General features: G+C 67.3%; 74 protein-coding genes and 2 pseudogenes. 34 read left to right on the top strand and 42 right to left on the bottom strand.

Annotated features, from left to right (window positions below; translation table 11 throughout):
• Positions 1 to 64: 64 nt before the first annotated feature.
• Together IT779_RS35220 and IT779_RS35215 are read right to left on the bottom strand one after the other, a co-directional pair.
• On the bottom strand, positions 65 to 307 hold the full coding sequence (locus IT779_RS35220; protein WP_011207082.1) for an MbtH family protein: 243 nt from the start codon (positions 305 to 307) through the stop codon (positions 65 to 67).
• Between the two features lie 204 nt (positions 308 to 511).
• A complete protein-coding gene (locus IT779_RS35215; protein ID WP_196153817.1) occupies positions 512 to 1330 on the bottom strand; it encodes an alpha/beta fold hydrolase in 819 nt (272 codons plus the stop codon).
• 196 nt (positions 1331 to 1526) lie between these two features.
• On the opposite strand from IT779_RS35215, the gene IT779_RS35210 reads away from it, so the two are divergent.
• The 4 genes from IT779_RS35210 (at position 1527) to IT779_RS35195 (ending at position 5794) form a co-directional block, all read left to right on the top strand.
• On the top strand, positions 1527 to 1697 hold the full coding sequence (locus IT779_RS35210; RefSeq protein ID WP_169334866.1) for a hypothetical protein: 171 nt from the start codon (positions 1527 to 1529) through the stop codon (positions 1695 to 1697).
• A gap of 211 nt (positions 1698 to 1908) precedes the next feature.
• The gene (locus IT779_RS35205) at positions 1909 to 3447 is read left to right on the top strand and encodes an alpha,alpha-trehalose-phosphate synthase (UDP-forming) (protein WP_196153825.1); all 1539 of its coding nucleotides are present in this window, start codon (positions 1909 to 1911) and stop codon (positions 3445 to 3447) included.
• 107 nt (positions 3448 to 3554) lie between these two features.
• Positions 3555 to 4289, top strand: a complete 735-nt coding sequence (locus IT779_RS35200) for a response regulator transcription factor (RefSeq protein WP_196153816.1) — start codon at positions 3555 to 3557, stop codon at positions 4287 to 4289.
• A gap of 38 nt (positions 4290 to 4327) precedes the next feature.
• Positions 4328 to 5794 carry a sensor histidine kinase gene (locus IT779_RS35195; protein ID WP_332839104.1) on the top strand — a complete coding sequence of 489 codons (1467 nt, stop codon included), beginning with the start codon at positions 4328 to 4330 and terminating at the stop codon, positions 5792 to 5794.
• A 4-nt stretch (positions 5795 to 5798) separates the two neighbouring features.
• Here IT779_RS35195 and IT779_RS35190 read toward each other — a convergent pair whose 3' ends face one another.
• The 12 genes from IT779_RS35190 to IT779_RS35135 form a co-directional block, all read right to left on the bottom strand.
• Positions 5799 to 6311, bottom strand: a complete 513-nt coding sequence (locus IT779_RS35190) for a h domain protein (protein ID WP_232542388.1) — start codon at positions 6309 to 6311, stop codon at positions 5799 to 5801.
• Positions 6308 to 7159, bottom strand: a complete 852-nt coding sequence (locus IT779_RS35185) for a hypothetical protein (RefSeq protein ID WP_196153815.1) — start codon at positions 7157 to 7159, stop codon at positions 6308 to 6310. Before IT779_RS35185 ends, IT779_RS35190 begins: the two co-directional genes overlap by 4 nt.
• On the bottom strand, positions 7156 to 8574 hold the full coding sequence (locus IT779_RS35180; protein WP_196153814.1) for an MCE family protein: 1419 nt from the start codon (positions 8572 to 8574) through the stop codon (positions 7156 to 7158). Before IT779_RS35180 ends, IT779_RS35185 begins: the two co-directional genes overlap by 4 nt.
• The gene (locus IT779_RS35175) at positions 8571 to 9818 is read right to left on the bottom strand and encodes an MCE family protein (protein ID WP_196153813.1); all 1248 of its coding nucleotides are present in this window, start codon (positions 9816 to 9818) and stop codon (positions 8571 to 8573) included. Before IT779_RS35175 ends, IT779_RS35180 begins: the two co-directional genes overlap by 4 nt.
• A gap of 5 nt (positions 9819 to 9823) precedes the next feature.
• On the bottom strand, positions 9824 to 11068 hold the full coding sequence (locus tag IT779_RS35170; protein ID WP_196153812.1) for an MCE family protein: 1245 nt from the start codon (positions 11066 to 11068) through the stop codon (positions 9824 to 9826).
• Positions 11065 to 12132 carry an MCE family protein gene (locus tag IT779_RS35165; RefSeq protein ID WP_196153811.1) on the bottom strand — a complete coding sequence of 356 codons (1068 nt, stop codon included), beginning with the start codon at positions 12130 to 12132 and terminating at the stop codon, positions 11065 to 11067. The genes IT779_RS35170 and IT779_RS35165 overlap by 4 nt, the downstream gene beginning before the upstream one ends.
• Complete coding sequence (locus IT779_RS35160; RefSeq protein ID WP_196153810.1) at positions 12125 to 13153, bottom strand: MCE family protein; 1029 nt, start codon at positions 13151 to 13153, stop codon at positions 12125 to 12127. The genes IT779_RS35165 and IT779_RS35160 overlap by 8 nt, the downstream gene beginning before the upstream one ends.
• Positions 13150 to 14370 (bottom strand): MCE family protein, encoded by a 1221-nt coding sequence (locus IT779_RS35155; protein ID WP_196153809.1) that lies wholly within the window; start codon positions 14368 to 14370, stop codon positions 13150 to 13152. The genes IT779_RS35160 and IT779_RS35155 overlap by 4 nt, the downstream gene beginning before the upstream one ends.
• 6 nt (positions 14371 to 14376) lie before the next feature.
• A complete protein-coding gene (locus tag IT779_RS35150; RefSeq protein ID WP_196153808.1) occupies positions 14377 to 15228 on the bottom strand; it encodes an MlaE family ABC transporter permease in 852 nt (283 codons plus the stop codon).
• A 3-nt stretch (positions 15229 to 15231) separates the two neighbouring features.
• Positions 15232 to 15996, bottom strand: a complete 765-nt coding sequence (locus tag IT779_RS35145; protein WP_196153807.1) for an MlaE family ABC transporter permease — start codon at positions 15994 to 15996, stop codon at positions 15232 to 15234.
• A 299-nt stretch (positions 15997 to 16295) separates the two neighbouring features.
• Positions 16296 to 17201, bottom strand: coding sequence for a 3-oxoacyl-ACP reductase (locus tag IT779_RS35140; protein ID WP_196153806.1), 906 nt, complete (start codon positions 17199 to 17201; stop codon positions 16296 to 16298).
• Positions 17202 to 17320: 119 nt separating this feature from the next.
• Positions 17321 to 17509 (bottom strand): ferredoxin, encoded by a 189-nt coding sequence (locus IT779_RS35135; RefSeq protein WP_196153805.1) that lies wholly within the window; start codon positions 17507 to 17509, stop codon positions 17321 to 17323.
• 153 nt (positions 17510 to 17662) lie between these two features.
• Here IT779_RS35135 and IT779_RS35130 point away from each other — a divergent pair, with 153 nt between their 5' ends.
• Positions 17663 to 18856: an acyl-CoA dehydrogenase family protein gene (locus IT779_RS35130; RefSeq protein WP_196153804.1), complete on the top strand. Its 1194-nt coding sequence runs from the start codon at positions 17663 to 17665 to the stop codon at positions 18854 to 18856.
• 22 nt (positions 18857 to 18878) lie between these two features.
• Positions 18879 to 19985 carry an acyl-CoA dehydrogenase family protein gene (locus tag IT779_RS35125; protein ID WP_196153803.1) on the top strand — a complete coding sequence of 369 codons (1107 nt, stop codon included), beginning with the start codon at positions 18879 to 18881 and terminating at the stop codon, positions 19983 to 19985.
• 24 nt (positions 19986 to 20009) lie between these two features.
• Here the strand turns inward: IT779_RS35125 and IT779_RS35120 are convergent, their stop codons facing one another.
• Positions 20010 to 20363, bottom strand: coding sequence for a hypothetical protein (locus IT779_RS35120; RefSeq protein ID WP_196153802.1), 354 nt, complete (start codon positions 20361 to 20363; stop codon positions 20010 to 20012).
• On the bottom strand, positions 20350 to 20826 hold the full coding sequence (locus tag IT779_RS35115) for a hypothetical protein (RefSeq protein WP_196153801.1): 477 nt from the start codon (positions 20824 to 20826) through the stop codon (positions 20350 to 20352). The genes IT779_RS35120 and IT779_RS35115 overlap by 14 nt, the downstream gene beginning before the upstream one ends.
• A 129-nt stretch (positions 20827 to 20955) precedes the next feature.
• Here IT779_RS35115 and IT779_RS35110 point away from each other — a divergent pair, with 129 nt between their 5' ends.
• Complete coding sequence (locus tag IT779_RS35110; protein ID WP_196153800.1) at positions 20956 to 22140, top strand: FAD-dependent monooxygenase; 1185 nt, start codon at positions 20956 to 20958, stop codon at positions 22138 to 22140.
• A 297-nt stretch (positions 22141 to 22437) separates the two neighbouring features.
• Here the strand turns inward: IT779_RS35110 and IT779_RS35105 are convergent, their stop codons facing one another.
• Entirely contained in the window at positions 22438 to 23523 is a 1086-nt protein-coding gene (locus IT779_RS35105; protein WP_196153799.1) for a substrate-binding domain-containing protein, read from the bottom strand.
• 63 nt (positions 23524 to 23586) lie between these two features.
• Here IT779_RS35105 and IT779_RS38360 point away from each other — a divergent pair, with 63 nt between their 5' ends.
• Complete coding sequence (locus tag IT779_RS38360; RefSeq protein WP_196153798.1) at positions 23587 to 24030, top strand: MarR family winged helix-turn-helix transcriptional regulator; 444 nt, start codon at positions 23587 to 23589, stop codon at positions 24028 to 24030.
• Here IT779_RS38360 and IT779_RS35095 read toward each other — a convergent pair.
• Positions 24027 to 24851, bottom strand: a complete 825-nt coding sequence (locus IT779_RS35095; protein ID WP_196153797.1) for an acyl-CoA thioesterase domain-containing protein — start codon at positions 24849 to 24851, stop codon at positions 24027 to 24029. The genes IT779_RS38360 and IT779_RS35095 overlap by 4 nt on opposite strands.
• 117 nt (positions 24852 to 24968) lie before the next feature.
• Positions 24969 to 26618: an acyl-CoA synthetase gene (locus IT779_RS35090; protein WP_196153822.1), complete on the bottom strand. Its 1650-nt coding sequence runs from the start codon at positions 26616 to 26618 to the stop codon at positions 24969 to 24971.
• 59 nt (positions 26619 to 26677) lie between these two features.
• Between IT779_RS35090 and IT779_RS35085 the strand changes: the two genes are divergently transcribed.
• Entirely contained in the window at positions 26678 to 27460 is a 783-nt protein-coding gene (locus tag IT779_RS35085) for a crotonase/enoyl-CoA hydratase family protein (RefSeq protein ID WP_196153796.1), read from the top strand.
• 111 nt (positions 27461 to 27571) lie between these two features.
• Positions 27572 to 28714 (top strand): sigma-70 family RNA polymerase sigma factor, encoded by a 1143-nt coding sequence (locus tag IT779_RS35080; RefSeq protein ID WP_196153795.1) that lies wholly within the window; start codon positions 27572 to 27574, stop codon positions 28712 to 28714.
• 27 nt (positions 28715 to 28741) lie between these two features.
• Here the strand turns inward: IT779_RS35080 and IT779_RS35075 are convergent, their stop codons facing one another.
• Both IT779_RS35075 and IT779_RS35070 read right to left on the bottom strand, forming a co-directional pair.
• Positions 28742 to 30298, bottom strand: a complete 1557-nt coding sequence (locus IT779_RS35075; RefSeq protein ID WP_196153794.1) for an acyl-CoA synthetase — start codon at positions 30296 to 30298, stop codon at positions 28742 to 28744.
• A gap of 25 nt (positions 30299 to 30323) precedes the next feature.
• The gene (locus IT779_RS35070; protein ID WP_196153793.1) at positions 30324 to 31358 is read right to left on the bottom strand and encodes an LLM class F420-dependent oxidoreductase; all 1035 of its coding nucleotides are present in this window, start codon (positions 31356 to 31358) and stop codon (positions 30324 to 30326) included.
• Between the two features lie 114 nt (positions 31359 to 31472).
• Between IT779_RS35070 and IT779_RS35065 the strand changes: the two genes are divergently transcribed.
• From IT779_RS35065 to IT779_RS35050, 4 genes are read left to right on the top strand one after another with little or no spacing between them, the layout of a single operon-like run.
• On the top strand, positions 31473 to 32468 hold the full coding sequence (locus tag IT779_RS35065) for a Zn-ribbon domain-containing OB-fold protein (protein ID WP_198429280.1): 996 nt from the start codon (positions 31473 to 31475) through the stop codon (positions 32466 to 32468).
• A 17-nt stretch (positions 32469 to 32485) separates the two neighbouring features.
• On the top strand, positions 32486 to 33529 hold the full coding sequence (locus tag IT779_RS35060) for a thiolase domain-containing protein (RefSeq protein ID WP_196153791.1): 1044 nt from the start codon (positions 32486 to 32488) through the stop codon (positions 33527 to 33529).
• Positions 33526 to 34692 carry a thiolase domain-containing protein gene (locus tag IT779_RS35055; protein WP_196153790.1) on the top strand — a complete coding sequence of 389 codons (1167 nt, stop codon included), beginning with the start codon at positions 33526 to 33528 and terminating at the stop codon, positions 34690 to 34692. The genes IT779_RS35060 and IT779_RS35055 overlap by 4 nt, the downstream gene beginning before the upstream one ends.
• Positions 34689 to 35102, top strand: a complete 414-nt coding sequence (locus IT779_RS35050; protein WP_196153789.1) for a nuclear transport factor 2 family protein — start codon at positions 34689 to 34691, stop codon at positions 35100 to 35102. The genes IT779_RS35055 and IT779_RS35050 overlap by 4 nt, the downstream gene beginning before the upstream one ends.
• Before the next feature lie 102 nt (positions 35103 to 35204).
• On the opposite strand, the gene IT779_RS35045 is transcribed toward IT779_RS35050, so the two are convergent.
• Positions 35205 to 36494: a cytochrome P450 gene (locus IT779_RS35045; protein WP_332839103.1), complete on the bottom strand. Its 1290-nt coding sequence runs from the start codon at positions 36492 to 36494 to the stop codon at positions 35205 to 35207.
• A gap of 134 nt (positions 36495 to 36628) precedes the next feature.
• Here IT779_RS35045 and IT779_RS35040 point away from each other — a divergent pair, with 134 nt between their 5' ends.
• Together IT779_RS35040 and IT779_RS35035 are read left to right on the top strand one after the other, a co-directional pair.
• Positions 36629 to 37792 carry a steroid 3-ketoacyl-CoA thiolase gene (locus IT779_RS35040; RefSeq protein ID WP_196153788.1) on the top strand — a complete coding sequence of 388 codons (1164 nt, stop codon included), beginning with the start codon at positions 36629 to 36631 and terminating at the stop codon, positions 37790 to 37792.
• A gap of 360 nt (positions 37793 to 38152) precedes the next feature.
• A pseudogene (locus IT779_RS35035) lies at positions 38153 to 38568 on the top strand (helix-turn-helix domain-containing protein).
• Between the two features lie 1375 nt (positions 38569 to 39943).
• Here the strand turns inward: IT779_RS35035 and IT779_RS35030 are convergent.
• Positions 39944 to 40855: an SDR family oxidoreductase gene (locus IT779_RS35030; RefSeq protein ID WP_196153787.1), complete on the bottom strand. Its 912-nt coding sequence runs from the start codon at positions 40853 to 40855 to the stop codon at positions 39944 to 39946.
• 32 nt (positions 40856 to 40887) lie between these two features.
• Entirely contained in the window at positions 40888 to 41772 is an 885-nt protein-coding gene (locus tag IT779_RS35025; protein WP_196153786.1) for an SDR family oxidoreductase, read from the bottom strand.
• An 81-nt stretch (positions 41773 to 41853) separates the two neighbouring features.
• Here IT779_RS35025 and IT779_RS35020 point away from each other — a divergent pair, with 81 nt between their 5' ends.
• Genes IT779_RS35020 through IT779_RS35005 form a run of 4 tightly spaced genes read left to right on the top strand, consistent with a single transcriptional unit; the run spans position 41854 to position 45361 of the window.
• Positions 41854 to 42618 (top strand): enoyl-CoA hydratase family protein, encoded by a 765-nt coding sequence (locus IT779_RS35020; protein WP_196153785.1) that lies wholly within the window; start codon positions 41854 to 41856, stop codon positions 42616 to 42618.
• 9 nt (positions 42619 to 42627) lie between these two features.
• Positions 42628 to 43518, top strand: a complete 891-nt coding sequence (locus IT779_RS35015; RefSeq protein WP_196153784.1) for a CoA transferase subunit A — start codon at positions 42628 to 42630, stop codon at positions 43516 to 43518.
• Positions 43515 to 44276, top strand: a complete 762-nt coding sequence (locus IT779_RS35010; RefSeq protein ID WP_196153783.1) for a CoA-transferase subunit beta — start codon at positions 43515 to 43517, stop codon at positions 44274 to 44276. The genes IT779_RS35015 and IT779_RS35010 overlap by 4 nt, the downstream gene beginning before the upstream one ends.
• Positions 44273 to 45361: an NAD(P)H-dependent flavin oxidoreductase gene (locus IT779_RS35005; RefSeq protein ID WP_196153782.1), complete on the top strand. Its 1089-nt coding sequence runs from the start codon at positions 44273 to 44275 to the stop codon at positions 45359 to 45361. Before IT779_RS35010 ends, IT779_RS35005 begins: the two co-directional genes overlap by 4 nt.
• 75 nt (positions 45362 to 45436) lie before the next feature.
• Here IT779_RS35005 and IT779_RS35000 read toward each other — a convergent pair whose 3' ends face one another.
• The 6 genes from IT779_RS35000 to IT779_RS34975 form a co-directional block, all read right to left on the bottom strand.
• Positions 45437 to 46198 carry a CAAX protease gene (locus tag IT779_RS35000; RefSeq protein WP_196153781.1) on the bottom strand — a complete coding sequence of 254 codons (762 nt, stop codon included), beginning with the start codon at positions 46196 to 46198 and terminating at the stop codon, positions 45437 to 45439.
• 295 nt (positions 46199 to 46493) lie between these two features.
• Positions 46494 to 47648: an acetyl-CoA C-acetyltransferase gene (locus IT779_RS34995; protein WP_196153820.1), complete on the bottom strand. Its 1155-nt coding sequence runs from the start codon at positions 47646 to 47648 to the stop codon at positions 46494 to 46496.
• Positions 47649 to 47732: 84 nt separating this feature from the next.
• Positions 47733 to 48284 carry a TetR/AcrR family transcriptional regulator gene (locus IT779_RS34990; RefSeq protein WP_232542390.1) on the bottom strand — a complete coding sequence of 184 codons (552 nt, stop codon included), beginning with the start codon at positions 48282 to 48284 and terminating at the stop codon, positions 47733 to 47735.
• 215 nt (positions 48285 to 48499) lie between these two features.
• The gene (locus IT779_RS34985; protein WP_196153779.1) at positions 48500 to 49225 is read right to left on the bottom strand and encodes a hypothetical protein; all 726 of its coding nucleotides are present in this window, start codon (positions 49223 to 49225) and stop codon (positions 48500 to 48502) included.
• 776 nt (positions 49226 to 50001) lie between these two features.
• Positions 50002 to 50799, bottom strand: a complete 798-nt coding sequence (locus tag IT779_RS34980; RefSeq protein WP_332839102.1) for an SDR family oxidoreductase — start codon at positions 50797 to 50799, stop codon at positions 50002 to 50004.
• The gene (locus IT779_RS34975) at positions 50796 to 51989 is read right to left on the bottom strand and encodes an acyl-CoA dehydrogenase family protein (protein ID WP_196153777.1); all 1194 of its coding nucleotides are present in this window, start codon (positions 51987 to 51989) and stop codon (positions 50796 to 50798) included. The genes IT779_RS34980 and IT779_RS34975 overlap by 4 nt, the downstream gene beginning before the upstream one ends.
• A 100-nt stretch (positions 51990 to 52089) precedes the next feature.
• Here IT779_RS34975 and IT779_RS34970 point away from each other — a divergent pair, with 100 nt between their 5' ends.
• The 6 genes from IT779_RS34970 (at position 52090) to IT779_RS34945 (ending at position 58772) form a co-directional block, all read left to right on the top strand.
• A complete protein-coding gene (locus IT779_RS34970; protein ID WP_196153776.1) occupies positions 52090 to 53643 on the top strand; it encodes a FadD3 family acyl-CoA ligase in 1554 nt (517 codons plus the stop codon).
• Positions 53644 to 54546 (top strand): enoyl-CoA hydratase, encoded by a 903-nt coding sequence (locus tag IT779_RS34965; RefSeq protein ID WP_196153775.1) that lies wholly within the window; start codon positions 53644 to 53646, stop codon positions 54544 to 54546.
• Positions 54546 to 55682: an acyl-CoA dehydrogenase family protein gene (locus IT779_RS34960; RefSeq protein WP_196153774.1), complete on the top strand. Its 1137-nt coding sequence runs from the start codon at positions 54546 to 54548 to the stop codon at positions 55680 to 55682. The genes IT779_RS34965 and IT779_RS34960 overlap by 1 nt, the downstream gene beginning before the upstream one ends.
• Positions 55679 to 56689, top strand: a complete 1011-nt coding sequence (locus IT779_RS34955) for an acyl-CoA dehydrogenase (RefSeq protein WP_196153773.1) — start codon at positions 55679 to 55681, stop codon at positions 56687 to 56689. The genes IT779_RS34960 and IT779_RS34955 overlap by 4 nt, the downstream gene beginning before the upstream one ends.
• Positions 56686 to 57747 carry an acyl-CoA dehydrogenase family protein gene (locus IT779_RS34950; RefSeq protein ID WP_196153772.1) on the top strand — a complete coding sequence of 354 codons (1062 nt, stop codon included), beginning with the start codon at positions 56686 to 56688 and terminating at the stop codon, positions 57745 to 57747. The genes IT779_RS34955 and IT779_RS34950 overlap by 4 nt, the downstream gene beginning before the upstream one ends.
• A gap of 272 nt (positions 57748 to 58019) precedes the next feature.
• On the top strand, positions 58020 to 58772 hold the full coding sequence (locus IT779_RS34945; protein WP_196153771.1) for a DUF427 domain-containing protein: 753 nt from the start codon (positions 58020 to 58022) through the stop codon (positions 58770 to 58772).
• Positions 58773 to 58862: 90 nt separating this feature from the next.
• Here the strand turns inward: IT779_RS34945 and IT779_RS34940 are convergent, their stop codons facing one another.
• A complete protein-coding gene (locus tag IT779_RS34940; RefSeq protein ID WP_196153770.1) occupies positions 58863 to 59822 on the bottom strand; it encodes an AraC family transcriptional regulator in 960 nt (319 codons plus the stop codon).
• 111 nt (positions 59823 to 59933) lie between these two features.
• Between IT779_RS34940 and IT779_RS34935 the strand changes: the two genes are divergently transcribed.
• Both IT779_RS34935 and IT779_RS34930 read left to right on the top strand, forming a co-directional pair.
• A complete protein-coding gene (locus IT779_RS34935) occupies positions 59934 to 60344 on the top strand; it encodes a cupin domain-containing protein (protein WP_196153769.1) in 411 nt (136 codons plus the stop codon).
• A gap of 56 nt (positions 60345 to 60400) precedes the next feature.
• Complete coding sequence (locus IT779_RS34930) at positions 60401 to 60754, top strand: trypco2 family protein (RefSeq protein ID WP_196153768.1); 354 nt, start codon at positions 60401 to 60403, stop codon at positions 60752 to 60754.
• A 19-nt stretch (positions 60755 to 60773) separates the two neighbouring features.
• Here IT779_RS34930 and IT779_RS34925 read toward each other — a convergent pair whose 3' ends face one another.
• From IT779_RS34925 to IT779_RS34910, 4 genes are all read right to left on the bottom strand, one after another.
• Positions 60774 to 64895 (bottom strand): ATP-binding protein, encoded by a 4122-nt coding sequence (locus IT779_RS34925; RefSeq protein WP_196153767.1) that lies wholly within the window; start codon positions 64893 to 64895, stop codon positions 60774 to 60776.
• Positions 64896 to 66214: 1319 nt separating this feature from the next.
• On the bottom strand, positions 66215 to 71341 hold the full coding sequence (locus IT779_RS34920; RefSeq protein ID WP_196153766.1) for an ATP-binding protein: 5127 nt from the start codon (positions 71339 to 71341) through the stop codon (positions 66215 to 66217).
• A gap of 269 nt (positions 71342 to 71610) precedes the next feature.
• Entirely contained in the window at positions 71611 to 71943 is a 333-nt protein-coding gene (locus IT779_RS34915) for a hypothetical protein (RefSeq protein ID WP_196153765.1), read from the bottom strand.
• Positions 71943 to 73154, bottom strand: coding sequence for a Rieske 2Fe-2S domain-containing protein (locus IT779_RS34910; protein ID WP_196153764.1), 1212 nt, complete (start codon positions 73152 to 73154; stop codon positions 71943 to 71945). Before IT779_RS34910 ends, IT779_RS34915 begins: the two co-directional genes overlap by 1 nt.
• A 212-nt stretch (positions 73155 to 73366) precedes the next feature.
• Between IT779_RS34910 and hsaA the strand changes: the two genes are divergently transcribed.
• The 4 genes from hsaA to hsaB are packed head-to-tail and all read left to right on the top strand — an operon-like array spanning position 73367 to position 76912.
• Positions 73367 to 74530, top strand: coding sequence for a 3-hydroxy-9,10-secoandrosta-1,3,5(10)-triene-9,17-dione monooxygenase oxygenase subunit (hsaA, locus tag IT779_RS34905; protein WP_196153763.1), 1164 nt, complete (start codon positions 73367 to 73369; stop codon positions 74528 to 74530).
• A gap of 11 nt (positions 74531 to 74541) precedes the next feature.
• Entirely contained in the window at positions 74542 to 75423 is an 882-nt protein-coding gene (gene hsaD / locus IT779_RS34900) for a 4,5:9,10-diseco-3-hydroxy-5,9,17-trioxoandrosta-1(10),2-diene-4-oate hydrolase (protein WP_196153762.1), read from the top strand.
• Positions 75423 to 76325 carry an iron-dependent extradiol dioxygenase HsaC gene (gene hsaC / locus IT779_RS34895; RefSeq protein WP_196153761.1) on the top strand — a complete coding sequence of 301 codons (903 nt, stop codon included), beginning with the start codon at positions 75423 to 75425 and terminating at the stop codon, positions 76323 to 76325. The genes hsaD and hsaC overlap by 1 nt, the downstream gene beginning before the upstream one ends.
• A complete protein-coding gene (hsaB, locus tag IT779_RS34890; protein ID WP_196153760.1) occupies positions 76322 to 76912 on the top strand; it encodes a 3-hydroxy-9,10-secoandrosta-1,3,5(10)-triene-9,17-dione monooxygenase reductase subunit in 591 nt (196 codons plus the stop codon). Before hsaC ends, hsaB begins: the two co-directional genes overlap by 4 nt.
• A gap of 139 nt (positions 76913 to 77051) precedes the next feature.
• Here the strand turns inward: hsaB and IT779_RS34885 are convergent, their stop codons facing one another.
• From IT779_RS34885 to IT779_RS34860, 6 genes are all read right to left on the bottom strand, one after another.
• Positions 77052 to 77579 carry a hypothetical protein gene (locus IT779_RS34885; protein WP_196153759.1) on the bottom strand — a complete coding sequence of 176 codons (528 nt, stop codon included), beginning with the start codon at positions 77577 to 77579 and terminating at the stop codon, positions 77052 to 77054.
• A gap of 138 nt (positions 77580 to 77717) precedes the next feature.
• Positions 77718 to 78515: a hypothetical protein gene (locus tag IT779_RS34880; RefSeq protein WP_332839101.1), complete on the bottom strand. Its 798-nt coding sequence runs from the start codon at positions 78513 to 78515 to the stop codon at positions 77718 to 77720.
• Positions 78516 to 78531: 16 nt separating this feature from the next.
• A complete protein-coding gene (locus IT779_RS34875; RefSeq protein ID WP_196153758.1) occupies positions 78532 to 80217 on the bottom strand; it encodes an asparagine synthetase B family protein in 1686 nt (561 codons plus the stop codon).
• An 8-nt stretch (positions 80218 to 80225) separates the two neighbouring features.
• Positions 80226 to 80711 (bottom strand): hypothetical protein, encoded by a 486-nt coding sequence (locus IT779_RS34870; RefSeq protein ID WP_196153757.1) that lies wholly within the window; start codon positions 80709 to 80711, stop codon positions 80226 to 80228.
• Positions 80712 to 80740: 29 nt separating this feature from the next.
• Positions 80741 to 81562, bottom strand: a complete 822-nt coding sequence (locus IT779_RS34865) for a hypothetical protein (protein ID WP_332839100.1) — start codon at positions 81560 to 81562, stop codon at positions 80741 to 80743.
• Complete coding sequence (locus IT779_RS34860) at positions 81547 to 82473, bottom strand: hypothetical protein (RefSeq protein ID WP_196153756.1); 927 nt, start codon at positions 82471 to 82473, stop codon at positions 81547 to 81549. The genes IT779_RS34865 and IT779_RS34860 overlap by 16 nt, the downstream gene beginning before the upstream one ends.
• Before the next feature lie 283 nt (positions 82474 to 82756).
• On the opposite strand from IT779_RS34860, the gene IT779_RS34855 reads away from it, so the two are divergent.
• Both IT779_RS34855 and IT779_RS34850 read left to right on the top strand, forming a co-directional pair.
• Positions 82757 to 82990 carry a DUF433 domain-containing protein gene (locus IT779_RS34855; RefSeq protein ID WP_196153755.1) on the top strand — a complete coding sequence of 78 codons (234 nt, stop codon included), beginning with the start codon at positions 82757 to 82759 and terminating at the stop codon, positions 82988 to 82990.
• Positions 82987 to 83364 (top strand): DUF5615 family PIN-like protein, encoded by a 378-nt coding sequence (locus IT779_RS34850; RefSeq protein ID WP_196153754.1) that lies wholly within the window; start codon positions 82987 to 82989, stop codon positions 83362 to 83364. The genes IT779_RS34855 and IT779_RS34850 overlap by 4 nt, the downstream gene beginning before the upstream one ends.
• 49 nt (positions 83365 to 83413) lie before the next feature.
• Here the strand turns inward: IT779_RS34850 and IT779_RS34845 are convergent.
• Positions 83414 to 83555, bottom strand: a pseudogene (locus IT779_RS34845) (4-hydroxy-2-oxovalerate aldolase); the annotation flags it as partial.

Here is an 83555-nt window from a genome sequence, read left to right as displayed (position 1 = left end):
TGTGGTGTCACGACGACGGCGGTTGTCGCTCTAGCGGTCCCGGCGCGGTATCAAGTGCCGGGAGTCAGGACTGGGCGCCCTGCCGGGCCGCGTCGTCGGCGGCCATCGCGTCGCGCAGGCTCTTGGGACGCATGTCGGTCCAGTTCTTTTCGACGTATTCGACGCAGGCAGCGCGGCTGTCTTCACCGAACACGACTCGCCATCCGGCGGGGACCTCGGCGAACGCGGGCCACAGGGAGTGCTGTTCCTCGTCGTTGACCAGGACGAAGAAGCGGCCGTCTTCGTCATCGAAGGGATTGGTGCTCAATTTCACCTCACTGGATACTGGCGCGTTTACGGGATCGCTCGTGGGTCTGTCCGACGGGGGCCGTGTCGGGCACGGTCCGTCGCCGGATGTTCCCCGTGCGTTGTGTCGACCCTAGCAAGGTAGACGTTACCCGTAGGCGGTTACCTCGGACAGGCTCGGTCTTCCCTGGTCAGGGGTATTGCCAGGGCCCGGTCGGGGCCGTTGTCAGGCGGCGAAGAATTCGAGGAGGGTCTTGTTGACCTCGTCGGGCTTCTCCAGATATCCGAAGTGTCCGGTTTCGGGGATTTCCTGGTAGCGCGCTCCCGGAATGGCTTCGGCGACCTCGCGGGTCAGGTAGGGCGGGATCATTCTGTCATCGGCGAATCCGATGGCCAGACACGGGACGGTGATCGCGCGGTAGGCCTGCACGCGGTCGAAGTCGTGGTCCATTCTGCGCTGGGCGCGGATGCCGGGGGTGACGGGGCCGCCGGTGAATTCGAACAGGTCGAGCCAGTCCCTTGCGGCGGCGGGCTGGGCCATGGTCGCGGGCGACAGGTTCATCACGGCGGTGAGGGCCGCCTCGTATTTGGGGGGCAGTTTCGCGCCGCTGCCGTCGAGTTCGTGCTCCCCGAGCGACAGGGTTCTCTGGAATTGGTCCAGACGGCCGTGGCCCGCCATGAAGACCGCCTTGCGCACCAGGCCCGGTTTCGCCAAGGCCAGCTCCTGCGCGACGCGCGCGCCCATCGAGGTGCCGACCACGTGCACCGGGCCCTCGTCGAGCAGTTCGATCAGCCCGGCGGTGTCGGCGACGAGATCCTCGATGGCGATTCCGGACGGCGATTCGAACGACGGCGCGATACCCCGGTTGTCGAAGGTGCACACCCGGTATCCGGCGGCGACCAGCGCGGGCACCTGGTGCAGTTCCCACACCCGGCCCGGACTTCCGGTTCCCATGATCATCACGACCAGCGGCGCCGCGCCCTTGGCCCGGTCGCCCTTGACCTGGTAGTTGAGGGAGATTCCGTTCACCGTGGCGAGCGGCATTGTCGCCCCTTTCGTGGAGTCGATACCGGCCGAGCGACCCGGTCCATGGCCGCGGCGGACATACTCACGGTATAGGCAGGCGCCCGGTGATGCGGTGAGCCGGGTGCTTCGGGGGATCCGGGTGCGGCGAGGCTTCACCTCGGCCATATACCATTGACTATTCGCACGCACGAGCGTAATGAGCTGGGAGGACACTATGGCCGCGAAGGGCAGCGCGAACGACATCGCGGACGACGACCTGGAACCACTCGCCGACGAAACCGCACGTCAGGCCCAGCGCGTGGTCGCGGCCTACGCCGAGGACGCCGACGAGTGCCGGATGCTGCTGTCGATGCTCGGCATCGGCCCCAACGGCCGGGGCGAATAACACCCGGGCCGAGAGCAGCACACCGAAGGACAGCACGCCGAACAACCCACCGAATCCGTGCGACGACAACGGCGCCGTCGACGACACCTGACACCCGACAACTCCAGACCGGATACAGCGATGACCGACGCGAACGCGTCGGGCCCCGGAGGCGGTCGCTCGAGCAGCACGCGAACGCCGCCGATCGAATAAGGATGCGTGAGTGGACCAGATGACCGACCAGCCGTCCAACGAAGCCGCACTACCCGACGACGAGGGTGGCTCGATCGAAACAGGCGGGGCCGGTTCCGGTTTCGTCGTCGTAGCGAATCGACTCCCCGTCGACCTCGACCGCCGCCCCGACGGGACGACCCGCTGGAAGCGCAGCCCGGGCGGTCTGGTGACCGCACTGGAACCGGTGCTGCGCAGCAACAAGGGCGCGTGGGTCGGGTGGGCGGGCGTCCCCGACGTCGACATGGACCCGATCATCGAGGACGGCCTCGAACTGCATCCGGTGCAGTTGTCGGCGCAGGAGGTGGCCGACTACTACGAGGGATTCTCCAACGGCACGTTGTGGCCGCTGTATCACGACGTGATCGTGCGTCCCACCTACGACCGCGAGTGGTGGGCCGCCTACGTCACCGTGAACCGGCGCTTCGCCGAGGCCACGGCCAAGGTCGCCGCCGAGAACGCCACCGTCTGGGTGCAGGACTACCAGCTGCAGCTGGTGCCGAAGATGCTGCGCATGCTGCGCCCCGACCTGACCATCGGCTTCTTCCTGCACATTCCGTTCCCCCCGGTCGAGCTGTTCATGCAGATGCCGTGGCGCACCGAGATCGTCGAGGGACTGCTCGGCGCCGACCTGATCGGCTTCCACCTGCCCGGCGGCGCCCAGAACTTCCTGTATCTGGCGAGAAGGCTGGCGGGGCAGCCGACTTCGCGCGGCACGATCGGCGTGCGCGCCAAACTCGGTGTGGTGCAGGTCGGTTTCCGCACGGTGCGGGTCGGCGCGTTCCCCATCTCGATCGCCTCCGCCGAGATGGACGAGAACTCCCGGCGCCGTTCGGTGCGCGAGCGGGCCGCGAAAATTCGTGCGGAACTGGGCAATCCGAAGAACATCCTGCTCGGTGTCGACCGGCTCGACTACACAAAGGGCATCGATATCCGCTTGAACGCGCTCGAGGAGTTGCTCGTCGAGGACCGGATCGACCCCACCGAGACGGTGATGGTGCAGTTGGCCACCCCGAGTCGGGAGCGAGTCGAGAGCTATATCCAGATGCGCGGCGATATCGAACGACAGGTCGGCCGGATCAATGGCGAATTCGCCAGGGTCGGTTTCCCGGTCGTGCACTATCTGCACCGGCCGATTCCGCGCGAGGAACTGCTCGCCTTCTTCGTCGCGGCCGACGCCATGCTCGTCACCCCGTTGCGCGACGGCATGAATCTGGTCGCCAAGGAGTACGTGGCCTGCCACAGCGGACTCAACGGCGCGCTGGTATTGAGTGAATTCACCGGTGCGGCGGCGGAATTGCGGCAGGCGTACCTGTGCAATCCGCACGACCTGGACAGCGTGAAGGACGCCATCGTCTCCTCGCTGGAGGACGACCGCGACACCAAGCGCCGCAGGATGCGTTCGCTGCGCCGCCAGGTGCTCGCCCACGACGTCGACCGCTGGGCGCGCGCCTTCCTCGAGGCGCTGGCCCAGGGGCAGGTGGCGGGCAGCGCGCTGCTCACCGACGACGAGGTGTATCCGGAGTCCCCGCGACGCTGAGTTCGTGCGTGCCGATCCGGTCGTCCACCGGGTCGGCTCGCGCTCCCAGCGGGTTCACAGGAATCACCCAGGCAAGGTGAAGTGCGCTCACAGCAGCCTGGCACAGTATGGAACCCATGACTGGTGCGCCCGCGGAGCAGACCCCAGAAGCCAGGGTTCTGGTGGTGGACGACGAGCCGATGATCGTGGAGCTGCTCTCGGTGAGCTTGCGCTATCAAGGTTTCGACGTGCAGACCGCCGCCGACGGCGCACAGGCACTCGACCGCGCCCGCGTCTTTCGCCCGCAGGCGCTCATCGTGGACGTGATGATGCCGGGCATGGACGGCTTCGGCCTGCTGCGCCGCCTGCGCGCCGACGGCATCGACGCGCCCGTGCTGTTCCTGACCGCGCGCGACGAGGTGCAGGACAAGGTCGCCGGACTCACCCTCGGCGCCGACGACTACATCACCAAACCGTTCAGCCTCGAAGAGGTCGTGGCGCGGCTGCGGGTGGTGTTGCGGCGCGCAGGCCACGCGGCGCCCGCGCCGACGAATACCCGGCTGCGGTTCGAGGACATCGAACTCGACGACGACACCCACGAGGTGTGGAAGGCGGGCGAACCGGTCGCGCTCTCACCCACCGAGTTCACGCTCCTGCGCTATTTCATGGTCAACGCGGGCACCGTGTTGAGCAAGCCGCGCATCCTCGACCACGTGTGGCGCTACGACTTCGGCGGTGAGGTCGGCGTGGTGGAGACCTACGTCTCGTATCTGCGCAAGAAGGTCGATACCGAACAGCGGCTCATCCACACGCTGCGCGGGGTCGGATATGTGATGCGGGTCGCCCGCCCGGCCGGACAGTGATCGCCGCCCGGGCGCGCGCGGCCGATCCAGGGCGGCTCGTGCGTGCGGGACGATGGCTGCGGCGGCTGCCCTCGACCGTGCCGCTGCGGGTCACGCTGGTGTTGGCGCTGGTGGTACTGGCGGGTTGCGGACTGTTGATCTCCGGCACGTTGGTGACCTCGGGACTCGAACAGTCGCTGACCACGCGCACCGATCAGCAGCTACGCGAAGCCGCGCTGGAATGGTCGCGGCGGATCCGGGTGCCCGCGCCGCCCGCGCCCGACGTCAGGCACCCGCCCAGCCAGTTCTACGTGCTGGCGGAGAGCAGTGAATACGCCACGCGGATCCAGTTCGGCGCGTTCGGGGTCGACGCCGCGCCCGCGCTGCCCGCGCCGCCGACACCCGAGGAACTGGGGACGACGCGGATCGCGGTCGCCGGGCCGTCCACCGTGGGTTCGACGGGCGAGGCGACGGTCGAGTGGCGCACGCTGACGCTGCGCACTCAGGAGGGCGTGGTCGCGGTCGCGCTGCCGTTGACCCAGAACAACGACACCGTGCACCGCTTGGTCATCCTGCAACTCGTGGTGGGGCTCGCGGTGCTCGGCATTCTGGCGGTGGCCGCCTATTTCACGATCCGCAGCAGTCTGCGGCCGCTGCGGCGGGTGGAGAACATCGCCGCCGCCATCGCGCGCGGCGACCTGCACCGCCGGGTGCCGGTGCGCGGCGCCAACACCGAAGTGGATCGGCTCTCGCGTTCATTGAACGGGATGCTCGCGCAGATCCAGTCGGCGTTCAAGGCCACCGAGGAGTCCGAGGCGGCCGCGCGGCGGTCCGAGGCGAAGATGCGGCGCTTCGTCGCCGACGCCAGTCACGAACTGCGCACTCCGCTCACCACCATCCGCGGTTTCGCCGAACTGTATCGGCAGGGTGCGACCACCGATCCCGCCATGTTCATGAACCGCATCGAACAGCAGGCGCAACGCATGGGCCTGCTGGTGGAGGATCTGCTGATGCTGGCCAGGCTCGACGCGCAGCGACCGCTCGAACAAGGACCGGTCGACCTGCTCGCCCTCGCCAGCGACGCCGTGCACAACGCCCGCGCGGTCGCCGCCGCGTCCGCACCGGAAGGGCACGCGCGCCCGATCGAATTGGAGATCGGTTCCGGCGATGGCACTTTGGAGGTGTCCGGCGACGCCGAACGGTTGCGTCAGGTGCTGGCCAATCTGGTGAACAACGCGCTCACCCACACACCCGCCGACGCCGCGGTCACCGTGCGGCTGACGCCCGCGGTGCGCGAGGTCCGGCTCGAGGTCGCCGATACCGGCCCCGGCCTGCCCGAGGAGGAAGCCGCGAAGGTGTTCGAGCGCTTCTACCGCACCGACGCCTCGCGCACCAGGGCCAGCGGCGGCACCGGACTCGGCCTGTCGATCGTGCAGGCGCTGGTCACCGCGCACGGCGGCACCGTCGACGTGCGCAGCGCGCCGGGCGCGGGCACGACGTTCACCGTGCGGCTGCCACGCGACTGATCGGTTAGACCGGGTTGACCGAGTCGACCAGCCAGCGGTCGTCGGTCTTGTCGAGGGCGACGCGCACGCGGCTGCCCGTGGTCGTGCCCTGCGGGGTGTCCTTGCTCGTGGTCACCTGGTTGAGGAACAGCAGCACAACCACGTGGTCGCGGTCGGCTTCGACTACACCGCTCGCCTGGGTCGTGGCCTTGACGGTGAGTTGTTTCTCCTTCGCGCCCGGTGCGATGGCCTGGGTGATCAGCTTCAGGTAGTCCTCGCGGAAATCGGGCGACAGGTTGTCGGCGGCCTTCGGCAACTCCTTGTCGACGGACGCGAAATCGTAGGTGAACATGGCCGATACGGTGCGGTCGGCGGCCGCCACGGCCTCGGCGCGGGCGTTCTCGACCTGCTTGTCGTTCCAATACCGGAATCCGTTGACGGCCATCACGATCACCGCGGCGATCACGACGGCGCCCGCCACGCCCGCGACCAGCAGGCCGCGCGTGCTGCGCAACTGGGTCAGGTCGGGGAACTTCATGCGACGAACTCCACTTTCGAGGCGGTCAGACCGGAATCCGAACTGGTCACGGTGACGCGGAACCGGTAGTACCGGGTCTGCGGCTCGGCCTGCCCCGCATTGGTGAGGGTCTGTTTGGCCGCGACGAGAACCTGTGCGGAGTCCTCGTCGTCGGATTGCACGGCGGCCTCGACGACCTCGCCGTTGGAGACGACCTTGGCCTGCTGCACGATGCTCATGAACGGGTCGACGCGACCGTCGAATTCGCTCCTGAACTGCCCCGAGGCCAGCGACAGGATGCGGTCGATGTCTTCCTTGGCCGAATCCGCCCTGATGGTCGTGAGATTCAGGACCGCCTGCCGAGCCGTCTGCACGTACGCGCTGCGGCGCTCCTCGCGTTGGTCCGCCGCCCGGGTCAACAGCAGGGAACCGACCGCACCGCCGAGCATGACCAGGACCAGCACGGCTGCCGCCGCGACCGTGAGCATCCGACCGACCGAACGCTTCGACGCGGGCTCGGCATCGACCGACACCGCACCGGGCGACCCCGCCTCGGTATCCACGTTCGGCGTGTCGCCCGCCGAGCCCTCCTCGGACTCATCGGCGACCGATCCGGTGCCGACCGCGTCATCACTCGAACCGGCGGCTCGCTCACCCGCCGCCGCCGGACCGGCCGTCCCGTCCACGACATCCCGTGACCGGGCGGACGCGGGTTCGGCGATCGCGGATCCGCCCGTGCTCGCGGATCCGGCGACCCCGGCACAGCCCGCCCCCGGCTTCGCGTCCGCGCCCCCCTCGACGGGGGGACCAACGGACCTGACCGCGCGACGTCGTGCGCGACCGTGACCATCTTCTTTGATATCACTCATCGTTGCTGCTCCTCGAGCATCGATTGCCAGCTCGACGGTACCGTTCCCGAACCGCCCGGTCCGATATCTCCTTGCCGGTAGGTGCGTCCGTCGGGTCCGATGTAGACGCCGGTGGACGGGTCGTAGGACCTGGCCACCGCCGGGGTCGTGTAGGCCGCGGGCGCGGTCGGCGCCTGTTCCGGTGCACCGCTCGCGGCCGGCGCCACCGGCTGCGGCGGGCCGAACGGCGGATTGTTGCCCTCGGGCACGTATCCGGTTCGGCAGAGTTCCGGCGTCGGCGCGCGCACGCCAGGGAATTCCGCGCACGGCGTGTTGCGGATGCCGCGCACCGCGATCGGGGAATCCTGCGGCACCTTGCAGTACAGGCCGGGCGGGGTGTCGACGGCGTCCAGTTCGCTCGGCGACCGGCGTTGGTCCGGGGGCAGGAATCCGGTGGTGCACGCGGGCGGGTCGTTGAGTACGGCCACGAAGTCGACCATGGCGCCGTACTGCACGGGACCGCGGATCACGGTGCGCAGCGCGGCGATCAGCGGCGGGAACACCACGAGCAGCTGTTCGACGCCCGCGTGGTAGGTCACGCCGACCTGACCGATGCTGACCAGGTTCGTCAGCAGCAGCGGCAGCGTCGGTTGCAGCGACTGGAACTGTTCGGTGACGCGCCGCATCGCCGACGGCCCGTCGCGCAGGATCGAGCGCAGCGCCGGGTCGTGGGCGCGCAGCTGATCGGTGACCGTGGCGAGGTCGCTGGTCCAGGAGCGGATCGCCGCGTCCGAGCGGACCTGGGTGTCGAGCAGCGGACCGACCTGGTCGATCAGTTTCTTGGTCGGCTCGACATTGTCCTGCGCCTCCTGCACCAGCAGCGACGCGGAGTCGATGAACCGCTGCAGATCCGGTCCGGCGCCGTTGAAGGCGAGGAACGCCTCGTCGATGACCTGCCGCAGTTGGGTGTCGGCGATGCTCGCGAGCAGCCGGTCGGCCTGATCGAGCAGCGCACCGACATCCTCCGGCATCCTGGCCCGCTCCACCGGGATCACCGATCCGTCGCGCAGATTCCCGCCCTGCGGATTCTCCACGGGCACGAGGTCGACGTACTGCTCACCGATCGCGGAGACGCTGCGCACCCAGGCGTCCACATCCGAGGGGATCTTGTAGTCGCTGTCGATGGACAGTTTCGCGTCGACGCCTTGCCTGGTCAGCACCACGGCCTCGACCACGCCGACGTTCGTGCCGCGATAGGCGACATTGGCGTGTTCGTAGAGTCCGCCGGTGGCGGGCAGTTTCACGGTGACCTCGTAGCGCCCGATCCCGAACATGGCGGGCAGTTTCACGTACACCCCGCCCATCACGACGAGGCCGACGACAGTGAGGATCGAGAAGATCGTCAGCTGGACGCGAACGAACCGGGTCAGTTTCATCGGCCCGCGCCTTCCTGCGGTGTGCCGGGCAACGGCACGGTGAGTCCGGGTATGGCGGGCAAGCCCGGAATCGGGGGCAGGCCGGGGATGGTCGGTGTCGGTTGCGGGCCGCCCGCAGCCGGCGCGGGCAGCAGCGGCCCGGTCGCCGGATTGCCGCCCTGGGCGGCGGTGTCGGGCGCGAAGCTGCCGACGATCCCTTCGACGCCGCCGAAGCGACCGCCGAGCGGGGTGCCGGTGAGCCAGTTGGTGTCGAGGCGGCGGGCGGTCATGTCGACGGTGATGAACAGGTTCATGTAGTCGCCCTTGATCGCGTTGCCGATGTTCTTCATCGGGAACGGGAAGGTCGGCAGGATCTTCAGCGACTCGACGAGATTCGTCCCGGTGTCGGCCAGCGTTCGCAGCACCGGCCCCAGACTGCGCAGATTCGCCTTCAGGTTCTCGCCGCCCTCGTCGACGATCCGGCTCGCGACATCGCTGAGCGCGCCGACGGCGGTGATGGTTTCGGTGATGCTCGCGGTGCGGTCGGCGAGCACCGTCAGCGCCGGATGGATCTGCTCGATGGCGCGTTCGACCACGGCGCTCTGGGCGACGAACTGTCCGGTGAGCCGGTCAAGACCTGCCATGGCGGCGATGATGTCGCCGCGCTGCTTGTCGAGTCCTGTGGTGAGTTCGGCCAATTGCGGGAGCAGGTCGCGGATGTCGTCCTCGCGCCCGACCAGCGCGTCGTTCAGTTCGCGGGTGATGGTCTCCAACTGGGCGAGCCCGCCGCCGTTGAGCACCACCGACAGCGACGAGAGCACCTGCTCGGTGGTCGGGTACGCGCCCGCCCGATCCAGCGGGATAACGTCGCCGTCGCGCAGTTCGCCCACCGGCGCGGTGTCGGTCGGCGGCATCAGTTCGATGTGATTGCTGCCGAGCAGACTGGTCTGCCCGATCTTCGCGACGGCGTTCGCGGGCAACTTCACCTGCGGCGCCAGCGCCACGGTGACCAGCGCGTGCCAGCCCTCGACCTCGATCCCGGTCACCGTCCCGACCGGGACGTCGTCGACCCGCACCGGCGAATTTCTGGTCAGGGTGGTCACATTCGGCATCTGGATGCGCACGCTGTAACCGCCGTCGGTGTTCACGGTGCCCGGCATCGGCAGCGAATTGAGCCCGTCCCACTGGCAGCCCGAAACGCTCAGCGCGACCGCGACCCCCACCGCGAACGCGCCGACCCGCCTGCGCGCGGGTCCCCGTCCCATCGAGATCATCGCCGCCCTCCCGGAATGGCCAGTTCGGTGAACCCGTTCGGCACCGTGACCTCGGTTTCGACCCGGCCCTCCAGACTCGGATCGCTGTAGACGATCTGATTCGGGAACGCTTGGACACCGGTCGCCGGATTCAACATGATCGGCGCGTAGTTCATCGCCACCGAACTGATGATCGGCGCGAGGTATTGCGCGCACAGGTCGGCGCTGCGATCGGAGTTGTCGTATTCCAGGGCGCGGATCGAGCCGCACAGGAAGCTCAGCGGGTCGGCGGTGTTGTTCAACGCGACCGCGCCCGCCAGCGTGCCCTGCGCGGGTTTGTAGATCTGGTAGAAGTTCACCAGCGCGGTCGGCCCCGAATGCAGGACCCGCTCGAGTTCGGGCCGTTTGTCGTTCAACTGCTTGGTCACCGCGGCGAGCCGTCCAACGCCTTCGGTGAGTTCGTCGCCGCCGCCGTCGAGGAAGCGTTTCAGGTCGGCGAGCGCGATATCGAGGTTGTCGAGTCCGGCGCCGAGGTCGGTGGCGGTGTCGCCGAGCACTTCCGACACCGAGGCGAGTCTGCTGCCGAACTGCACGATCTGCTCGTTGCTCGAGGAGAGCACCTCCACGAACTTCTGGAGGTTGCGGACCGTGGCGAACAGGTCGGTGCGCCCGTCGGACAGAGTGGTCAGGGTCGCGGACAGGTCCCGCAGGGTGTCGCGGAACCGCTGCCCGTTGCCGTCGAGATTGGCGGCGGCGGTGTCGACGACACGGCCGAACGAGCCCTGCTGGTCGTCGCCGACCGGCCCGAGCGCGGTCGCCAGTTTCGACAGTTCGGCTTTGATGTCGTCCCATTCCACCGGGACGGCGGTGTGTCCGATGGGAATGGTCGCTCCGTCGGCCAGTTTCGGCCCGCCGGTGTAGGCGGGGGCAAGCTGGATGAAGCGGGCCGAGACCAGCGATGGCGAGATGATGACCGCGCGCGCGTCCTCCGGGATGTCGACGCCGCGGTCCAGCGTCACCTCGACCCTGACCTGCTCCCGGCCCGGCTCGACGGAATCGATCCGGCCCACCTTCACCCCGAGCACCCGCACGTCGTCGCCGGTGTACAGGCCGTTGGTGGAGGGGAAGAAGATGGTGACGTTCGTCTTGCCCAACCGGCTGAGCCCGGAGTACACGCCGAAAGCGACCAGTGCGGCGACGAGCACGCCGACGAGGATCACCACCCGGCGCGGGGTGCGGCCGACTCTGCTCGAAATACTCATCGCGGCGGTTCCTGTTCGGCGGGCCCGATCGACGGCGGCTCAGGGTGGGTGAAGATATTGCGCAGGTCGTTGGGCAGCTGTTCGGGCCAGACCAACGCGTCGACCAGCGGGCGCAGTTCGGTGCTCGTCGCGTTGACGACGTAGGCGTTGAACCAGGGACCGTTGCCGACCTGCTCGCCAAGCGCCGCCGCGTACGGCCCGACCCGCACCAGCGCCTCGTCCAGGTTCTGCTTGTTCGCCTGCAACAGCGCGAGCACCGAATTCAACCGGTCGAGGGTGGGTTTCAACTGCGCCTCGTTGTCGGCGACCAGCCCGGACAGTTGCAGGGAGACCTGGTTGACATAGACGATCAGCTGCCCGATCGCACCGCGGCGGCGGTCGAGTTCGCCGAGCAGGTTGTTGCCGTCGATCAGCAGCGTGTTGATGCGGTCACCGCGGTCGGAGAGGATCTTGGTGACGTCGCGCGCGCGGGTCAGCAGTTGGGTCAGCGCCTCGTCGCGCGCGTTGATGCTGCGCGAGAGCGCGCTCACGCCGTCGAGGGCCGAACGCAGCGGCGCGGGGGTGTCGGCGAAACTCGCGGACAGCGCGTCCAGGGTCTGATCGAGGCGCTGCGTGTCCAGGTCCCGCACGGTGTTCGTGAGATCGCCGAGCGCTTCCTGCAGCGAGTACGGGGAGGTGGTGCGATCCAGCGGGATCGTGTCGTCTACCCGAAGCGCGCCGGACCCCGAGGGGGTCACCTCGAGCGATTTGCGGCCGAGTACGGTGTTGGTCTTGATGGCCGCGGTGGTCTTGGCGCCCAACACGATCGACTCGTCCAGGGTGAAGCTGACCAGCACCTTCGCCCCGTCCAGCGCCACGTCGTCGACCCGCCCGCTGCGGACCCCGGCGACCTGCACCGGGTCGCCTGGCACGAGTCCGCCCGCGTCGGCGAAGTAGGCGGTGAAACTCGCGCCGCCGCGGATGAACGGTAGTCGGTCGAATTGCAGGGCCGACAGCGCGACGGCGACCGCGAGCACCAGCCCGACCACGCCGATCGTCACCACCCGTGACTGCTGCTCAGCCATTCCTGGCGCACCTCCCGGTCGCCTGCTTACCGGGCATCTTGATCTCCAGCGTCTGGCCGTCGGGTCCGTCGACGAGGAAGTTCGTCCCGCAGACGTAGAGCTGGAGGAACGATCCGTACGCGCCGATGCGGATGAGCTGCTTGTAGGTGTCGGGCAGTCGCTCGAGCACCCACTGCACGGTGTCGGAGCCGTTGTCGAGGTTGGTGGCGAGCCTGCCGGTCTGCTCGATGGTGTCGCGCAGATCGGGGCGGGCGGTAGCGAGCAGGTTCGTCAGGTCCCCGGTGGCGCCCGCGATCCTCGGCAGCGCGTCCCCGATCGGGTCGCGGTTCGCCGACAGGTCGCTGACCAGTCGCTGCAATTCGTCGAGTGTGGTGGCGAACTGGTCGCCGCGATCATCGATGATCTTCAGCACCGCGTTGAGGTTGTCGATGACGCTACCGATCAGCCGATCGCGGTCGGCGAGGGTCTGGGCGAAGGATCCGCCGCTGTTGAGCAACTCGACCAGGGTGCCGCCCTGTCCCTGGAAGATCTTCAGCAGCGCCGAGGTCAGATTGTTGACCTGAGCCGGATTCAGCCCGCGCAGCAGCGGTTTGAACCCGCCGAGCAGCATGTCGAGGTCGAGTGCGGGCGAGGTCCGGTCGGTGCCGATGGTGGCGCCAGGCCGCAGGATATTGATCGAGCCGGGTCCCTCGAGCAGTTCGAGATACCGGTCGCCGACCAGGTTCTCGTAGCGGATCGTCGCCCTGGTACTGGCCAGCAGCGTGTATTTGCGGTCGACGGCGAATTCGACGTGCGCGAGGTGATCCTTGCCGACCTTCACCGATTTCACCGAACCCACCGGAACGCCTGCGATGCGCACCTTGGCGCCGGGCAGCATGCCGGAGGAACTGGTGAACACCGCGTGATAGCCGTGCTCCCTGGCGAATCGGACCTGGCTGAACACAATGGCCAGGCCCGCGAAGACCAGCGACATCACCAGTGTGAAGACGGCGAGTTTCACCGTGGTCGCGGTGTTCTTCACGGCGCCCCCGTTCCCGGCAGCCCGGCGAACAGCACCTGGAACACCCGCGGCGGATCGTTGAGCGTGGTCGGTCTCGTACTCGGCACGTACGGCGCCCCCTGACTGGTGTCGGTGACGAGATAGTCCGCGTGGCTGCCGGGCGCCCGGTCCACCACGCCGTCACAGTGCGGGCCGCCGGTGGCGTTCACCTTCGGCAGGTCGTCGGGGTAGGTGTAGGGCGGCGAACCGGCCATGAAGTTGGTGTTCATGCCGATGCCGGGCAGCACGCCGCCGAAGATCCGCTCGGCCAACGGCATAAGACCGCCGACGCCGTCGATCACGCAGCCCAGCGCCGGACCGTAGGCGGCGAGCAGCGCCGTGGTCGGGCGCAGCAGTGCGAGCGAGGCGGTCAGGTCGGTCTCGTTCTGCCGCAGCACCGCGCCCGCCGTGTCGCCGAGCCCGATCACGTTGGCCAGCACGGTGTCCAGTCCCGCTCGCTCGTCCACGAGAGTCCGACCCACGAACGTGGCATTGTCGGCGGTGCGCAGCAGGTCGTCGGCGGACTCGGAATAGATATCGGTGACCGCCGTGGTCGATGCCAGATCCGCGCGCAGCGTCGGCAGATACGGATTGATCTCGCGCAGGTACCGGTCGCTGTCGGAAAGCAGTTCGCCCGTTCGCTGTCCGCGTCCGTCGAGCGCCTCGCCGAGCGCGGCCATGGTCGCGTTCAATTTCTGCGGCTCGACCTGGGCCAGCACATCCGAAAGCCGCTGGAACAGCGTATTGAATTCGACGGTGACCCGCGTGGCCGAAACGATCGACCCCGGTTTCAGCGGGGTCGGCGACGGATTATCGGGAATGACGAAGTTCACGTATTTGGCCCCGAACACAGTGGTCGACCGGATATCCACGCCGACATTCGACGGCACCAGACGCAACTTGTCAGGAGCTATCTCGAGACGGAGCAACGCGCCGTCGCCGCCGGTGTCCACCGCGACCACCCGACCGATCTCGGCCCCGCGCACCTTCACCTTCGCGTCGGTGTCCAGCACGAGCCCACTGCGCGGGGCCTGCACCAACACGGTCGCGGTCGGGGTGAATCCGCCGACGAACATCACCAATGCGATCGCGACGAGCGCGACCACGACGAGGACCAGCGCCAGACCCGCCGCTTTCACACCGAGCCCGTCGCGCAACGCGTTCACAACGCTTTCTTCAGAATGCTTCGAATCCGCCATATCGCTTTACCCGGAGAGATGGAAGTTGCCCGAGGTTCCGTAGATGGCCAGCGAGATCAACAGCGTCACCGTCACGACCGCGACCAGTGAGGCCCGCACCGCGTTACCGACCGCGATACCCACGCCAACCGGACCGCCGGCGGCGTTGTAGCCGTAATACGTGTGGATCATCATCACCGCGAGAGCCATGAAGATCGCCTGCGCGAATGACCAGAGAATATCGCTCGGAATCAGGAACGTGGAGAAGTAATGGTCGTAAACGCCCGATGACTGGCCGTAAATGACCACCGTCGCGAAGCGGGCGGCCAGGAACGAGGCGATCACCGCGAGCGCGTAGAGCGGGATGATCGCGATCATGCCCGCGAGCACCCTGGTGCCAACCAGATACGGCACCGGTCGGATGGCCATGGATTCGAGGGCGTCGATCTCCTCGGCCACCCGCATGGCGCCCAACTGGGCGGTGGATCCGGCGCCGATGGTCGCGGCGAGTCCGATGCCGGAGATCACCGGCGCGGCGATACGCACGTTGATGAAGGCCGAGAAGAAGCCGGTGAGCGCCTCGATGCCGATATTGCCGAGTGAGCTGTAGCCCTGGACCGCGATGGTGCCGCCGGTGAACAGGGTCAGGAAGCCGACGATGACGACGGTGCCGCCGATCACGGCGAGCGCGCCGGTGCCCATGCTGATCTCGGCGACGAGCCGGATGGTCTCGGTCCGGTAGTGCACGACTGCGCGCGGTATCGACGCGATGGTCCGCCCGTAGAAGACCGCGTGTCTGCCGAGGGAGTCGAGGGAGTTCGAGGCCCGGCGCACACGGCGCGCGGTCCGAGGGAACCGGGACTGGATCACGAAGGCCATGGGTCACCGCACCGTGAACTTGATGCCGACCGCGGTCACGACCACATTGACCACGAACAGCGCCATGAAGGAGAAGACGACGGTCTGGTTGACCGCGTCGCCGACGCTCTTCGGCCCGCCCCTGACGTTCAGTCCGAGATAGCAGGCGACGAGTCCGGCTATCAGACCGAACAATCCGGCCTTGACCTCGGAGATGACCAGCTCCGGCAGGTGTGTCAGCAGCGTGATGCCGTTGACGAAGGCGCCGGGGTTGACGTCCTGGAGCAGCACCGAGAACAGGAAGCCGCCGAGGATGCCGATGGTGCAGACCAGGCCGTTGAGCATGAGCGCGACGAACATCGAGGCCAGCACGCGTGGCACGACCAGGCGCTGCACCGGGTCGATGCCCAGTACCCGCATGGCGTCGATCTCCTCGCGGATGGTGCGCGCGCCGAGGTCGGCGCAGATGGCGGTGGCGCCCGCACCGGCCACGATGAGCACGGTGACGATGGGGCCGACCTGGGTGACCGCGCCGAATGCCGCGCCCGCTCCGCTGAGGTCGGCGGCGCCGATCTCGCGCAGCAGGATATTCAGCGTGAAGCTCACCAGCACGGTGAACGGGATGGCGACCAGCAGGGTCGGCACGAGCGATACCCGCGCGATGAACCAGGACTGGTCGATGAATTCGCGGGCTTGGAAGGGGCGGCGGATGCTCGCGCGGGCGACGGCGGCGGTGAGTTCGAAGAATCCGCCCACTGCCCGCAGTGGCACGGCAAGGACCTCGTTCATTCGCGATCCTCCTAGCTCAAACGTGCTCGTGTTATCCACGACACGCCCCCCTTGCGAGCGGCGTAGCCGGAACGATTAGAACATGTTCATTTCACTTGCGAGGCGCTTTTCCCCACTTCGGGGCATGAATTTCGAGTAACTTGCTCATTTATTTGGAACACGTACCAGAAGTGTGGCCGCCCCTCGAGATGTGAGGCGGCGCACATCAGACTCCCATGTTCTACCAAGCGGGAGAGCATGGATCAAGAACTGGGCAACTGATCAGTAGCGAACCGATGGCACCCGCCATCGGTTCGCCGTCAGCCGAGATCGCGCAGCGAGAACGCCGAGAAGGTCCGATCGGCGGGCCGATCGGCGAAATAACCGCCGAGCGTGTCGGCGAGACCGTCCAGACTCCACTGGTCACCGGTGGCGTCGAAGCGCTGTTCCACCACCGGCGCCGCCATCAGCGCCACCATCGGGCCGTAGACGACGAAGAACTGGCCGGAGACCTTGTCCGCCGCGGGCGAGGCCAGATAGGTGACAAGCCGCGCGACGTGATCCGGCGACATCGGATCGACGGCGTCCTCGGGCGCCGCGGTGAAGACCGCCTCGGTCATGGCGGTCCGCGCGCGGGGCGCGATCGCGTTGGCGCGCACGCCGATCCGGGACAACCCGCGCGAGGCGGACAGGGTCAGCGCGGTGATACCGGCCTTGGCGGCGCCGTAGTTGGCCTGTCCGGGCGGGCCGAGCAGTGCGGCCTCGGAGGCGGTGTTGATCAGACTGCCGTAGACGGGCGCGTCGGCTTCCTTCGACTTGGCGCGCCAGTAGGCGGCGGCATTGCGGGTCAGCAGGAAATGCCCGCGCAGATGTACCGCGAGCACCGCGTCGAAATCCTCGTCGGTCATGTTGAACAGCATCTTGTCGCGGGTGATGCCCGCGTTGTTGACGACGATGTCGACACTGCCGAACGCCGAACTCGCCGTGGCGATCAAGGCATCGGCGGTGGCCCGCTCCGCGATGCTGCCGCCGACGAATTCGGCCTTCGCGCCCAGGCCCCTGATCTCGGCCATGGTTTCGGCGACGGCGTCGTTCTCGGTCAGATCGTTCACGACCACCGACGCGCCCGCGGCCGCGAGCGCGAGCGCCTCGGCCTTGCCGAGCCCCGAACCCGCGCCGGTGACGATCGCCACAAGACCGCTGAGATCCACTCCGGGGGCGCTCACGACACGGCCTCGCTGTTCACGGCGGCGCCGTACGCGCCGCCCATCCTGTTGCCGAATGGCGGTGATAGCTCGTTCACGGCCCGACTTTAGAACGTGTTCCTATATTGAGCAAGCACAGCTCACTCCAGTTTGAGCGCCGCCTTCGGGCACTGGGCGACCGCGTCCTCGACTTCGGCGCGCAGATTCTCCGGCACCTCGGACGTCAGAATGTGCAGCTGGTCGTCGTCATCGAGTTCGAACACGTCGGGCGCGAATCCGACGCAGATTCCATTCGCTTCGCACTGATCGAGATCGACCGTGACCTTCATGAGAACTCCTTACCGACACGTCTGTTCCGAGTCTACGAGCCGGTCGGATCGCGTGCGCGGCCACCCGCCGAATCGGTGGTCAATACTGGAACATGTTTCAGTCAATATGCAATCATCGGATCAACAGATCCGACGACAGCTGGAGACCTCCCCATGCGCATCGCGTACACGCCGCAGCAGGAAGCGCTCCGCGCGGAGCTGCGCGAATACTTCACGCGGCTGATCACGCCGGAGCGCAGGGCGGCGTTGAGCGCCACCACCGGAGAGTACGGACACGGCAACGTCTACCGCGAGGTCGTGCGGGACATGGGCCGCGACGGCTGGCTCACCCTGGCCTGGCCGAAAGAGTTCGGCGGCCAGGACCGGTCGACCATGGACCAGCTCATCTTCACCGACGAAGCCGCCATCGCGGGCGCGCCGGTGCCGTTCCTGACCATCAACTCGGTCGCGCCGACACTCATGCACTACGGCAGCGCCGAGCAGAAACGGTTCTTCCTGCCCAAGATCGCGGCGGGCGAACTGCACTTCTCCATCGGCTACTCCGAACCCGGCGCGGGCACCGACCTCGCGGCGCTGCGCACCAGCGCGGTACGCGACGGCGACGACTACGTGATCAACGGCCAGAAGATGTGGACCAGCCTCATCCCCTACGCCGACTACGTGTGGCTCGCCGTGCGCACCGACCCCACCGTGAAGAAGCACAAGGGCATCTCCATGCTCATCGTGCCGACCACCGCCGAAGGGTTCTCCTGGACGCCGGTACACACCATGGCCGGACCGGACACCAGTGCCACCTACTACCAGGACGTGCGCGTACCGGTGAGCGCACTGGTCGGTCAGGAGAACGGGGGGTGGGCGTTGGTGACCAACCAGCTCAACCACGAACGGGTCGCGCTCACCTCCGCCGGGCCGCTCGGCGTCGCGCTCGCCCAGACCCTCGACTGGGCGCGCACCACCCGGTCCGCCGACGGCTCGCGTGTCGTCGACAAGGAATGGGTGCGGCTCAACCTCGCCAGGGTGCACGCCAAGGTGGAATACCTGAAACTGCTCAACTGGGAGATCGCCAGCCGGGCCGACGCGGGCGGTGACGCCGCCCCGCGCCCGTGGGACGCCTCGACCTGCAAGGTCTACGGCACCGAACTCGCCACCGAGGCGTACCGGCTGCTCATGGAGGTGCTCGGCCCGCAGGCCTACCTGCGCCAGCACTCCCCCGGCGCGCAACTGCGCGGGCGACTCGAGCGCATGCACCGCGCCGCCCTCATCCTCACCTTCGGCGGCGGAACCAACGAGGTGCAGCGCGACATCATCGCCATGACCGCGCTGCGCCAGCCCGCCGCGGCCCGCTGACTTCGAAAGCTGGTTCATCACCATGGATTTCACACCGACCGAGGCGCAGAACGATCTGGGCCGCCTGACCGCCGAGGTCACAGGGAAACTCGTCACCGCCGACCGGCTGCGCGAACTCGACGTCGCGGGTCGATTCGACGACGCGCTCTGGAAAGCGTTGGCCGACACCGGAGTACTGGCCGCCGCGCTGCCCGAGACCGTGGGCGGCGGCGGGTTCGGGATCCTCGAGCAGAGCGCCGTCCTGCGTGAACTCGGCAAGTCGGTGGCCGCCGTGCCGTATCTGTGGTCGATCGTCGTCGGCGCGGGCGCGTTGGCGACCTTCGGCGACGCCGCGCAGCGTGAGCCGGCCGAACAGGCGGGCAGCGGTGCGGTGATCCTGACCGCCGCGCTGTCGGAGGAACGCAACTGGGAACTCGGCGCGCCCGCCACCGTCGCGCGGGAGACCGATGCGGGCTGGCGGCTGACCGGGACGAAGATCACCGTCCCGTACGCCGACCGCGCCGCCCGAATCCTGGTGTCCGCAAACGTATCCGGCGCGCCCGCCCTCTTCCTGGTCGACGCCTCCGACCCGTCCGTGCGTCGGACCGCCGAGCAGGTCGTCGACCTCGGCCCCGAGTTCGAACTCGAATTCACCGACACCCCGGCCGATTTGATCGCTTCCGTGGACCGAGGCGCCGAAATCCTCGACTGGATCCTGACCCGCGCCTGGACCGGTCTCGCCGCCCAACAGCTCGGCACTCTGGAGAAGGCACTCGACCTCGTCGCCGAATACGCCCGCGAACGCGAACAATTCGGCAAACCCATCGGCTCGTTCCAAGCCGTGGCCCAACGCCTCGCCGACGCCTACATCGACGTCCAAGGCCTGCGCCTGGCCGTAACCCAAGCCGCCTGGCGCCTGGCCGAACGCCTCCCCGCCGCCGAAGCCGTCCACACCGCCAAATTCTGGGCCGCCGACGCGGGCCACCGAGTCGCCCACACCCTCGTCCACATCCACGGCGGCGTAGGCATAGACCGCGACCACATAGCCCACAACTACTTCACCGCCGCCAAACACAACGAATTCGCCCTCGGCCCCGCCCCCGACCACCTCCAAGCCCTCGGCGCCCTCCTCGCCGACCCAACCCCCTGACCCCCGCCGGGCACCCCGATCGCGTCACCGCCGCCGATCGGTCCGGCGCGGATGCCCGGTGCCCGCGAGAGTGATGTAGAGGGTGCGATTCTCGTCATCGATCGCGTACCAGATCCGACCGCCGCCGGTGATCTCGTACTGCCACTGCTCCAGCTCGACGCCACCCAGTTTGATCGACTTCAAGTCGAACTTGAGCCGGTGCTGCCGAGAGGGATTCCCCATGTCCCTCGGATCGCCGGTGATGTCCACCCAGGCCCGATCCAGATTGTTCGGCACCTGGGCAAGCAGATCCGACCACCCGCGCGCGGCGTCCAGGTTGTGCACGAGCACCCGCCATGGTCGAGGTCGCGGGATGTCGTCGCCTCTACGCAGTCTCATCGTCACCGTCGAGGGGACGGGAGACCTCGGTGAAATCGTGCTCTTCGAACGGGCCTGCCAGGCGGTGGGCGAGTTCGGGGCGAGCGTGGATTTCGGCGGTGTGCTGCCAGGCGATCAGGTCGCGGGCGAAGGGGGTGAACAGGCCGGTGGCGGCGCCCGCGATGAGCTGATCGAGCAGTTCGGCGACCGCCTCGACGCGACCTTCCTCAGGGAGCCAGGTCAGCCACGGTAGTTCCTGCGCGAAAACATCTTCGGCCAGGCCGCGATTCGATTTCGCGATGATCGCGACGGTGCGCGCGAGCAACCGGACCGCCGCGTCCTTGGCCTCGAAGCGCTCCGCCCTCGACAGCACCAAGTTCTCGGCATCCCGGCGTTCCAGGACGACGTCTGCGTCGGCGAGCGCGGGAAATACCGCAGTCTGTTTGCGGATCAGATCACTGAACGGGAAGGCGCGCGCGGTCATAACACGAGTCTAGCCCAACTTCTGAAGTAGTTCAGTTAACTCTGGTCGGGGGTAGCGCGGGAGGGTGGGGGCGGGGTTACGGTGGTGGTGGCGAGCGTTTGCAAACAGCCGTTGATCGAGGGAGGCGTCATGCCAACCATCCAGCCGCTGCCGGAATCCACGAACGTCCTCATCGTCGGCGCGGGACCCGCCGGGCTCACCGCGGCGATCACCCTCGCGGCGGCGGGCGTCGACTTCGTACTGCTCGATCGACTCGCCGAAGGGGCGAACACCTCGCGGGCCGCCGTCGTGCACGCGCGCACCCTGGAAGTGCTGGACGAGCTCGGCGCGACGGCCGACCTAGTGGCGCGCGGGCTCACTGTGCCACGGGTCACCGTGCACGACCGCGCGAGCACCATCGCCACCGTCGATTTCGACGGCCTTCCGACGCGCTATCCCTTCACCCTCATAACGCCACAGGACGTGACCGAAACCGTACTGCTCGAGCACCTGCGCGCGGCGGGCGGCGACGTGCACCGCCCGTATCGGGTCACCGAACTCGCGGGCACCGCCGATCGCGTGACGGTCGCCTATCTGGACGCCTCGGATACGCCCGGCACCCTCCGCGCCGACTACGTCATCGGCGCCGACGGCATGCACAGCCTGGTGCGCGAGCAAGCGGGCATCGCGTACATCGGCGGCGACTACCCCGAATCGTTCATCCTGGCCGATGTGCGCATGACCTGGCCCGTCGCCAGGAGAGAGGTCGCGCTGTACCTGTCACCGCAGGGCGTGAGCGTCGTGATCCCGCTCCCCGACGGGAACCGTTCGAACCGATACCGCGTCATCGCCACCGTGGACGAGGCCGCCCCCGAACCGACCGCCCGCGACATCCAGACCGTCCTGGACGCCCGAGGGCCCGGCGGCCCGGTGCAGATCACCGAAGTGCTGTGGAGTTCCCGTTTCCGCGTGCACCACCGGCTCGCCGAGCACTACCGCGCGGGCCGCGTCCTGCTGGTCGGCGACGCCGCCCACGTGCACAGTCCGGCGGGCGGCCAGGGCATGAACACCGGCATCCAGGACGCCGCCGCGCTCGGCCCGCTGCTTGCTCGGGTCCTCGCGGGCGAACCCGAGGAACTGCTCGACACCTACGAAGCGGCACGGCGTCCGATCGCCAGGGATGTCGTCGCCCTCACCGATCGCATCACCCGCGTGGCCACGCTGCGTTCCCGACCCGCGCGCACCGCGCGCAATACCGCGCTCTCGGCCCTGACCCGCATCCCCAGAATCCGGCACCTGATGGCGTACCGCCTGGCCGAATTGGACGCCCGCTGAGTTTCCGTTCGGAATCGACCCGCCCGGACGGGGACGGGTCGACTCCTCACGGGCGGAACGGGTCGCTCTGTCCCGTTCTCCACCCCACCCGAGGGCGCACTCGATCTCCGGCACGGTCGGTGCGCCGCGGGTTGTTCGGCGGCCCAGCGCCACCGCGGTCGGATATTTTCAACTGAACCTATTTCGTACGGTGACGATACAAATGCAGGGATGTATCGCGGGCGAAACCACAACGTGAACTTCGTATTACGCCGCCACGGCGACCCATGTCGCCTGCGGAAAAGCCCAGGACACCGACTACTGGGTGAGTTCGGCGAGCACGCTGAACTCGAGGAAGTCGGTGTCGGCGAGATAGACCGGCTGCGTGGTGTGCGCCCCTCGCACCCGCACATCGCCGCGCGGCCCACGATATCCGACGCGACCGGCGTGGCGTTCGATCGCGCGCGGGTCGAGACTGCGCGCCGCCTCGGCCAGTGCGGCGAACAACAGCATGCCCTCGTAACAGGATTCGCCGATATTGTTCAGCGCGGGCGCGAAGGTGCCGTACCTGCGCACGTACCTGCTGCCGAAATCCATCCCCTCCGGGGTGACAACGCTCTCGAAATAGCCACTGGCCGTGTACAAACCGCGCGTGCTGTCGGGCCCACCCGCGTAGAGCACATCCTCGCCGATCATCATGCTCAACCGGATACGGTGCTCATCGAGCCCGGCGTCGGCGAAGGCGGCGTTGAAGGCCGCGCCGTCGGCGCCGACCAGCAATTGCAGCACCCCCTGCGCCGTCGAGTTCCTGATCAGGTCGAGCAGCGGCCCGAACTGCCTGCCGCCCAACGGAACATAGGCTTCGCCGACGATGTCGATATCGGTATTCGCGACGTATTCCCGCGTGGCCTTGGCGGTTTCGCGCGGCCAGACATAGTCGTTACCGACCACGCACCACCGCCGCAACCCGAATTCCGAACGCAGCCAACGCAATGCCGGGAACAACTGCTGACTCGGCGTCTCCCCCACCATGTAGACGCCTTCGCTGTCCTCACCGCCCTCGTAGAAGGTGGTGTACACATACGGCACCCGACCCGCGGTGTGCGGAGTGATCACCTTGCGCGCGTTGGACAGATGCCAACCGACCACCCCGTCCACGCGTCCGTGCCGCACCATCCGCTCGATTCGCGCCGACAGCACCGGCAGCGGTGCGCCCGCGTCGACCGTGTGCAGGCGCACCGGGCGATCCAGAATGCCGCCCATGGCATTGATTTCCTCGGCGGCCAGCGTGGCGCAAGCCTCCGAGGACGGCCCGAACATGCCCGCCGGACCGCTGAGCGGTATCACCAGCGCGATGTCGACCGTTGCCGTTGCCCCCGCACCACGGAAATCCCTGTCAACCATGGAATTCACCCCTGCGCGTTTCCGCGTGGATATGACGTGTTCGGCGTTGGATATAGTGCCGAGGTGGACGATAGCACCGCCCCGGCCGCCTCGGCGGATTTGGCCGAGTTGGCTCGACTCATACGCCTGGCCTCGCAGGAACTGGATCGGGTGATCGCGGCCAGGCTCGGCGGCAGTTCCATCGCGCGCTGGCATGTACTCGGCGCGGTCGCCGCGGCCGACGGCCGCTCCATGTCGCAGCTGAGCGAGGCGACCTTGCTGGCGGGCGCGAGCCTGACCAGGCTCATCGACGCGATGATCGCCGACAACCTGGTACACCGTCGGGTCGATGACACCGATCGCCGCCGCGTCCTGGTGTTCCCCACCGCGCGCGGGCTGGACGCGCATCGCGAGATGACCGCGGCCATCGCGGACAGCGGCCTCGACGATCTCGCGGGCGAACCTGTCATCCGCTCATTGGAACGGATGATCGGCGGTATTCGCGAGACCGGGCGCGCCAACGCCTAGCCTCGTCGCAATTCGGCGAAGTCCTCCTCCACGAAATCGACCGTGCGCTCGGCGTTCGCGAGCGCGGTCACCATCGCGGTGCCGAAGGCCCCTTCGCGGTCGAAGAGGGTGGCGCTGCCCACCGAGATGCCGTGTTCGCTGAAATGGCTGTCGCCTTCGACGCCGATGGCGGTGCCGCGCACCGGGCGGGTCAGCGCGATGGTGAGGTCGGCGTTGATGAAGCCGACGCCCGCGGTGCTCCAGTTGGTCATCAGACTCGCCGCTTCGGCGATGGTCGCCACGGCCGCGAACGGTGTGAGCGGTTCGCCGAGCACCGTCGGCAGCGGTGTCTGCCAGCAGCGTTTGCGGCTGGCGTTCTGGTGTTCGCTAAGGTCGCCGGTCCAGCCGTCGGGATGGTCGTCGCTGCCCCACAGCGGCCGTCCCGGCGGGTCGGACAGTTCCTCCGGCGGTGGCGCGGGCAGTTCGGCGCGCGTCCACAGTTCCCCCGGCGGCTGTTGGGAGCGTCGCAGGAAGACCGCGGTGGCGCGGGCCTTCACCTCGCCGTCCTGGACGAGTTCGGCGTCGGCGACCCGGATCCGGTTGCCCGAGCGCACTTCGACGGTGCGCACCTCGGAGGTGCGGCGCTGGACCGGGCGGAACAGGTCGACGGTCAGCCGCACCGGGGTGAACTCCGGCGCCCCGAATTCGAGTTCGAGCGTGCGGGCGAGCAGACCGCAGACCGCGGGCCCGTTGACCATGTCCGGCGACCACGCGCTCGCCGAGTAGGCGAGCGGTTCGAATCCCACCGGGGTCCGCTCGAAGAATGCCATCGGTGCTGTCATGTCCACTCCCCTCCGGCGCGTCGCCGGGGCTGCGGAAGGGCCGACGCGGCGAAGCGCGACGGCCCTGTCGGTCGAGAAGATTATTACTTGCCCACAGTATCTATGTCCCCCGTGGATCTATGTCCCCGTGGCTTCGACGTGCTCGTCCGGAGCCCTGAGCTCGGTCTGCTCCTTCGCCCACCGGTAATCGGGTTTACCCGCGGGCGAACGCTTGATCTCCGGCACGAACCACAGGCTGCGCGGCAGCTTGTACGCCGAGATCTCCGCGGTCAGCACCGGCCGCAATTCGGCCAGCGTCGGCCGCTCGGCGCCCGCGCACTGCACCACCGCGACCACCCGCTGCCCCCACCGTTCGTCGGGCACTCCGACCACGAGGGCGTCGAAGATCCGAGGATGCGCCTTGAGCGCGCCCTCTACCTCCTCCGGGTAGATCTTCTCGCCGCCGCTGTTGATGCTGACCGACCCGCGCCCGAGCATGGTGACCGCGCCGTCCGCCTCGACCCGCGCGTAGTCGCCGGGAATCGAGTACCGCACGCCGTTGACGACCTTGAACGTGGCCGCGGTCTTCACCTCGTCGTTGTAGTACCCGAGCGGTATATGCCCCTTGCGCGCCAACATCCCCACCCGCCCGGATCCCGGCTCGACCGGCTTGCCGTCCTCGTCGAGCACCTCGGTGGCGGCGTCGATCTTGACCCGCGGACCGCCGGTATGGGTGGCCCCCTTGGTGATTACCGCCAGCCCGCCGAACCCGGTTTCCGACGACCCGATCGAATCGGTGATCAAGGTATTGGGCAGCAGGTCGATGAACTGGTCCTTGAGCACCGGGGAGAACAACGCGGCGGTGCTCGCCATCGCCCACAGGTTCGGATGCTGGTACGGCACACCGGTTTCCGGATCTCCGGTCCGCAGCGCGTCGAGCAGCGGGCGCGCCATGGCGTCGCCGGTGATGAAGATCAGGTTGACCGCGTGCCGGTCGATCGCGCGCCATACCGTGTGACCGTCGAATTCGGGCAGCATGACGGTCTTTCCGCCGTCGAAAAGACCGTGGAAGATCGCCGACTGCGAACCGCCGTGGATGAGCGGCGGAATCGGATAGCGCACCATCTGCGGATTGCCCGCGCCCGTCTCGGCCTGCTGCCATTCGTCCTCGACGGCCTCGCCGGTGACGAAGTTGATGCCGCCGCCGAGCACCCGCCACCAGTCCTCCTGCCGCCACATCACGCCTTTGGGCATGCCGGTGGTGCCGCCGGTGTAGAGCATGAAGATGTCGTCGACCGAGCGCGGGCCGAAATCGCGCTCCCCCGAGGAGATCTCGAGCGCCGTGTCGTAATCGATGGAATCGGCTGCGGTGGGGATCCGCCCGGCCGTATCGTCATCGATGACGACGACCGTATTCAGTTTCGGGGTACGCCCCCGCACGGCGCCGACCCGGTCGGTGTAGCGGCGTTCGTGGACGAGCGCGACCATGTCCGAGTTGTCGAATATGTACTGCAACTCGTTCTCGACATAGCGGAAGTTCACGTTGACCAATACGGCTCGCGCCTTGAACACCGCGACCATGGTTTCGACGGCCTCGATGGTGTTCCTGGAGTACAGGCCGACCTTGTCCCCCGGCTTGATTCCCTGTTCTTGCAGGTAATGCGCCAGTTTGTTGGCTCGCTCCTCCAACTGGGCGAAGGTCACCTCGCGGGCGTCGTCCACCAGAGCGACGCGGTCGGGCATGAGGTCGATCGTGTGTTCGACGAAGTCCGCTATGTTGTAGGTCACAAAGTTAAAAATAGAACGTGTTACTGTTTCTGACAAGGATCAAACGGAGGAGAATCCCCATGCCGCACTGCCTCGTCGAGAAGCGCGACCACGTTCTCATCGTCACCATGAACCGGCCCGAGGCCCGCAACGCGCTCTCCAACGAGATGCTGGCGATCATGCGCGACGCCTGGGACCAGGTCGACGGCGATCCGGACATCCGGGTCGCCATCCTCACCGGCGCGGGCGGCGCGTTCTGCGCGGGCGCCGACCTCAAGGCCATGACCACCGCCCACCCCGGCGACTCGTTCGCGGGCGGCGGCTGGGATCTGTCGCGCATCGACTCCCTGCTCAAGGGCAGGCGACTCACCAAGCCGCTGATCGCGGCGGTCGAGGGCGCGGCCATCGCGGGCGGCACCGAGATCCTGCAGGCCACCGACATCAGGATCGCGGGCCAGAGCGCGAAATTCGGTGTCTCCGAAGCACGGTGGGGGCTGTATCCGCTCGGCGGCTCGGCGGTGCGGCTGGTCCGCCAGATCCCGTACACCATCGCCGCCGACATCCTGCTGACCGGACGCCACATCACCGCCGCGGAAGCCAAGGAGATCGGCCTGGTCGGCCATGTCGTCCCCGACGGCACCGCGCTCGACAAGGCGTTGGAGACCGCGGCCACGATCGCCGCCAACGGTCCGGTCGCGGTGCGCGCCATCCTGCGCGCCATCCGCGAGACCGAGGGTATGCACGAGAACGACGCCTTCAAACTCGACGGCGAGATCGGCGGCGAGGTGTTCAAATCCGCCGACGCCAAAGAGGGTCCGAGGGCCTTCGCCGAGAAGCGCCCGGCGAAGTTCACCGGCGCCTGAGCCCGCGCGGCGGCGCTGAACTCGCCGCCGATCTTGATTACGCAGGTCGAGCGGGTGTTCGCGGACGATTCCCGCTGCGATCTGTCGGTGCCCTGTGGCAGGGTGAGCACCATGACCGACACGTCCGGCCCGGCCGCCGCCGCCCCTGGCGCGACCAACACCGCCCCCGGCGCGACCAACACTGCCCTCGGCACGGCCGACACCCCCGGCGTCGGCGCGCTCGGCACCGGGAGCGCGCGGGCCGCCGCCACCTCAGCGGCGGGCCTCGGCTCCGCGAACGCGCTCGGCGAGGATGTCCTCGCCTCCTTCGAGGCGCACCGCAGGGAACTGTGCGCCTACGCCTACCGCATGCTCGGCTCCTCCTTCGAGGCCGAGGACGCGGTACAGGAGACCTTCACCCGCGCCTGGAAGTCCTACGACTCCTTCGAGGGCAGGGCAAGCCTGCGGTCCTGGCTCTACAAGATCACCACCAACGTCTGCCTCGACATGCTCGACGGCCCGCAGCGCCGCGCCCGCCCGATGGATCTCAACGGCCCGTCGCGGCCCGATTCCACACTGCCCGCGCCGCAGCCGGACTACGTCTGGATCGAGCCGATCCCGAACGCGCTCGCCTTCGGCGCCGACCCGGCCGATCACGCCTCGACCAAGGACACGCTGCGGCTCGCCTTCGTCGCGGCGTGTCAGCATCTGCCCGCCACCCAACGCGCCATCCTCATCATGCGCGAGGTGCTGAGATTCTCGGCCAACGAGACCGCCGAGGCCCTCACCATGACGACGGCCTCGGTGAACAGCGCACTGCAACGCGCGCGGGCGACGATGTCCAAGGTGCAGCCCGCCGCCGGAGACGACTACGACGAATCCGATGTGAACCAACGCAAACTCGTCGACGATTTCGTCACCGCCTTCGAGGCATACGACATGGACGCGCTCACCGCGCTGCTGAAAGCCGATGTGGCACTGTCCATGCCGCCCTTCGAACTCTGGATCTCGGGTCCGGAGAACGTCGCGGCCTTCATGCTCGGCACCGGAAGCGCATGCGCCGGTTCCAAACTCGTCCGTCTCGCGGGCGCGAACGGCCACATCGCCTTCGGCCAGTACAAGCCCACCGAGCAGCCAGGCCTCTACACCCCGTGGGCGGTCACGGTGCTGGAACTCGAGGGCGAGACGATCGCGGGGCTGAACTTCTTCCTCGACACCGCCCGCCTGTTCCCGCTCTTCGACCTGCCGCCCGAGCTGCGCGAACCGGTCGACTGAGCGCGCGTGCCCGCCCGGGCGCCGGGTTCACGTGGCGGGCACGTACCGGTCGCGCAGCTTGCGTTTGTAGAGCTTGCCGTTCGGGTCGCGCGGCAGTTCGGGCAGGTAGTCCACCGACTTCGGGATCTTGTACTTGGCCAGTCGCGAACTCGCGAAGTCCAACAGTTCCGCGGTGAGTTCGGCGCAGGCATCGACGCCGTCGGCGAGCTGTATGACGGCCTGCACCTGCTGTCCCCAATCCGCGTGCGGGATACCGAAAACGGCCACGTCCGCGACCTTAGGATGGGTGATCAGCACGTTCTCCACCTCGGCCGGGTAGATGTTCACGCCGCCGGACAGGATCAGATCCGAACGCCGGTCGTGCAGGTAGAGATAGCCGTCGGCGTCGAGGTGGCCGATATCGCCGACGGTGAACAGATCACCGACCCTCGATTCCTCGGTCTTCTCCTTGGCCCGGTGGTATTCGAAACTGGAGACGCCCATCTTCATGTAGACCAGCCCCGCCTCCCCGGCAGGCAGTTCGGCGCCGTCCTGCTCGCCGAGGATCTTGATGACCGACCACGGCCACGGCTTGCCGACCGAACCGGGTTTGCGCAGCCAATCCGCGCCGTCGATGACGGTGCCGCCGCCTTCGGTGGCCGCGTAGTACTCGGTGACGGTCGGCCCCCACCATTCGAGCATCCGCCGCTTGGTCTCCGGCGGGCACGGCGCCGCGCCGTGCACCATGCTGCGCAGCGAGGACACGTCGTATCGCACGCGCACCTCGGCGGGCAGGGCGAGCAGCCGGTGGAACTGGGTCGGCACCATGTGACTGTGGGTGACGCGGTGGGTGTCGATGAGCCGCAGCATGTCCTCGGCGTCCCAGCGGTCCATGAGAACGAGCTTGTGTCCCAACTGGATCGAGATGGTCGCGAAGTTCAGCACGGCCGTGTGGTAGAGCGGCGACCCGCAGATGTGCACGTTGTCGTCGTAGGGCGCGAGGCCGAAGAGCCCGAAGAAGACGGTGGCGTACAGCGGCACGTCGTCCGGGTCGGCGCCGGTCAGCGGGCGGCGCACCCCCTTGGGCTTGCCGGTGGTGCCCGAGGTGTAGAGCATGGGCGCGCCGGTGCTGCGGTGTTCGGGGCGTCCGTCCCGATCCGAGCCGAGGCTGTCGAGGGGGGTGAACCCGTCGATCGCGCCGACCGAGAATCGCGCGGCGGCGGGCAGCCCGGCCGCGTCGGCGGCGGCGACGGCGGCCGCGGCGAACCGCTCACCGGCGATGAACGCCCTGGCCTCGCTGTCGCGGAGGATGTAGGCGACTTCGGGGCCGGTGAGGTGCCAGTTCACGGCCACGATGTAGTAGCCGGCCTGGTAGGCCGCGAAATAGGCGGCGATCGCCTCGACGCCGTTGTGCACCATCGTGACCAGCACGTCGCCCGTTTCCAGGCCGAGCGCGGCGAGTCCGTTGGCATAGCGGTCGGCGAGGCGGGCCAGTTCTCGATAGGTCACCTCCCGGCCGGACGGATCGACCACGGCGACCCGTTCCGGTTCGGCGTCGGCGATGTTCCACAGTCCGAGAATTGCCACTGGCTCCGGTGCCGTCACCCTTTCAAATTTAGAACGCGTTCCACTACTGGACAAGGGGTGCGAGCCGAGCCAATTGCTCGGTATCGGAAACGCCGACCAGCAGCATGGTCACCCCGGCCGCCTCCCACACCTTCAACTGCTCCCGCACGTGCGCCTCGTCGCCGATGATCGCGGTGTCGAGGATCATCTGATCGGGCACGATCGCCGCCGCCTCGGCCTTCTTCCCGGCCTGGAACAGCCTGCCGATCTCGTCCACCTCGCGCTCGTAGCCCATGCGGCGATACACCTGGGCGTGGAAATTCAGTTCCGGTGCGCCCATTCCCCCGATGTAGAGGGCCACCACCCAGCGCATCCGCTCCACCTCGGCGGCCGGGTCGTCGGTGATCACCACCTGAGTGGACGCGGCGATCTCGAAATCGGCACGCGAACGCCGCGCACCCGCGCGCGCGAAGCCCTCGTCGAGCCACTCGTTGTACATGTCCGCCAGTCGCGGCGTGTAGTAGATGGCCAGCCAGCCGTCGGCGATCTCAGCGGCCAGCGCGACGTTCTTCGGTCCTTCCGCACCCAGCCAGATCGGCAGATCCGCACGTAGCGGGTGCACGATCGGCTTGAGCGGCTTGCCGAGGCCGAGCGCGCCCGCGCCGGTGTACGGCAGCGGGTAGTGCGGACCGGCGCTGGTCACCGGCGCCCGCCTGGCGAGCACCTGCCGGATGATGTCGACGTATTCGCGGGTGCGCGCCAGCGGTTTGGCGAAGGGCTGCCCGTACCAGCCCTCGACCACCTGCGGGCCGGAGACGCCGAGGCCGAGGATGACGCGCCCGCCGCTGAGGTGGTCGAGGGTCAGCGCGTGCATGGCGGCGGCGGTCGGGGTGCGCGCGGACAGCTGCACCACCGAGGTACCGAGCCGGATCCGTTCGGTGCGCGACCCCCACCAGGCCAGCGGCCCGAAGGCGTCCGATCCCCACGACTCGGCGGCGAACACCGCGTCGAATCCCGCCGCCTCGGCCGCGACGATGATCTCGCCCGCGTGCTCCGGCGGCTGCGCCATCCAATATCCGAGCTGCAATCCGAACTTCACGATTTCACCCTTCCGATCGAGTGCTTGCCACCAGAATAAGAACCTGTTCTACTCGATATCGTGACTCAGGGGAATACCGCATCCGGCGTAATCACGGATGAGAAAGGGTCGGAATTGAATACCAGCGGGCCGAATACGAGCGTCGCGGACACCGACACCGCACCCGATGTGCTGAGCGCGCCCCTGCGGGTGCGATTCGACTACACCCGATCGGTCGGACCGACCATCGGCAGATTCCTGACCGAGTTGCGCGCCCGCAAGGTGGTCGGGGTGCGCGGATCCGACGGCCGCGTGCTCGTGCCGCCGCCGGAATACGACCCGGTCACCGCCGAACCACTCACCGATTTCGTCGACGTCTCCGATGTCGGCACCGTCGAGTCCTGGACCTGGGTGCGCGAACCGCTGCCGGGCCAGCCCTTCGACCGCCCCTTCGCCTACGCCCTCATCCGCCTCGACGGCGCGGACTCCGCCTTGTTGCACGCGGTCGACGTGGCCGAACCCGCCGAGATCAGCACCGGCCTGCGGGTGCGGGCGCGCTGGGCCGACGCCACGTCGGGCAGCATCACCGACATCGTCTGCTTCGAACCCGGCGACACCTCCACCGCGGTCCCGGTCGAGACCGCGGGCGAGCCGGTCACCGTGATCGTCACCCCGGTCGACCTCGCCTACGCGCACACCGCCTCCCCGCAGGAAACCGTCTACCTGCGCGGACTCGCCGAGGGCAAACTCATCGGCGCGCGCACCGACGCGAACGGCAAGGTGTACTTTCCGCCGCGCGGCGCCAACCCGACCAACGGCCTGCCGACCGACGACTACATCGAACTGTCCGATCGCGGCACCGTCACCACCTTCTGCATCGTGAACGTGCCCTTCCTCGGTCAGCGCATCAAGCCGCCGTACGTCGCGGCCTACGTACTGCTCGACGGCGCCGACATCCCGGTGCTGCACCTCGTGCTCGGCTGCGACGCGAGCGAGGTGCGCATGGGCATGCGGGTGCGGGCGGTGTGGAAACCGCGCGAGGAGTGGGGCTTCGGTCTGGAGAACGTGGACCATTTCGAGCCTTCCGGTGAGCCCGACGCCGAGTACGACACCTACAAGCACCACCTCTGAGAGGCGCTGTCCCCATCATGACCGATCGCTCGGCTGACGCCATCGACATCGCGGTCGTGGGTTTCGCCCACGCGCCGCACGTGCCGGAAACCTTCGGCACCACCAACGGCGTCGAGATGCTGGTGCCCTGTTTCCAGCGGCTCTACGAACGCCTCGGCATCACCAAATCCGATATCGACTTCTGGTGTTCGGGCTCCTCCGATTTCCTCGCGGGCCGTGCCTTCTCGTTCATCTCCGCGATCGACTCGATCGGCGCGGTACCGCCGATCAACGAGTCGCACGTGGAGATGGACGCCGCGTGGGCGCTCTACGAGGCATATGTGAAACTCAAGTCGGGACAAGCGAATACCGCGCTGGTTTACGGCTTCGGCAAGTCATCGGCGGGTACGCTGCGCCAGATCCTGACCATGCAGCTCGACCCGTATCTGGTCGCGCCGCTGTGGCCGGATTCGGTGGCGATCGCAGGTCTGCAGGCTCGCGCCGGACTGGACGCGGGCCGCTGGAGCGAGCGGGATATGGCCGCCGTCGCGGCGGGCGCGCACGGCGACGTCGACGCGCTGCTGGCCGCGCCCTATGTCGCCGATCCGCTGCGCGCCCACGATGTCGCGCCGGTGACCGACGGTGCCGCGGCGATCGTCCTCGCCACCGGCGACCGAGCCAGGCAACTGTGCGAGCGCCCCGCCTGGATCGGCGGCATCGCGCACCGCGTCGACACCCCGGTGCTCGGGGCACGCGATCTCACCGTCTCCCCTTCGACTTCGGCTGCCGCGCAGGCGATCACCGGCGGCGACACCGGCGGATTCGATATCGCCGAACTGCACGCGCCGTTCAGCCATCAGCAGCTCATCCTCGCCGAGGCGATCGGGTTGCGGCCGGGGACCGCCGTGAATCCGTCCGGCGGCGCGCTGGCGGGGAATCCGATGTTCGCGGCCGGACTCGAGCGCATCGGTTTCGCGGCCGAGGCCATCATCGCGGGTTCTGCCGAGCGCGCGCTCGCGCACGCGACCAGCGGCCCGGCGTTGCAACAGAATCTCGTGACCGTACTGGAGGCGACCCGATGAGTTTCCCGGCCGCGGTGCTCGGCACCGGACAGACGCATCACGTGACGAAACGCACCGATGTATCGATGCCCGGCCTCTGTCGCGAGGCCATCGACCGCGCACTTCTCGATTCCGGCCTCACCATGGCCGATATCGACGCGGTCGTGGTCGGCAAAGCTCCCGACTTCTTCGAGGGCGTCATGATGCCGGAACTCTTCATGGCCGACGCGCTCGGCGCCACCGGCAAGCCGCTGCTGCGCGTGCACACGGCGGGCTCGGTCGGCGGCTCCACCGGCATCGTCGCCGCCAACCTCGTGCAGGCGGGCGTGCACAAGAAGGTGCTCGCGGTGTCCTGGGAGAAGCAGTCCGAATCCAACGCCATGTGGGCGTTGTCCATCCCGGTGCCCTTCACCATGCCGGTCGGCGCGGGCGCTGGCGGATACTTCGCGCCGCACGTCCGCTCCTACATCCGCCGATCGAACGCGCCGAGCCATATCGGCGCGATGGTCGCGGTGAAGGACCGGCGCAACGGCGCCAAGAATCCGCTCGCCCACCTCCGTCAGCCCGACATCACCCTGGAATCGGTGCTGGCCTCGCAGATGCTGTGGGACCCCATCCGCTTCGACGAGACCTGCCCGTCCTCCGACGGCGCCTGCGCGGTCGTGATCGGCGACGAGGACGCCGCGAGCGCCATCGAAGCCACCGGCAGGAAGGTCGCGTGGATCCACGCGACCGCCATGCGCACCGAACCCACCACCTTCGCGGGCCGCGACCAGGTCAGCCCGCAGGCAGGCCGCGACGCCGCCGCCGCGCTGTGGGCCGCGGCGGGCATCACCGACCCGCTCGAGGAAATCGACGCCGCGGAGATCTACGTTCCGTTCTCCTGGTTCGAGCCCATGTGGCTGGAGAACCTCGGCTTCGCCGCCCCCGGCGACGGTTGGAAACTCACCGATAAAGGCGAAACCGAGATCGGCGGGCGCATTCCGGTGAACCCATCCGGTGGCGTGCTCTCCTCCAACCCGATCGGAGCCTCCGGCATGATCCGGTTCGCCGAAGCCGCGAAACAAGTCATGGACCGCGCGGGCGACTACCAGGTCGCGGGCGCCCGCAAAGCGCTCGGTCACGCGTACGGCGGTGGCTCGCAATACTTTTCCATGTGGGTCGTCGCATCGGAACGCCGATGAGCGCCGAGCACCCGGCCCGCGCCGCCGGACTCGCCTCCCAAGCCGCGGTCCGGGCCAGGGACAAGGACGCCTGGGTCGCGCTGTTCGCGGCCGACGGCATCGTCGAGGATCCCATCGGCCCGTCCGGATTCGACCCGGAAGGCAAGGGCCATCGCGGCCCCGAGGCCATCGCCGCGTTCTGGGAGAAGGCGATCGCGAAGACCGACTCGATCGAATTCCTGTTCGGGGATTCCTTCGCGTGCGGTCATGAGGTCGCCTTCACCGGTGTCATCCGCAGCGTCATCGGCGGATATCGCATCGACGCGGAGGGCGTGTTCACCTACCGGGTGGACGACGCGGGCAAGATCGCCGCATTGCGCGCGTTCTGGGAGGTAGACCGGGCCACGGCCACCGCGACGCCCGTGGGCTGAGCCGTTCGTCACAGGCCCACAGCCCGACCGGCCCGCTCCCGACGCACTTCAGCGATACGACGAAGCCCGGAACCGACCTACGGCTCCGGGCTTCGTCGTCTGTCAGTGCGCCGCGGTCTTGTAGTCGACGGCGAACTCCTTGATGCCGTTGAGCCAGCCGGAACGCAACCGCTTCGGGTCACCGACCTTGGTGATATCGGGGAGGTGGTCGGCGATGGCGTTGAAGATCAGATCGACCTCGAGCCGGGCGAGGTTGGCGCCGATGCAGAAGTGCGCGCCGGTGCCGCCGAAGGACAGGTGCGGGTTGTCCTTGCGCAGGATGTCGAACTTCTCGGGATTCTCGAAGACGTCCTCGTCGAAGTTGGCCGAGCGGTACAGCATCACCACCCGGTCGCCCTTCTTGATCCGCACGCCGCCGAGTTCGGTGTCCTCGAGCGCGGTGCGCTGGAAAGAAGTGACCGGTGTCGCCCAGCGGATGATCTCGTCGGCGGCGGTGGCGGGGCGTTCGGCCTTGAACAGCTCCCACTGGTCCGGATTCTCCATGAAGGCGTTCATGCCGTGGGTGATGGCGTTGCGGGTGGTCTCGTTGCCCGCGACCGCCAGCATCATCACGAAGAAGCCGAACTCCTCCTCGCTCAGCTTGTCGCCGTCGATATCGGCCTCGACCAGTGTGGTGACCAGGTCGTCGGCCGGGTTGACCTTGCGGTCGGCGGCCATCTGGTACGAGTACCCGAGGATCTCCATCGAGGCCGTGAGCGCGTCGGTCTCGCTGTCCGGGTCGTCGTAGCCGGTCATGTCGTTGGACCAGGTGAACAGCTTCATCCGGTCCTCCTGCGGGACGCCGATCAGTTCGGCGATGGCCTGCAGCGGCAGCTCGCAGGCGACCTGGGCGACGAAATCACCCGAACCGGATTCGGCGGCGGCCCGCACGATCGCCTCGGCCCGTGCCGAGAGTTCCGCGCGCAGGCTGTTGATGGCGCGAGGGGTGAAGCCGCGGGAGATGATCTTGCGCAGTTTGGTGTGCTCGGGGGCATCCTTGTTGAGCAGGATGGTGCGCTGCATCTCGATCTGTTCGCGGGTGATCTCGTCGTTGAAGCGGGGGATGGCGGTGTTCTCGTAGGAGGAGAACACGTCACTGCGGCGCGAGACCTCCTTGACCTCGGCGTGCCTGCTCACCACCCAGAAGCCCGCGTCGTGGAAGCCGCCGGTCTCGGGCGATTTGGGGTTCCACCAGACCGGCGCGGCCCGGCGTAGTTCGGCGTACTCCCGCACCGGAACGCGCTCCGCGTAGATCGCGGGGTCGGTGACGTCGAATCCTTCGGGCAAGTTCGGTTCCGAGGACGGCGACCCATCGGCGGCCGTCGCGGGCGTTGCGTTGGGAGTGTCAACCACCAGATGTCTCCTTCGACAAACTGAAACACGTTCTATAATCAATTCCAGCACAGGTAGAGGGACTAGTAAAGAAGACCGGCCCGGACACACTGGCACACGTTTCAGTTTCGCTGTTCACCTACGGAAGGTTTGACATGGGAACACCCGTGATCGTCGAAGCCGCTCGCACCCCGATCGGTAAGCGCGGCGGCTGGCTGGCAGGTCTGCACGCCTCCGAACTGCTCGGACTGGCCCAGCGCGGCCTGCTGGAGAAGGCGCACCTCGATCCGGCCCTGGTTGAGCAGGTCATCGGCGGCTGCGTGACGCAGGCGGGCGAACAGTCCAACAATGTCACCAGGGTCGCGTGGCTGCACGCCGGACTGCCGTGGCAGACGGCCGCCACCACGATCGACACCCAGTGCGGTTCGGCGCAGCAGGCCAACCACCTCATCGCGGGCCTCATCGCCGCCGACGCGATCGAGATCGGCATGGCCTGCGGCGTCGAGGCCATGAGCCGGGTTCCGCTGGGCGCCAACCTCGGCGAGAACGCGGGCCCGCGCAGGCCCGCGTCCTGGAATATCGACCTACCCAACCAGTTCGAGGCCGCCGAGCGCATCGCCAAGCGGCGCGGCATCACCCGCACCGACGTCGACGAATTCGGCGCGCGCTCGCAACGCCTGGCCGCGCGGGCGTGGGCCGAGGGCCGCTTCGACCGCGAGGTGCTCACGGTCACCGCGCCCGCCGTCGACAAGGAAGGAGCGCTCACCGGCGAGAAGTTGGACGTCAGCAGGGATCAGGGCCTGCGCGAGACCACCGCCGAAGGACTCGCGAAGTTGAAGCCGGTGATCGAGGGCGGTGTGCACACCGCGGGCACGTCGTCGCAGATCTCCGACGGGGCCGCCGCGGTCCTACTCATGGACGAAAAGGTCGCGGCGCGAGAGGGTTTGCGCCCGCGCGCGCGGATAATCACACAGGCCGTGGTCGGCGCCGAGCCCGAATTCCACCTCGACGGGCCGGTGCAGGCCTGCACCCGACTGCTCGAGCGGTCCGGCATGAAGATCGACGATCTCGACCTTTTCGAGATCAACGAGGCTTTCGCGTCCGTCGCGCTTTCCTGGGCGAGCGTGCACAAGCCGGACCTCGACAAGGTGAATGTCAACGGCGGCGCCATCGCGATCGGGCACCCCGTCGGCTCGACCGGATCCCGTCTGATCACAACGGCTTTGCACGAACTGGAGCGAACCGGAGGCAGTACGGCGATGGTTCTCATGTGCGCCGGCGGCGCATTGGCGACGGGTACTATCATCGAACGGTTGTAGGATCGCACCAATTCCACCGGGATAGTTGAAGATTCACTCTAAAGGCGCCAAAACGTGTCGTACGCCACATAGTGCACAAGAGGGGTCGTTAGATGACTTGTCAGCTATCTTTTCGCTACTAACATCTCGGCGGCGAAGACGTCCGCGACGGGCCAGAACCGGGCCGCATCAGCACTCGACCAGAGACGTTGAGGCGACCCGCAAACGCAACCGCCACAGCGTCTTCGCCGGGCGGGCGCCTAGAAGCTTCAAGGAAATCCTGAATCAGGCGTAGGTTTTCAGTTACTGAGCCGCTAATATCAATGATACGTATCCGAGATAACGACTGTTAGTACAGCGAAGGGAATTGGGCGGCTCACAATGGCTGATTTCGCGGCGCGGCTGAACAAGCTGTTCGAAACCGTGCATCCCCCGGGGCGTAAGCCGCACACCAACGCGGAGGTCGCGGCGGCGCTGACGGCTTCCGGGCATCCGATCTCGAAACCGTATCTCTCGCAGTTGCGGTCGGGGCAACGGACGAACCCGTCGGATGAAACGGTGGCGGCACTGGCCAAGTTCTTCAAGGTCAAGCCGGACTACTTCTTCAACGACATCTATGCCGCCAAGATCGATCACGATCTGGAACTGCTGTCCCACTCCAGGGCTACGGACTGCGGCGGTTGTCGAGTAGGGCGTTCGACCTCTCCGAAGAATCACAGAACCTCCTCACCTCGATGGCGGAGAAGCTTCGGGCAAGCGAAGGCCTGCCCGAAATCCCGCCGGACGGCACCGAATAGGGCGAACAGCCACGATCCCCGGCGTCCGGGCAGCCCCCTGACGTCGCGGTTCATGGTTGCGCGCCACGGAGGTTCACGGGCGTATAAGGCGCGATGACCCGAGGTCGACCAGACCGAGGGCGTCGCGCCGAGTACTACACGTAATGCGGGTTCGGCAGCACGCCGAACCCGCATTACGCGCTGCTGGGGCGGGGTTTCACGAACCCGCGTGCGACAGGCGGTCATCCTGTCGTGCAGTCGAATTCGACCAGGCCCACTCTACGTGTCGACATACACGACCGTAGGGGTATTTCGCAAGCCCCGAAGTGCCTTGGCATGCATCGAGTGATACCAGAACGACCGGTATCTTCGATGTTCGAATTGTCCGACAATGTGATCGGAATGTCGCGACGGGTGAATCCGATCTCCGCGCGAGAATGCACTCGGGCGATCATACGAACGCATTCGTTCTTCGAATCCAATGGCGTAACTGTCCCGCACACCTGTCGCATACACGCCATCTGTAAGCGCGAATGTGTTTGCATTCGTGACCTGACGCGGTGTTCCGCGCTAACCGATCGTGGATTTCTCCGCGCTCACCCCACCGGACCGAAATGCGCCCGCGATCGCACCGACCTGGTCACGCGGACGCCCACCCTCGGGCGCGCGATCCATCGCACGTCGACCGCGATATCGCTCCAGCAGGTTCGCGGCAGGCCCGCACGGACACACTCCGCTCCGCACACCCGCGCAATGTCCCGCGCCATCCCGCACCGCCGCGCACCGTTCCGCTCAGCCATACGCCATCCCGAGGCCGCGCGCCGCCGCGAGCTCCGCATGCCGACCCACGGGCCACACCCGGCCTCGGCGCACCCGACCTCGGCACACCCGTCGTCGGCACACCCGAGCTCACCGTGTCCGCCGTCGGCACACCCGACCTCGGCACACCCGTCGTCGGCACACCCGTCGTCGGCGTGTCCGTGACAGCGCGGCGGATCTGCCCCACCGCGAGCATCCCGACGATCACGTTGCCCCGATATGAACCGCGATGCCGTGCCCGCTGTCCGGTTGAAATCGCACACGCGGGCGCGGACCGCCGAGCGCGGTCGCCGACCGCGCGAGCACAATGACGGCAACCGCGCGGGCGAGCGCCGCGGCCGGGACGGTGCGACCAATAGCCATGCGCCGGTCTTCCCCTCACTCATGAAGCGCAAATCTGTCCCCCGGCCGCGACGCCCTCCGGGATCTCGAAGAATCGGCCTCATCGTAGACCCCCCGTTCCGAACGCTTTCGGGTGACCGCCCAGCTCGCGGCCCTACCCGCCGCGGAAACGGCGACGGCCCCCGCGCCCGGGACGTCGTTGTCCGAAGCGCGGGGGCCGTCGCCGCCGTGGCCGTCAGGCGCCGTATACCGACTCCGGCGGCACGCCCTTGGCGATCAGGTCGGCGACGACGGGGCCGAGTTCGGCCGGATTCCAGCGCGCGCCGTGGTCGACAGCAACTCCGTGGCGCCAGCCGTCGGCCAACGCGACCTTGCCGCCCTCGATTTCGAAAACGCGTCCGGTGACCGACGCGGACTGCGCGCTGCCGAGCCACACCACGAGCGGGGAGATGTTCTCCGGCGCCATCGCGTCGAAGCCGCCCTCCTCCGGCGCGGCCATCATCTCGGCGAAGACGGTCTCGGTCATCCTGGTGCGCGCCGAGGGCGCGATGGCGTTCACAGTGACCCCGTAGCGGCCGAATTCCGCTGCCGCGGTGAGGGTCAGACCGGCGATGCCCGCCTTGGCGGCGCCGTAGTTGCCCTGTCCGACGCTGCCCTGCAGACCCGCGCCCGAGCTGGTGTTGATGACGCGCGCGTCCACCTGCCGCCCGGCCTTGGATTCGCCGCGCCAGTATTCGGCGGCGTGCCGCATGGTGACGAAGTGGCCCTTGAGGTGCACGCGGACGACGGCGTCCCACTCGTCCTCGCCGAGGTTGACCAGCATCCGGTCGCGCACGAAGCCCGCGTTGTTGACCAGCACGTCGAGCCCGCCGAAGGTGTCGACGGCCTGCCTGACCAGGTTGCGGCCGCCGTCCCAGTCGGCGACGTCGTCACCGTTGGCGACGGCCTGGCCGCCGAGCGCCTCGATTTCGGCGACCACCTGCTGGGCGGGCGTCTCATCGGTCGCGGCGCCGTCGAGGGTGGTCCCGATGTCGTTGACCACGACCTTCGCGCCCGCCGCGGCGAAGGCCAGTGCGTGCGCACGGCCGATGCCGCGACCCGCGCCGGTGACGATGACGGTGCGCCCGGCGCAGATCTGCTCGTCCATAACCTGTTGTCCTCTTTCGTATCCGGATGTGCTCAGCGCTGTGCGCCGTCGGCCGCGGCGCCGCCGTTGGACGCGAGACTGCCGTTGGACGCGGGGCTCAGGTCAGCGGCTGGGCCGCCCATGTCAGCGGCGGCTGGAGCGCCCATCTCAGCGGTGGAGGCGGCGAGGAACGCGGGGCGCTCGCCGCCGCCGTGCACGAGCAGGGTCGCGCCGCTGACGTAGTCGGCCAGCGGCGAGGTGAGGAACAGCGCGCAGCGGCCGATGTCCTCGGGGGTCGCCATGCGCCGCAACGGAATCGTCTCGCTGACCGCGTCGATGCCGTCGCCGTCGCCGTAGTGCAGTTCGGCCAGTTCGGTGCGGACCATGCCGACGATGAGCGAGTTCACCCGCACCCGCGGCGCCCATTCCACGGCGAGCGACTGGGTGAGACTGTCGAGTCCGGCCTTGGCCGCGCCGTAGGCGGCGGTGCCGGGCGAGGCCCGGTGCCCGCTGACGCTGGAGATCATGACGATGGAACCGCCGTCGGGCTGTTCGGCCATCACGCCGTAGGCGCGTTGGGACACCAGCAGCGGGCCGAGCAGGTTCAACTCGATGATCTTGCTGTTGAAGTTGCGGCTCGCGGTGGCCGACGGCGCGAAGGGAGCGCCGCCCGCGTTGTTGACCACGTGGTCGAGCCTGCCGTGCCGCGCGACGATCGCGTCGACGAGTTCGCGCACCGAGTCGGCGTCGCGGACATCGCACGGCAGGTAGTCGATCTCACGGCCTGCCGCGGTGACGGGTTCGTCGGCGGGGCGGCGGGCGCAGGCGACCACGGTGGCGCCCGCTTCGAGGAATATCCGGCTGATACCGGCGCCGACGCCGCGCACGCCGCCGGTCACCAGAACGACGCGTCCGGCCAGATCGATTTCGAGTGCCACCGTGCTAACCTACCAAGCAACTGCTTGCTTTGCCAATGCTCAACCGCCACCGATGGCCACTCGCCACCTAAGGACAATGTGATGGGGATCGACAGCCACTCCGAATCAACCGGCATCACCGTCGTCACGGTGGACTACCCACCGGTCAACGCCATACCGACCGACGGATGGTTCGCGATCGCGGACGCGGTGCGCGCGGCGGGACGCGATCCGGAGACCAAGGTGGTGGTGCTGCGCGCCGAGAACCGCGGCTTCAACGCGGGCGTCGACATCAAGGAGATCCAGAGCAAGCCGGGTCATCAGGCGCTCATCGACGCCAACCACGGCTGCTTCGAAGCCTTCGGCGCCGTCTACGACTGCCAGGTCCCGGTGATCGCCGTGGTGCAGGGCTTCTGCCTCGGCGGCGGCATCGGCCTGGTCGGCAACGCCGATGTGGTCATCGCCTCCGACGACGCCACCTTCGGACTGCCCGAAGTCGACCGCGGCGCGCTCGGCGCGGCCACCCACCTCGCGCGGCTCGTTCCCCAGCACCTGATGCGCGCGCTGTTCTACACCGCGAGCACCATCACCGCGCAGCAGCTGCACCACCACGGCTCGGTCTACCAGGTGGTGCCGCGCGCCGAACTCGACGCCGCCGCGATGGAAGTCGCGAAGAACATCGCGAACAAGGACGGCCGGGTCATCCGGGCCGCCAAACGGGCGCTCAACGGCATCGACGTGCAGGACGTGCACCGCAGCTACCGATACGAACAAGGCTTCACCTTCGAATTGAATCTGGCGGGCGTCGCGGACGAGATCCGCGCCAGATTCGATGACGACCTGGCGGCACGCAAGAGCGGGAAGTAGGGAAAAACCATGCGTGACAAGCGAATGTCGCTCGACGATGTGGTCGGCGAACTGCGCAGCGGAATGACCATCGGCATCGGCGGCTGGGGCTCGCGGCGCAAGCCGATGGCGCTGGTGCGGGCGATCCTGCGTTCCGACATCACCGATCTCACCGTGGTCGGCTACGGCGGCCCCGACCTCGGCCTGCTGTGCTCGGCGGGCAAGGTGCGCAAGGCGTACTACGGATTCGTGTCGTTGGACTCCCCGCCCTTCTACGACCCGTGGTTCTCCAAGGCGCGCACCGAAGGCACGCTCGTCGCCCGCGAAATGGACGAGGGCATGCTGAAATGCGGACTCGAAGCCGCCGCGGCCCGCCTGCCGTTCCTGCCGATCCGAGCCGGACTCGGTTCCGCGGTCTTCGACTTCTGGGACGGCGAACTGCGGACCGTCACCTCCCCCTACCCCGGCCCCGACGGCGCCGCCGAAACTCTCACCGCCATGCCCGCGTTGAACCTCGACGCGGCGCTGGTGCACCTGAACCTCGGCGACAAACACGGCAACGCCGCCTACCAGGGCGTCGATCCGTACATGGACGACCTGTTCTGCCTCGCCGCGCAGCGCCGCTACCTGTCGGTCGAACGCGTCGTCGACACCGAGGAACTCGTGAAATCCGTTCCGCCGCAATCGCTGATCATCAATCGCATGATGGTCGACGGTGTCGTGGAAGCCCCGAACGGCGCGCACTTCACCCTCGCGGGCGACGACTACGCACGGGACGAGAAGTTCCAGCGCCACTACGTCGAGTCTGCCAAGACTCCGGAAGCCTGGCAGCAGTTCGTCGAGAAATACCTCGCGGTCTCCGAGGACGAATACCAGGCCGCCGTCCGTGAATTCGCCGCACAGCAGGAGAGCGCCCGATGACCGCCACCGCAACCGACATCACCCGCGCCGAGATCTGCGCGGTGGCCTGCGCCGAAATCTTCAGCGGCGCGGGCGAGATCATGGCCTCGCCGATGTCGCCCATGACCACTCTCGGCGCCCGCCTCGCCAAACTGACCACCGAACCCGACCTGCTGCTCTCCGACGGCGAGGCGCTGTTCTTCGCCGACACGCCCCCGATCGGCGGCAAGGCGCCGACCGAAGGCTGGATCCCGTTCCGCAAGGTCTTCGACGTGGTCGCCTCGGGGCGCCGCCACGTGGTGATGGGCGCCAACCAGATCGACCGGTACGGCAATCAGAACCTGTCCGCGTTCGGCCCGCCGCAACAGCCGACCAGGCAGATGTTCGGCGTGCGCGGCGCACCCGGCAACACCATCAATCACCCCACCAGCTACTGGATTTCGCGACACACCAAGCGGGTGTTCGTGAACGAGGTCGACATCGTCAGCGGAATCGGTTACGACAAGGTCGATCCCGCCAACCCGGCCTTCCGCTTCCACCACCTGCACCGTGTGGTCACCAATCTCGGCGTCTTCGACTTCGAAGGCCCCGACCACACCCTGCGCGCGCGCAGCCTGCACCCCGGCGTGAGCGCCGACGAGGTCGCCGAGAACACCTCCTTCGACATCGCCGGACTCGCCGAAGCGGGCCAGACCAGGACGCCCACCGCCGAGGAACTGCGACTGATCCGGGAAGTGCTCGACCCCAAGAAGATTCGCGAATCCGAGGTGCCCGCATGACGCCGACCCTGCGCACCCCGCTCACCGAACTCGTCGGCATCGAGCACCCGGTCGTGCAGACCGGCATGGGCTGGGTCGCGGGCCCGAGCCTGGTCTCGGCGACCTCCAACGCGGGCGGTCTCGGCATCCTGGCCTCGGCAACCATGACCTACGCCGAACTCGAGGCGGCGATCGCGAAAACCAAGGCGCACACCGACAAACCGTTCGGGGTGAACATCCGCGCCGACGCCGTCGACGCAGGCGAACGCATCGACCTGCTGATCCGCGAGAAAGTCGCGGTGGCCTCCTTCGCGCTGGCCCCGAAGAAGGACCTGATCGCCAAGCTGAAGGACGCGGGCGTCGTGGTCGTACCGTCCATCGGCGCGGCCAAACACGCCGTGAAAGTCGCCTCGTGGGGCGCGGACGCGGTGATCGTGCAAGGCGGCGAAGGCGGCGGCCACACCGGCCCCGTCGCGACGACCCTGCTGCTCCCCTCGGTCCTCGACGCCGTCGACATCCCCGTGGTCGCCGCGGGCGGCTTCTTCGACGGCCGCGGACTCGCCGCCGCCCTCGCCTACGGCGCCGCGGGCGTCGCCATGGGCACCCGCTTCCTGCTCACGAAGGAAAGCAGCGTCCCCGACGCGGTCAAACAGGAATACCTGAGCAGGCACCTGCAGGACACCGTGGTCTCGGTCAAGGTCGACGGCATGCCGCACCGCGTATTGAACACCGAACTCGTTCAGCGCCTGGAACATTCGGGCCGATGGCGCGGCCTCGGCGCCGCCGTCGCCAACGCCGCCCGCTTCAAGAGCATGACCGGCATGAAATGGTCGAACATCGTCCGCGACGGCCTCACCATGCGCAAACAAAAAGACCTCACCTGGTCCCAGGTGGTCATGGCCGCCAACACTCCCATGCTGCTGCGCGCCGGCCTCGTAGAAGGCGACACCCGCGCGGGCGTCCTGGCCGCGGGCCAGGTCACCGGCATCATCGACGACGTCCCGACCTGCCACGAACTGATCGACCGCATCGTCACCGACGCCGTCGCTCGGATCGATGCCATGACAGCCCTACGCGGCAACATCTCCACCGGTAAATCCGCCTGACCCACCCGGCTCCGGCGCCCGAACCCCTGTGCGCCGGACCGGTCCCGCTTCGACATCAGCAGCGAGCGCTACCGTTCACAATAAGTCCGGGTGCCCTGTGACATAGGGCGCGTACTTCTTTACGACAGTTGCCACTCGGTCGGTGTGCTCGATATACCGGCGCAAATCTGTGTCGATCATCTCGGCGAGATCGGCGATATTCGAGCAGTGATAGACACTGCTGATCATGTAGATGGGCTCGTGGTGAGCGATGCGGTTACGAATCAGCTCGAAGTCTCGCAGAGCACCGCGGAGTGGCCCAGGATTGTCGATGGGACTGATCTTCTTCTGTTCGGTCCTGGCCAGCCAGTCCCCGTAGTTGGGAAACGCTTGCCAGAGCTTTTTTCCTCGCCAGATGAATCGGTGGTAGTCGTGCATTCCACCGCGCGGACGCCCTTCACCACAGAGTGCGACCCATAGCCCGAGGGAAGTGCCGCCGACCACGTCGTCCCCTGTCGGCTCACCAGACGTCTCGCGACGGCGGCGAAATGCCTCGACAGACGACCGCAATTTGTCCAAATCCCTATCGAGGAGATGGATCCTGGGCCTGTCGCTCAGCGCGTCGGTATGCCAGCCAGTCTTCGCGTCGAGGCCAACGACCTTGCACAAATGGGTGTTGATCGCATTGCGGATGGCCATCTCGATCAGAGCGATTGCCGGCCAGAACGCGGCCGACAACTCGCAGTTCCACACGAACAACCTAGTTGCCCTACCGGCGTCTCCGCGCGTAGCGGCCAGGTACTTGGCGTGCCGCGCATCAGAGAGGAAGTCACATAGACGCAGTTCCTCCGGTTGCACGCACTCCCCTGGGAAAAAGTTTGCCCCAGGGGGCGGCCTACTTTTTACAGTAGCGGAAGGCCCTGGGGCTGACTTGATCAAGCATATCGCACCACGCATCCCGATGCGCTTTGCATGATGTCGATCACATAACGGACCGCCTATGACGACAGCACTTGCGGCGACGGATCAGCGCATCATCTTGTACTGCGCGAAACCGAATTCGCCTACCGCGCAGATCTTTCGGTCACTCGGGTGCAAGCAGGACGCAGCGGGCCGGGGTGCGGCCGCGGCGGGGATGCCGCGGCCTCGGGACCTACTTGGCCAGGCGTTCGATGATCGTCGCGTTGGCGGTGCCGCCGCCCTCGCAGATGGTGAGCAGACCGTAGCGGCCCTGGCGGCGCTCGAGTTCGTTGAGCAGGGTCGCGAAAAGTTTCGCGCCGGTGGCGCCGAGGGGGTGGCCGAGGGCGATGGCGCCGCCGTTGACGTTCACCTTTTCCGGGTCGGCGCCGGTTTCCTTCAACCAGGCCAGCACCACGGGGGCGAACGCCTCGTTGATCTCGACCACGTCGATGTCGTCGATGGTGAGACCGGTCTTCTCCAGCGCCCACTTGGTGGCCGGGATCGGCGCGGTGAGCATGAAGATGGGGTCGGCGCCGCGGGCGCTCACGTGGTGGATGCGGGCGCGGGGGGTGAGACCGTATTCCTGGACGGCCCATTCCGAGGCGAGCAGGGTGGCGCTGGCGCCGTCGGAGATCTGGCTGGCGACGGCGGCGGTGAGCGGGCTGCCTTCGGCGAGCGCGGGCAGCGACGCCATCTTCTCCAGGCTGGTCTCGCGCGGGCCCTGGTCGATCCGGAAGTCGCCCACCGGAACGATTTCGGAGTCGAAACGTCCGTTCTTGATGGCGTCGCGGGCGCGGTCGTGGCTGCGTAGCGCCCAGCGTTCCATGTCCTCGCGGGTGATGTCCCACTTCTCGGCGATCAGCTGCGCGCCGCGGAACTGCGAGACCTCGTCGGTGCCGTAGCGGTGATCCCAGCCTTCGGCGCCGACGAACGGCGACTCGAATCCGTATTCCTTACCGGCGAGCATGGCGGCCGAGATCGGGATCCGGCTCATGTTCTGCACGCCGCCCGCCACGATGACCTCGGCGGTGCCGCTCATGATGGCTTGCGCGCCGAAGTTGATGGCCTGCTGGGAGGAACCACACTGCCGGTCCACCGTGACGCCGGGCACTTCCTCGGGGAAGCCCGCGGTCAGCCACATGGTGCGGCCGATGTTGCCCGCTTGCGGACCGACGTTGTCGACGCAGCCGACGATCACGTCGTCGACGTTCGCCGGGTCGATCGGGTTCCGGTCGAGCAGGCCGCGCAGCGCGGCGGCGCCGAGGTCGGCCGGGTGCACCGCGGCGAGCGCGCCGTTGCGCTTACCAACGGCCGTGCGCACGGCATCGACGACGTAGGCGTCCCGCAGCGGCGCGTACGGCCGACGGGCGGAAGGTGCGGACATGGAATCTCCTACTCGGACTCGGCTTTCCGGATTCCCGGAGGTCGGTGCTCAGGTGGCGGGGGCGGTGAGCCCGTCCAACACGATGGTCAGGTACTGCTTGGCGAGATTGTCGACGGTGATCGGGCCGCCCGGCTGATACCAGCGCACGGCGACCCACACGGTGTCGCGCAGGAATCGGTAGGCGAGTTCGACATCGAGTTCGGGGCGGAAACTTCCGTCGGTGACGCCGTTGCTCAGCACCCGGTGCCACAGTTCACGGAACTCGTTGTTGTAGTCCGCGATATAGGCGAATCGCTGCGAATCGCGCAGCCGTTTGGCCTCGGCCTGGTAGATCGCGACCGCGGCGTGGAAACGGTCGAAGGATTCGTAGGACGCGATCACCAAGGCTTCCAAGGTATCTCGCGCGCTGAGCTCTTCGCCGACGATCTCGCGGTAACGCCCGAACAGGTCGTCGAGGAATCCGCGCAGGATCTCGTCCACCATCGATTCCTTGGAATCGAAGTGGTGGTAGAGACTCCCCGATAGGATTCCGGCCGCATCCGCTATATCCCGTACCGTGGTCGCCCGCAGCCCGCGCTCGGCGAACAGCACCGCCGCCATGGAGAGCAACTCGTTACGGCGCGCGGATTTCGGTGAGTCGGGTGCGGTCACCCCGCCATAATACAACCAAGCATTTGCTTGGTGCCAGTGGGCGTGATCACCGCGAAAATGACTCGCGTAGGTCGCCACCCAAGGCATTCGCTCGCACTACGCGGCTGGTTGCCCACTCCCGCACCGAGGAGGGACGGCCGGTTCTCTCGTATGTACGACAGCGATCAGCGGGCCGAATAGCGCAAGGGCGAGGAGACGGAGAGGTCGGCGAGTAGGCGGTCGCAGATGACCACCGGGGAGACGCCCGCTCTCGACATGCGGGCGATCAGGGCGAGGCGGCGTTCGCAGCTGTCCCATTCGACGGTGAGATGGCCGCGCTCGGGGCCCGCGTCGACGGTAGCGAGGACCTTGGGGCCGTGCGGGGTCGATTCCTCGATCAACCCGAGGACCATGCCGCGCTGCCAGGCGTCGTAGGTGTCCATATCGGAGCCGACGACGAGTTTGTCGGTGGCCGCGCCGAGGCCCGCGGCTATCTCCTCGGCGAAGGCATTGCGGTCGAAGCGGTATCTGCGGCTGCGGCGCACCACTTCGAGCAGGTCCGCGCGCACTTCCCGCAGCAGGGCCATCTGCCTGCGCCTGCGCCGCTCCCCCTCCGACGGCACGCCGCTGTACCCGAGACCGATCCGGCGCGCTCGCCGTTCGTCGCGCGCCATATCCGCCTGTAGCGCCGCTTCGGGATCACGCGTGATCTCGTCTTCGTCGACCGCGAACCGTTCGAGGATCTCCCCCGCCCTCGACTCGGTGCGCAGCGGCGACTCCAGATCGGTGAGTTCCGCGCCGAGCGTCAGCGCCGCCAGTACCAGGCTGTCGAGCCTGCGTCTGGCCAGGACGACCTCGCGGACCACATCGAGTTCCAGCTGTTCGCGGGCGCGTGGGTGCTCCGAACCCATGGCCATCGCCCCTTACCGAGTGCGGGTAACGAAAGTCTCCCCAGCATGGCACACCGCACCGCGACACGCGCCCGCTTTTTCCCTGATCAGCACCTTCTCCGGCCCGTACGGGCCACCGTCGCCCGCCGACGCACCGGTGCGCGCGACGCCCGGCCGTTGGCGGGGTCGCCCGCCGTTCACAGCGGACGATCCCTTGCCATTCCAACCGGTCGACCGCGAGTCACACGAGGAACGCGCCGAAGGCGACGTGGATGCGTCACGGTGCGTTCCGCGGCGGGGTGACCGGAAGCGGCTGCGCGCACAGTCGGGCGGACGCCCGGTGCACGGCGTGCGCCAAATCGTCGCAGTGCTGCGAATCAGCGGGAACCGGCGGGCTCACCGCTAATAAGTCGATCGCCAGCGCTATGCCCCCGAAAAGCAGGCCGACGGCGACGATCAGAAGACATAATCGACGAGCGGTCACTTTCTATTTCCCCCTTGTCCGAACATCGCAGACCGTTCGGACGAAGGCCGGTCTCGACGAACCGAGACAACCCCCGTGACGCCGACACGCACCGCGCGTCCAGCCGCCCGCCCCGAACCCCACGCTGATGATGTTGCGGTACTTAGATTTTCACGACCTCCGGCGGCGGCACAAATGATTTTCGCGGCGGCCGCGCGCATCCGGGCAGTCGGTTCACGCTATCGAGACGAAAACCTCAGCGAGTTCCGATTACGCGGCCCCGCTATGACCGAGGCCGCCACCGAATGGTGACGGCCTCGAATCCTGATGCGCCTCAAGCTCTCTGACTGCTGACCGACACCACTTCGCCGGTCAGATAACTGGTGTAGTCGCTGGCGAGCATGGCGATGGTCGCCGCCACTTCCCATGGCTCGGCGGCCCGGCCGAACGCCTCCTGCTGGGAAAGATTGTCCAGAAGCTCACTGGAACTGACCTTGTCGAGGAACGGGTGGCGGGCGATGCTCGGCGCCACCGCGTTGATCCGGACACCGAGCGCCGCGGCCTCGACCGCGCTGCACCTGGTGAGAGCCATCACACCGGCCTTGGCGGCGGCGTAGTGCGCCTGCCCGTGCTGCGCGCGCCAGCCGAGCACGCTGGCGTTGTTCACGATGACACCGCCGTGACCCGCGTCGCGGAAGTAGCCGAGGGCGGCGCGGGTGCAGCGGAAGGTGCCGTTGAGGGTGATGTCGAGCACGCGGTCCCACTGCTCGTCGGTCATGTCGACGACCGGGGTCTCCCCGCCGAGGCCCGCGTTGTTGACCAGGATGTCGATGCGGCCGAGAGCCTGCGCCGCACCCTGGACCAGGGCGTTCACCTGTTCGGTGTTCTGCACGTCACACGCGATGGCGGCGACGCGGCGGTCCGGGAACTCACCCTCGAGCTCGATTTCGGTCTCACCGAGGCGGCGTTCGTGCCAGTCCGAGACCACCACGTCGGCGCCCTCGGCGAGCAGCCGACGCGCGGTGGCCGAACCGATTCCGGTGCCCGCGGCCGCGGTGACGACGGCAACGCGACCGGTGAGCAGTCCGTGCCCGGAGACCGGTTCGGGCGCGACGGACAGCGGGCCGGTCACGGCCTGGCCTCGCGCGGGAGGCCGAGCACACGCTCGGAGATGATGTTGCGCTGCACTTCGTTCGAACCTCCGTAGATCGTGTCGGCGCGGGTGAACAGGTACAGCCGCTGCCATTCGTTGAGATCGTCGTTGTCGTCGGCGATGAGTCCGGCGGGACCGAGCACGGCCATCGCCAGTTCGCCGAGTCCGCGATGCCAGTTGGCCCACAGCAGTTTCGCGACCGACGCCTGCCCGCCGTCGTCGACTTCGACGCTTTCCATGGTGCGCAGGGCATGCGCGCGCAGTACCCGCAGACCGACCCAGGCGCGGTCGATGCGGTCGGCGATCAGCGGGTCATCGGCGGCGCCGTTGCGCCGGGCCAGCGCCTCGATGTCGGCGAGCTCGCGGGCGAAGCGGATCTGCTGGCCGAGGGTGGACACGCCGCGTTCGAAGGTGAGGGTGCCCATGGCGATGCGCCAGCCTTCGCCGGGCGCGCCGACGACCAGGTCGGCGTCGGTGCGAGCGTTGTCGAAGAACACCTCGTTGAATTCGGAGGTGCCGGTCGACTGGATGATGGGCCGCACTTCGATGCCGGGCTGCTTCATGGGCACGAGCAGGTAGGACAGGCCCTTGTGCCTGCTCGACCCCTTCTCGGTGCGGGCGACGACGAAGCACCAGTCGGCGACGTGCGCCAGCGAGGTCCAGATCTTCTGCCCGTTGATCGACCATTCGTCGCCGTCGAGGTGCGCGGCGGTGCTGACCGCGGCCAGGTCCGAGCCCGCGCCGGGTTCGGAGTAGCCCTGGCACCACAGTTCGCTGACGCTGCGGATGCCGGGCAGGAACCGATCCTTCTGTGCCTGGGTTCCGAAGGCGAGCACGGTCGGGCCGAGCAGTTCCTCACCCATGTGGGATACCCGCGCGGGCGCGTTCGCCTTGGCGTATTCCTCGTGGAAGATCACCTGCTGGCGGATGGTCGCCGCGCGGCCGCCGTATTCCTCGGGCCAGCCGAGGCAGGTCCATCCGGCGGCGGCCAGGTGCCGGTCCCAGGCGAGGCGTTCGTCGAATGCTTCGTGCTCGCGGCCTGGACCGCCGAGGCCGCGCAGTTCGCGGAACTCGCCGTCGAGGTTGTCCGCCAGCCATGCGCGCACTTCTGCGGAAAACCGCGCGTCGGCGGCGGCGGTGTCGGATTCTGAGGTCTGGATCGCAACCACGACGGTAGGATAACCTACCAAGCACTTGCTTTGTTAGAGTGTGGACCCGATCGGTACGCCACCGCGCACCGAGGGCCAGGCACGAGCGGTGAGGACATCCGTGACAACCCCAGCGCAGACGACACCGACAGCACTGCACGAGGCAGCGCGAACCTTCGGCGACCTCCCCGCGATCATCGACGGCGAGGTCACACTCGACTGGGCGCAGGTGTCGGCCGCGGTGCGCGAGGTGGCGCGCGCCCTCATCGCGCGCGGCGTGGAACGCGGCGACCGCATCGCCATGTGGGCGCCGAACACCCACCACTGGGTCGTCGCCGCGCTGGCCGCGCAGTACGCGGGCGCGGCGCTGGTCCCGCTGAACACGCGCTACGTCGCCGAGGAGGCCGCCGACGTGCTTGCCCGGGTCGAGGCGAAGGCGCTGTTCATCACCGGCCCCTTCCTCGGACGTGACCGCCTGGCCGAATTGCGATCCACCGCACCAGAACTGAAGATTCCGACGATCGTGGTGATCCCCGTCGAAGCGGGGACGGCGGCGGAATCCGATGACACCGTGCTGAACTGGTCGGAGCTGGCGGCGGCCGCGCAAGCGGTGCCGGAGGCCGATGCCGTTGCGCGCGCCGAAAGCGTTCGGCCCGAAGACATCTCCGACATCCTGTTCACCTCCGGCACCACCGGCCGCAGCAAGGGCACGCTGGTCGCGCACCGGCAGGCGCTGTCGGTGGTCCGCGCCTGGGCCGACTGCGCCACCCTGCGCAGCGACGACAACTACCTCGTGGTGAGCCCGTTCTTCCACAACTTCGGATACAAGGCGGGCATCCTCGCCTGCGTGCTCACCGGCGCGACCATCGTCCCGCAGGCCACCTTCGACGTGCCGCAGACCATGCGACTGATCGGTGAGCGGAAGATCACGGTGCTGCCGGGACCGCCCACCATCTACCAGACCATCCTCGACTTCCCGGAACGCGCGAACTACGACCTGAGCTCGCTGCGGGTGTCAACAACGGGCGCGGCGACGGTGCCGGTGGTCCTGGTCGAACGGATGCGCTCGGAACTGGAGTTCGAGGTGGTCGTCACCGCTTACGGCCTGTCCGAGGCCGCAGGCTTCGGAACCATGTGCCGCGCCGACGACGACGCCGAAACCGTCGCCAACACCTGCGGCAGGCCGATCGCCGACTTCGAACTCAGGATCGCCGACAACGGCGAGGTGCTGCTGCGCGGCCCCAACGTCATGCTCGGCTACCTCGACGACCCCGAGAGCACCGCCGAGACCATCGACGCGGAGGGCTGGCTGCACACCGGCGATATCGGCGCCGTCGACGAACGCGGCTACCTGAAGATCACCGACCGACTCAAGGACATGTACATCTCCGGCGGGTTCAACGTCTATCCGGCCGAGATCGAACAGGCGCTGGCCAGACTCGACGGCGTCGCCGAATCCGCGGTGATCGGGGTGCCCGACGAGCGGATGGGCGAGGTCGGCAAGGCGTATGTGGTGCGCAGATCCGGTGCGAACGTGACCGAGGAGCAGGTGATCGCCCACGCGAAAGGCGTACTCGCCAATTTCAAGGTGCCGCGCTTCGTCGAGTTCCGCGATCAACTGCCCTACAGCGCGGCCGGGAAAGTGCTCAAGCGCGAACTACGTGAGGAGAAGTAGATGACAGACGGTCAGGGCGGGGTCCCGGACGAGGGCGAGGTCGTCACCTACGAGACGCGCGGGCCGATCGCGATCGTGACCATGAACCGGCCCGACTACCGCAACGCGCAGAACTCGGTGATGACCTACGCGCTCGACGCCGCGTTCACGCGCGCCGTGGAGGACGCCGAAGTCAAGGTGATCGTGTTGGCGGGCAACGGCAAACATTTCAGCGCCGGCCACGACATCGGCACACCGGGCCGCGATCATCACGTGCGCTACCCGAACAAGGCCGCGCTGTGGTGGGATCACGTCGACCGCGCGGGCGGCGATCAGCGTTTCGCCCGCGAGACCGAGGTCTACCTCGGCATGTGCCGCCGGTGGCGCGAGATTCCGAAGCCGACCATCGCGATGGTGCAGGGCGCGTGCATCGCGGGCGGTCTGATGCTGGCATGGGTGTGCGACATGATCATCGCCTCCGATGACTCGTTCTTCTCCGATCCCGTTGTCCGCATGGGCATTCCGGGAGTCGAGTACTTCGCGCACCCGTGGGTGATCGGTCCGCGCGCGGCCAAGGAGTTCCTGTTCACCGGCGACCGGTTCGACGCGGCGCAGGCCAAGGAATGGGGCATGGTCAACCGGGTGGTGCCGCGCGCCGAACTCGCGGAGCAGACCTTCGCGATGGCCGAAAGGATCGCGACCATGCCGCAATTCGGGCTCGCGCTCACCAAGAAGGCGGTCAACCAGGCCGAGGATCTGATGGGGATGCGCTCCGGCATGGACGCGGTCTTCGGACTGCACCACTTCGCGCACGCCCACAACGCCGAGGTCGGCACGGATTCACTGGGCGGCATGAACGCCGCCTCGATGAAAGCCACGGCGATGACAGCCGGTGCGACCACACAGCAGAACGGGACAAGGTAGTGGATCTGGAACTGGATCAGCCGACGCGGGAATTCCAGGACGAGGTCAGGGAGTTCCTGGCCGCCAACACCCCGAAGACCCCACTGCCCTCGATGGACACCGAAGCCGGATTCGAGGCGCACCGCGACTGGGAACGCACCCTCGCCGACGCCAGGCTCTCGGTGGTGTCCTGGCAGCGCGAATACGGCGGACGCGACGCGTCGCTGCTGGAATGGGTGCTGTTCGAACAGGAATACTACGCCGCGGGCGCGCCGGGACGGGTCAGCCAGAACGGCATCTTCCTGCTCGCGCCGACCCTGTTCGAACACGGCAGCCCCGAACAGCTCGCCCGCATCATGCCGAGAATGGCGCGCGGAGACGACATCTGGGCGCAGGCGTGGTCGGAGCCGGAGGCGGGCAGCGACCTTGCCGGTATCCGGTCGACCGCCAAGCGCACCGACGGCGGCTGGCTGCTCAGCGGCCAGAAGACCTGGAGTTCGCGAGCGGCCTTCGCCGACTGGGCCTTCGGCCTGTTCCGCAGCGATCCGGAAGCCGAACGCCACCGCGGACTGACCTACCTGATGTTCCCGCTCACCGCCGAAGGCGTTTCGGTGCGGCCGATTCCGCAGCTCGACGGCGAACCGGGATTCGCCGAGATCTTCCTCGACGACGTTTTCGTGCCCGACCACGATGTGATCGGCGAGCCCAACGAGGGCTGGCGGGTGGCGATGAGCACCTCGAGCAACGAACGCGGTCTGTCGCTGCGCAGTCCGGGACGGTTCAGCGCCACCGCACGCCGTCTGGTCGACCTGTGGCTCGACACCGGCGCCGACAACGGCCGGCGCGACGCGGTGGTCGACGCGTGGATCGGCAGCGAGGCATACCGGCTGCACACCTTCGGCACCGTGACCCGCCTGAACGAAGGCGGCAAACTCGGTGCGGAATCGTCGATCACCAAGGTCTTCTGGTCCGAACTCGATATCGCCATGCACGAAACCGCGCTGGAGGTGCTCGGCGACGCCGGCGAGCGGAGCAGCCGGTGGACCGACGGCTACCTGTTCTCGCTGTCGGGCCCGATCTACGCGGGCACCAACGAGATTCAGCGCAATATCATCGCCGAGCGGCTGCTCGGACTACCGAGAGGAAGCAGCCGATGAGGTTCGCGCTCAGCTCCGAACACGTCGACTTCGGCGCCAGCCTGCGCAAACTCCTCGACGCCGGACGCACCCCCGCCGCCGTTCGGGCCTGGGCCGACGGCGATGCCGCGCCCGGACTCGGGCTGATCCGCCAACTCGCGGGCGCGGGCGCGCTCGGTCTCGCGGTGCGGGAGGCGCACGGCGGCGTCGAGGCCGAACCGATCGACCTGGTGGTCGCGTTCCAGGAGATCGGCCGCGCGGCCGCGCCGGGTCCGCTGGTGGAGACCGCCGCCGCGATCCCCGCGCTGCTCCAGGCGCTGCCCGACACCGACCTCGCCGACCGCTGGCTGCCCGGACTCGCCGATGGCGCGTCGCTCGGCACCCTCGGTTTCGCCGCCACGGGCCGCGATACCGTCGCGCTCGACGCCGATGTCGCCGAGGTGGTGCTCGTCCTCGACGGTGACCGGCTGTGCACGGGACGGCGTGGCGACGCGGTTCGGTCCATCGACCCGGCCCGGCGGTTGTTCCAGGTGCACGTCGACGAGGTCATGGTCGAAGGTGTGGCCGAGGCGTCGGCGGCGGCATTCGACGCAGGCGCCCTCGCGGCCGCCGCGCAACTGCTCGGCGCCGGACGCGCGCTGCTGCACGCCGCCACCGAATACGCCAAGCAGCGCAAGCAGTTCGGCAAGCAGATCGGCGAATTCCAGGCCGTGAAACAGAGATTGGCGGATGTGCTGATCGGATTGGATCTGGCCGAACCGCTGCTGTTGCGCGCCGCGCTCACCACGGGCGAGTCGACCAGGGCGCGAGACGTTTCCGCCGCGTACGTGACCTGCGGCGAAGCCGCCTACGCCGCCGCGCGCGCCGCACTCCAGGTACACGGTGCGATCGGTTACACCGCCGAATACGACCTGTCACTGTGGCTGACCAAGGTCACCGCCCTGCGCGCGGCCTGGGGCACCGCGGATCTCCATCGCGGACGCATCGCACAGGCCCTGCGTCAGCAAGCACAGCGAGGCACGGCATGACGGCGACACGCGACGACCACAAGGACCTGATCGCCTCGGTGCGGGCCCTGCTCACCAAACACGCCGACAGCACGGCGGTGCGGGCGGGAGCCGCGCAGGAACTCGGCTACGACCCGACGCTGTGGCGGCTGCTGTGCGAACAGATCGGGGTCGCCGCGCTCGCGGTGCCAGAGGAATACGAGGGCGTCGGCGCCGGACTGGTCGAATCCCTGCTCGTGGTAGGCGAATTGGGCCGAACCCTGGCCGCGGTGCCGATGCTCGGTTCGGCCGTGCTCGGCGTGCAGGCCGTCCTGCTCAGCGGTGCCGCCGACGCCGCCGCGCGCCTGCTCCCCGGTGTCGCCGAAGGGCAGACGACGCTGGCGCTCTGCTGGGCCGGACCGGACGGCTGGGACACCCCCGGCATCACCGCCGAGGGCGAAAAACTCACCGGCACGGCACATTACGTCATCGACGGCACCGGCGCGGACACCCTGATCGCGGTCACCGCCGCCGGATTGTACGAAGTCGCCGCCGACGCCGCGGGCATCACGCGACGCCCGTCGGCCACCCTGGACCCCACCCGCAAACTCTCCGAGGTCACCTTCGACGCCGTGACCGCTCGCCGACTCGGCGACCGCGATCCCGCCGAACTCACCGCCCGGCTTCGCGAAATCGCTTGGGCCGCAATTGCTGCCGAGCAGGTCGGCGCGGCTCGGCGCTGCCTCGAACTCACCGTCGAATACACCAAATCGCGCGTGCAGTTCGGCCGCGCCATCGGAAGCTTCCAAGCGCTCAAACACCGTATGGCCGATATGTACGTCCTCGTGGAATCGGCCGAATCGGCCTCGGTCGCGGCCACCGCGGCCATCGCCGAAGCCGCCCCCACCGCATCCGAAGACATCTGGGCGGCGCGCGTGCACTGCTCGGAAGCATTCACGACGGTGGTCGCGGAGATGACGCAACTCCACGGCGGCATAGCCATCACCTGGGAACACGACGCCCACTTGTTCTTCAAACGCGCGCACGCGGACGCCCAACTGTTCGGCACACCCCGCAGACCCCTCGTCCCCACGTCCTGATCCCCGTACCCCGAGTCGCACAGGCTCGGGGACGATCGCGCCACACGGCAGCACCACGTCACAGTCGGTCGGCTACCGGAGCTGCCCCGTGGCGGCCGATTCGGAAGGCGATCGATGTGCGCCGAGTGAACGAGTCATGTGGGGTCACCGATGCCCGATTCGGTCGACGGTCACTGCTTCCGAACGGACGGGGGCGCAGGCGGACACTGCCGCGATCGAGCTGAGTGAACGAGCGTCGCCGCGCGGGGCGGTACGGAGTACCGTCGGGCCTTATGGACGAGGCGCATCGCGGGCGAGTCATGGTCGAGACCGGTCACAAGCGGGTCAGGGTTCATCTGGGCGGGCAGGTCGTGGCGGATTCGGCGCAGCCGGTGCTGGTGTGGGAGAACCCCCACTATCCGGCCTACTATCTGCCGGTCGCCGATGTGCGCGCCGAACTCGAACCCAACGGGAGTACGCGGCACTCGCCCAGTCGCGGAGCGGCCACCGGTTATGACGTGGTGGTGCCCGGCACGACCGCGCGCGACGCCGCACTGCGTTACCTCGACTCCCCTATTTCACGGTTGAACGATCTGGTCCGCTTCGAATGGGATGCCATGGACGAGTGGTTCGAGGAGGATGAACCGGTTTACGTTCACCCGCGCAGTCCGTATTCGCGCGTCGACATCCTCGCGAGTTCACGTCATATCCGCGTGGAGATCGACGGCGTCACGCTGGCCGATTCTCGTTCTCCTCGCATCCTGTTCGAAACCGGACTTCCGCCGAGGTATTATCTGCCGCTCGTGGACGTGCGGACCGAACTGCTGCGGCCCTCCGAGACCCACACCGGTTGCCCCTACAAAGGCACCGCCGACTATTGGACGGTTCGGCTCGGCGATACCGAATATCCGGACTACGTCTGGATATACCGCACTCCGCTGCCGGAGAGTCAGAAGGTCGCGGGGCTGGCCTGCTTCTACAACGAGAAGGTCGACATCTACGTCGACGGTGAACTCCAAGCGCGGCCGCATTCCCCGTTCAGTTGACTTGCTCGCTCCATTCGGCCCTCCCGATCAGCGCACCGGGCTCGACCGCGTCCAATTGCAGGCCATCGTTTTTCGTGGAGAGATTACGAATCACACTGCTATCAAGACGGATTCATCACCCGCGTGACGGTAGCGCCCCGGAGGCAGTCCGTACTCGCGTTTGAAGGCTTTGGCGAACGCGAATTCCGAGGTGTAGCCGACTCTTCGGGCCACGGCGGCCAGCGCGATATCGGTGTCGCGGAGCAGGCGGGCGGCGGTGAGCATGCGCCAGCGGGTGAGGTAGGACAGGGGTGGTTCGCCGACGGTCGCGGTGAAGCGGCGGGCGAGGGTGGCTCGGGAGACGCCCGCGACAGCGCCCAGCTCGGGCACGGTCCAGGGGCGGGCGGGATGCTCGTGGATCGCACGCAGGGCGGCGGCGACGGCCGGGTCGGTACACGCGGCGGCCCATCCGGTGGGATGGTCGCGGCTCGCCTCCTCGAACCAGGCGCGCAGCAGGAACAGCAGCAGGGTTTCCAGCAGGGCGGGCACGGCCGCGTCACTGCCCTGACGCGGGTCGGCGACCTCGGCGGCGAGCAGGTCGACCGTCGCGCGCAGCGCGGTGTGGTGACCGGGCCGCGCGGGGATGTGCACGAGTTCCGGCAGCTCGTCCAGCAGCGGATGGCTGCGGGCGCGACCGAGTTCATAAGCACCGCAAAGCAATACGCTGCGCGCCCCGGGACCGGGCAGTTCCCTCGGCTCGCCGGGCAGCGCGATCTCGGTGATCGCGCTGCCCGCACTGTCGAGCAGGACATGGTCGACACCGCGCGGCAGGAACACCACATCACCCACTCCGAGCGGCACCGCCACACCGGGCGCGGCCCCCGCATCTCCGAGAGTGCGCACCGCCATACCGTCGGGCGGAGTCAGCAGACACGCTCCCTGCAGCACCACATGGAATCCGGCACCGGGCACCACCGGATAGCTCCGCCCCCACGGCGCATGCCGAACGAACATCCCCGAAACCGGATTACCGGTCCGAATGGCCGCGACGGTCTCGCTCAGAATGTCCACAATTCACTCTATCTACAATCAGGTGAGTGGATCAGACAGAGATAGCGGAATCATGGGTATTCGTACACTCACTCGGCACGGATCGAAACGACCACCGGATACCGTAGAACGATGACCGACACCCGCCCGCCCCTGGCCGCCGCACTCGACCTCCAACCCCACCCCGAAGGCGGTTGGTTCCGCGAGACTTGGCGCACGACAACAGAATTCACCCCAGACGGCTATCCGGGCGTCCGTGCCAGCGCAACCGGCATCTATTTCCTGCTGATGCCGGGCGAACACTCCGCCCCGCACACCGTCACCTCCGACGAAGTGTGGCTCTGGCACCGAGGCGGCCCCCTCGCCCTCGACATCGCGGGCACGGAAATCATCCTCGGCCCCGACATCGAGGCGGGCCAGCGCCCACAAGCGCTCGTCCCCGGCGGCGCGACCCAATCCGCCCGCCCCCTCACCCACACCTACGCCCTGGTCAGCTGCGTGGTCTCCCCCGGCTTCGACTTCGCCGACTTCCGCATGGACTGACACCGAAACACGCGCAGAGCGTTTCGATTCGGCGTCCACCGAGTACGCTTGGCCGCATGAGCGAGGCGGCAAGAACCGATCCCCTTCTCCCATCCCTGCGAGAGCCCGAAAAGTTCGAGCTCACCGACGTGATAGCGGCGGTCCGCGCCCAGTTGTCCAGGGCCGTGGCGGCATCGGCCGAATCCGATATCCGGTTGCAGCTCGGTGACATCGAACTCGAGTTCACCGTCGCGCTCACCAGCGACGCCAAGGCGAGCGCGGGTATCAAACTGTGGGTACTGAACGCGGGAGCGTCCGTCGCCAGCGCCACCACGACGACGCAACGGTTGAAGATCGCGCTGAAGCCGGTCACCTCGGACGGAACCAGCGTGAATGTATCCGACGAGGTCACCGGCATTCCGTCGCGCTGACATGCGCGCAGGCCGGTAGCTACCGATATCGGCCCAGCAGTTCGGCGACCACGGCCGGATCCGAAGGCGGAAGGGCGAGCCCGCGACCTTCCGCCCGCTTCCACAGGGCGGCGGCCTCGGTCGCCGTCGGACCGAAGTCTTGGCCTCGCTTGTCCTGTACGAGAGCCAGGGTCGTCAGGATTCGTGCGAGTCCGACTTCACGAATGCGCGGGTTGATGCCGATCCACGGACGGCTCATGGCGAGCGCGATCCGGACGTCCGCACTCGCGTCCTCGAAATCACCACGGTGGTAATGGCATCGAGCGCGTATCGCGAACAGTTGCGCGCGGTTGACCTCGACGGGGTCGTCGGGCTTCCAGTGTGGCCAGAGCAACGACAGCGCCTCCGACACGTCCGACAGACTCTCCTCGACCATGGCACGGTCGCCCCGGTAGGTCGCTCTCATCACGAGCGCGGAGCACAGCCGGTGGTGACGCATTCCGGTCTCCTCCGGCAGCTTTCGCGCCGCCGCGATCGCGATCTCGGTCTGCTCGACCGCCTCGGCGTCGCGCCCCAGCCAGTGCAGAATCCACGCGTGGGTGTTCTCGGCTCGAGCGCGTGCGACCGGATCGCCGAGAGCCTCGGCGGTCGCCAGTGCGCGCCGTACGTGCGGCAGCGGGTCCGGTAGGACTCCGATCGCGAAACCGTAAGTCGCGATACTGGATCGTACGTCGACAGTCGTAGCGGTCAGCTCGGTATCGGCGAGTAGATCATCGGCTGCGACCAAATGATCGACGACGGTGTCGTCACGCGCGAAAGTGCAGAGCGAGTCCACATAGCTGAGGATCGCGATCGCGATGGCCTGCGGCGTCGCCTCCGGGCAAGCAGTCCGCATCCGCACCAGAAGTTCTCCGGGAGGCAGATGCTCTCGCGCGACAGCCGCTTCGATGCCGAGCGCTTGACCATGCGCCCATGTGGACACCGTGATCGGCGAAAACGGGTAACCGAGTGCTCTGCGCGCGATATCCGCCGCCGTCGTCGTCTCGCCCAGACGCATATGCTGCCACGCCGACCACGAATCCAGCAGGTGCAGCATGGAGAATTCTCCGACGTAGCGTGATCTCAGTTCATCGATGACCGCGATGACCTCGGCCGCGTCGCCGAGGGCTTGGCGCGCGATGTAGAGCGAATACAGTGGGCCACGATCGGGAAGTCCGTTTCTGCGGGCGACCTCGACGGCTTCGACCGCGAGCGCTTCCGAGCGGGGCCACTCACCGATTCGGTTCGCTACTTCGGCGGCCCATATCAGGTTCTGCACCAGATCTCCCTGTCCGTCGGGACGCTCACGGCGGCATCGGTGCACCCTCTCCATATAGTGCAGAGCTTCTCGCAACTCGCCTTTTCGGCGGAACGCCAGTGCGAGTGTGTTCGCGGCGCCCTCGACGCGCCATCCGCAGTCTTCGGTAGCCGCCAACTCGGCGCGCGCGGCCTCGATCGACCGATCGACCTCCTCGAATCTGCCGAGCCGATGCAATGCGTCCATGCGTAGGTTGGAAACGAAGCCGATGGTCACCTCGGCGGTGGGCAGCACAGGGGCGACGTGGAGCTCGATCAGCGCCGCATCGGCCGCATCGGCGGCGGCCTCATACTCCTCGAGCGCAAACAGCGCCTGCACTTGGTAACACAGCGCCTTGTGGTACAGCACCCCGGTTCCGCCGAGTTCGATCCGGCCGCGGGCGGCGATCAGCATCTCCGGCCAGTTCGAGGTTGTCCACATGAGTTGCGCGTAGTCATCGTATGCCTCGCCCAGAATCGCAGGACGCAGCGAGACACGATCGAACAATGCGAGTCCGCGTCGAATCTCCGCTATTCGGTCCTCGATCGGCCGCGCGAGCGCGGTCCACGTCCTGGCCCTTTCGACATGCATCGCGGCGAACCACCCGTCACGGTTCTCCGACTCCGCGACCTCATCGAGTTCTTCGATCGCCATGGTGACAGCGGTTTCGGCCTCTTCCATGCGTCCACTGGCGTGCAGAGCGGTCCAGAGCATTCGCAACGCCTCGACTCGCGGCATTCCGCTGTCCGCCTCATCGAGCATGGCTCGGGTGAGGTCGACGCTCTCGGTGTAGGCGCGCCGTTCGTGGGCGGTGTTACGCACGCGAACGAGCTCCGGCGGTTTCCAGGTGATTTCGCCGTCACGCCACTGCCGAACATATGTGCCGATCGCCTGCACGATCGACTCGTCGCCTTTCAGTCGCAACAATGTTATATGGACATCGGAGGTGGTTCCCAGTACCTCGGCTCGATCTGGCGGGAATTCGGCGGCGAGCGCTATACCGGTCGCCACAGCACATTCACCGAGCGCCACGGTGACATCGGCCGCAATAGTACCGAGTCCGTGCAATACGTAGAACTGCTCGACTGCGAATTGAAACACCAATCCTCGAAAATGCGCATCGACTTCGCCGATCATATCGACGATCTCCGACATATCTTCCGCCAGGCGATCAGGCTCATCGAGGCGCGCATACAACTCGACGCGCTCCAACAGCGAGAAGAGCGTCGCGAACCGACCGACCTCCGGCACAGACGACATCAGTACTCGGTTCAACGCGACCGATATGTCGATCTGTTGAAGCGCCTCGATATTCCGACCCGCCTGACACAGCAACATGCTGTAATTCATCGCCACAGCAGCATATTCGCGCGCATACAGATCAGGCTGATCCTCGACCAGTGGTCGCATCATATCGATGGTCTGCTCCAAGCGCGTAATCCCCTCATCGAGATTTCCGGCCTGGCCTGCGATCTGCCCGAGAATGCTTTGCATGGCGGCGACTTGCGGCACGTACGCGTGATACCACCACCAGAACTCGGCACTATCCTTGAGAACCTCGTGCATTATATTCATCATTTCGAGGACTTCGTTGCCGATCTCCGTAGCACGCCGGTATTCTTCACAGCCGATGAGAGCAATCGCATAAGCGGTAGCGATGTCTATCCTGGAAAACAGATCGGAATAATCATCCGGCAATATATCGGCATTATCCCAAACCGCTTGTTCGAGTATTTCTCGCGCCTGCCGATACCGCCCCTGCATGGACAGCAGCTTGGAACGATGAGCAGCTACCATTATTTCGTTCATCGCACGCTCTTCGGGCGCTGAGATATTGACCGAAGCGGCTTGCAGCCTAGCGATTGTCTGTGTCGCCTCTTCGTAATCTCCCAACGCAGCCTGGAATATTACATGGTCGTTCAGTACAGCAGGAAGCTGCTCGCTGTGCTCATCGGTGCTGTCCAGTACACGTGCCGAGTAGGCCAGCGAGAGTCGACCGAGAACCTGACTCTTCACTGTCAGGTTCTCCCCGAGCCCGACCAGATCGGCCGGCGTCCAGGCGGGCTCGTCGAGTATGCGACCGATCGCGGCCACCAGCGGAACGGGGTTCGCGGTCGCCGTGGCCAACCGGGCGGCGGGTCCGGCGAGTGCACGGGGACGTTCCGAGATGAGGTCGACGAGATCCGCCGCCTGCTGCTCGTGATCGGCCGCCACCGCGACCAGCACCCGCAGCGCGTGCGTGATCTGCTCCGCACCATCGTCTTCGATGACCGCGTCGATCAGTTCGGGCACGAGATCCCGATCGGCGGCGGCCTCCCGAGCGATCAGGTATTCGCCGAGTTTGTCGGGCTGGATTGTGCCCCAATAGGTTTCCGACGACGGGTAGAAGTGGCGCAGGAATTCGCGGACTTCGCGGCGGCGTTTCTTCGTGTGCGCGAGATCGGGTATCGCTGCGATGACTCTGCCGGCGGCCGTCTTGTCGGCGGCGCCGAACAGTGTCGCGGCGGCAACGACTCGATCCATCGTGCCTCGGTCGAGTTTCAGTCCGCGATCGGCGGCGGCCTGCTTCCAGTACCGTCGCTCGTGTCCGAGAACCACCTCCTCGGGCCGGATATTCGCCGTACGGCTGCCCGGCGCCTCGCTGCCGCGCAGCACCTCGGACAGCGCGGCCAGGTGCACGGCGAGCACCGTGCTGTCGGCGGGCAGCACCCGCAGCGGCGTCGCGGGGTCGGGCAGTGACAGGGCGGCGGCGAACTCGGCGCGGGCCAGTGCGAATTCCGTGTCGCGAGCTTCCGGTGATGTCGCCAGCGGGCCGAGTTCGGTCACTCGCGCGGCCAGCAGGAGGTGTTCGGTCTCCGCGTGTTCGACGCGGAATCGGCTCCACCATTCCGCTTCCGAGCGGGCCAGCAGCAGCAGGCGGACGGGTGGCCCGTCGTGACGTCGCGCGACCTCGACCAGCAACCTGCCCAGTTCCTCGGACCTGGTCTCGGCGTAGTCGACCACTACCAACAACGGAACGATCGTCCGGGTGATCGCGGTGCCGAGCGCTTCGGGAACGGCGTGCACGAAGTCCGCTACCCAACCGAGATCGCGTGCTCGACGACATGATTCGCGCGCGAGGCGCGTCTTGCCTTGGCCGCCCGGCCCGACGACGAGGTGCACCGAAAGCAGCTCGTCGGTGGCGAGCCATCGCTCGGACAGTTCCTCCAGAAGCAGTTCTCGACCTCGGAATCGGGTGACACCGGCATCAGGACGCAGCAGGGTCGCGGGGGTGCGTGGACCGCGCTCGTGACGCGCGAAGAACGGGGAAAGCTCGACCGACTCGAGCCTTACCGCGACGCCCAATGCGGTGCGGAAACCGGGATCGGCGAGAAAGGCGGCCACGGGGACCATCCACAGTTGCGTGCCCGTCCGCATGTCGGCGTCCTGCACGACGATCGCGATCAGGAGGTCCGCGCAGAACACCGCCGCGCCGGAAGTACCTTTCCAGCGCGATCCACCTGTCTCGTTCTCCCGAACCACTTCCGTGAGAGACAGTAGCTGCCAGCCACGTTTGAGGCCGGTGCCCGGCCGCACCGTGCCGACGAAACGATAGCTCTCCCTTATGGTCTCAACCTCCGCGTTCGGCCTGTTCGGCTTCTCCTCGAAGGTCAACGCGGCCGGGAACCCGACGCCCGAACAGGTCAGTTCGGCACTGCCGGTCACGCGGCCGAACACCGGCATGGTCAACTCGGGTCCGTCGAGCAGTTCGACGAGCGCCCCGTCCAGATCCCCGGTACCGCGCCAAATGACCCTCGCGGGACGACGCGGACCGCCTACCGTCCGCAATTCCACGGCCACGGCGTCATCCGGCAGCGAATGCCTTGCTATCAGAGCTTTTCGGCTACCGAGTAGGAATCCGGTGCCGAACTTCTGTCCCCTACTCCCCGTTGGCCACACTTCGACTACGCGTTCGAAACTCGATGCCACGAACAATATCGTCGCACCGTCCGACGGTTTCGGTTCCGCGATCGTGTTGCCGAAAAGGGTGAACTTTCGGCCCTGTCAGAGATCACGCCGCACCGGTGACCTCGCGCGGACACGGTGCGAACGTATTCGGCGAGGTCGACAACATTCCCAGCGCTGAGCTGTATGCCAGGGGGCAGCTACCGATGTCGGTCGAGTAGTTCGGCGACCATCGCCGCATCCGAGGGCGGAACGGCGAGCCCGCGACCTTCCGCTCGTTTCCACAGTGCGGCAGCCTCGGTCGCGGCCGCGCGATAGTCGTCCCCCACTTCCGACTGCACGACAGCGATCGTGGTCAGCGTTCGTGCCATTCGGACCTCACGTATCCGAGGGGAGACGCCCACGTACGGGCGGGTCATCGCGAGTACGGTTTCGGCGTCTTCGCGGGCGGCGGCGAAATCCCCTCGGTGGTAATGGCAACGAGCGCGCACCGACAGCAGGTCGGCACGATTGCCTTGGGTCGGGTCATCGGTTCGCCACAGTGGTGGAAACATCGACCACGCCGCTTCCACATCGGCCATACCCTCATCGATCATCGCGCGATCGACTCGATACGCCGCCCGGTACACGAGTGCCGCACGGAGCCGTTCGCGGCGCATCTTCGTCTCTTCGGGCACCGCCGACGCCACCGCGATGTTCACCTCGATTTGTCGCTCGGTGTCGGCGTGGCCCAGCCAATACAGAATCCACACGTAGATATCCTGCGCCAGTGCGAGCGCGCAGGGATCGGACAGCGTTTCCGCCATCGCCACCGCACGCCGCGCCTGGGCCAACGGCTCGGTGAGGCATCCGATGCTGAACCCCCTCGCCACGATGCCAACGGCGACATCGACACCGGTGACCGACGGTTCGGCCTCCGCCAGCAGGCGCTCGGCCAGGCGTAGATGGTCGACGACCGTGTCGTCACGGGCGAAGGTGCACAACGAGTCGACGTAGTAGACGATCGCGTTCGCGATCATCGGCGGCCGCGCATCGGGCCACACGGACCGGATCTTCCCGAGTAGTTTCTCAGGGGTCAAACGCTTTCCGGTCACCGCCGCCTTCAAGCCCCGCGCACTGCCGTAGCGACCGAGGGCGAACTCCGACGGCGGCGATGCGAGGTCGAGGGACCGACGGACCACCTTCGCGGCCTGCTTCGGCTCGCCGATACGCAGGTGGTGACAGGCTAGCCACACATCGATCGCCCGAAGCCATTCGGGATCCTCGGTATATCGTGTCCTGAGCTCATCGGCGACCATGATCGCGGTACGCGCGTCACCGAGTGAGTTGCGCGCGAAATAGAGCGCGCGCAGTGCGTCCCTGTCCGACAGCCCGCTTCGCCGGGCCGTGGTGAGCGCCTCGGCCGCCAGCGCCTCCGACCGGTCGAACTCCCCCACGAGTTCGGCAACCTCGGCGGCCCACAACAGCCCCGCGACCAGATTCACCTCCCAACCGGCGCGCGTGCGACGACAGCGATGCACGATCTCCATGCACTGCAATACTTCCCGCAGTTCGCCTTTGCGGCGCAACGCCTTGGCGAGCGCGTCGGCGGTCGCCTCGATACCGAACTCGTCGCCCTCGGCCACGGCCAGATCCGCACGCGCGGAATCGATCCAGCGATCGATTTCCTCGAATCGCCCGAGCTCGTACAGTGCTTCCATACGGTGTTCGGTGAGGTATACGAACGCGGCGGTCGCCGAAGGCAGCGAATGATCGGCCCGGAGCGCGGTCAGCGCGGGCTCGGCCTCCGCGAGGACTTCCTCGTACCTGCCGAGCCTGCTCAACGCCCGCACCTCGCAGACCAGCGCTCGCTGATACCGCACACCCGGTCCGGTGAGTTCCTTCAATGTGCGCGCGGCCACCGCGATCTCGGCCCAGTCCGACTTCTTCCACAGCAGGTCGACATATTCGTCGAGTGCCTGGACGAATTGCGGACTCCGGATGCCCGCCTGCTCGAACACTGCCAAACCGCTTCGCATCTCGCGTATCCGATCATCGACCGGCCGGTCGAGGGCGGTCCACGTCCTGGCTCGTGCCGCATGCGCCACGGCCATCGCCAGATCGTGGTTCGGCGCTGTGTCGTCGCTGTCGGCGAGTTCCTCGATCGCCGCGCTGATGGCGGATTCGGCCTCCGCCATCAGCTCGGCGGCGTAGAGCGCCCCCCAGAGCATGTGCAATGCCTCGGCACGCTGCGCGCCGTGTTCGGACTTCTCGACGGCTGCCCGGGCGAGGTCGACACAGTCGGCGTACGCGCGTTGTTCGTGGGCGATCTGCCGCATTCGGCCGAGTTCTATCCTTTCCCAGGTCAATTCACCGTCACGCCAGCGTCGCACGTACTCTGCGAGCAGTTGCCCCAACGACTCGTCGTGTACGAGCTTGCTCAACAGCACATGCACGTGCGCCGTAGTTCCCCGAATCGCGGCCACATCAGGTGGAAGTTCGGCCGCGAGTTCCGCACCCAGCACAACCACGCGCTCGCCCAGAGCGACGAGGGCATCGTTCGTACCGTCGACGAACCAACTGATGACGATGAACGCTTCGGCCGCAATCTCCACCATCCCTCTCTGTAGGTTGCCTGGGAGTTGGCCGATTATGTCGAGACTCTCGCGAATATCGGCCGTGGCGCGGTCCGTCTCACCGCGCCGCGCGAACAATTCGGCGCGCTTCAAAAGCACCATCAACAGGGGGAATCGGGCCAAGTCGGAGGTCGACGGAATCAGCGACCGTTGCAGATCGACGGCGGTGTCGAGCTGCGGAACAGCCTCGTCGTACTTACCGTCCTCGGCGAGAAGCATGGCGTGGTTCATGAAGGCGTACGCGTATTCGCGAGTGAAAAGATCGGGTTGATCCTGGACCAGCGGGGTCAACATATCGATGGCTTGTTTGACGTGGGTCAAGGCTTCCGTCTTGTTCCCGATGGAATCCATGGCCAGGCCGAGCATTACGTGAGTCACCGCGACCTGCGGCACCTGCATCTGGTGCCACCACCAGCGATCACTCTCGTCCATGGCGACATCGCGTAACCGCTCCATCGCTTGCAGGACTTCATTGCTCACCAGTACCGCGCGTTCGTATTCATCGCATCCGATCAGGGCTGCGGCGTACAGGCAGCCGATGAATGCCTTGACCAGCGGGCCCCAATCGTTGTCCGCGATCACCTCGGAATTCGCCGCGAGCGCCTGTTCGATCGCTTCACGAGCCTGCTGTGGCAGACCTTTAGCCAGCAGCATGACGGCTTGACCAGACGCTACGAGCAGGTCGTTTCGCGCACGCTCCCAGGCTATCCCGATATTCGCCGAGGTGGCCCGCAGCGCGGTCATCGTCCGCATCGCTTCATCCAAACGCCCCAACACGAATTGGGAAAGGAAATGAACGCCGAGCAACGAGGGAAGTTGGTCGCTGTGTTCGCCGGCCTCCCGCAGGGCGCGCGCCGAATAGGCGAGTGTAAGTGGGCCGAGCACCTGACTTTTGGGCGTGAGATCTTCCAGCCCACTCAGGTCGGCCAAACTCGTGGACGGGTCGTTGATCATACGGGTGATCGCATCGACCAGCGGGGCCGGGTTTGCGACCGTCGGCGCCAGTCTCGCCGCGGGACCCGCCAGTGCACGCGGGCGCGCGGCGATCAGGTCGACCAGGTCGGCGGCCTGCTGTTCGTGGTCGGCCGCCACCGCGACCAGCACCCGCATGGCATGCGTGATCTGCTCCGCGCCATCGTCTTCGATGACCGCGTCCATCAGTTCGGGTACGAAGTCACGGTCGGCGGCGGCCTCCCGCGCGATCAGATATTCGCCCAGCTTGTCAGGTTGTAGTGTGCCCCAATAGTTTTCCGATGACGGATAGAAGTGGCGAAGGAATTCGCGGACCTCGCGGCGGCGCTTCTTCGCGCGCGCGAGATCGGGTACGGCGTCGAGCACCCGGTGCGCGGCGGACTTGTCGGCGGCTCCGAACAGCGTCACGGCGGCGACCACTCGATCCATCGCGCCGTGGCGGAGTTTCAGGCCGCGATCGGCCGCGGCCTGCTTCCAGTACCGCCGCTCGTGTCCGAGGACTATTTCCTCGGGGCGGACATCCGCCGACCGATCGCCCGATGTCTCACTCGCGCGCAACACCTCCGACAGCGCCGCGAGGTGCACGGCGAGCGCCGTACTTCCGGCGGGCAGTGCCCGCGGCGGTGTCACGGGGTCGGGCAGGTTCAACGCGGCAGCGAATTCGGCTCGGGCCGAAGCGAATTCCTTGTCTTGATCATCCGCCGACGGCGCCAACAGGCCGAGTTCGGTGACCTGCGCGGCCAGCAGAACGTCTTCGGTCTCGGCGTGTTCGACCCGGAATCGACTCCACCATTCCGCCTCCGAGCGCGCCAGCAGCAGGAAGCGAACCGGCGGTCCGTCGCCGCGCCGCGCCGCCTCGACGAGCAACCCGCCCAATTCTTCCGACCTGGTTTCCGCGTAGTCGACTACCAGCAACAACGGCACGACGGTCTCGGTTATCGCGGCCCCGAGCGCCTCGGGCACACCGTGCACGAAATCCGCTTCCCAGCCGAGTTCGCGAGCGTGACGACATAATTCGCGCGCGAGTCGAGTCTTGCCCTGGCCGCCGGGACCGACAACGAGGCGCACCGACAGCGGATCTGCGCGGGCCAGCCATTTCTCGGACAGCTCACCGAGCAACGCTTCGCGCCCGCGGAAACCGGTGACGCCCGCGTCAGGGCGCAACAGTGTCGCCGGGGTGCGCGGACCGCGCTCGTTGCGCGCGAAGAAGCGAGACATCTCGACCGACTCGAGCCGTACCTCGGCGCCGAGCGCGGTGCGGAAGGTCGGGTCGGCGAAGAAGGCCGACACGGGCACTATCCACAATTGCATGCCTGTTCGCATATCGGCGTCCTGTACGACGATCGCGATCAAGCGGCCCGCGCAGAACACCGCGGCCCCGGAGGTCCCGCTCCAGCGCGACCTGCCCGCTTCGACGGCACGCACCGGTTCGGTGAGCGAGAGCAGATACCAACCACGTTTGAGCCCGGTGCCCGGGCGCACCGTTCCGACGAAACGGTAGCTCTCCCTTATGGTCTCGATTTTCGCGCCCGGCTTGTCGGCCTTCTCCTCGAAGGTCAGCGCGGCCGGGAACCCGACACCCGAGCAGGTCAGTTCGGCGCTGCCGGTGACACGGCCGAACAGGGGCATGGTCAGCTCGGGTCCATCCGACAATTCGACGAGCGCGCCGTCCAGATCACCGGTGCCGCGCCACACGACGTTCGCGAGCCGCAGTGGACCGCCGATCGTCCGCAATTTCACCGCTACGGCGTCATCCGGTAGCGAATGCCGCGCTATCAAGGCTTTTCGGCCACCGAGTAGGAATCCGGTACCGAACTTCCGCCCCTCGCTCCCCGTCGACCATACTTCGACTACGCGTTCGAAACTCGATGCCACGAACAATATCGTCGCACCGAACGACGGTTTCGGTTCCGCGAGCGCGTTGCCGGAATGGGCCGACTTTCGCGCTATTCAATAGGACCAGTCGGTATCTTCAGCGATCGCGGGCAACCCGCGAGTTTCGCGACCTCCTAGTCGATGATTTCCACGACGCCCTCGTCCACGGCCCATTTGATGGTGCGTTCCAGGTCGGGGCAGGTATCGGGACGGGCGGGGGCGCTGCCGCCCGCGGCCAGTTCGGCGAAGACCGGGCAGTGGGCGGCGGGGTTTGTCGTCCACTGCACCGAGGTCTGGTGGGCGCTGGCCTTGCGGACCAGGACCTGACCGTGGCAGGAGTGGCAGCGCAGCGGGGTCAGGCCATCTTCGAGGTAGCGCCGTTTGTCGGCGGCGGTCTGGGCCCGCACCTCGGATCGCCGGTCGGGCTGGTCGGCGAAGTCGGGTGCCTTGGCCCAGGTCGCGGCCATCAGACACTCGCCTCCGCTTGATCGGACGCCGCGTCGGCTTCGGCTTTGCGCCGCAGGTTCTCGGCGACCTCGGCCTCCCACGCCTCGTTGGCCTTGGTGGTGTCGACCTCGAATTCGAAACGCTGGGTCATCTTGTCGGTGACGTCGGCGAGGTCGACGTAGAACTGGTCGTACCAGCGGCGCAGCTGGTAGACCGGGCCGTCTTCCTCGCAGAGCAGCGGATTGTCGACCTTGGATTTGTGCTTCCAGATCTCGACGTCCTGGAGGAAGCCGACGCTGATTCCGTCGGTCATCTTCGCGGCCAGTCTGGCGGCCGCCTCGCCCTCGACGCCCTGCGGCTTCTCCAGGGTGATGCCCCATTGCAGGACGAAGGAGTCCTGCGAAACCGGGTAGTGGCAGTTGATGAGAACGCTTCTGACCTCGTAACCGCTGTAGATGTTGAGCAGCGGGTTGATCATGTAGGAGGGACCGAAATAGGACGCCTCGGATTTGAGCAGCGTGTCGCCGCCGTACTTGGAGGCCATGCCGATATCCGGCCTGCCCTTGGTCTCCAGGAACTGGGTGGCGATATGTCCTTCGAAGACGTTCTTGAAGTAGGTCGGGAAGGCGAAATGGATGTAGAAGAAGTGCGCCATGTCGACGACGTTGTCGATGATCTCGCGGCAGTTGGCGCCTTCGATCAGCATCGAGTGCCACGTCCAGTCGGTCCAGCCGCTGTCGAGTTGCTCGACGGGAGCGCCCGCGGCGTCGGTGTAGGGGCCGACGATATGCGGGATGGTGACCTCCGGCGGCGGTTCGCTGCCTTCGTGGTCGTGCCAGATGAAAAGCTGGCCGTTGCGTTCGAGGGTGGTCCATTTCCGGGTGCGGGCCAGCGGTGGCACGCGCCGCCCGTACGGGATCGCCGAGCATTTGCCGTTGGTGCCGGACCAGCGCCAATCATGGAACGGGCAGGCGATGTCGTCGCCTTTGACCTCGCCCATGCTCAGGTCGCCGCCCATGTGGCGGCAGTAGGCGTCGAGAACGCGCAGTTGACCGCCGCTGTCGGCCCAGACCACGAGTTTGGTGCCGAAGATCTCGACCGCGTGCGGCTTGCCGTCACGGAACGTCGCGGCGAGGCCGAGGCAGTGCCAGCCGCGCGCATAGCGGGTCGGCGCGGAACCGACGTCGAGTTCCCTGATCTTCGCACCGCTGCCCGGTGGGGTGACCGCCATCGTGAACCCTCCTCCATCTGTACTAGAACACGTTACAAAAATCTCGTGCCCAGCGCTAGCGATTCCTGCCACATGCTGCACAAGCCCATGTTCGTGTTGCGATGAACACCCGTTGTCGACACAGGTAAGAACCTGTTCTAGTCTCAGAGGCAAATGACTCAGACGCAAACGAGTACCGGTTACCAACCGACCAGGCAGGAGCAGGTCCCGAGATGACGCAAGAAGTGACCGAACGGGTCGAAGCGCTGTTGCCGACGCTGCGTGAGCGGGCACAGGAAGCCGAAGACCTCAGGCGCATCCCCGACGAGACGATCAAGGCGCTCCAGGAGACCGGCTTCTTCCGGCTGCTCCAGCCCAAGCAGTGGGGCGGGCTCGCCGCCGACCCCGTGGTGTTCTACGACACCGTCCGCAAGATCGCGAGTGCCTGCGGATCCACCGGTTGGTGCGCGGGCATCCTCGGCGTGCACAACTGGCACCTCGCGCTGTTCTCCCAGCAGGCCCAGGAAGAGGTCTGGGGCAACGACACCGAGGTGCGCATCTCCTCCTCCTACGCGCCCATGGGCGCGGGCACCGTGGTCGAGGGCGGCTACACCGTCAACGGCTCGTGGGCCTGGTCCTCGGGCTCCGACCACGCGGACTGGGTGTTCGTCGGCGGACCGGTGATCAAGGACGGCAAGCCGGTCGACTTCGGCAGCTTCCTCATCCCGCGCAGCGAATACCGCGTCGACGACGTCTGGAACGTGGTCGGCCTGCGCGGCACCGGCTCCAACACCGTCGTGATCGACAACGTATTCGTGCCGAGGCACCGGTTCCTCAGCTTCCGCGCCATGAACGAGCTGAAATCGCCCGGCCTGGAACAGAACACCGACCCCGTCTACAAGATGCCTTGGGGAACAGTGCATCCCACCACCATCGCCGCTCCCATCGTCGGCATGGCCTACGGCGCGTACGCGGCGCACGTCGAACACCAGGGCAAGCGGGTGCGTGCCGCCTACGCGGGCGAGAAGGCCAAGGAAGACCCGTTCACCAAGGTGCGCGTCGCCGAGGCGGCCAGCGATATCGACGCCGCGTGGCGTCAGCTGTCCGGCAATGTCGCCGACGAGTACGCGCTGCTGCTCGCGGGCCAGGACATCCCGTTCGACCTGCGCGTGCGCGCCCGCCGCGACCAGGTGCGCGCCACCGGACGCGCCATCGCGTCGATCGACAAGCTGTTCGAATCCTCCGGCGCCACGGCGCTGGCGAACGGCACACCGCTGCAACGCTTCTGGCGTGACGCGCACGCGGGCCGCGTGCACGCGTCCAACGATCCCGAACGCGCCTACGTGATGTTCGGCACCCACGAGTTCGGGCTGCCCGTCACCGACGGCATGGTGTAGGAGGAGAATCCGTGACCTCGACGGTGGAAATCACCTACGAATCCACGTCCCGCTACGCGCAGGTGCGGCCCGACCTGAAGCTGCACTACCACGAGGCCGGAGTCGGCAACGGTCCGACGATCGTGCTGCTGCACGGCGGCGGACCCGGCGCGTCCTCCTGGTCGAACTTCTCCCGCAACATTCCGGTGCTGGCGCGCGATTTCCACGTGATCGCCGTCGACCAGCCCGGATTCGGCCGCTCCGACAAGCCGACCGACCACCCGCAGTACTTCGTGCACAGCTCGTCCGCGCTGAACGACCTGCTCACCCACCTCGAGATCACCGAACGGGTGCACCTGCTCGGCAATTCGCTCGGCGGCGGGACCGCGGTGCGTTTCGCGCTCGACTATCCCGCGCTCGCGGGCAAACTCGTGCTCATGGGACCGGGCGGGTTGAGCCTCAACGTCTTCGCGGCCGACCCCACCGAGGGCGTCAAGAACCTCAGCAGGTTCAATCTCGATCCGACGAGGGCGAATATCGAAGCGTTCCTGCGGATCATGGTGTTCGATCAGTCCCTCGTCACCGAGGAACTGATCGAGGAACGGTACGAGTCGGCGAACCAGCCCGAATCGCTCGCCGCCACCCGCGCCATGGGTAAGTCCTTCTCCGGAGCCGATTTCGAGAAGGGCATGCTCTGGCGCGAGGCCCACAAGCTGCGCCAGCCCGTGCTGCTGATCTGGGGTCGCGAAGACCGGGTCAACCCGATCGACGGCGCCATCGTGGCGACCAAGATGATCCCGCGCGTCCAACTGCACATCTTCGGCGGCTGCGGGCACTGGGCGCAGCTCGAGAAATTCAACGAATTCAACCGGTTGGCGACGGACTTCCTGACCGGTGTGCCCAAGGAGGGGTGATGGGGATTCGGTCACTGGGGTACCTGCGCATCCAGGCCACCGACATGGCGGCCTGGCGCGACTACGGGCTCAAAGTACTCGGCATGGTGGAAGGCAGCGGCAGCGATCCCGACGCGCTGTACCTGCGCATGGACGAGTTCCCGGCGCGGCTCGTGATCGTGCCCGGCGACGCCGACAAACTGCTGATCTCCGGCTGGGAGACCGCGAACGCCGGTGAGCTGCAAGACGTTCGCGACCGGCTCGACGCGGCGGGCGTGCCCTTCAAGGAGGGCACCAAGGCCGAGATGCAGGACCGGCGCGTCGACGGGCTGATCCGGTTCGACGACCCGTCCGGCAACACCCTCGAGGCGTTCCACGGGGTGGCGTTGGAGGCGCGGCGGCTGGTCACGCCGTACGGGCACCGTTTCGTCACCGAGGAACAGGGACTCGGGCACGTGGTGCTCAGCACCACCGACGACGAGGCATCCCTCGTCTTCTACCGCGACGTACTCGGCTTCCGGTTGCGCGACTCCATGCGGATGCCGCCGCAGATGGTCGGACGGCCCGCCGACGGTGAATCCGCGTGGCTGCGGTTCTTCGGCTGCAATCCGCGCCACCACTCGCTGGCCTTCCTGCCGCTGCCGACACCGAGCGGCATCGTGCACCTCATGCTCGAGGTCGACAAGGCCGACGACGTCGGGCTCGCGCTGGATCGCGCGCTGCGCAAGAAGGTGCCGATGTCGGCGTCCCTCGGCAGGCATGTCAACGACAAGATGCTGTCGTTCTACATGAAGACGCCCGGCGGATTCGACGTCGAATACGGTTGCGAGGGACTCGAAGTCGAGGACCAGTCCTGGATCGCCAGGGAATCCACCGCCGTGAGCCTGTGGGGTCACGACTTCACGGTGGGTCAGCGGCCGTGACCGACGGGGTCGGCGCGGCCGCCACCGAACCGGAGATCGATCCGCGCCGGTTCCGCACGGTACTCGGACAGTTCTGCACCGGTATCACCATCATCACCGCCTTCGACCAGGACGCGGCGCCCATCGGATTCGCCTGCCAGTCCTTCGCGGCACTGTCCCTGGAACCGCCGCTCGTCCTGTTCTGCCCGACCAAGGTCTCCCGATCCTGGGCGGCCATCGAGGCGTCCGGCCGTTTCGCCGTCAACGTCCTCGCCGAGGAACAGCAGGCGACCTGCGCCCGCTTCGGATCCCGCGAACCCGACAAGTTCGCCGGAATCGACTGGCACACTTCCGAACTGGAACTCCCGCTGCTGGACGGCGCGCTCGCCACCATCCAGTGCACGGTGGACCGCGTCGTCGACGGCGGCGATCACCACATCGTGATCGGCCGCGTCCGATCCCTGTCGGAGTCCACCGAGTCCGGCAGACCCCTGCTCTTCTACCGAGGCCAGTACACCGCCATCGAACCGGAGAAAACCACCCCGGCCCCCTGGCGAGCCGACCTCGACCACTTCCTCACCACCACAACCCTCGACACCTGGTTGTAAACACCACCCGACCGTCGAACGGCCGCCCGTCCCCCGGACGCGCGGCCGTTCCCATGTCACGCGACGCGCGGACGGACCTCTACGACGAAGTCGGCGTCGAGTGCATCGCACATTGCTGACCGGTGTGGGGAGGTTCGGGTCAGGCGGTGGCGGTGGGGAGGGCCAGCCAGCCCGTGGTGGGGTTGGCGTAGCCGTGGTAGAGGAGGGGGATTTGTTGGTCTATGGCGAAGTGGGTGTAGATGGCGAGCATCGCGGCTCGGACGGCTTCGTCCTGGAAGTCGTCTACGCGGCGGGGGCCCATGCGGTGTTCGGGGAGTAGGGACAGGCGGGTGAGGTCGTCGGGGTCGGCGGGGTCGAGGCCGACGGGGGCCGGGTCGGTGATGGCGTGGTCGGCGAGGATGGCGCGTAGGGGGTGGGGGTCGGCGGCGCGGGTGGTGAATACACGGAATTCGGCGCGGACGACGCTGGTGGGGTCGCTGTGGGCTTGGATGAGGGTGATCAGGTCGGGGTGCGGCATGGTCAGGCCCGCGCGCAGGGGGGCCTGTTCGAGCAGGTGGAGTATGCATCTGCCGCTGGCAAGCGGTTCGGGGGCGAGGAAGGCCGACAGCACGGGGTCGGCGTAATCGCGGCAGGTCAGGCAGGCTTTGACGTGGGTCGGATCGGTCATGCTGCGCTCCCTCCGGGAAGGTTGCGGCCACTGGCTCCGATTCGTCGGCGACCGCCGGTTGGGCTATCGGTCGAGCGCCGGGCGCGTACGCCCGACCTGGCATGTGTTGCCAGTATAGGAGCCTCGACGACCCGCGGATCAGCCTGGAATATCGGCGCAGGTGGCGGCGTCGGGGAGGTCATCGGCGAGGAAGACCGTCTGCGCCGTCATCCGGTAGCCGGACATGCGCTCGCGGAACACCTCGATGGATTCCTCGGGGTGCACCGAATCGATCACCGCGTGCTCGCCCATCGCGTTGAACTGGTGACTCACGCCACGCGGGATCTGCATATCCACGAACGAGCACGGCGGGACGATCAGGTTGTGGCGGAGCCGGTGCACACCGGGCGCGGTGCCGGGCAGGTCGTCGGTGAACTGGTGCGGACGGAACGGGGTGACCCCCGCCACGTGCGTGACCTCGAACGGCGACAGGCTGCTCACGCGGATGCGGGTATCGGGCCCGGTCATCATGCGGACGAAACGCAGGCCGGTGTGCAGGTGCATGCGCGAGCAGATGCCGCGTTCGGTGACGTCGTAGAAATCCATCAGGTAGCGGTCGGCGAAGAATCCGTCGAAGGGTTTCTCGATCAGGTAGACCTCGCCTTCCTCGAAGGTCTGCGACCGTACGATGCCGTCGGCGTCGGGCACGGTGGTCGCCGCCACCGACCTCGCGGCGCGCACGATACCGGCGAAGGTACTGACCACGACCAGCGCGACCTCGGGCGGGAAGACCGCGACGGGTGTCACCACGTTGCGTCCCGCGTCCCGGAAGTCGGTCACGTCGTGGATCTCGTTCTCGTCGTCCGCGGCGTTCTTGATCCGTGACCCCGCGCTCTCGACCAGTGACTCCGCGCTTTCGACCAGTGACTCCGCGCTTTCGACCAGTGACTCGGACACGGCGGTGACTCCTCTCTCACACCTCGAAGGCGCGCAACCACAACTCCAGCGACAGCACCAACCACAGCTTGCCGCCCTGCCTCGGCAGCAGCGCACCCTCCCCGCGCATCCAGGCGCGCACGGTGTCAGTGCGGAACAGTCCCCTGGCCCGCGCGGACCGCCCGAGCAACAGATCGTGGCCGAGATCACGCAGCGGACCCGACAGCCACTGCTGCACCGGCACCCGCATACCGCTCTTCGGACGGTCCACGATCGTGGTGGGCAGCAGGTCGCGCACGGCCTGCTTCAGAATCCATTTCTCGGTGGCGCCCGCGAGTTTCTGGCGCGGCGGCACCCGGAACGCGTAATCGATCACATCGCGGTCGAACAGCGGCGAGCGACCCTGCACACCGGCGGCCGCGGTGAGCCGCTCCACCTTGGTGAGGATGTGGTGCGCGCCTTTGGTGCGCAGGTTGGTGTGCAGGAGCCGGTTCAGCAGGCTCGTCATGTTGCCGGGCCCGAGATAGGGGGCGATCAGGTCGGTGAGCGGTGCGGCGGTGTCGAGCGCGGCGAGCACGTCGGGGCTGAGCAGGACGGGCAGGTCCGCGTAGCACTTGCGGTAGCTGTCGAGGTAGGCGAGCGCCCTGGCGTGCGGGTCGGGGTCGTCGCGGGACAGTTCGAAGATCAGCATCGGCAGGTTCTTGGGTCCGCCGAACACCGGGTCGCCGCCCTCGCCGTTGAGCACCACCCGCACGCCGTCCGCGGCGGCGGCCTCGGCGAGCAGCAGATTCGGGACGGTCAGCGGGTCGCCGACGGGACAGTCGAGCAGGCCGACGGTTTCGGCGAGGCGGGCCGCGACGGACTCGCCGGGCACGGTGAGCACCCGGTGCTCGGTGTGGCAGTGCGCGGCGACCAGGCCCGAATAGGCCAGTTCGTTCGGGGTGGTGCCGGTGAACGCGATGGAATACGAGCGCACCGTCTGGTCGTGGTTCTTCGCGGCGAGCGCGGTGACCAGACTGCTGTCGATGCCGCCCGACAGCAGCACGCCCACCGGTTCGCCCGCGGGCAGGCGCCGCGTGGTCGCCTGTTCGAGCAGGGCGCGCAGGCCGAGGGCGTGCTCGTCGGCCGGGCGGTCGTCGAGAATTTCGGTCGGTTCCCAGAAGATCTGTTCGGTGTGGGTACCGTCCGGGCGCAGACGCAGGCAACGGCCGGGGAGCGCCTCGTAGACGTCGCGGAGCAGGGTGTCGCGTCCGGGCAGGTAGGCGAAGGTGAGGAACGAGCGCACCGACGGCAGGTGCAGGCCGGTGTGCAGGTCAGGCCAATTTCGCAGCGGGCGAAGGGAATTCGATGCGGCCCAGGTGCGGCCGGACCGCGCGTAGAACAGGGTTCTGGCACCGACGTGGTCGCGGATCAGCACCAGATCCGTGCCGTCGGTGATGGCGAGCGCGAACATGCCCTCCGCGCGCGCGACACCTTCGATGCCGAAGCGGGCGTAGGTACGCAGCAAAGTTTCGGCGTCGGCGCAATCCGGTGGGATGTCGCCGAGTCGTGCACGCAACGCGGGCGCATTGCACAGCGTTACCGCTCCGACCGCCGAATACCCTTCCGCCGCATAGCATTCACCGCCCAGCGCGGCCGGACCCGAGACCGCCGCCGGTTCCATGCCGACCGCGCGCACCGCGGCGGCGGGATCATCGGCGAGGAACGCACACCATCGCGACATCACCTCTCCTAACCGAAATCCCCGCCGCCGTCGTCACCGGAATCGTCGTCCCACGCACCGTAATCCTCCCCGCCGCCACCGGAACTCGACTGCTGCGCCATCGCCTGATTGCGCAATTCCTCCTCCTCGCCGGGCGAGAGGAAATCCGGTGGCATGACCAGACTTCCGAGCAGCGCGCCGCCCGCGACCCCGGCGAGGATCATGCCGAGCCGACCGCCGAAGGAGGAGCGGTTGACGGTGAGGGTGCCGTCGCTCCACAGCGTGCGACCGTAGCCGCATTCGCGCCCGTAACGGACCGTGCCGTCGTGGAAGACGCGTTTGATCAGTTTGGGGCCGAGCGGTTCGTCGGCGCCGGAACCGCCGCTGTGGTCACGCCACGTGACGACGCCGTGGCCGCGCATCCGCCATTCCTGGCGGGCGTCGGAATAGCGGCGGTGCACGGTGCCGTCGCTGAGCAGTTCATCGGTGTAGGTGATTTCCCGTCGCACCGACATGGACACTCCTTTTCATGCGGTGGGCCCGTTCACACGGTGGGCCAGGTGAGGAATCCGGACGCGCGGACGCGACGCAGGTGAATGGAGGTGTCGCGCGGACGCACCTCGCGGACGAGGCGATGCACGGTGCGCAGCAACGACGCGGGCCGCACCGCCTCGACTTCCGCGGTGCGGCCGCGATCGAACCAGAGACGTTCGGACGGGTCGAGTTCGGCGGCGACGGCGACGGCGGCGCCGGGACCGGACAGGTGGGTCAAGTGCAGCGCGCTCGCCTGCCGCGGGCGCAATCCCAGGGGGACCACGCGGACATCGTCGGGAATACGGGTGAGTTCACGCAAGCGGGCTGGGAAGGTCAAACCGTCGGGGGTCGCGTCGTGCAGGACGAAGACGGCCGAACGGTCGACCATGCTCAGCATGTCCGGTATGCGCGGGTCGAGTGGGAGTTCGCCCGCGCCGTACACCGGACAGGCCGACTCCATCGGGACGCCGTTGGCGCGCAGCATCCGCGCGACATCGTCGGATTCGCAGATCAGCAGGCGCGGCAGGCCGTAGTCGAACAGGTCGGGTTCCGGGGTGTGCTCGCCCGCGCGGCGCGGACCGACCGGTTCCGAGGTGAGGAGATCGGGAATGGGGCCGTACCGGTCGAGCGCGGTGCGGAAATCCGGATAGGCGACCGGTGCGGACACCGTGAATCCGGGCCTGCGCAACCGGCGCGGCACCGGTCGCAGCGTGCGGCACAGTTCGTAATAGAGCTGGCGACGGGTGAACCGGAGACCGCTCGGAGCGCCCGCCCTGGCGACCGCCACCCGCAGGGCGCGGCCGAGGATTCGCGCTCTCAACCCGTCGGCCACGTGAGGAAACCTACCTCGCGGGCGCGCCTGCGGTCCGGGTCGGTGGCCTCCTCGGCCCGCCGGGTGGCGCTGTCGACGGCGGCCAACAGTTTCGCGGGCGGCACCGCGGCCAACGGTGACCACCAGCCGTCGGCCAGCCACGCCAACTCCGGCGGCGAAACAGTGGCGCGCAGACGTTCGAGGTCGGCCGGAGCGGGCAGACCGTCGCGCAGTCGAAATGCCTTCTCCTTGCCGAGCAGCGCGCGCGGACCGATGCCGACATCGATCGCGCGCGAACCCAGCGCGGCACGGACCTCGGCGGCGAACGTCACACCCGGCACGCTCGCGTCGTGCAGGATCAACACCGGAACCCGCTGCGGCAGCTGCTCGGGACGACTCGCCAGCGCGATCCCCCGCGCGGCGACATTGTTGGCGGCCAGGCAGGCCAGTACGGCGCGGTCGGCGCACAGCACCGCGAACCTCGGCTGCGGCGGCGCGGGCGGCGGCGGGGCGGCCTCCGACACCGATCCGGGCGGCGGACCGCCGTAGACCTTGATCCAGCGGCTCAGCACCTCGTCACGGAACTTGTCGTAGGTCGCGGGCATCCGCACCGGACTCGTGCGCAGAAACCTCGGCTTGTAGGCCGTCAACGCCAGATTCACCAGGACGACCGCGCCGATCCCCACGACGATCCCGATCAGCGGCGGCACCGCGCCACTCACCATCGAGAAGAACGCGACAACGAGAATCGGAATCGAGAACAGCAACCGCCTGCCGAAGAACCGCTTCCCCAGATCCGGCATGTGCTTACGCGAGGCCGCGTACCACAACTGCGGCAACGTATACCGCAGCCCGCGCCCGTCCCCGAGCTTCTCGGCCAACGTCCGCACCCGGATATCGTGCACCCAGAGCGGACTCTCCTTCGGTTCCAAGGCGAACTCCCGCCTGCACTTGGAGCACCGCCGCCCGTACCGCTCCTTACGCAGCACATTCTGATGACAATGCGGACAGATCACCCCGCACCACCCCCCACCCACGAAAGGTTCCTCACAGATACGGCATACCGGATTCCGCCGCCCACCGCGACCCCAACCCCTGAACCCCACCCAACACCTTCGACAACAGTTGCGGAGGCCCGTGGGCACAACGCGGTGGTTCGGGCAATCCTGGAAACAGTGGCACTGTCACCTGCGATCGAGAAGGTACAGTGGTTCCATGTCCTTACTCGGTCGCATCACGATCGATTCCACCATCTGCCACGGCAAACCCGTGGTGCGTGGTCTGCGCTATCCGGTCGAGATGCTGCTCGAACTCCTCGCCTCCGGGATGACGACCGAGGACATTCTCGAGGACTACCCCGACCTCGAGACCGAGGACATTCTCGCGGCACTGGAATTCGCTGCGGCGGTCACCGCCCAGCGCACGACCATCCCCTTCCACGCCGCGTGAAGTTCCTGATCGACGCACAACTCCCCCGCCGACTCGCAATGTTCTTGACCTCCGCGGGGCACGACGCCGTCCACACTTCCCAACTGTCGCTCGGCAACCGGACGCCCGACCGACAGATCGCGGCTCGCGCCGACTACGACGGTCGTGTAGTCGTGACGAAGGACCGCGACTTCTGGGTCGGTCATGTCCTACACGACTGCCCGAAATCGGTGTTGATCATAGCGACCGGGAACATCACGAACTCGGCGTTGGTCGAGTTGTTTGAAGAGCATGTCGACGACATCGTGAACCTGCTCGGCATGTGCGCAGTGGTCGAATTGGGGCGCGAGCGGCTCGTCGGCCACGCGGACAAGCCGTCGAATCCGACGGACTGACCGCAATGCGGGCCGGCGCACACCGGTCGATGTGCGCCGCCCGTGCAAGTCAGGACTTGGTGGATTGTTCTCGTTGGATTTCGAGGGCGATGTCGACCAGTTGATCTTCCTGACCACCGATCAACTTCCGCTGACCCGCACGATGCAACAACAAATGCGCGGGCACACCGTAACGCTCCGACTGACGCACC

Source organism: Nocardia bovistercoris, from assembly GCF_015674855.1.
GTDB lineage: Bacteria > Actinomycetota > Actinomycetes > Mycobacteriales > Mycobacteriaceae > Nocardia > Nocardia bovistercoris.
The sequence above is the reverse complement of the archived record's forward strand: the minus strand, read 5'-3'. Positions and strand labels throughout refer to the sequence as shown.

Coding starts and splice junctions, on each gene's coding strand:
- IT779_RS34965 (WP_196153775.1), top strand. CDS start 53,644: ATGACAGACGGTCAGGGCGGGGTCCCGGACGAGGGCGAGGTCGTCACC.
- IT779_RS34915 (WP_196153765.1), bottom strand. CDS start 71,943: ATGGCCGCGACCTGGGCCAAGGCACCCGACTTCGCCGACCAGCCCGAC.
- IT779_RS35130 (WP_196153804.1), top strand. CDS start 17,663: ATGCGCATCGCGTACACGCCGCAGCAGGAAGCGCTCCGCGCGGAGCTG.
- IT779_RS35060 (WP_196153791.1), top strand. CDS start 32,486: ATGACCGATCGCTCGGCTGACGCCATCGACATCGCGGTCGTGGGTTTC.
- IT779_RS35105 (WP_196153799.1), bottom strand. CDS start 23,523: ATGGTTGACAGGGATTTCCGTGGTGCGGGGGCAACGGCAACGGTCGAC.
- IT779_RS35145 (WP_196153807.1), bottom strand. CDS start 15,996: ATGAACGAGGTCCTTGCCGTGCCACTGCGGGCAGTGGGCGGATTCTTC.
- IT779_RS35005 (WP_196153782.1), top strand. CDS start 44,273: ATGACGCCGACCCTGCGCACCCCGCTCACCGAACTCGTCGGCATCGAG.
- IT779_RS35110 (WP_196153800.1), top strand. CDS start 20,956: ATGCCAACCATCCAGCCGCTGCCGGAATCCACGAACGTCCTCATCGTC.
- IT779_RS35020 (WP_196153785.1), top strand. CDS start 41,854: ATGGGGATCGACAGCCACTCCGAATCAACCGGCATCACCGTCGTCACG.
- IT779_RS34955 (WP_196153773.1), top strand. CDS start 55,679: ATGAGGTTCGCGCTCAGCTCCGAACACGTCGACTTCGGCGCCAGCCTG.
- IT779_RS34910 (WP_196153764.1), bottom strand. CDS start 73,154: ATGGCGGTCACCCCACCGGGCAGCGGTGCGAAGATCAGGGAACTCGAC.
- IT779_RS35190 (WP_232542388.1), bottom strand. CDS start 6,311: ATGAAGTTCCCCGACCTGACCCAGTTGCGCAGCACGCGCGGCCTGCTG.
- IT779_RS35215 (WP_196153817.1), bottom strand. CDS start 1,330: ATGCCGCTCGCCACGGTGAACGGAATCTCCCTCAACTACCAGGTCAAG.
- IT779_RS35040 (WP_196153788.1), top strand. CDS start 36,629: ATGGGAACACCCGTGATCGTCGAAGCCGCTCGCACCCCGATCGGTAAG.
- IT779_RS34990 (WP_232542390.1), bottom strand. CDS start 48,284: ATGGCGGCGGTGCTGTTCGCCGAGCGCGGGCTGCGGGCGACCACGGTA.
- IT779_RS35115 (WP_196153801.1), bottom strand. CDS start 20,826: ATGACCGCGCGCGCCTTCCCGTTCAGTGATCTGATCCGCAAACAGACT.
- IT779_RS35085 (WP_196153796.1), top strand. CDS start 26,678: ATGCCGCACTGCCTCGTCGAGAAGCGCGACCACGTTCTCATCGTCACC.
- hsaA (WP_196153763.1), top strand. CDS start 73,367: ATGACGCAAGAAGTGACCGAACGGGTCGAAGCGCTGTTGCCGACGCTG.
- IT779_RS35050 (WP_196153789.1), top strand. CDS start 34,689: ATGAGCGCCGAGCACCCGGCCCGCGCCGCCGGACTCGCCTCCCAAGCC.
- hsaC (WP_196153761.1), top strand. CDS start 75,423: ATGGGGATTCGGTCACTGGGGTACCTGCGCATCCAGGCCACCGACATG.
- IT779_RS35150 (WP_196153808.1), bottom strand. CDS start 15,228: ATGGCCTTCGTGATCCAGTCCCGGTTCCCTCGGACCGCGCGCCGTGTG.
- IT779_RS35205 (WP_196153825.1), top strand. CDS start 1,909: ATGACCGACCAGCCGTCCAACGAAGCCGCACTACCCGACGACGAGGGT.
- IT779_RS35125 (WP_196153803.1), top strand. CDS start 18,879: ATGGATTTCACACCGACCGAGGCGCAGAACGATCTGGGCCGCCTGACC.
- IT779_RS35175 (WP_196153813.1), bottom strand. CDS start 9,818: ATGGGACGGGGACCCGCGCGCAGGCGGGTCGGCGCGTTCGCGGTGGGG.
- IT779_RS35080 (WP_196153795.1), top strand. CDS start 27,572: ATGACCGACACGTCCGGCCCGGCCGCCGCCGCCCCTGGCGCGACCAAC.
- IT779_RS35015 (WP_196153784.1), top strand. CDS start 42,628: ATGCGTGACAAGCGAATGTCGCTCGACGATGTGGTCGGCGAACTGCGC.
- IT779_RS35135 (WP_196153805.1), bottom strand. CDS start 17,509: ATGAAGGTCACGGTCGATCTCGATCAGTGCGAAGCGAATGGAATCTGC.
- IT779_RS34985 (WP_196153779.1), bottom strand. CDS start 49,225: ATGGGTTCGGAGCACCCACGCGCCCGCGAACAGCTGGAACTCGATGTG.
- IT779_RS35095 (WP_196153797.1), bottom strand. CDS start 24,851: ATGACAGCACCGATGGCATTCTTCGAGCGGACCCCGGTGGGATTCGAA.
- IT779_RS35055 (WP_196153790.1), top strand. CDS start 33,526: ATGAGTTTCCCGGCCGCGGTGCTCGGCACCGGACAGACGCATCACGTG.
- IT779_RS34855 (WP_196153755.1), top strand. CDS start 82,757: ATGTCCTTACTCGGTCGCATCACGATCGATTCCACCATCTGCCACGGC.
- IT779_RS35200 (WP_196153816.1), top strand. CDS start 3,555: ATGGAACCCATGACTGGTGCGCCCGCGGAGCAGACCCCAGAAGCCAGG.
- IT779_RS35170 (WP_196153812.1), bottom strand. CDS start 11,068: ATGAGTATTTCGAGCAGAGTCGGCCGCACCCCGCGCCGGGTGGTGATC.
- IT779_RS35210 (WP_169334866.1), top strand. CDS start 1,527: ATGGCCGCGAAGGGCAGCGCGAACGACATCGCGGACGACGACCTGGAA.
- IT779_RS35180 (WP_196153814.1), bottom strand. CDS start 8,574: ATGAAACTGACCCGGTTCGTTCGCGTCCAGCTGACGATCTTCTCGATC.
- IT779_RS35010 (WP_196153783.1), top strand. CDS start 43,515: ATGACCGCCACCGCAACCGACATCACCCGCGCCGAGATCTGCGCGGTG.
- IT779_RS35120 (WP_196153802.1), bottom strand. CDS start 20,363: ATGAGACTGCGTAGAGGCGACGACATCCCGCGACCTCGACCATGGCGG.
- IT779_RS35155 (WP_196153809.1), bottom strand. CDS start 14,370: ATGGCGGATTCGAAGCATTCTGAAGAAAGCGTTGTGAACGCGTTGCGC.
- IT779_RS34930 (WP_196153768.1), top strand. CDS start 60,401: ATGAGCGAGGCGGCAAGAACCGATCCCCTTCTCCCATCCCTGCGAGAG.
- IT779_RS34935 (WP_196153769.1), top strand. CDS start 59,934: ATGACCGACACCCGCCCGCCCCTGGCCGCCGCACTCGACCTCCAACCC.
- IT779_RS34945 (WP_196153771.1), top strand. CDS start 58,020: ATGGACGAGGCGCATCGCGGGCGAGTCATGGTCGAGACCGGTCACAAG.
- IT779_RS34950 (WP_196153772.1), top strand. CDS start 56,686: ATGACGGCGACACGCGACGACCACAAGGACCTGATCGCCTCGGTGCGG.
- IT779_RS34885 (WP_196153759.1), bottom strand. CDS start 77,579: ATGACCGATCCGACCCACGTCAAAGCCTGCCTGACCTGCCGCGATTAC.
- IT779_RS35030 (WP_196153787.1), bottom strand. CDS start 40,855: ATGGACGAGCAGATCTGCGCCGGGCGCACCGTCATCGTCACCGGCGCG.
- IT779_RS35165 (WP_196153811.1), bottom strand. CDS start 12,132: ATGGCTGAGCAGCAGTCACGGGTGGTGACGATCGGCGTGGTCGGGCTG.
- IT779_RS35185 (WP_196153815.1), bottom strand. CDS start 7,159: ATGAGTGATATCAAAGAAGATGGTCACGGTCGCGCACGACGTCGCGCG.
- IT779_RS34870 (WP_196153757.1), bottom strand. CDS start 80,711: ATGTCGGTGCGACGGGAAATCACCTACACCGATGAACTGCTCAGCGAC.
- IT779_RS34875 (WP_196153758.1), bottom strand. CDS start 80,217: ATGTCGCGATGGTGTGCGTTCCTCGCCGATGATCCCGCCGCCGCGGTG.